Genomic DNA, 110,545 nt, shown 5'->3' with positions numbered 1-110,545 from the left:
GACCATCGAGATCGCGATGAATCTCGGCGTCGATCCGCGTCACGCCGACCAGATGGTGCGCGGCGTTGTCAGTCTGCCGAACGGCACCGGCCGCACGCTGCGCGTCGGCGTGTTCGCGCGCGGCGCCAAGGCCGAGGAAGCCAAGGCTGCGGGCGCCGACGTCGTCGGCGCGGAAGATCTGGTCGAGACGGTGCAGGGCGGCACGATCGCTTTCGATCGCTGTATCGCCACGCCGGACATGATGCCGCTGGTCGGCCGTTTGGGTAAGGTGCTCGGTCCGCGCGGCATGATGCCAAACCCGAAAATCGGCACGGTGACCATGGATGTCGCCGGCGCCGTAAAGGGTGCCAAGGGCGGGTCGGTCGAATTCCGCGTCGAGAAGGCCGGCATCGTGCAGGCCGGTATCGGCAAGGCCTCGTTTTCGGAAGAGAAACTCGTCGAGAACGTCAAGGCATTGGCGGACGCGGTGGCGAAGGCGAAGCCCGCCGGCGCCAAGGGCACCTACATCCAGCGCATTGCGGTGTCCTCGAGCATGGGACCGGGCGTCAAGGTCGAGCCGGGAACCGTGCTCGGCTGAGGCCGGAAATCGCTGCGACAAACGAAGATGGCGGGATCGGGATGTCCGATTCCGTTTTTTTTCGGAAGTTGTCTGAAGGCGAGGCTCGCGAGACGCGCATTTCGCGTTTCGGGAGTTTCCGACGCGTGCTTCTCGCTCTCCGGTATCGATCAGACTCCTGTATCGAATCAGATGTGCAACTGGCCGGAAATTTGCATAATTTAGGTCTTGGCAACCTGCCAAAGACTCGCTAAACAACGGGCTCCAGATGTGCTGGCGGTTGCTGGCACGTCTGTGTTCGCATTCCTAAACCCCGCTTTGCTAGGAGACCATTCCTTTCCTGTCATCCGCATGGATTGCTCGAAAGGGAGGTCACTGATGTTTGCTGGGTGGGTGCGGACAGGAATCCCGACGGACCATTGAAGGTTTGCCGGCGATTTCGATCCTGTCCGAGACTGCAGGCGCCCGCGGCGAACGCAAGTTTGTCCAACGGCTTAATCGCGTGGCCTGCATAGACGGGTGAAGACCGGATTTTGCTTTATCACCGCCGCGAGCGGTGGTGCGAATTGGGTTCGAACCTCGACACCCCGTGCTATCCGGCCGCCAGGCCGTCAGGCTCGGGAGGGCAGGCTACTGAATTGTCGTCGCGCCCGACGTGTCTTGAGGCAGATGTCTTGGGATCAGGTTTTGGGCGGGACGATGGGTGTAACCCGGCGGTCCTTGCCTCGCGCACAGACCGCCAACCGGAGAGAGCTTGCTGTGGAACGAGCGGCAAAAAAAGAGGCGGTCGAGGCGCTGAACGAGGTCTTCAAGACCACGGGCGTTGCGGTCGTTGCTCATTATTCCGGCCTCACCGTGGCCCAGATGCAGAAGCTGCGCATGCAGATGAAGCAGGCGGGTGCGTCGGTGAAGGTCTCGAAGAACCGTCTCGCCAAAATTGCTCTTGAAGGCACAGACGTCGTTGCCATCGGCTCCCTGCTGAAGGGGCCGACCGTGATCGCGACTTCCAGCGATCCGGTGGCGGCGCCGAAGGTTGCCGTCGAATTCGCCAAGACGAACGAAAACTTCGTCATTCTCGGCGGCTCGATGGGTAAAACCGTCCTGAACGTCGACAGCGTCAAGGCTCTCGCCTCGCTGCCGTCGCTCGATGAACTGCGCGGCAAGCTCATCGGCCTCATTGTGGCGCCGGCGACCAAGATCGCTCAGCTCTCGACTGCGCCTGCGGCCAAGCTCGCACGCGTCGTTCAGGCCTATGCCTCAAAGAGCGAGGCGGCGTGAGGCCCTTCGCACATCAAACCTGGTTCGAACCAAAGCGTTTAAGGAAACAGATCAATGGCTGACTTGCAGAAAATCGTAGATGACCTTTCGAGCCTCACGGTGCTCGAGGCCGCGGAACTCGCGAAGCTTCTCGAAGAAAAGTGGGGCGTGTCGGCTGCGGCAGCGGTTGCCGTGGCTGCTCCGGGTGCTGGCGGCGCGGCTGCGGTGGTCGAAGAGCAGACCGAGTTCACCGTCGTGCTCGCGGCTGCCGGCGACAAGAAGATCGAGGTCATCAAGGAAGTCCGTGCGATCACGGGTCTCGGCCTCAAGGAAGCCAAGGACCTCGTCGAGGGCGCTCCCAAGCCTGTCAAGGAAGGCGTTGCCAAGGACGAAGCCGAGAAGCTCAAGGCCCAGCTCGAGAAGGCTGGCGCCAAGGTTGAGCTGAAGTAACCGCAGGTGACGTGAGCGAAATCCGGGTTTTCTCGTCAGGCTTGACGAGCGCGAATCGAGGCCCGGGGATAGCTTCATCGAAGACGTCATGGCCGGAGTCCGGCCATGACACGGTGATGTGAATTGGATTTCCCGGATGGCGCGATCGGACACGCGCTTTCCGGGCACGATCGCCGGGCTGGGGTCCGGTCGGTTGTACACAGAAAAGTGTGGGGATTCAGGGGAACCGCCCCTCGTATCGCCACGATGCCATCCCATATCGGGAGGGCAGCACGAAAGCACAGCGGATGATGGGAACGGCGGCATTCCCTCACGAGCTGTTGGGAGAGCAGCGATTTCGGGCTTTTTCGGTCCGCTTGGAGATGATTTTGACGAGCAGGGTGCATTCATGCACCCGGCGCGTTGTTTTGCGTTCTGCGAGCCTGGCGTTCCAGTTCAGGATTGAAATCCTGACATTTGCGTTCCGCTCTTGAGCGTTCCGAGATTCACCCCGGAGGCGATGCCAATCGCGCTTTGGAAGGTTCGCCCCTCACGGGCGACGACATGAGAGGCCACGATGGTGCAGCAGACGTTCACCGGTCGCAAGCGGGTTCGCAAGTTTTTCGGGCATATTCGGGAAGTCGCCGAGATGCCGAACCTGATCGAGGTTCAGAAGGCGTCCTACGACCAGTTCCTGATGGTCAACGAACCGGAGGGCGGCCGGCTCGACGAGGGGCTGCAGGCGGTTTTCAAGTCGGTGTTTCCGATCAACGATTTCTCGGGTACCTCGCAGCTCGAATTCGTGCGCTACGAGTTCGAGGCGCCGAAGTACGACGTTGACGAGTGCCGCCAGCGCGGCATGACCTATGCCGCCCCGCTGAAGGTGACGCTGCGCCTCATCGTGTTCGATATCGACGAGGAAACCGCCGCGAAGTCGGTGAAGGACATCAAGGAGCAGGACGTCTACATGGGCGACATTCCGCTCATGACCATGAATGGCACCTTCGTCGTCAACGGCACCGAGCGCGTCATCGTCTCGCAGATGCATCGTTCGCCCGGCGTGTTCTTCGATCACGACAAGGGCAAGACCCATTCGTCCGGCAAGCTGCTGTTCGCCGCGCGCGTGATTCCCTATCGCGGCTCGTGGCTCGACATCGAGTTCGACGCCAAGGATATCGTGTTCGCGCGCATCGACCGCCGCCGCAAGATTCCGGTGACGTCGCTGATGTTCGCCCTCGGCCTCGACGGCGAGGAGATCCTGAGCACGTTCTACAAGAAGATCATATACAAGCGCGCCAAGTCCGGAAGCAACGCGGACGGCTGGCGCGTACCCTATGATCCGGTACGCTTCCGCGGCTACTCCACGTTGAACGATTTGATCGATGCCGACTCCGGCAAGGTCGTGCTCGAGGCCGGCAAGAAGCTCACGGTCCGCGCCGCCCGCCAGCTCCAGGAGAAGGGGCTGAAGGTGCTGCGCATGAGCGACGAGGAGTTGGTCGGCATGTATCTCGCCGAGGATCTCGTCAATCCGAAGACCGGCGAAATCTATGCCGAAGCCGGCGAGGAAATCACCGAGAAGTCGCTGAAGGCGCTGAACGAGCACGGCTACAAGGAGCTGCCGCTGCTCGACATCGACCACGTCAATGTCGGTCCCTACATTCGCAACACGCTCTCCGCCGACAAGAACCTGACGCGCGAGGATGCGCTGTTCGACATCTACCGGGTGATGCGCCCGGGCGAGCCGCCGACGTTGGAGTCGGCGCAGAACATGTTCCAGTCGCTGTTCTTCGACAGTGAGCGCTACGACCTGTCCGCGGTCGGTCGCGTCAAGATGAACATGCGCCTCGACCTCGATGCGCCGGATACCTACCGCACGCTGCGCAAGGAAGACATCCTGGCCGTCATCAAGACGCTGGTCGACCTGCGCGACGGCAAGGGCGAGATCGACGATATCGACCATCTCGGCAACCGCCGCGTGCGCTCGGTCGGCGAGCTGATGGAAAATCAGTACCGCGTCGGCCTCTTGCGCATGGAGCGCGCCATCAAGGAGCGCATGTCCTCGGTCGATATCGACACCGTGATGCCGCAGGACCTGATCAACGCGAAGCCAGCGGCCGCCGCGGTGCGCGAGTTCTTCGGCTCCTCGCAGCTCTCGCAGTTCATGGACCAGACCAACCCGCTCTCGGAGATCACCCACAAGCGCCGCCTTTCGGCGCTCGGGCCGGGCGGTCTGACCCGCGAACGCGCCGGCTTCGAGGTGCGCGACGTGCACCCGACGCACTACGGCCGCATCTGCCCGATCGAGACGCCGGAAGGCCCGAACATCGGCCTCATCAACTCGCTCGCGACGTTCGCGCGCGTCAACAAATACGGCTTCGTCGAGACGCCGTATCGCAAGGTGAAGGACGGCCGCGTCACCGACGAGGTGGTCTATCTCTCGGCGATGGAGGAGGGCCGCTATCACGTCGCGCAGGCCAACCTGCCGCTCGACAACCGCGGCCGTTTCACCGAAGACCTCGTGGTCTGCCGTCACGCCGGCGAAGTGCTGCCGGTGACGTCGGACAAGGTCGACTTCATGGACGTGTCGCCCAAGCAACTCGTTTCGGTCGCCGCGGCGCTGATCCCGTTCCTCGAGAACGACGACGCCAACCGCGCGCTGATGGGCTCGAACATGCAGCGTCAGGCGGTGCCGCTGGTGCGCGCGGAGGCGCCGTTCGTCGGCACCGGCATGGAAGGCGTGGTCGCCCGCGACTCGGGCGCCGCTATCGCCGCGCGCCGCTCGGGCGTGATCGATCAGATCGACGCCACCCGCGTCGTCATCCGCGCCACCGAGGATCTCGACCCGACCAAGTCTGGCGTCGATATCTATCGTCTCATGAAGTACCAGCGCTCGAACCAGTCGACCTGCATCAACCAGCGTCCGCTGGTGAAGGTCGGCGACGTCGTCAAGAAGGGCGACATCATCGCCGACGGTCCGTCGACCGATCTCGGCGAACTCGCGCTCGGCCGCAACGTGCTGGTCGCGTTCATGCCGTGGAACGGTTACAACTTCGAGGATTCGATCCTGCTCTCCGAGCGGATCGTCAAGGAAGACGTCTTCACCTCGATTCATATCGAGGAATTCGAGGTGATGGCCCGCGACACCAAGCTGGGCCCTGAGGAAATCACCCGCGACATTCCAAACGTGTCGGAAGAGGCGCTGAAGAACCTCGACGAAGCCGGCATCGTCTACATCGGCGCCGAGGTCCGCGCGGGCGACATCCTGGTCGGCAAGATCACGCCGAAGGGCGAAAGCCCGATGACGCCGGAAGAGAAGCTGTTGCGCGCCATCTTCGGCGAGAAGGCCTCCGACGTCCGCGACACCTCGCTACGTGTACCTCCGGGCGTGCAGGGCACGATCGTCGAGGTCCGCGTCTTCAACCGTCACGGCGTCGACAAGGACGAGCGTGCGCTGGCGATCGAGCGGGAAGAAATCGAGCGTCTCGCCAAGGACCGCGACGACGAGCAGGCGATTCTGGACCGCAACGTCTACGGCCGCCTCGCCGATCTGCTCGAAAACCGCCAGGGCATTGCCGGTCCGAAAGGCTTCAAGAAGGACACCAAGATCACCCGCTCGGTGATCGAGGAATATCCGAAGTCGCAGTGGTGGCTGTTCGCGTCGCCGAACGACAAGCTGATGGCCGAGATCGAGGCCATGCGGAAGCAGTACGACGAGTCGAAGAAGGGTCTCGAACAGCGGTTCCTCGACAAGGTCGAGAAACTGCAGCGTGGCGATGAATTGCCGCCCGGCGTGATGAAGATGGTCAAGGTCTTCGTCGCGGTGAAGCGCAAGATTCAGCCAGGCGACAAGATGGCCGGTCGTCACGGCAACAAGGGCGTGGTGTCGAAGATCGTTCCGATCGAGGACATGCCATTCCTCGAGGACGGCACCCACGCCGACATCGTGCTCAATCCGCTCGGCGTTCCCTCGCGCATGAACGTCGGCCAGATTCTCGAAACGCATCTCGGCTGGGCCTGCGCCGGCCTCGGCAGGCGGATCGGGCAGGCCGTCGATGCCTATCTCGCGAGCGCGAAGCAGGAAACCAAGCCGCTCAAGGAGACGCTCAAGAAGGTCTACGGCGACAACGAGACCATCAAGTCGCTCAACGATCATGAACTCGTCGAACTCGGCCGCAATCTCAGTCGCGGCGTGCCGATTGCGACGCCTGTGTTCGACGGCGCCAAGGAAGCCGACATCGAGCAGATGCTCGAACTGGCGGGCATGGACAAGTCGGGTCAGTCGATCGTCTACGACGGGCGGACCGGCGACACGTTCGATCGCAAGGTCACGGTGGGCTATATCTACATGCTCAAGCTGCACCACCTCGTGGACGACAAGATCCACGCGCGCTCGATCGGACCCTACTCGCTCGTCACCCAGCAGCCGCTGGGCGGCAAGGCGCAGTTCGGCGGCCAGCGTTTCGGCGAAATGGAGGTGTGGGCGCTCGAGGCTTACGGCGCCGCGTACACGCTTCAGGAAATGCTGACGGTGAAATCGGACGACGTCGCAGGCCGCACCAAGGTCTACGAGGCTATCGTGCGCGGCGATGACACCTTCGAGGCGGGCATTCCGGAATCGTTCAACGTGCTGGTCAAGGAAATGCGTTCGCTGGGCCTGAATGTCGATCTGCACAATTCCAAGATCGGCAACACGACACCGACATCCGAGGCGGCCGAATGATGCGCGGCCGCCGGCTGCACATCGGCGAATAGCGAATAGGGAATAGCAACAGGCGGATAATGACGGACGGCAAGTCAAGCGGACTATTCGCTACTCGCCATTCGCTATTCGCTTTCTCCCCAGGAGAAGACCATGAACCAAGAAGTGATGAATTTATTCAATCCGACGACCCCGGCCCAGGTCTTCGACCAGATCCGGATTTCGATCGCGTCGCCGGAGAAAATTCTGTCGTGGTCCTACGGCGAGATCAAAAAGCCGGAGACCATCAACTACCGCACGTTCAAGCCGGAGCGCGACGGCCTGTTCTGCGCCCGCATCTTCGGGCCGATCAAGGATTACGAATGCCTGTGCGGCAAGTACAAGCGCATGAAATACAAGGGCATCATCTGCGAGAAGTGCTCGGTCGAGGTGACGCTGTCGCGCGTGCGCCGCGAGCGCATGGGCCATATCGAACTGGCCGCGCCGGTTGCCCATATCTGGTTTTTGAAGTCGCTGCCGTCCCGTATCGGCCTTTTGCTCGACATGACGCTGAAGGACCTCGAGCGGATTCTCTATTTCGAATACTACGTCGTTCTCGAGCCGGGTCTCACCGCGCTCAAGGACCGACAGTTGCTGTCGGAAGAGGAATACCTTCGCGCGCAGGACGAGTACGGCCAGGACAGCTTCACCGCCATGATCGGCGCCGAAGCGATCCGCGAACTGCTGAAGGGGCTTGAACTCGAGAGGCTCGAGGCGGAACTGCGCGCCGAGATGCATGCGACCGAGTCCGATATACGGCACAAGAAGCTCGCGAAGCGTCTGAAGATCGTCGAGGCCTTTCGCTTCTCCGGCAACAAGCCGGAGTGGATGATCCTCACCGTGGTGCCGGTGATTCCGCCGGACCTGCGTCCGCTGGTGCCGCTCGACGGTGGCCGCTTCGCAACCTCCGATCTCAACGATCTGTATCGCCGCGTCATCAACCGCAACAACCGCCTGAAGCGGCTGATGGAGTTGCGTGCGCCCGACATCATCATCCGCAACGAGAAGCGTATGCTTCAGGAAGCGGTCGACGCGCTGTTCGACAACGGCCGCCGCGGCCGCGTCATCACCGGCGCCAACAAACGCCCGCTGAAATCGCTCGCCGACATGCTGAAGGGCAAGCAGGGACGCTTCCGGCAGAACCTGCTCGGCAAGCGTGTCGACTATTCCGGCCGCTCGGTTATCGTCGTCGGCCCCGAACTGAAGCTGCACCAGTGCGGCCTGCCGAAGAAGATGGCGCTGGAACTGTTCAAGCCGTTCATCTATTCGCGGCTCGATGCCAAGGGTCTGTCCACTACGGTGAAGCAGGCGAAGAAGCTCGTTGAAAAGGAGCGTCCCGAGGTCTGGGATATTCTCGACGAGGTCATTCGCGAGCATCCGGTGCTGCTGAACCGCGCGCCGACCTTGCATCGCCTCGGCATCCAGGCGTTCGAGCCGGTGCTGATCGAGGGTAAGGCGATCCAGCTTCACCCGCTCGTCTGCGCCGCCTTCAACGCCGACTTCGACGGCGACCAGATGGCCGTGCACGTTCCGCTGTCGCTCGAGGCGCAGCTCGAAGCGCGCGTGCTGATGATGTCGACCAACAACATCCTGCACCCGGCGAACGGCCAGCCGATCATCGTGCCCAGCCAGGACATCGTGCTCGGTCTCTACTACCTCTCGATCATGCGCGAGGGTCTGCCCGGCGAGGGCAAGGTATTCGGCGACATGGCTGAGCTGGAGCACGCGCTGCACTCCAAGGTCATCCATCTTCATACCAGGATCAAGTATCGTTGGGATCACATCGGCGAGGATGGCAAGGCGGTCAAGCGCCTGATCGAAACCACCGCCGGCCGCGTCATGCTCGGCCAGGTGCTTCCGAAGTCGCCGAAGATCTCGTTTGATACCATCAACAAGCTGATGACCAAGCGCGAAATCTCCGGCGTGATCGATCAGGTCTATCGCCACTGCGGTCAGAAGGAGACCGTGATCTTCTGCGACCGGATCATGGCGCTCGGCTTCTACAACGCGTTCAAGGCGGGCATCTCGTTCGGCAAGGACGACATGGTGGTGCCGCACTCGAAGTGGAAGATCGTCGATGCCACGCGCACGATGGCCAAGGATTTCGAGCAGCAGTATAACGATGGCCTGATCACTCACGGCGAGAAGTACAATAAGGTCGTCGACGCCTGGTCGAAGGCGACCGAGGAAATCGCCAAGGAGATGATGAAGGAAATCTCCGCCGTTAAGAAGAATCCGAAAGGCGGCGAGGCGCAGATCAACTCGATCTACATGATGGCCCACTCCGGTGCGCGTGGTTCGCCGGCGCAGATGCGTCAGCTAGCCGGCATGCGCGGCCTGATGGCGAAGCCGTCGGGTGAAATCATCGAGACGCCGATCATCTCCAACTTCAAGGAGGGGCTGTCGGTTCTCGAATACTTCAACTCGACACACGGCGCCCGCAAGGGTCTGGCGGACACCGCGTTGAAGACCGCAAACTCGGGCTACCTGACCCGCCGTCTGGTCGATGTCGCTCAGGACTGCATCATCACGCAGGACGATTGCGGCACCAAGCTCGGTATCAAGATGCGCGCCATCGTTGATTCCGGCACGGTCGTTGCGTCGCTTGGCTCGCGCATCCTTGGCCGCACCGCATGTGAGGACATCCGCGAGGCTGCGACCAACAAGGTGCTGATCAAGCGCAACACCTTGATGGAAGAAAGTCATGTCGATCAGATTTCACGGGCCGGCATCCAGGAGGTCAAGATCCGCTCGGCGCTGACCTGCGAGCTGGTCAACGGCATCTGCGGCAAGTGCTATGGCCGCGATCTGGCCCGCGGTACGCCGGTCAATCACGGTGAGGCGGTCGGCGTCATTGCGGCACAGTCGATCGGCGAGCCCGGCACGCAGCTCACCATGCGTACGTTCCACATCGGCGGCGCGGCGCAGCTCAACGAGCAGTCGGTGATCGAGTCGAACTTCGACGGCAAGATCACGATCAGGAACAAGGCGATCGCGAGAAACGGCGAAGGGCATCTGGTTGCGATGGTGCGCAACATGGTGGTCGCGGTTACCGACGCGGATGGCACCGAGCGTGCGACGCACCGCATCCAGTACGGTGCGCGCATGCACGTCGACGAAGGCGATTTGGTCAAGCGTGGCCAGCGCATCGCCGAGTGGGATCCGTACACCCGGCCGATTCTGACCGAGGTCGAGGGCACCATCGGATTCGAAGACCTGGTCGAAGGTCAGTCGATCTCCGAAACGCTCGATGAATCCACCGGTATCGCCAAGCGCATCGTCATCGACTGGCGCAGCACGCGCGGCGGGGCCGATCTGCGCCCGGCCATCGTGATCAAGGGCAAGGACGGCAAGGTGCTGAAGCTCGCTCGTGGCGGCGACGCCCGCTACATGTTGTCGGTCGACGCCATTCTGTCGGTCGACGTCGGCGCCAAGGTGACGCCCGGCGACATCCTGGCGCGTATCTCGACCGAGAGCGCCAAGACCCGCGACATCACCGGCGGTCTGCCGCGGGTGGCCGAACTGTTCGAGGCCCGCAGGCCGAAGGACGCGGCCATCATCGCGGAAATCGCCGGCACCATCCGGTTCGGCCGCGACTACAAGAACAAGCGTCGTATCTCGATCGAGCCGGTCGACAAGGATGAGGAGGCCCGCGAGTACCTCATTCCGAAGGGCAAGCACATCCATCTGCAGGATGGCGACATCGTCGAGAAGGGTGACTTCATCGTCGAGGGCAATCCGGCGCCGCACGACATTCTGGCAATCAAAGGCATCGAGGAACTCGCTGCCTATCTGGTCAACGAAATCCAGGAAGTCTACCGGTTGCAGGGCGTGCTCATCAACGACAAGCACATCGAGGTGATTGTCCGTCAGATGCTTCAGAAGGTCGAGGTTACCGATCAGGGCGAGACGGACATGATCTCGGGCGAGCAGATCGACAAGATCGAGTTCGACCGGCTCAACGTCAAGGCCAAGGAGGAGGGCAAGAAGATCGCGACGGGAACGCCGGTCCTGCTCGGGATCACCAAGGCGAGCTTGCAGACCCGTTCGTTCTTCTCGGCGGCCTCGTTCCAGGAGACCACGCGCGTGCTCACCGAAGCTGCGGTCAACGGCAAGGTGGACCCGCTCGAGGGACTCAAGGAAAATGTCATCGTTGGCCGGCTGATCCCGGCAGGTACCGGCGCGTCGATGGCCAAGATCCGCGAAGTCGCGGTCAAGCGCGACAAGCTGATTCTCGACGAGCGCGAGAAGCAGGTGGCGATCGTGCCGTCCGCTCCGGAAGCCGAACCGCTGGCGCTTCCGCCGGTGGAGTAGGAATAGCCTGATTTTACGCAAAAAGGGCCGGTGCAAACCGGCCCTTTTTGCGTTGCGTGGCGCCCGGCGGGGCTTTTTTCGGCGAGGCCCGGTTTGTTCATCTTCCCTTCATGTGGAAAGCGCTTTCCCTAGAGCGCTTACCGTTCTGATGGAATCAGAACGGGCGCTCTAAACTATGGAGGGGGCGCATTTCCTTACGGTGAACCGGTTTCCACTTCGCCGGGAAATGCTCTAGGGGCTGCACTCGAAAACAGCACGCGGCGACAGACCAAAAAATTAAACCATCGAGCAAGCTGATGCTCCCTCGATGGACCGAACTTCGCTGGGCAGATTTAGGGAAAGGCCGGATCTGGGCCGCGAAAGCGCCAGGGGCGGATGTCGAAAGAAAGATATGCTTGATCTAGCAATTGTTGGCGGTGGCCCCGGCGGGCTGATGAGCGCATGGCACCTCAGGAAAAAACTCGGAGAACTGTGCCGCGTTACCATCTTTGAAGCTTCCGGCCGCCTCGGCGGCAAGCTGCTGACCCACAAGTTCGAGACCGCGCCGGCGATGTACGAGGCGGGCGTTGCGGAGATCTACGACTACTCGGCGACAGGGCCGGATCCGCTACGCGAACTGATCCAGCATTTCGGATTGCAGACGATTCCGATAGACGCCGGGCAGGTGCAGCTCGACGGCGAACTGCTAGACGACATTCCTGGCATGCGCCGCAAATACGGCGCGGTGACTGCCGATGCGATCGTCGCCTTCCGCAAGCGCTGCGCCGAGATGATGTCGCCGATCGAGTATTACGAAGGCGCGCGCGACAACGAGCACCCTTGGGCGTTCATGACGGCGGAGGAGTTGCTCGACAAGGAGGTCGCGGACCCGGTCGCCAGGCGCTTCTTCAAGGTGATGGCGCGCTCCGATATCGCCACCGAGAGCCACAACACCAACGGGCTGAACGCGCTCAAGAACTTCGTGATGGATGTGGACGGTTACATCGGTCTGTATTCGATCCAGAACGGCAACGAGCAGTTGATCGACTGCCTGAGGGCTGAGGTCGATGCCGACATCCAGCTCAATCACCGCGTCCTCAAGGTCGGCAAGACACCGGCCGGCCGGTATCAACTCAACATGATGAACGGCAAGGGACCGGAGACCCGCGACTTCGATCTCGTCATCATGTGCCTGCCCCATAGCTGGCTCGCGACCGTGGGATGGGATGGCGAGCAGTTGCGCAAGTCGATGGTCAAGCATGTCGCTTACTTCGACCGGCCGGCGCATTACCTTCGCGTTTCGGTCCTGTTCGACGAGCCGTTCTGGGGCGAAAAGATTTCGGGCGCATGGTTTATGTCCGAAGCCTTCGGCGGCTGTTGCGTCTACAACGAGGGCGCGCGGCACGACGTCGGCCGTCACGGCGTGCTGAACTGGTTGATCGCCGGCTCCGACGCGCTGGCGTTCGCAAACCTCAGCGACATGGAGTTGATCGATGCGGCGCTGAAGTCGCTGCCGGCGTCGCTCGGCAATGCGCGCGAGCATTTCCTCGAAGGCAAGATCCATCGCTGGATGTCGTCGGTCAACGCGATTCCCGGCGGCCTTCCGGCGCGCGACGTCATGACCAACCATCGGCCCGAGCCGAAGGCGCATCCGGGCCTGGTTGTTGTCGGCGACTATCTGTTCGATTCGACTCTCAACGGCCTTCTGGATTCGTCGGACGCGGCGACCGACATCGTCGTCACCGAGATGATGAAGCTGCGCCGTGCGCGCGGCGGGAGTCGCGCAACCGCCTTCAACCGGATCGATCGCAATTACTTCGAGAACTATCGCGGCCTCGGGCTTTATCGCGAGGTCTGGCAGCAGTTCAGCGATCCGGACTTTCTGATGAATCTGATCCGGATCGCCTGGAACGGGACGACGAACTGCAAGCTGCTGGTGGCGGGATCCGCGAGCGGCGAACTGGTTGGCGCGTTGCGCGCCCGCGGCATCGATGCCTGGGGCATCGAGAACAACCGCGCGATTCATGCGATGACTCCGGCGGCACTGCAAACGTTTAACCGGTTCGGCTCGATCGTCGACATGCCGTTCGAGGACGGGCAGTTCGATTTCATCTATGAAACGAGCCTCTGCCATGTCCCGGAATCCCAGACGCAGCGGGCGGTTCGCGAGTTGAACCGCGTCGTCAAGACCGGGCTGATCTTCGGCTCCGTCACCAGCGACATGAAGCCGGCGTTGATCGACCGATACGACTTGCTGTGCGGCGTGAAGAAGCTCGGTACCTGGTGGGAGTGGTCTGAAATCTTTTTCAATAACGGTTTCGACCTCGCCATGAACCGCAACGATCGCACCGACGAATTGTGGGCGGCGGCCATCGCAGCCAACAAGGGACCGGATCGGTGGTACGCGGATTCCGAAAGCCTGCGTTACTCGCTGTTCGACAAGGTCGAGGACAGTGCCTGAGTCGTCGTCAGGCGAAACCGGAACATGCATCTGCCTTGATCCGCGGGTGCCTCCGGTCGATCCGGCTTGCCATGGAAGACTTCCGTATTTCACCCGGCGGCCGGTCCGGCCGTTTCGCAACGGTAAAACCCAGTCGTGCTCAAGGTGCCGCCGCTCGACCATTCACTCGTTCCCGATGACGCAGTAACGGCTCCGCCAGAGAGCCCGCCTGCCGAGACCGGGCCGGCGTCCGCGCCGCCAGCGCCGCGCAAACCTCTTCTCGAGTCCCGACCGCATGAGCGTGTCGAGGATAAAGAAGCCGACGATGGGGACGATGGCGAGGAAGGCGAACCCGTCCTCGACGATGATGACGAGGAACTCGTCGTCTATACGGCGCGCGAGGCCGCCGGTGCGGCCGCGACGATCTATGCGTTCATCCGGCCTTTGCTTCGGAATTACCGCAAGGCATTAACCTTCGTCGGTTTCGGCCTGCTGGTCGAGACGGTGTTCAACGTCATCATGCCGCTCAGTCTCAAGTTCCTGATCGACGATGCGCTCGGCGAGGAGGATTTCGGCGTTCTGGTTCGAATCCTGTCGGTGCTCGCGGTCGCCGGCATCGTCACCTCGCTGATCTCGATCTGGTACGAACGCTGGGACGCCTGGCTGTCGTCGTCGATCGTCTCGGAGGTGCGGCAGCGGTTGTTCAATCACGTGCAGGATCTGCCATCGGCATTTTTTGCACGCACCAGACGGGGAGAAATCCTGTCGCGCTTCTCCGTCGATCTCTCGGCATTCGAAGGTGCGACGAAAGCGCTCGTCAGTACGGCGCTGCTTCCGGCGATGGAACTGGTCGCAGGTATTGTTCTGATGCTGTTTTTGAGTTGGCCGTTGGCGGTGGTCGCGTTGCTGATCTTTCCGATCACGTTGATCGGGCCGCGTATCCTGACTCCGAAAGCGGTGCAGGCAAACTACGAGCAGAAGGTCAATGAGTCCGCGATCCTCGGCGTGGTTCAGGAAAACATTGCGGCGCAAGCCCTGGTCAAGGCTTTCAGCCTCCAGCGTCGCGCCCGCGCCTGGTTCACCGTCAGCAACGAGGAGACCAGAAGGAAGATCGCATCCTCCACCTTCCTGTCGAGCATGGTCGAGCGGTCGGTCACCGTCGCCGTGCTGCTGTTGCACCTTGTCGTTCTCGGCATCGGCGCCTATCTCGCGACCAGCGGGCAGATCACGATCGGAACGTTCGTGACGTTTGAAAGTGCGTTCTGGGAAGTCTCATACAATATCGCGCATCTGATGTCCTACGTGCCGGTCTCGATTCAGGCCGCAGCCGCCGTGCGCCACATGGAGGAACTGCTTGACGAGCCGACGCGTGGCGCCGACCGCCCCGGTGCGCCGGACCTGCCGCGCATCAGCCACGACATCACCTTTGATCGCGTGACGTTTCGATATGATGGCGACGAGACACCAGTTCTCAACAATCTCAGTCTGAAGCTCGATGCGGGAAAGCGCATCGCGATTGTCGGACCGAGCGGCTCCGGCAAGAGCACGCTGCTCAATCTGATCCTGCGCCTCTATGTTCCGAACCATGGGCGCGTCACTATCGACGGCGTCGATACCCGTAAGGTGACGCGCGAGTCGCTTCGATCCGGCATGGCGGTGGTGTTCCAGGAGAACATGCTTTTCAACCTGTCGATCCGGGAAAACATCCGTCTCGGCAAGGAAGACGCCAGCGACGAGGAGGTCGAGGCCGCGGCGAAAAAGGCCGAGATCCATCGCTTCATCATGAGCCTGCCCCGACGCTACGACACCGTCGTCGGCGAGCGCGGCGATACGCTGTCGGGTGGCCAGCGCCAGCGGGTGGCGATTGCGCGCGCGATCGTACGCGACCCGTCGATTCTGCTGCTCGACGAGGCGACGTCTGCGCTCGACCAGACCACAGAAGCTGCTATCAATCGTACGCTGCTGAAGGTAGCCAGGGGTCGAACCATGATCTCTTCAACTCACCGCCTGACCTCGGTAGTCGATATGGACGAGATCATCGTCATCAACAGCGGTCGGGCGATCGAACGGGGTTCCCATGCAGAACTGATGAAGGCCAATGGCCTCTACCGCAAGCTGTGGGACGACCAGAGACACGGGCACGATAGCAGCGATGGTGATGACGAGTAGCGCTGCCACATCTGCGCGCGGCGATAGCGTTTTCTTCACGCAAACCGGTGCCCGTCCTCGGGTCAAGCCAGAGGACATGCTTCGCTCGAAAACGCTATCAACAACTTGCGCGTGTTCCGATCGCAAAACCGGCATCCACCTGGAATACGCGCTAAGCAAGCCTGCCTTCGTGGGATTCCGAGCGCGGCGGCGATGCGGATGGCCGGATGCCCGATCCATTCGTCGGTCGTGTCAGGCCCTGTGCCAGCCGTCCGATGAAGCGTGCCCACCGGCGTGCGCGCCACGTCAGGCCGTCGTCGATCGAAAGCGAGCGAAGATGCCAGGCTTTCGCGGTCGACCATGCATCACATGCTGTCTTGACCGGATCGTCGTAGAACATGTCGATCTTGGTGCGGTCCATGCCTTCGGTCGCAAGCCAGTTCGGGATGTGGACGTTGCAAAGTCGCTCGACGTCGGTGAACACCTTGTCGGTGCCGGTGCCCGCGGCCGGGCACGAGGTCGCGAAAGCGTCGCCGACGAGAACGACTCCGGCTTGTCGATGATTGTCCGTGACGTACAGATCCGCCGGCCGGATCTTGATCGGCCCGCTCACCTTGAAACCGCCGGTCATGCGGTCAAGGCCCGGCATTATCGCGCGCATCGTCGCTTCGGGGTTTTCACGAAATTCGCGAAACCAGATGTCGTCCATCGACCGATAGACCATCATGTTGGCCCGCATGGCATTGCCGATCGGAAACATCGAGAGATAGGCCATGCGCGCGTCGGAGCGTTTCGGCCAATAGGTCAGGGCCGGGAAGGGGAATTCCGGTCGATCGACCGGCGCGACATCGAAACCGAGCGTCACCGAATGACATTCGCTGATGATGCGCCGCCTGAGGCCGAGCAGGTGACGCAGGCTGATGCTGAGACCGTTCGCGAGCACGATCAGGCGCGCGGAAATCGTATCGCCACCCGCCAGCACCACGCGCTGGCGTTCACCGCTCGTGGCGACCTCGACGACCTTGGTGTAAAGGGTCTCCACACTGGACGGGATTTGCGCGCGCATGGTGTTGACGAGGGTGTCGTACATCACGCCGTGCTGGTCGCTGGGTTTTTTGGCCACCACGAAACCAAACCGTGCTTCCCAGACTTCGCCGTCCACGGTCGTCGCGCGCAGTATCTCTTCGTCGAGCCCTGTCTTGCGCAATCTCGGAGTTTGAGTGCCGCCGAGCTTTTCGCAGCGCAGGTCTGGAGGATACGCCGTGTGCGGATCGATCATGATCGCAGCAATACCCGCGCGGCCCAGCATCGCGGCTGTGGTCGAGCCGGCCAGCCCGCCGCCAACGATCGCAATGTCGGTATAGCGCATGGATCGGCCCTTGTTCCGCAGGGCTATCATTGCCCCGCAAAAAGCAAATAAACCTTGAAAGATATCGAGTGATCGGGCCTGGATCGGATCGATGCGGCTTAACTGAAAAGCAATGCCGGAGCAACATTATGCCGTCCAAACGGGATCGCTCCAAGGATGATCCAGGGATGATCCAAGGCGTCTGATGATTTCGGTAAATATTTGTTCACCAACGCTGGACATGGCGGCGCCGTGGGACGATCTCGTCCGGCGGGCCTCGTCCAATGTGTTCATGAATCCGGTTGTCCTGACCGTCGCGAACGAGACTGGTTTCGCGCGCATCCAGGTTCTGCTGGCGTGGGACGACAGCACCGGACCCAGGAGGCTGGTCGGTATCTGGGCCTTTCAGGTCCGCAGGATTTCGCCGCTGTGGCCTGCGCTGCTCGAGGCATTGCCGTACAACTACGCCTTCCTCTCAAACCCGGTCGTCGATCCCGCCTATGTCAGCGAGGTCATCCCGGCCTTCCTGTCGGCGATCCGGGACAGCCCGCTGCTGCCCAAGGTGATCAGTCTGAAGTCACTCGATGCGGAGGCTCCGAGCTTCGAGATGCTTGTGAACGCGCTGACGGAGCAGGGAAGCGCGCGGTTTAGATTGACCGAGAGCAGACGGCCTATCGCGACCCCCGACGCTGGCGTGAAACGGTCCGGCTCGACCCGGAAGAAGTTGCGGCAGGATTGGAACCGGCTCTCCGCCGTTGGCGCGGTCGATATCGTCAACAACCGCACGGCAGATACGCGCGAGGCGTTCGAGACGTTCCTGAAGCTGGAAGCCGCTAGCTGGAAAGGAGCGCGCGGTACGGCCTTGCTGTGCAATGCCGCGGACGCGGCCTTCGCCAGACAGATGGTCGCCGCGCTCGCCGAACGTGGCAATGCCTCGGTGGCATTGCTTCGCGTCGATGGCCGCGCCATCGCCGCGCAGGTGCTGATGTATTGTGGCGCTACAGCCTACACCTGGAAAACGGCATTCAGCCCGGACTACGCAAAATATTCGCCGGGCGCGCTGCTGATCGACAGGATCACAGACGACCTGTTTTCCTCCGCCGGGATCGCGGCGATCGATTCCTGTTCGCACGAGGGAAGCTTTATGGCTCAGCTCTGGGCGGGCCGCCGGAAGATGGCCGATCTGCTCATTGATGTCGGCCCGCCTAAATCGCTGGTGTTTTCGCTGGAAGCCATCCGCCAGCAGGGCTATGACCAGCTCCGTCGGTTTCGCGACCGGATTCGAACCGGGTCGGTGCTGGCCGTACCCAAAAGCAAGAAGGTGAGTTTTGCCGCGCATCGCTAGCCGGGCGGGCAGATGTGGCTTGCCGGGTGCCGTCAATCCGGCGCGGCTTGCCTTCGCCTCCCAAATACCCAGATTGTGTCCGCCGGTTTGAACCGCGGCAAGAACCGGTGATCGTAAGACAATGGTGAACAGACTAAAGAACGGCCTGTTGGCGAGCATACCGGACTCGGAATGGCTCGAGATTCAGAGCCTGTGCGAGTCGGTCAAACTGTCACTTGGACGCGTGCTGTACGAACCACGCGGCCCATTCGATTACGTGTACTTTCCGGAAACGGCGATTATCGCCAACGTCGCCCCGCTGAAGGCCGACAAGACGGCCGAAACCTCGACCACCGGACGGGAGGGGGTGGTTAACGTCGGTGCTATCATGGGCGATGACCAATCGATGCACCGAGCTGTCGTCCATGTGTCCGGTGACGCCATCCGCATTTCCTTTCGCGAGTTTCAGGAGCTGCAGGCACGTCTGCCGGTATTCCGGCGCAAGCTCAACGCCTACTCACGTGCGTTTCTCGGGCAAGTGATGCAGTCCGTTGCATGCAACGCCAGCCATACGCTCCTTCAGCGCTGTGCGCGATGGCTGTTGAAGTCTCACGATCGTGTCGAAGGTGACGAGCTTCGATTAACGCAGCAGTTCCTGGCCGAGTTGTTGGTTGTCAGCCGCGTGGCGGTTAACGCAGAGCTAAAAAAATTTCAGCAACAGCAGGCTCTCACATACAACCGCGGCATCATCACGATATTGGACCGAAGGCTATTGGAGCGCACATCCTGCGAGTGCTATCGCGCGGTTCGGCGTGAATACGACAGGCTGCTGCCCGGCTCTTTCACAAAATAATTATCAGCTATGTAAACTAGTTGGCTATCCCGTCGCTGTCTCCATCGGTACATAAAGAAATCCGATAATGGAGGAGTGCACACCAATGCCGAGACATGTCTCTTTCTATGACGAATCGCTGGGAATACAGGTCGAAGGTTCATACATAACGGACGGCAAGGTGATCCATGCCGGCTCGGGAACGCTGGGCGCGAAGAGTGCCCGCTTCGGTCATTTTGGCAGATCCCGCTTCGACCAAATGGGACAGGACTTGATTGCGCAAGATCTGTTGAGCGAGTTGGCTCATCGTGAAGCGGCGAACAGCCACGGTCACGGCCATTAGGCTGAATTAAAGAAGTAGACGGTGCGAGCCGCCCTAGCGGTTCAGATATCGTCATCGCTTTCTGCCGCGGAGGCTCTTTAATTAGCCCCCGCCGCAGGTGGCTGTCGCTTCAAGCGATCTGCTTAATCTTCTCGTCTTCACATGTTACAGCCTGCGCCTTCCGAAATGCGTTGACCATGCCAAGCGATGTGAATCGGGTCGCTTGGATCCGCAGCCGGGCTTGTCCACCCTCTATAACGCTGCTTGGTCGTCACGGACGAGCCGATTCAATCCAATAGCAACTCAATCCCATAGCAGCGCTGCGCGGCGACTGGCGGGGCGTGATGTTGCGCCATCTCACCACGACGCGGAATTCGCGATTGGCGGGCGGCAGGCCTGAGGCGCGAGCAGCTATTGCGGCGCACGGCGACTCTCGATTACCCAGAATCACTCTTTGATCCGACGCCATGCGCAGGGCATAGCTGTTCGAGGATGGGTGTCGCTTTCGCCCCGCCAGTGACCCGCGCATCCATCGCCGCCTCCCGAGATGGCGGATGATCGCGATGTTTCCGTCCAGACGCGAAACCCTCCGCCGTCCGGTTCAGACCTTCCCATACCCTTCAGCATCGGCAGGAGCCTTCGCCAGGCGGTCGCGGATATCCGATTCGGCACCACGGCGGCGGAGGCGGTCGGGGCATATATTAAGAACCCGGGATTCGGCGGTGCGGACGGTCGCTTGACCTTGCGGTCGCCACCGTCGCCGGCGGGATGGACGCAGCGGGTGAGCGTGGCCGATATCGCAGAAAGACCATTGTTTCGAGGGGTATCCGGCGGCCGGCGAACCCGGTGCGCCAGCGATTCCCGGCGGACCAGAATTCTCGTGGATGCCGGGTATCGACGGCCAGAAGTGCTTCCGCTACGGCGGTTTAGCCTTGACTTGACGACTCGCGGTGGATAAAACCCGCCCACTTAACGGCAGGCGGTGAGCTAAGCCAACGTTGGAACGGAACACCCTTTCTATCTGTTTTAATTGATAGAGACGGGCACCAACCTCGACGAATGCTGCTCAGACGCTGCTGATAATAGCTAGGCAGTGCCAGGACGATAGTCGTTCTCTTGAGCGAGACTCTTGCGATCGATTTCGGGTGCATGACCTCGGTGGAAGTCGGCCGGTTCGTTATCGGTTGGCGTTGATCGCGGTCCTCTGTGGCGTCGAAGCGCTTCCCGCTCAGCAATGAGCGGTTGGCGCGATTTCGTTTTGCGTGGATCGCTTCATGCATCGCGAGCGGATGGGCGGTGGCCTCGAACGAAGTTGCGAAACCGATCGGGGTTTCGCGTAAATTTAAGGGTGAAGGCGAACGATGCCGACGATCAACCAACTGATCGCAAGTCCGCGCGTCATACAGAAGTCGCGCAAGAAGGTGCCTGCGTTGCAGCAGTCGCCGCAAAAGCGCGGTGTGTGCACGCGTGTTTACACCACGACTCCGAAGAAGCCGAATTCGGCGCTGCGTAAGGTCGCCAAGGTACGCCTCACCAATGGCTTCGAGGTCATTGGTTACATTCCGGGTGAGGGGCATAACCTTCAGGAACATTCCGTGGTCATGATCCGCGGCGGCCGCGTCAAGGACTTGCCCGGTGTGCGCTACCACATCCTCCGCGGCGTCCTCGACACCCAGGGCGTCAAGAACCGCAAGCAGCGCCGTTCGAAGTACGGCGCCAAGCGTCCGAAATAATCGGGAACAGAAACGATGTCTCGTCGCCATTCTGCTGAAAAGCGCGAAGTGCTTCCGGATCCGAAGTTCGGAAACATTGTCGTTACGAAGTTCATGAACTCGGTGATGTATGCCGGGAAGAAGTCGGTCGCCGAAGGCATCGTCTACGGTGCGCTCGAGATGATCGAGGCCAAGACCAAGCAGGGCCCGCTCGGGGTGTTCGAGCAGGCGCTTGAGAATGTGATGCCGACCATCGAAGTGCGTTCGCGCCGCGTCGGCGGGGCCACCTATCAGGTGCCGGTGGAAGTTCGCTCGACTCGCCGTCAGGCGCTCGGCATTCGCTGGCTGATCGCGGCAGCGCGGGGGCGCAATGAAAAGACGATGACGGAGCGGCTCTCGGCGGAACTGCTCGACGCGTCGAACAACCGGGGCAGCGCAGTCAAGAAGCGGGAAGACGTGCACAAGATGGCGGAAGCCAACCGTGCGTTCTCGCACTATCGCTGGTAACGGCGACACAACAGGAATTTAAGGACAGCTCCATGCCCCGCCAACATGCCATCGAGGATTACCGTAACTTCGGTATCATGGCGCATATCGACGCCGGCAAGACCACCACGACCGAGCGTATCCTTTATTACACCGGCAAGAACCATAAGATCGGCGAGACCCACGAGGGCGCTGCGACGATGGACTGGATGGCGCAGGAGCAGGAGCGCGGCATCACCATTACCTCTGCCGCGACTACCGCGTTCTGGGATGGCAAGCGTCTGAACATCATCGACACCCCCGGCCACGTCGACTTCACCATCGAGGTGGAGCGTAGCCTGCGCGTGCTCGACGGCGCCGTGTGCGTGCTCGACTCCAACCAGGGCGTTGAGCCGCAGACCGAAACGGTCTGGCGCCAGGGCGACAAGTACAAGGTGCCGCGCATCGTCTTCTGCAACAAGATGGATAAGACCGGCGCCGACTTCTACAAGTGTCTCTCCGATATCGTTGATCGTCTCGGCGCGCGCCCGGTGGCGCTGCAGCTCCCGATCGGCTCGGAGAACAACTTCAAGGGCATGGTCGACCTCGTCCGCATGAAGGCGTTGGTCTGGAGCAGCGAAGCGGCGGGCGCGATGTACGACATCGCCGAGATTCCGGCCGACCTCGCCGATAAAGCCAGGGAATACCGCGAGAAGCTCGTGGAAGCTGCCGTCGAGCTCGACGACGATGCGATGGCGGCCTATCTTGAGGGTACCGAGCCCGACGAAGCCACGCTGAAGAGGCTGATCCGCAAGGCGGTGCTGTCCGGGGCTTTCTATCCGGTGCTGTGCGGTACCGCGTTCAAAAACAAGGGTGTGCAGCCGCTGCTCGACGCCGTGGTGGCCTATCTGCCGTCGCCGCTTGACGTTCCGGCCATCAAGGGCGTGGATGACAAGGGCAACGAAATCCTCCGTCACGCCGACGACAAGGAGCCGATGTCGCTGCTGGCGTTCAAGATCATGGACGACCCGTTCGTTGGCACCATCACGTTCTGTCGTATCTATTCCGGTATTCTTCAGAGCGGCACCGGCGTCGTCAATTCGACGCGCGAGAAGAAGGAGCGCATCGGCCGGATGTTGCTGATGCATGCGAACAACCGCGAGGATATCAAGGAGGCCTATGCCGGTGACATTGTCGCGCTGGCCGGCCTGAAGGAAGCGCGCACCGGCGACACGCTGTGCGATCCGGCCCATCAGGTGATCCTCGAAAAGATGGAATTCCCCGATCCGGTCATCGAGATCGCGATCGAGCCGAAGTCCAAGGCCGACCAGGAAAAGCTCGGTATCGCGCTGGCGAAGCTCGCAGCGGAAGATCCGTCGTTTCGCGTTTCCACCGATCAGGAATCCGGCCAGACAATCCTCAAGGGCATGGGCGAGCTCCATCTCGACATCAAGGTCGATATCCTCAGGCGCACCTACAAGGTCGACGCTAACATCGGCGCGCCGCAGGTGGCGTTCCGCGAGCGTGTCACCAAGCGTGTCGAGCACAGCTACACCCACAAGAAGCAGACCGGTGGCACCGGCCAGTTCGCGGCGGTCACGCTGATCGTCGAACCGAACGAGGCTGGCAAAGGCTACGAGTTCGAGTCGAAGATCGTCGGCGGCGCGGTGCCCAAGGAATACATTCCCGGCGTTGAGAAGGGCATCGAGAGCGTGCTTGGCTCCGGCGTGGTCGCGGGCTTCCCCGTGGTCGATGTCAAGGTGCAGCTCATCGACGGCAAGTTCCATGACGTCGACTCGTCGGCGCTGGCGTTCGAAATCGCGACCCGCGCCTGCTTCCGCGAGGCTCTGCAGAAGGGCAAGTCGGTGCTGCTCGAACCGATCATGAAGGTCGAGGCGGTGACGCCGGAAGACTATACCGGATCGGTCATCGGCGATCTCAACTCGCGGCGCGGCCAGATCCAGGGTCAGGACATGCGCGGCAATGCCAACGTGATCAACGCGATGGTGCCGCTCATGAACATGTTCGGTTACGTGAACAACCTGCGCTCGATGAGTCAGGGGCGCGCGACCTTCACCATGCAATTCGATCATTACGCGGAAGCCCCGGCGAATGTGTCGGCGGAAGTCCAGAAGAAGTTTGCCTGATTGTCGCTGGCGACAGTCAACGACTAAACGGAGAGTCAAATGGCCAAAGCGAAGTTTGAACGGAACAAGCCGCATTGCAACATCGGGACGATTGGTCACGTTGACCACGGCAAGACGTCTTTGACGGCTGCGATCACGAAGGTTCTGGCGGAAGCGGGCGGAGCGACGTTCACGGCCTACGACCAGATTGACAAGGCGCCGGAAGAGAAGGCGCGCGGCATCACGATTTCGACGTCGCATGTCGAGTACGAGACGCCGAACCGGCATTATGCGCACGTCGATTGCCCGGGCCACGCCGACTACGTGAAGAACATGATCACTGGTGCGGCGCAGATGGACGGCGCGATTTTGGTGGTGTCGGCGGCGGACGGTCCGATGCCGCAGACCCGCGAGCACATTCTTCTGGCGCGCCAGGTTGGCGTTCCGGCGATCGTGGTGTTCCTGAACAAGTGCGACATGGTCGACGATCCGGAACTGCTGGAACTGGTGGAGATGGAAGTCCGCGAGCTTCTGTCTAAGTACGACTTCCCGGGCGACGACATTCCGATCATCAAGGGTTCGGCGCTGGCGGCGCTGGAGAACTCGGACCCGAAGCTCGGCCATGACGCGGTGCTGGAACTGATGAAGGCGGTCGACGCCTATATTCCGCAGCCAGAGCGTCCGGTCGACCTGCCGTTCCTGATGCCGGTCGAGGACGTGTTCTCGATCTCGGGCCGCGGAACGGTGGTGACGGGGCGCGTGGAGCGCGGCATCGTCAAGGTCGGCGAGGAAATCGAGATTGTCGGCATCCGCGACACGCAGAAGACGACGGTGACGGGCGTCGAGATGTTCCGCAAGCTGCTGGACCAGGGTCAGGCCGGCGACAACATCGGTGCGCTGCTGCGCGGCACCAAGCGCGAGGACGTTGAGCGCGGTCAGGTTCTGTGCAAGCCGGGTTCGGTGAAGCCGCACACCAAGTTCAAGGCGGAAGCCTACATCCTGACCAAGGAGGAGGGCGGTCGTCACACGCCGTTTTTCACCAACTACCGTCCGCAGTTCTACTTCCGCACCACGGACGTGACCGGCGTGGTGCATCTTCCGGCCGGCACCGAGATGGTGATGCCGGGCGACAACGTTGCGATGGAAGTGCACCTGATCGTGCCGATCGCAATGGAGGAGAAGCTGCGCTTCGCCATCCGCGAGGGTGGACGCACCGTCGGAGCAGGCGTCGTCGCGAGCATCATCGAGTAACCAGCTTTCGTCATGCCCGGACTTGATCCGGGCATCCACGACTTCTTCTTAAGACGGAGATGGCCGGGACGAGCCCGGCCATGACGGAACAGAGAGATCAAGGCAATGAACGGCCAGAATATTCGCATCCGTCTCAAGGCGTTCGACCATCGGATTCTCGATACGTCGACCCGCGAGATCGTGAACACCGCGAAACGCACCGGCGCGCAGGTTCGCGGACCGATTCCGCTGCCGACGCGGATCGAGAAGTTTACGGTCAACCGTTCGCCGCACGTCGACAAGAAGAGCCGTGAGCAGTTCGAGATGCGTACGCATAAGCGCCTTCTCGATATCGTCGATCCGACTCCGCAGACAGTCGATGCCTTGATGAAGCTCGATCTGGCCGCGGGTGTCGACGTCGAGATCAAGCTCTGACGCGAGAGCCCGCCGTTTTTCGGATCGGGGCACGCGGAAGTCGAAACGAAGTTTGGGAACAGTCCGAACGTTAGCGGACAGAAAGAACAGGAAGCACGACGATGCGCTCCGGAGTGATCGCACAAAAGGTCGGGATGACGCGGGTCTTCACAGAAACCGGCGAACATATCCCTGTGACCGTGCTGAAGCTGAGCAATTGTCAGGTGTTGGGGCACCGGACCAGTGAGAAGAACGGCTACGTCGCCTTGCAGCTCGGCTCGGGCGCGCGCAAGACGGTCTACATGCCGAAGGCGGAGCGCGGACAGTTCGCGGTCGCCAAGATCGAGCCGAAGCGCAAGGTCGCGGAATTCCGTGTCTCCGAAGATTCGCTGCTTCCGGTTGGCGCGGAAATTCAGGCGGACCATTTCGTGGTCGGCCAGTTCGTCGATGTTACCGGCACCTCGGTCGGTAAGGGGTTCGCCGGCGGCATGAAGCGCTGGAACTTCGGCGGTCTGCGCGCCACGCACGGCGTCTCGGTCTCGCATCGTTCGATCGGCTCAACCGGCGGACGTCAGGATCCGGGCAAGACTTTCAAGAACAAGAAGATGCCCGGCCACATGGGCGTCGATCGCGTCACCACGCTCAACCTGCGCGTCGTGCAGACCGACGTCGAGCGCGGCCTGATTCTGGTCGAGGGTGCCGTTCCCGGCTCCAAGGGCGGCTGGATCGCGGTGCGTGACGCGGTGAAGAAGCCGTTGCCGAAGGAAGCGCCGAAACCCGGCAAGTTCAAGGTTGCGGGCGGCGGCGCGCAGGCTGCGGGCGATGACAAGGTCACGACGGATGCCCCGGCCGAGAAGGAGGGTGCATAACATGGAACTGAACGTCACCACCCTCGAAGGCAAGGCCGCGGGTTCGGTTCAGCTCTCGGACGGGATTTTCGGTCTTGAGCCGCGCAAGGATCTGATCCAGCGCTGCGTCAACTGGCAGCTTGCCAAGCGTCAGGCCGGCACCCACAAGGCCAAGGGCCGCGCGGAAATCTGGCGCACCGGCAAGAAGATGTTCAAGCAGAAGGGTACCGGCAATGCCCGTCACGGCTCGGCCCGCGTGTCGCAGTTCCGTGGTGGCGGTCGCGCGTTCGGCCCGGTCGTTCGCAGTCATGCGCACGATCTGCCGAAGAAGGTGCGCGCGCTGGCGCTGCGTCATGCGCTGTCGGCGAAGGCCAAGGACGGCGGTCTGATCGTCATCGACAGCGCTGAACTGCAGGAGGCCAAGACCAAGGCGTTGATGGGTCATTTTTCCGGCCTCGGCCTGACCAGCGCGCTGATCGTCGACGGCGCCGCGGTTCATGCCGGGTTCGCGACCGCCGCGCGCAACATTCCGAACATCGACGTGCTGCCGATCCAGGGCATCAACGTCTACGACATCCTGCGCCGTCGGAAGCTGGTGCTGACCAAGGCGGCGGTTGATGCGCTGGAGGCGCGCTTCAAATGACAATCGATGCGAAGCATTACGACGTGATCGTCGCTCCGGTCATTACCGAAAAGGCGACGATGGCCTCCGAATACAACAAGGTTGTGTTCAAGGTCGCGCGCAAGGCGACCAAGCCGCAGATTAAGGAAGCGGTCGAGAAACTGTTCGACGTCAAGGTCAAGAGTGTGAACACGCTGGTGCGCAAGGGCAAGGCGAAGGTGTTCCGCGGCAGCTTCGGTTCGCAGTCGGACGCCAAGCGCGCGGTTGTGACCCTCGAAGAGGGCCACCGCATCGACGTCACCACCGGTCTCTGAGGCGGAAACGGCTTTAAGGCGATAGATTATGGCACTTAAGACATTCAACCCCACGACGCCGGGCCAGCGCCAGCTGGTGATGGTCGATCGCTCGGCCCTCTACAAGGGCAAGCCGGTCAAGGCGCTTACCGAGGGCAAGCGAGGCAAGGGCGGCCGCAACAACACCGGGCGCATCACCGTGCGGTTTCGCGGCGGCGGCCATAAGCAGGCCTACCGCAACGTCGATTTCAAGCGCGGCAAGGCGGACGTGCCGGCGCTCGTCGAGCGGCTCGAATACGACCCGAACCGCACCGCGTTCATCGCGCTGATCAAATATCAGGACGGCGAGCAGGCCTATATTCTCGCGCCGCAGCGTCTGGCCGTCGGCGACACCGTCGTTGCCGGCAACTATGTCGACGTCAAGCCGGGCAATGTCATGCCGCTCGGCAATATGCCCGTCGGCACCATCGTCCATAATGTCGAGATGAAGATCGGCAAGGGCGGTCAGCTCGCGCGGTCCGCCGGCACCTATGCCCAGATCGTCGGCCGCGACCAGGACTACGTCATCCTGCGCCTGAATTCGGGCGAGCAGCGCCTGGTGCACGGCCGTTGCCGCGGCTCCATCGGCGCGGTGTCGAATCCGGATCACATGAATACCTCGATCGGCAAGGCGGGCCGCACCCGCTGGATGGGCCGCCGCCCGCACAACCGCGGCGTGGTCATGAACCCGATCGACCATCCGCATGGCGGCGGCGAAGGCCGCACCTCGGGCGGCCGTCACCCGGTGACACCGTGGGGCAAGCCGACCAAGGGCAAGAAGACCCGTTCCAACAAGTCGACCAACAAGTTCATTCTCATCAGCCGCCACAAGCGGAAGAAGTAGTAAGGAAAGCCGGACATGGTTCGTTCAGTCTGGAAAGGCCCGTTCGTCGAAGGCTCGCTGCTCAAGAAAGCAGATGCCGCGCGGGCAAGCGGCCGTCATGACGTCATCAAGATATGGAGCCGCCGCTCAACCATTCTGCCGCAGTTTGTCGGCTTGGTGTTCGGCGTCTACAACGGCCATAAGCACGTGCCGGTGTCTGTCAACGAGGAGATGGTCGGTCACAAGTTCGGCGAGTTTTCGCCGACCCGGACCTTCCATGGCCATTCGGGCGACAAGAAAGCCAAGAGGGCTTGAGGTTTAAGTTATGAGCAAACCAAAGCGCGAACGGAGCCTCCCGGAAAACGAGGCCAAGGCGATCGCCCGGATGCTTCGGGTGAGCCCGCAGAAGCTCAACCTGGTCGCGCAACTGATCCGCGGCCGCAAGGCGTCGGCGGCACTCGCCGACCTGCAGTTTTCGCGCAAGCGGATCGCGGGCGACGTGAAGAAGTGCCTGGAATCGGCGATCGCCAACGCCGAGAATAACCACGACCTCGACGTCGACGAACTGGTTGTGTCCGAGGCATTTGTCGGCAACGGCATGGTGATGAAGCGTTTCGCACCGCGCGGCCGTGGCCGCTCGGGCCGTATCTATAAACCGTTCTCGCAACTGACGATCGTGGTGCGTCAGGTCGAGGCCGAGGCGAGCGCTTAAACAGGCGCAGGAGAAAACGATGGGTCAAAAGATCAATCCAATCGGGCTGCGTCTGGGCATCAACCGGACCTGGGACTCCCGTTGGTATGCCGGCAAGAACGAGTACGGCAAGCTGCTGCACGAGGACGTCAAGATCCGCGAACTCCTGCACAAGGAGCTCAAGCAGGCGGCCGTCGCGCGCATCGTGATCGAGCGTCCGCATAAGAAGTGCCGCGTGACGATCCATTCGGCGCGCCCCGGCGTCGTGATCGGCAAGAAGGGCGCCGATATCGACAAGCTTCGCAAGAGGGTTGCCGACATCACCTCGTCCGACGTCGTCATCAACATCGTCGAGATTCGCAAGCCGGAGCTTGATGCCACGCTGGTCGCCGAATCGATCGCACAGCAGCTTGAGCGCCGCGTCGCGTTCCGCCGCGCGATGAAACGCGCCGTGCAGTCGGCGATGCGTCTCGGCGCCGAGGGCATTCGCATCAACTGCTCAGGCCGTCTCGGCGGCGCCGAGATCGCCCGCATGGAGTGGTATCGCGAAGGCCGCGTACCGCTGCACACGCTGCGCGCCGACGTCGATTACGGCGTTGCCACCGCGTTCACGACGTTCGGTACCTGCGGTGTCAAGGTCTGGATCTTCAAGGGCGAAATCCTCGAGCACGATCCGATGGCCCAGGACAAGCGCCTGGCTGGTGACGACAACCGTCCGCGCCGCGACGCGGCTTGAACAAGAGCATGATCCCGAAAAGTGGATACCGGTTTTCGGATCAGATCATGCGCAATAGACAGAAGGCTTGAGGGCGTAAGCCATGATGCAACCGAAGAAGACCAAGTTCCGGAAGGCGCACAAGGGCCGCATCCACGGCACCGCGTCGTCGGGCGCGACGCTGGCGTTCGGCCAGTTCGGCTTGAAGGCGATGGCGCCCGAGCGCATCTCGGCGCGCCAGATCGAAGCCGCGCGGCGCGCGCTGACGCGCCACATGAAGCGCGCCGGCCGCGTCTGGATCCGCGTATTTCCGGATGTGCCTGTATCGAAGAAGCCGGCTGAGGTCCGCATGGGCTCGGGCAAGGGCGCGCCGGAATTGTGGGTCGTGCGGGTCAAGCCGGGTCGGGTTCTTTTCGAGATCGACGGAGTGGCTCCGCAGACCGCGAAGGAAGCGCTGACGCTTGCCGCCGCCAAGCTGCCGATCAAGACGCGCTTCGTCGCGCGCATCGCGGAGTAACCGACATGGCCGCAATGAAGACCTCCGACATCCGCGCGATGAGCCCCGACCAGATGGACGACGCCGTCGCCAATCTGAAGAAGGAGCGGTTCAATCTGCGCTTCCAGCGCGCCACCGGGCAGCTCGAGAACACTTCGCGGATGCGTGAAGCCCGCCGCGATATCGCACGGATCAAGACCATCGCCGCGCAGAAGCGCGACGCGAAGAAATAAGGGGCCCGAGATGCCGAAACGTACGCTTCAGGGCGTGGTCGTCAGTGACAAGCAAGCCAAGACGGTTGTGGTGCGCGTCGATCGCCGCTTTACCCATCCGCTCTACAAGAAGACCATTCGTCGCTCGAAAAACTATCACGCGCACGACGAGAACAACGAGTTCAAGCCGGGCGACATGGTGTGGATCGAGGAAAGCAAGCCGATCTCGAAGTTGAAGCGCTGGACCGTGGTCCGGGGCGAACAGAAGAAAACCGCTTAAGCGCGATTTTGCGCACCAGAAAGAGGACTAGGTGCATCAATGATTCAGATGCAGACCAACCTCGACGTGGCCGATAATTCAGGCGCACGCCGTGTCATGTGCATCAAGGTGCTCGGGGGCTCCAAGCGCCGCTATGCAACGGTGGGCGACATCATCGTCGTGTCGATCAAGGAAGCCATCCCGCGCGGGAAGGTGAAGAAGGGCGACGTCATGAAGGCGGTGGTGGTGCGGGTCCGCAAGGATATCCGCCGCGCGGACGGGTCGGTGATCCGTTTCGACCGCAATGCGGCCGTTCTGATCAATAATCAGTCCGAGCCGGTCGGCACCCGTATTTTCGGGCCGGTGCCGCGCGAGTTGCGCGCCAAGAACCACATGAAGATCATATCTCTGGCGCCGGAGGTGCTGTGATGGCTGCCAAGATCCGGAAGGGCGACAAGGTTATCGTTTTGTCGGGCCGCGACAAGGGTCGCACCGGCGAGGTGTTCGAGGTGCGCCCCGCGGAAAGCCGGGCGCTGGTGCGCGGCGTCAACATGGTGAAGCGCCACCAGAAGCAGACCCAGAACCAGGAGGGCGGCATTATCTCGAAGGAGTCGCCGGTCCATCTGTCCAAAATCGCGATTGTCGGCAAGGACGGCAAGCCGACCCGCGTCGGTTTCAAGATTCAGGCCGACGGCACCAAGGTGCGTGTCGCCAAGCGTTCGGGAGCGGAGATCGATGGCTGAGACTGCTTACGTACCGCGCCTGCGCGCGGAGTATGACAAGAGCATTCGCACCAAGCTGACCGAGCAGTTCGGCTACGTCAACGTCATGCAGGTGCCGCGCCTCGACAAGGTGGTTCTCAACATGGGAATCGGCGAAGCCGTGAACGACCGCAAAAAGGCCGAGACGGCGGCTGGTGACCTGTCGCTGATCGCCGGCCAGAAGGCGCTCGTGACCTATTCGCGTGTCGCGATTTCGACCTTCAAGCTGCGCGAAAACCAGCCGATCGGCTGCAAGGTGACGCTGCGCAAGACGAAAATGTACGAGTTTATCGATCGCCTGATAAACGTTGCGCTGCCGCGCGTGCGCGACTTCCGCGGCCTCAATCCAAAGAGCTTTGACGGTCGCGGCAATTACTCGCTCGGCATCAAGGAGCACATCATTTTCCCCGAAATCGACTTCGACAAGGCCGGGGAGAGCTGGGGCATGGACGTCACTGTCTGCACGACCGCGCAGACGGACGACGAAGCCCGGGCGCTGCTGGCCGCATTCAATTTTCCGTTCCGGCAGTGAGACGCTGAGAAGCGCTCAGACGCGGAAAGGCAAGGAGCCAAGCATGGCAAAGAAGAGTTCGATCGAGAAGAACAACCGGCGCAAGCGGATGACCGGCAACGCGGCTGCGAAGCGCGCGCGGCTGAAGGCCATCATCGCCGACAAGACCAGGCCGATGGAGGAGCGGTTCGCCGCCACCCTGAAGCTCGCCGAAATGCCGCGCAACTCGTCGGCGACGCGTATTCGCAACCGCTGCGAGCTGACCGGACGCCCGCGTTCGAATTACCGCAAGAACAAGCTGAGCCGCATCGCGCTGCGCGATCTCGGTTCCAGGGGCCTGGTTCCCGGCCTCGTGAAGTCGAGCTGGTAAGGAGGATCGCCAAATGTCCACGCACGATCCGATCAGCGACCTCATCACCCGCATCCGCAATGCGCAGATGCGCAACAAGTCCAAGGTTTCGACCCCGGGTTCGAGGATGCGCGCCAATGTGCTCGAAGTTCTCAAGAGCGAGGGCTATATCCGCGGCTACGCCAGCGTCGAGCATTCGTCGGGCCGCAGCGAGCTCGAAATCGAGCTGAAGTATTTCGATGGCGAGCCGGTGATTCGGGAGATCGAGCGTATCTCCAGGCCGGGGCGGCGCGTTTACGCCTCGGTGAAGAATTTGCCGCGCGTCAAGAACGGGCTGGGAATTTCGGTGCTGTCGACGCCGAAGGGAATCATGGCCGACCACGAGGCGCGCGACGCGAACGTGGGCGGCGAAGTTCTCTTCACGGTGTTCTAGTGCGCATTCCGCAAAAGTGGGAACCGGTTTTGCGACAAGACTGCGCACAGACTATTATTCAGGACGCGTTTTCTGCGGCGAACCGCTTTGCACTTCGCCGGAAAACGCTTTGGAAGGAATAAGCCATGTCACGCATTGGCAAGAGGCCAGTCACGGTGCCGTCCGGTGTGACCGCGACCGTCGAAGGGCAGACGGTCAGGATGAAGGGGCCGAAGGGTCAGCTTGAGTTCGTCGTCCATAGCGACGTCGAGGTGAAGCTCGAGAACGGCGCGGTGAAGGTCGCGCCGCGATACGAGACCAACCGGGCGCAGGCGCTGTATGGCACCGCGCGCGCGCAGGTCGCCAACCTCGTCGCAGGCGTCACCAAGGGTTTCGAGAAGAAGCTCGAGATCGTCGGCGTCGGCTATCGCGCCGCGTTGCAGGGCAAGACCTTGCAACTCGCGCTCGGCTACAGCCACGACGTCAGTTACGCGATCCCTGAGGGGATCACGGTCGCCGTGCCGAAGCCGACCGAAATCACGATCGCGGGTAATGATGCGCAGCGCGTCGGTCAGGTCGCGGCCGAGATCCGCGGCTATCGTCCGCCGGAGCCCTACAAGGGCAAGGGCGTGAAGTACGCCGATGAATTCATCTTCCGCAAGGAAGGCAAGAAGAAGTAACGGAGCCGGTCATGTCGAAACTCAAGGTCACGAATGCCCGGCGCAAGCAACGCGTGAGGCTGTCGTTGCGCCGCACCGCCAACGGCCGCCCGCGTCTGTCGGTGTTCCGTTCGTCGAAGCACATCTATGCCCAGGTCATCGACGACCTGAAAGGCGAGACACTGGCGTCGGCGTCGTCGCTCGAGAAGGCGATGCGCGATGCCGGCAACACCGGCGCCAACATCGATGCGGCCAAGGCGGTCGGCAAGCTGCTGGCGGAGCGGGCGGTGAAGAACGGCGTCAAGGAAGTCGTCTTCGATCGCGGCAGCTATCTTTATCACGGCCGCGTCAAGGCGCTGGCCGACGCGGCTCGCGAGAGCGGGTTGAGCTTCTAAAGAATTTGAAATTGAACGAGGACTGGGGCGAAAGCCTCTCAAGGCAAGTCTTTACAGGATCGGAAAAGCACCATGGCAGGTGAACGCGAACGCGGTGGCGGCCACAGGGGTGGTCGGGAAGAGCGCGATAGCGAATTCGTCGACAAGCTCGTCCACATCAATCGGGTGGCGAAGGTCGTCAAGGGCGGCAAGCGCTTCGGCTTTGCGGCGCTGGTCGTGATCGGCGATCAGAAAGGCCGGGTCGGATTTGGTCACGGCAAGGCGCGCGAAGTTCCCGAGGCGATCCGCAAGGCGACGGAATCGGCCAAGCGCAATCTGACGCGCGTGGCGCTGCGTGAGGGCCGGACGCTGCATCACGACATCGCGGGCCGTCACGGCGCCGGCCGGGTTTACCTGCGCGCCGCGCCGGCCGGTACCGGCATCATCGCCGGCGGCCCGATGCGCGCCGTGTTCGAGACGCTCGGCATCCAGGACGTGGTGGCGAAGTCGGTCGGCTCGTCCAATCCCTACAATATGATTCGCGCGACATTCGACGCGCTGAAACATCAGGATTCGCCGCGGTCGGTTTCGGCTCGCCGCAACATCAAGGTATCCACGCTGCAATCGCGCCGGGTCGGCGGCGACGCGGAAGCGGTTGCCGAATAAGTTGGGCTGAGCCTGAGCGGCGGTTGCCGCCGGCCCTGTCGACCCGGTCGGACGAGACAGGACTTTTGGAGTGACGACGATGGCCAAGGCCGCAAAGACGATCAAGGTCGAGCAGACCCGCAGCGCAATCCGCCGCCAACACTCGCAGCGTTCGACGCTGGTCGGACTCAAGCTCAACAAGATCGGTCGGGTCGCCGAGTTGCAGGATACGCCTGAAACTCGCGGCATGATCGCGAAGGTTCAACACCTCGTCCGGGTGATCGACGAGACCTAACAATTTGCCATCATGCCCGGCTTGTTGCCGGGGGTCCACGCCTTCCAGGCGCCGCCTTCGGCAAAAGACGTGGGGTAGCCGGGACGATCCCGGTACGACGAACACGATGAGGACGCGACAATGAAGCTCAGCGATATCGCCGACAACGCAGGCTCGCGCAAGAAGCGCATGCGGATCGGCCGGGGTATCGGCTCCGGCAAGGGCAAGACCGGCGGCCGTGGCGGCAAGGGCCAGACTGCGCGCTCGGGCGTGCGCATCAAGGGCTTCGAGGGTGGTCAGATGCCGCTGCACCGGCGTCTGCCGAAGCGCGGCTTCAACAACATCTTCCGGGTGGAGTTCGCCGAGATCAATCTCGACCGGCTTCAGGATGCGATCGACGCCGGGTCGATCGATGCCAAGGGCACGGTCAACGCCGAGTCACTGGTGAAGTCCGGCGTGGTGCGGCGTGCCAAGGGCGGCATTCGCTTGCTCGGCCGCGGCGAGATCAAGGCAAAACTGACGATCGAGGTTCATGGCGCCTCGAAGTCCGCGATTGCGGCGGTCGAGAAGGCCGGCGGCACGGTGAAAATCCTTGCGCCGAAGAAGGACGAAGGTGAGGCAGCGTAACATCTGCGTCATCGCCCGCTTTGGCGCACGACGGTGGACTTGCGGATGGTAGATTTATCGAAAGCCGAGCACCATAAGCGGTCCGGCGTCTGCCGAGCGCCCCGCCATGGCGGAGTATGACGGCAAGATTGGCGCGGGAGAAAGCTGAATATGGTCTCAGCAGCGGAACAACTGGCGGCGAACCTTAACTTCTCCGCGTTCGCGAAAGCCGACGAACTGAAGAAGCGCATCTGGTTCACGCTGGGCGCGCTGCTCGTCTATCGGCTCGGCACCTACATTCCGCTGCCGGGCATCGACCCCACAGTTTGGCAGAAGGTTTTCAACTCCCAGGCCGGCGGCATCCTCGGGATGTTCAACATGTTCTCCGGCGGCGGTATCAACCGCATGGCGATCTTCGCCTTGAACATCATGCCGTACATTTCGGCATCGATCATATTGCAACTGCTGACCACCGTATCGCCTAAGCTTGAGGCTCTCAAGAAAGAGGGCGAAGCCGGCCGCAAGGTGATCAATCAATACACCCGCTATCTCACCGTGGTGCTGGCGTTCTTCCAGTCCTACGGCATCGCCGTCGGTCTCCAGGGCGCCGGCAACGTCGTTACCAATCCCGGCATGTTCTTCCTGATCTCGACCGCGATCACTCTGACCGGCGGCACCATGTTCCTGATGTGGCTCGGCGAGCAGATTACCTCGCGCGGCATCGGCAACGGCATTTCGCTCATCATCATGGCGGGCATCGTCGCCGAGTTGCCATCGGCGCTCGCCAATATGCTGGAGCTCGGCCGTCAAGGCGCGCTGTCGACCGGGATCATCCTGATTGTTCTGATCATGGTCGTGGGCGTTATCGCCTTCATCGTGTTCATGGAGCGCGCCCAGCGCAGGCTGCTGATCCAGTATCCGAAGCGTCAGGTCGGCAACAAGATGTTCGAGGGCCAGTCTTCGCATCTGCCGCTGAAACTCAATACCTCGGGCGTGATTCCGCCGATCTTCGCGTCGTCGCTGTTGCTGCTGCCGACGACGGTCGCAAATTTCAACGCGGGCAAGGGACCGGAATGGTTCCAGTGGGTGACCACGCAACTCGGCCACGGCCGGCCGTTGTTTCTGATCCTCTACATCGCGCTGATCGTGTTCTTCACCTTCTTCTACACCGCGATTGTTTTCAATCCGACCGAGACCGCCGACAATCTGAAAAAACACGGCGGTTTCATTCCGGGCATCAGGCCGGGCGAGCGGACCGCCGAATATATCGACTACGTGCTCTCGCGTATCACCGTGCCGGGGGCGGCGTATCTCGCGCTTGTCTGCCTTATCCCTGAGATTCTGATTTCCTATGCGGCCGTGCCGTTCTATTTCGGCGGCACCTCGCTCCTGATCGTCGTCAGCGTGACGATGGATACGGTGCAGCAGGTGCAGGGATATCTGCTGGCTCATCAGTATGAAGGACTGATCAAAAAGTCCAAACTGAGGGGCCGCCGTCGATGACGCTGGAGTATTTTCCGGCTAAGTGGAATCCGGTTAGCCTGAAGAAAATGCTCTCAATTAATATCTTGCGCGTATTAAGATCGCAAAATCGGTATCCACTTTTGCGGAATACGCGCTAGAGTTGGCCAAGCGTATCGCTTTCACGCCCGGCGCGCTCCTCGTTTAGGGGGGCGTATACGACATTCGCCGGCGCGGCCTGTCTTGTCGCAGTGCTTCTTGTTTCCGAGGTATTGATCGCCTGTGGCAAGGTACCGTATGACTTTGCCGGAGGCTCGGTGCTGATTGTGGTTTGCGCCGTTCCCGATATCGAAGCGCAGGTGCACGACCGCTCGCTCACCCGGCGATGGGGTAATTCTTCATGAGACTGATTCTTCTCGGACCGCCGGGAGCGGGAAAAGGAACGCAGGCGCAGCGTCTGGTCCATCACTACGGGATCGTCCAGCTCTCCACCGGCGAAATGCTGCGCGCAGCCGTCGCCGCCGGCACGCCGGTCGGCCTCAAGGCCAAGGACATCATGGCGAGCGGGGGGCTGGTTCCCGACGATGTCGTCATCGGCATTATTTCCGACCGGCTGGACCAGCCGGACGCAACGAATGGATTTATCCTCGACGGTTTTCCGCGCACCGTGCCGCAGGCCGAGGCGCTGGATCGCCTGCTCCAATCCAAAAATCTCGCGCTCGATGCCGTGGTCGAGCTTCGCGTCGACGAGCGCGCGCTGCTGCAGCGCGTGGAAAGTCGTGTCGCGGAAATGACGGCGCGGGGCGAGCAGGTGCGGGCCGATGATACGCCGGAGGTGCTCTCGAAGCGGCTGACCAGCTATCGCGCGTTGACCGAGCCGCTCGTTCACTACTATTCGGAGCGCCGCAAGCTGCTGACTGTTGACGGCATGATGGCCATCGAGGAGGTCACACGGGATATCCGCCGCGTCCTGAGGCGGTCCGGGGTTCCGATGTCCAAATTCGGCGTCCGCAGGTGGTAAAGCCTGCCCGGAAAAGCGGCCCGAAAACGCGTGTATGAGCCGACAAATGATCGCCCGAGCGATATCTCCCGCGAGCCGAGGAACCGGCAAGTGGAACGAGCCGAAAAAGCGATCAAAAAAGTCACGAAAAAGTGAGCTAAGGCCGCGAATCGGTTGACGAAACGACGTTGAATCCTTTAATAAGCGGGCATCCAGTCGGATGGTTTTCAGACGATGCCGGGCCCCAGGATGACAGAGGGTCGGGCGTCGTGTTTGTGTTTGAGGATACCCGCCTGAAATATCGAAGGAATGGCCGGCCTGTCGAGGGCTGGCGGCAGGAGAGAAGTCTGTGGCCCGTATTGCCGGCGTGAATATCCCGACCAATAAGCGCGTCGTCATTGCGCTTCAGTATATCCATGGCATCGGTCAGAAGAATGCCGCGGAGATCGTCGAAAAGGTCAAGATTCCGGCGGATCGCCGGGTCTCGCAACTGTCCGATCAGGAAGTGCTTCAGATTCGCGAAGTCATTGATCGCGACTACATCGTCGAAGGCGATCTTCGCCGCGAGGTCGGCATCAACATCAAGCGCCTGATGGATCTCGGCTGCTATCGCGGCCTGCGTCATCGCCGCGGATTGCCGGTACGCGGCCAGCGTACGCACACCAACGCGCGCACCCGCAAGGGGCCGGCCAAGTCGATCGCCGGCAAGAAGAAGTAAGAGAGCGAATAGGAATGGCGAATAGCGAATAGGGCAACTCACTATTCGCTGGTTACCACTCGCCATCCGCTCATCAGGTGGAGCCGCTGGCATTACGGCGGCGTTGAGATCACAGGAAAGGCTGACAATGGGTAAGGAAGCTGCGACACGCGTCCGCCGTCGCGAACGCAAGAACATCGCGTCCGGCATCGCGCATGTGAATTCGTCGTTCAACAACACCACCATTACCATCACCGACGCGCAGGGCAATACGATCGCCTGGTCGTCGGCCGGAACCATGGGCTTCAAGGGATCGCGCAAATCAACGCCCTATGCGGCGCAGGTGGCGGCGGAAGACGTTTCCAAGAAGGCGCAGGAACACGGTATGCGCACCCTCGAGGTAGAGGTGGCGGGACCGGGTTCGGGCCGCGAATCGGCGCTGCGCGCGTTGCAGGCCGCGGGCTTCACCGTCACTTCGATCCGCGACGTGACCACGATCCCGCATAACGGTTGTCGTCCACGCAAACGCCGGCGCGTTTGATATTTCGACCGCGGGCGGTTTGTTGTCTGCGCAGGTTCGAGACCTTTTATCGCGCGGGTTGATCCGCGCACTCCAACGCCAGAGATATTGATGGCATGGGTGACACAGTGACGATCCAGAAAAATTGGCAAGAACTTATTCGACCGAACAAGCTGCATGTCGTGCCCGGCAGTGATCCCTCGCGCTTCGCGACCCTGATCGCCGAGCCGCTTGAGCGCGGTTTCGGCCAGACGCTCGGTAATGCGCTGCGCCGCATCCTGCTGTCGTCGCTGCAAGGCGCTGCGGTGCAGTCGGTGCACATCGACGGCGTGCTCCACGAGTTCTCCTCGATCGCGGGCGTTCGCGAGGACGTCACCGACATCGTGCTGAACATCAAGGAGGTTTCGATCAAGATGCAGGGCGAAGGCCCGAAGCGCATGGTCGTGAAGAAGCAGGGCCCCGGCACCGTCACCGCAGGCGACATCCAGACCGTCGGCGATATCGTGGTGCTCAATCCCGACCTTCCGATCTGCACCCTCGACGACGGCGCCGAAATCCGCATGGAATTCACGGTTGCCAACGGCAAGGGCTACGTCGCCGCCGAGCGCAATCGGCCCGAGGACGCACCAATCGGACTGATCCCGGTCGACAGCCTGTATTCGCCCGTGCGCAAGGTCTCCTACAAGGTGGAGAATACCCGCGAGGGTCAGATCCTCGACTACGACAAGCTGACGATGACGATCGAGACCAACGGCGGCGTGACGCCGGAGGACGCCGTGGCCTTCGCCGCGCGCATCTTGCAGGATCAGCTTAACGTCTTCGTCAACTTCGAGGAGCCGCGCAAGGAAGTCGCCGCCGAGATTATTCCGGATCTGGCGTTCAACCCGGGCTTCCTCAAGAAAGTGGACGAACTGGAACTGTCGGTGCGCTCCGCAAACTGCCTGAAGAACGACAACATCGTCTACATCGGCGACCTAGTGCAGAAGTCGGAAGCGGAGATGCTGCGCACGCCGAACTTCGGCCGCAAGTCGCTAAACGAAATCAAGGAAGTGCTGGCCCAGATGGGTCTGCATCTCGGCATGGAAGTGCCCGGCTGGCCGCCGGAGAATATCGACGAACTGGCCAAGCGCTTCGAGGATCATTACTGAGCTTTTTATTTGTCCCCTCCGAGGAGAGGGGACAGGAGCAGGGCGAACGCAGGATGCCCACCTGCATTAAATGTCCGACCCGCGGTCGCGACGAGCATTGAGGAAGAGAAAATGCGTCACGGCAAGGTTCACCGGAAACTCAACCGCACCGCGGAGCATCGCAAGGCGATGTTCGCCAACATGGCGGCGTCGCTCATCAAACACGAGCAGATCGTCACCACGTTGCCGAAGGCGAAGGAACTGCGGCCGATCGTCGAAAAACTCGTGACGCTCGGCAAGAAGGGCGGTCTCGACAAGCGCCGTCAGGCGATCAGCGAGATGCGCGACGTCGATCAGGTGAAGAAGCTGTTTGCCGTGCTGGCGCCCCGCTACAAGGACCGTCAGGGCGGCTACACCCGCATCATCAAGGCCGGCTTCCGCTATGGCGACAACGCGCCGATGGCGGTGATCGAGTTCGTCGATCGCGACGTCGATGCCAAGGGTCAGGACTCCGGTCCGGTGCAGGAGAAGGCCGCCGAGGACGCGTGAGGTCTTAGCGGTACCTGGGGAACATTAGAGCGTTTTCGAGCGAAGCATGTCCTCGGGCTGGACCCGAGGATGGATACCAGTTCGCGTGAAGAAAACGCGTCAAATCAAAATCATACAGCCTCGTTTCTGATTCCATCGAAACCGAGGCTGTAGAAGTGGCGCTCAAGCGCCGTTTTTTGTTGCACGTCTGCAGTGCGCTGCGGACAATTGCGAAGCTGCCCGGTGGTGACGATATCTCCGTGATCAGACAACGGAGACCATCATGAACATCGATCTTTCCGGTAAAACGGCACTCGTCACCGGGTCGACATCCGGTATCGGTCACGCCATCGCCAAGGGATTTGCGGAGGCGGGGGCGGATGTTCTGGTCAACGGCCGAACCCAATCGAGGGTGGACGAGGCCATCGTGAAACTGTCGTCAGCGGGCAAGGTGCGCGGCATTGCGGCGGACGTTTCGACGGCCGAGGGTTGCAAGGTGCTGTTGGCGGCTGTGCCGGACGTCGACATCCTCGTCAACAACACCGGCATTTTCGAACCAAAGGATTTTTTTGATATTCCCGACGAAGACTGGACCCGGCTTTTCAACGTCAATGTCATGTCCGGAATCCGTCTGTCGCGCGGCTACATGCCTGGCATGCTCAAGCGTGACTGGGGTCGTATCGTCTTCATTGCCTCGGAATCGGCGTTGATGATTCCGAAGGAGATGATCCATTACGGCATGACCAAGACGGCGCAACTTGCGATCTCGCGAGGGCTCGCCGAATTGACGCGCGGGACCGCCGTTACGGTCAACGCCGTCATGCCGGGGCCGACCATGTCGGAGGGCGTCAAGACCTTTGTGCAGGACCTCGCCAAACAGAACGGCCAGTCGGTCGACACCGACGCGGCGAATTTCATCAGGGAGCATCGGCCGACATCACTGATCCAGCGATTCGCCAGCGTCGACGAGATCGCCAACATGGTCGTCTATGTCGCCTCAAAGCAGGCGTCGGCAACGAACGGCGCTGCGCTGCGCGCGGAGGGCGGTTTGGTTCCGACCATTGCGTAGCGGTTTCGCCATCCTGCAACGTCGTCTGCGGTTCGTCACACCGGTGCCGACCCGCGAGCTACCAGCCCTCAGCACCGTCTTGCCGCGCGAATCGCCAAAGCGCCGAAATCGGAGCAAATCACCTTCTATTGCGCCGCCGAACCGCTTATATTTCGTCAGTTTTCCGAGAGGCCTCGATGTTCCGAATCAGTGCTTTCCTTGCGGCGGCTCTGTGCGCCGTCGTCGTATCCGGCAGCGTCAACTCTTCAGCGGCGCAGGACCGCCGCGTGCCGGCCTCTCAAGCCGAGCTTCGGTTGTCCTATGCGCCGATCGTGCAGCGGGTGGCGCCGGCCGTGGTCAACGTCTATGCCGCCAAGGTGATCCAGCGCCGCAATCCGCTTCTCGACGACCCGATCTTTCGCCGCTTCTTCGGTGTTCCCGGCCAGCAGCCGGAACAGATGCAGCGTTCGCTCGGCTCGGGGGTGATGGTCGATCCGTCCGGCCTTGTCGTGACTAACAATCACGTGATCGAGGGCGCCGATCAGGTCAAGGTCGCCTTGTCTGACAAGCGCGAGTTCGAGGCCGAGATCGTGCTCAAGGATACGCGGACCGATCTCGCGATCCTGCGCCTGAAGGATGTGCATGAGAAATTTCCGACGCTCGATTTTGCCAATTCGGATGAATTGCAGGTCGGAGACGTTGTACTCGCGATCGGAAACCCGTTCGGCGTCGGGCAGACGGTGACGCACGGCATTATTTCGGCGCTGGCGCGAACCCAGGTTGGCATTTCCGACTACCAGTTCTTCATCCAGACCGATGCGGCGATCAATCCGGGCAACTCCGGCGGCGCGCTGGTCGATATGACGGGCCGTCTTGCAGGCATCAACACGGCAATCTTCTCGCGCTCGGGAGGATCGCAGGGTATCGGCTTCGCGATTCCGGCCAACATGGTGCGGGTCGTCGTGGCGTCCGCCAAGCACGGGAGCAAGGCCGTGAAGCGGCCCTGGCTCGGCGCGCGACTGCAGGCGGTGACTCCGGAAATTGCCGAAACCATGGGCCTCAAGGCGCCTGCCGGCGCGCTGGTCGCCAGCGTTGCGCCGGGAAGTCCGGCGGCGCGGGCCGGCCTCAAGCTGTCCGATTTGATCGTGTCGATCGACGGACAGCCCGTCGAGGATCCCAATGCGTTCGACTATCGCTTCGCGACGCGCCCGATCGGCGGCACGTCGCGAGTGGAAGTTCAACGCAATGGCAAGCTGATGAAACTCTCTGTTCCGCTGGAGACGGCGCCGGACACAGGCCGCGACGAGATCGTGATCACCGCGCAGTCGCCGTTCCAGGGCGCGAAGGTTGCGAACATTTCGCCAGCGCTCGCCGACGAACTTCATCTCGATGCCGGCGCCGAAGGCGTCGTGGTGACCGCGCTGACCGATGATGGGATGGCCGCGAATGTCGGCTTCAAGAAAGGCGACATCATCCTGTCGGTCAACAACAAGAAGATCGTCAAGACGGCCGATCTCGAACGGGCCGTTAGCGAAGCCAGGCGGCTCTGGCGGATCACGCTGATGCGCGGCGGCCGGCAGATTCAAGTCATGCTCGGCGGATGAACCCGAAGCGCCAGCGCGATTCTAAAAGCCTGTTTGCCGCGGCGGGTCTGGAGCGCGATGCGCCGCATCCGCTGCCGGACAGGTTGCGACCGCGGGCGCTGTCCGACGTGGTCGGGCAGGATCACATTCTCGGACCGGACGGCGCGCTGACCCGGATGCTGGAAACCCGCACGCTCGGCTCGCTCGTCTTCTGGGGGCCGCCGGGGACCGGCAAGACCACGGTGGCGCGGCTGCTGGCGGATGCGACTGCGCTGCACTTCGAGCAACTGTCGGCGGTGTTCTCCGGCGTCGCCGACCTGAAGAAGGCGTTCGACGCCGCCCGCGAGCGCCGCGAGTTGGGGACCGGAACGCTTCTGTTCGTCGACGAGGTGCATCGCTTTAACAAGGCGCAGCAGGATTCGTTTCTGCCTGTCATGGAGGACGGCACCGTCGTCCTGGTCGGGGCGACCACCGAGAACCCGTCGTTTGAACTGAACGCGGCGCTGTTGTCGCGGGCGCGCGTGCTGGTGTTCCGCTCGCTCGACGCTGCGACGATCGAGAAGCTATTCTCGCGCGCCGAACAGGTCGAAGGCAAGCCGCTGCCGCTCGATACCGAGGCGCGCTCTGCGCTGGTGCGTATGGCCGACGGCGACGGCCGCGCGGCGTTGACGCTGGTCGAGGAAGTCTGGCGGTCGGCTCGCGAAGGCGAGATCTTCGACGCTAAACAGTTGCAGGGCGTGCTGCAGCGCCGCGCGCCGATCTACGACAAGTCCGCCGATGGGCACTACAACCTGATCTCCGCGCTGCACAAGTCGGTGCGCGGCTCCGATCCGGATGCGGCGCTGTATTATCTGGCGCGGATGTTCCAGGCTGGCGAGGATCCGCTGTTTCTGGCGCGCCGCGTGGTGCGAATGGCGGTGGAGGATATCGGTCTTGCCGATCCGCAGGCGCTGGCGATCTGCAACGCCGCCAAGGATGCCTACGATTTTCTCGGCTCGCCCGAGGGCGAGCTGGCGATCGCGCAGGCCGTGATCTATCTCGCCACCGCGCCGAAATCCAACGCTGCTTACAAGGCGTTCGGCGCGGCGATGCGCACGGCAAAGGAGGCGGGGTCGCTCTTGCCGCCCAAGCATATTCTCAACGCGCCGACCAGGCTGATGAAGTCGGAAGGCTACGGTGGCGGTTATCAGTACGATCACGATACGCCGGATGGCTTTTCCGGCCAGGACTACTTTCCAGAAGCGCTGGGACGGCGGACGTTCTACGATCCGCTCGATCGCGGCTTCGAGCGCGAGATCAGGAAGCGGCTGGACTACTGGGCCAGGCTGCGACGAGAGAAGGAGAGCGGCAGGGTATGATTATGAAGTTTATCCGTGCCTGGATCATCGGCATCGTCGCTCTCGCGTGCGTGACGCCGTCGCATGCGGAGATGGTCGAGACCGCTCCCGGCGTCAAGGTGACGAAGAAGACATTCCCGGCACCGAGTGACGAGCAGCCGTTCTTCGGATTTGCCGAGAAAACTCCCGAACGGCGCAAGGCCGATGCCGACTTTCTTGCGGCGGCGGATAAGCTCGGCTCGCGCGAGGCGGTTTTCGATATAGCCATCGCGCGCGGCTGGGCGCATATCGCTCGCGGCGACCTGTCGGAGGCGGCCAAACGCTTCAATCAGGCGTGGCTGCTCGCCCCGGAGCGCAGCGCGGTCTATCACGGTTTTGCGGTGATCGCTGCGGCGCGCTTCGGCGATCTCGAATATGCCGAAGAACTGTTCAAGATTGCGCTTCGCCAGCCGAAACCGCGGCAAACGCTGAAGGCTGATTACGGACGCCTGCTGCTGAAGACCAAGCGTCCGGCCGAGGCGAAAACCATGCTGGAGGCGGGCGTGCGCGACGCGCCGGAATTCGCGGATGGGTGGGCCAGTCTCGGACTTGCGCGGTTGCAGACCGGCGACGCCGCAGGCGCGTGTGCGGCCGCGAGCAAGGCTGACAAGCTCAAGCGCTCGCGCGACGTGATGATCGATCTCTTCATGCTAAAGAGGCAGGCGGCTTGCCAGTAGCGCTCGGGTGGCGGGCGAGCGACGTGATTTCATCGTGACGCTGCCCGGCTTCTGCGCTACCCACACGGTTTGTTGGCAAGTTAGAGGAACGGATGAGCCGCCGCGTCAAGCGACCTCTCGCGAAGAAGTCCGTGCGCGATGACAAGCGCGCCAGAGTGCGTAGCGAGCGCAAGTCTGCTCCCCTCCCTCCGCAAAGCGAAACGAAGCGCCGGGGAGGGGTCGGGGGTGGGGGGCATTCGACCTCGAAGCCTCACCCCACCCCGGCGTCTGCGACGCCGACCCTCCCCACCGCCAGGCAGGGGGAGGGAAAGGAAATGCCGCTGCCGACGAAGGTGCAGACCGTGGCCGTGACGGCCGACGAAGCCAACATGCGCGTCGATCGCTTTCTTGAGGCGCGCTTTCCCGGCCTGTCATTTTCCCACATTCAGCGCGTCGTCCGCAAAGGCGAGTTGCGCGTGAACGGCAAGCGCGCCGACAGCAAGGATCGCCTGGGCGAAGGCGACAAGGTCCGCATCCCGCCGCTCAAGCTCGACACGCCGAAGGCCGCGTCGGGCCTGTCCGAGGCCGAGACAAAGATACGCGACGAATTGCAGAAGATGGTGCTGTTCGAGGATGCCGACGTCATGGTGCTGAACAAGCCGGCTGGTCTTGCGGTGCAGGGCGGCTCGGGTCTGTCGCGGCACATCGACGGTATGCTTGACGTGATGTGCGACGCGAAAGGTCAGCGCCCGCGCCTCGTGCATCGGCTCGATCGCGAGACAGCCGGCTGCCTGCTGGTGGCCAAGACGCGTTTTGCGGCGACCGCCCTGACAGGGTCGTTCCGCCATCGTTCGGCGCGCAAGGTTTACTGGGCGCTGGTTGCGGGCGTGCCGAAGCCGAAGCAGGGCCGCATATCGACCTATCTCGCCAAGGACGAGAGCGAGGAGGATTCAATCATGCGGATCGCCGCGCATGGCGACGAGGGCGCGAGCCACGCGGTGACCTACTACGCGGTGGTGGAAACCTCGGCGCAGAAGCTTGCCTGGGTATCGCTGAAGCCCGTCACGGGACGGACCCATCAACTCCGCGCGCACATGGCGCATATCGGTCATGCCATCGTCGGCGATCCCAAGTATTTCAACAAGGAAAACTGGCAATTGCCGGGAGGTCTTCAGAAGCGGCTGCATCTCCTGGCGCGCCGCATCGTGATCCCGCATCCGCGCGGCGGCGTCATCGACGTCACTGCGCCGCTGCCGCCGCACATGCTGCAATCCTGGAATCTGCTCGGCCTTGAAGCGGATCGGTTCGACCCGATCGAGAACGCGCCGGAGGAGTAGGTCCGTGCCGTTGCGCCGGGGCCTTCGGGTTCAATCGGCATCGGGCGAGATGAGAGTATGCCATGCGTGAATTATTCGAAGAAGGTCTTGGCCCGTCGCCGCTGGATCCGGAGGAAGCTGCGCGCAACTCTGCGCGAACCGGGCAGCGCAAGCGTTTTTATGCACGCGCGGGTGTGAGGGAGGCGCCGGAAGGGTTCGCCATCCTGCTCGATGACAAGCCTGTTCGCACGCCGTCGCGCAACCTGTTGGCGGCGCCGGTCCGGGAGATCGCCGCAATCATTGCCGCCGAATGGCAAGCGCAGCAGGACCTCATCAACCCCATGACCATGCCGATGACGCGGCTCGCCAACAGCGTCATCGATGCCGTGGCCGGCCACGTCGATGCCGTGGTCGAGGATATTGCCAAATACTTCGGATCGGACCTTCTGTTCTACCGCGCCGGCCATCCCGAGGCGCTGGTTGCGCGCGAAGCCGCGCATTGGGATCCCGTGTTGTTCTGGGCGGCCGAAACGCTGGGAGCGCATTTCATCCTGAGCGAGGGCATCGTCCACGTCCGCCAGCCGGATCAGGCGATCGCCGTCGCTCGCGCGGCGCTGCCGTCCGATCCCTGGGCGGCTGGAGCCCTGCATGTGGCCACGACATTGACCGGCTCGGCGTTGCTCGCGCTCGCCTTGATGCGAGGACGGCTGGATGCGGACGCGGTCTGGGCCGCCGCCCATGTCGATGAGGACTGGAACAGCGAGCAATGGGGCGTCGACGAGGAGGTGGCCGTCCGGCGGGCGGCCCGTATGGCCGATTTCAGGGCCGCTGCGGCGGTTCTGGCGGTGCAGACTAAACCATTCGGTTAACGAGAGGTTTAGACACCGAAGTTAGCCTCGCGGGTCAAACGAGGCTTTCATGGCGATTTCGATCAATCCGATCTTTCCGGTCATCGCGGCGCAAGGCGCTGCGTCTGATGCTGCGCTTCAGCCGGGCAGCGTGATCGACGCGCGGGTCCAGAAGATCCTCGCCAACGATCTCGTTCGCATCGCGATCGCCAACCTGACGATCGAGGTGCTGTCCGAAATTCCGCTTCAAGTCGGCCAATCCCTGCAGCTTGCGGTGTCGCAGACCGCGCAAGGCCTGAAGTTGTCAGTGGTGGGGCAAAGCGGGTCGCCAAATCTGGCGGCCGCTGCGGCGGCGGCTACCGCGGAGCCGACGGATACCGTGACGCTGACGGCGGATGGCGCGGCCACCGTCGCTGCGGCTAAAGCCGATGCGCTGGCCCCACCCTCAAAATCCGCTCTGACAGCGCTGGAAGCCCTTTTCGTATCGGCCGCGGCGCAGTCCGCCGCGACGCGGCAAGGCAGCCTGTCGCCGCTCTATGCCAATCTGCTGGTGGCCGCCGGATCGGGCAAGCTGCCGCCGCAGGCGCAACAGGTCGTGGATCGGCTGCTGTCGCTGCGTCCCGATCTCGGTCCGAACCTGGCCGGGAGCGACATCAAGACCGCGTTCCGGAATTCCGGGCTTTTTCTCGAGGTATCGCTGGCGGCAGGATTGAAGGGTGCGCCATCGGCTGCGCCGGCATCGGCGCCCGCGCAACTTCCCGATCTCAAGGCCGCGCTGCTTGTGCTTCGCGAGGCGCTTTCGATCACTGCCGGCGCGCCGGTAACGCAGAGCGCGTCGGGCGCACAGCAAGCGCCGCAACCCGCGGCCGGGCCAGCGCCATCGATGACAGGCGCGCCGCCGTTGTCACCGGACTTCGAGCCGCAGGAAGCCTATCTGCCGCAGGCGCGGCTGCCCGTCACCGACGATCCCGACAATCCGGCGGCTATGAACCAGACATTGTTTTCGCGCGTATCAGATGCCGGCGTTCGCGCCGCCGCCACCGGTGCTGCCTTGAATCGTTTGCAAGAAGTGCTTCAGAACGGAGGGAGCAGAACCGGCTTCGGTGTTGAACTCGGACTCGACGGCGACCCCGCGGCCGGACCGTCGCCGCTCAGGGCCGCTGCCGCGAACGGCCCCACTGAGAACAACGTCTTCATCGTACGCACCAGCACACCGTCGCCGCCCTTTCGCGACGCGCTGCCGAGCGCGCAACCCGTCGCGTTGCCGCTGCTAGCGTCGGGCGCACCGGCGAGCGAGATCGCACGGCATCTGCTTGACGATACCGATGCAGCGATCGCGCGCCAAACGTTGTTGCAGGTTGCCTCGCTCCCGGATCGTGTCGACACCGCAGGCGTGAGGTCCGATCAGCTTGCGCCGCGCTGGAATTTCGAGATTCCGTTCGCGACGCCGATGGGCACCGCCATTGCACAGTTCGAGATTGCGCGCGATGCCGCTGCTCACGATGTCGAGACGGCGAAGCGGGTCTGGCGCGCGCGCTTTTCGCTCGACGTCGAACCCACAGGGCCGGTTCATGCGCTGGTGTCGCTGACCGGCGACAACACGTCGGTGCGGCTCTGGGCCGAGCGTCCTGCAACAGTAAGCCGGTTGCGCGCCGGCGCCTCGCAGTTGAGTCAGGCATTGAGCCGCGCCGAATTGCAGCCGGGCGATATCGTCATCAGCGAGGGCGTGCCGCCGCAACAGAGGCCCGCGCCGGCGGGCCATTTTCTGGATCGCGCGTTATGAGCCCGGAGACCAAGGATCAAGTCGCGGTCGCCCTTCACTATGACAAGGGCAGCGGTGCGCCGCGCGTGGTCGCCAAGGGCAGGGGATCGCTCGGCGCGAAGATCATCGAGGTGGCGAGAGAGCACGACATTCCGATCGAGGAAAACGAGGTGCTGGCCGGCGCGCTGTCGCATGTCGAACTCGGCGACGAGATTCCGGCCGAACTGTACAAGGCCGTCGCTGAAGTGCTGGTGTTCGTGCTGCGGCTGTCGGGACGGGCGCCCTGACGTCGTTCGCACCGCGCGCGTTGGTGACAGCCTCAAAAACGGCGTGCTAGAATCGACTGAAACGATGCGGCAAACCCGAGGCAGCCCAAACCGCCTTTTTTGCCGCAAACGGGAATCGACGAAACCCCGGCCGGAGCCCATGAAAGACATCCTCGAAACCCTCGACGCCCGCCGCGCCGCTGCAAAACTCGGCGGTGGCGAGAAGCGCATCGAGACGCAGCACGCGCGCGGCAAGCTGACGGCGCGCGAGCGTATCGAGCTTCTGCTCGACAAGGGCTCGTTCGAGGAGTTCGACATGTTCGTCGAGCACCGCTCGACCGAATTCGGCATGGAGAAATCGAAGGTGCCGGGCGATGGCGTCGTCACCGGCTGGGGCACCGTCAACGGCCGCAAGACGTTTGTGTTCGCGAAAGACTTCACGGTGTTCGGCGGCTCGCTGTCGGAAACGCACGCGCTGAAGATCACCAAAATACAGGACATGGCGCTGAAGGCGCGGGCGCCGATCATCGGCCTCTACGATGCCGGCGGTGCGCGCATTCAGGAAGGCGTCGCCGCGCTCGCGGGCTATTCCTATGTATTCCGCCGCAACGTGCAGGCCTCCGGCGTCATTCCGCAGATATCGGTCATCATGGGGCCGTGCGCGGGCGGCGACGTCTATTCGCCGGCGCTGACCGACTTCATCTTCATGGTGAAGAATACCAGCTACATGTTCGTCACCGGTCCCGACGTGGTGAAGACCGTCACCAACGAAGTGGTGACCGCGGAAGAACTCGGCGGCGCCAGCGTGCACGCGACGAAGTCGTCGATCGCCGACGGCGCGTTCGAAAACGATGTCGAAACACTCTTGCAGATGCGCCGGCTAATCGACTTCCTGCCGGGCAACAACACCGACGGCGTGCCGGAATGGCCGAGTTTCGACGACATCGAGCGTACCGACGACTCGCTGGACACGCTGATTCCCGACAATCCCAACAAGCCCTATGACATCAAGGAACTGATCCTGAAGGTCGTGGACGAGGGCGACTTCTTCGAACTCGCGGAGACGTTTGCGAAAAACATCGTCACCGGCTTCGGCCGCATTGCCGGGCGCACCGTCGGCTTTGTTGCCAACCAGCCGATGGTGCTGGCGGGCGTGCTGGATTCTGACGCATCACGCAAGGCCGCGCGCTTTGTGCGTTTTTGCGATGCCTTCAACATTCCGATCGTGACGTTCGTCGATGTGCCGGGCTTTTTGCCGGGCACGGCGCAGGAGTATGGCGGGCTGATCAAGCACGGCGCAAAACTGTTGTTCGCTTATTCGCAATGCACGGTGCCGCTGGTCACCGTCATCACGCGCAAAGCCTATGGCGGCGCGTTCGACGTGATGGCGTCCAAGGAAATCGGCGCCGACATGAACTACGCCTGGCCGACCGCGCAGATCGCGGTGATGGGTGCCAAGGGCGCGGTGGAGATCATCTTCCGCAGCGACATCGGCGATGCGGAGAAGATCGCCGCGCGCACAAAAGAATACGAGGATCGCTTCCTGTCGCCGTTCATAGCCGCCGAGCGCGGTTACATCGACGACGTCATCATGCCGCACTCGACCCGCAAGCGCATCGCCCGTGCGCTGGCGATGCTGAGGGACAAGCACGTTGACGCACCGATGAAGAAGCACGACAATATTCCGCTGTGAGCGGATACGACGGAAGATTAGAGCGTTTTCGAGCGAAGTGGATACCGGTTCGCGTCAAGAAAACGCGTCAAATCAAAATCATAGAGCCCCGCTTCTGATTCCATCAGAAGCGAAAAGGCTCTAGCCTGGAATAATAATGAGACGCTTGCAAACGATCTCACGACTTCGATGTTAGCAAACTCGTAAACCCGGATAATCGAGGAGGCGACGATGATGTTCGACTGGAACGACTACAAGAAGCAGCTTTCGGGCAGGATTGGCGAAATTGGAAAGATCAGTCCTTCGATTACGCGGGGATACTCAGAGATCAGCGGTGCAAGCGCCAAGACAGGAAAGCTTGGCGACAAGACCCGCGAACTGATCGCCCTGGCTGTCGCTGTGACCCGGCAGTGCGACGGCTGTATCGCCGTGCATACGGACGCGGCCATCAAGTATGGCGCAACACGCGAGGAAGTCGCGGAAGCGCTTGGGGTCGCCATCGCGATAAATGCCGGGGCTGCGCTGGTTTTTTCCGCAAGAGTGATGGACGCTTACGACGCCATCAGTAAGGCGTAGCGAAGGACAGCGCCGCCGAGCGTGGCACCATCGACGACGTGATCATGGCGCGCTCGGCGTGCCGCCGCGTCGTGCAAGCGTGATCGCGATGCTGAGGGACAAACACGTCGATGCGCTGACGAAGAAGCTCGATAATACTCCGTTGTGAGGATGAACGTATGAAGATCGAGGAATTCAAGCAAAGTCTGCGATCTTCCTTGCAGGAAACATGTGCGCACAACAATTGGAGCTTCGACAACGCTAAGCAGAGGGGGATGGTATTCGAAGATTGGTGCTTTCGTCTGTTGAGCGATCGGTACCCTGCCGCGGATAACAACGCTGAGCAATGCATAGTCAGAAGCGATGACGCCGGAATTGATATATTTTTTGAGAGCAAGGAGACTGAAGAAATTTACATTCTTCAGTGCAAGCATCCCAAAATTGCCGCGTCAGACCCTATTCCTGAGCACGAAATAAAATCGTTTTTCTCGAACTACGAATTATTGCGGGATCATAAATATTTTGAGCAACGGAGAACAAAAAATCCGAAAATATTGGAGCTTGTTGCTGAGTTTGAGTATTGGATTAAGCAGGGATACCTGATTCATTTTATTTTTGTAAGTACTGGCATCGCTGATGATAAGGTCGCGGCTCTAATTGAAAATTTTAACGGCGCAAAACACAAAGCCAATGTTAAATTTGACGTCTGGGATATTTCTGGACTTCGTGATGAATACGTCTCTGTTCAAAGTATTGAGGAAAAGTATCCCGACAATGTAACGCTTACTCTGGCTGGCGGGCATTTTATGCAACCGGACGGGAATCTAAATAATCTGACATTCGCTATTCGGGGAACTGCCCTAAAGGATTTGGCGCTAGAGCATAAGGATAGTTTATTCAACTGGAATATACGTCGATTTTTGGGGCGTAAGGGCGAGGTGAATGCTGGTCTGACAGAGACGCTATCCAAGCACCCGGAGCACTTTTACTATTTTAATAACGGCATTTCTGCACTCTGCGAGGAATTCCATTTCGAACCAAAATCGAAAAAACTGCAAATTACAAAGTTGCAGGTCGTAAACGGCGCTCAAACGCTTGGTGCAATTAGGCATACCAATTCAGAGCAATTAAAAGACGTTCTTGTCTTGGTGAAGCTAACTGCCGTTAGACATGCCCACCGCGAAACAGGGATAGCCGCGTCCCTAATCAAGACGAACAACACACAGAATACGCTTCGAGCGCCAGACTTTCGATCTAATGATAAGATCCAGCTTTGGCTTGAGGAGAAGTTTAAGTCTACAAAGCCTCGGGGCGAATTTCCTCAGATTGCTTATGGTAGAAAGCGGCCTTATCCGCGATCGAGTGCTGCACAATCGGTTCTTAAGCTTCAAGACTTAGGAAAAATCCGATACGCGTGGCATAATGATCCTCGCATTCCTATTTCCGATCCGGCGAAACTATTTTTATTGCCGGAGGAGGGAGGGTTGTATGGATTCTCTTTTGGAGCGGATGGGGAATTAGTTGATATTTGGAGTGATGATCAATTCCGTACGACGTTGCTTGCGATACATGCTTTTTGGAAAATTGAATCCGCGCTGAAGTCTTTGCAGACCAGTATCGTCGACCTAAGGCAGATTTCGCGTCTGAAGTACTATGGCCTGAAGCTATTCAAGCGATATTGTGATCAAGTGGTTGTAGTAGATCGGATTGTTTCGTTTGATGAACTTTTTGCTTTCGGGGGGAAGTTTAACTCGTTTTTTGATCGTTCAATGAAAGTTATAAGCCGCACATTATCCCAATCTTATCGAGATATGCTCAGTAGCGAGGAAGGAACGGCATTTTCACTGCCTCGTGACCCAAAGGTTTGGGCTGCTATCGAAAGGAAGTTTGAGGATAATCTTTCTTTGATTCGAGATATCGAAGGTTAAGCTGGCGTCTTAATCTAATGCCCCTCCTTCACATCCTCCGCCGTTTCCAAACGTGCCGCCTTCGATGCGTGATACCCGCGCGAGCACCTGTCGGATGCGGTGAGGTCGTTCGGTGCGATGCGGGCGTGACGCTAAAGGGGGATGAGATTTGATTGGCCCGTCATGCCCGGCTTTATGCCGGGCATCCACGTCTTGAAACAATCCGATCAAAGACCTGGATGGTCGGGACATAGGCGAGCGAAGCGACGCCGTTCTTCGAACGGCTATGCCCGGCCGTGACGCGTTGAAACGTTCGTCAACATCCCGCTTTAATTGAAGCTCAGCAGTTTAAACAGCGGCGCGAGATAGCTTATCTCCTGGCCGGATGTCGGCGTGGTGCGGCTGATGAAGTCGAAGATCTTGCCGTCCTTCAGCCCGTAGTTGGCGAGCCGGATCACCTGGCGGTTCTTGTCGAAATAGATGGCGATCACGCGCTGATCGGTGACACGCTGATGCATGAACGCGACCGGACGGTTCGAGCGCTGCGAAATGTAATAAAAGACCTCGCCGTTCAGCGTCGCGACCGTGGACGGAGTCCCCATCACGATCAGCACCTGATCCTGGCTGGCCCCGATCTGGATTTGCTCGAGCGCGCCGGGAGGCAGGATGTAGCCCTTCTGGAACTGCTCGCCGGTGCAGCCCGCCATGGCCGCACATACCAGCGCGGCTGCGAGCGTCGCGCGCAGGCGACGCCATCGCGGCGCGGCGTTTCCGCGTGCTGTCTTTGGGATCGAAATTGTCGGGGTCGAAATCGTCATTTTCGAGGCTGACCTCATCCTCTTGCATCGCGCGAGCCGTTGACGTACCCGGCAACGGTCCCCGATTGCAACAATCGGGAGTCCTGCGGGCTGTCTTTCGGAAACCCACATGCTCTGGCCGTTCAATCGCTTCAGAAAACAACCCAGCGCTCCGTCGCGCCGCACCATTGAAGCCATCTATGGCATGATCGTGGCGCAAGCGCGAGAGCCCTTGTTTTATCGTGCCTTAGGAGTGCCGGACACGGTCGATGGCCGCTTCGATATGGTTCTGCTGCACTTGTGGATGGTCCTTCGGCAACTGAAGCCGAGACCGGACGACGCACTTCGGCAGGCGCTGTTCGATCATTTCTGCAGCGACATGGACGCTAACTTGCGCGAAATGGGTGTCGGCGATCTGAGCGTTCCCAAGCGGATGCGGGCGTTTGGGGAAGCGTTCTACGGCCGCTCGGCGGCCTACGATCTTTCCTTTGCCGGAGGCCCGGAGCCGCTGGCACAGGCGCTCGACAAGAATATCTATAATGGCCGGGACATCGAAAGCGCGCGGCGGCTTGCCGCCTATACGGCGGACGCGATAGCCACGCTCGCCGATGGCGACGAGGCAACCTCGAGCGCAGGGTTGCGCTTTCCGGACCTCGCGCAACGGACATGAAAGAGCAGGGCATGACCGCCAGGGACAGGCCGGACACGATCGCAAATCCCTGGAGCGCGCGAGTCGTTGCGGCGCAGATTCCGGAAACGGGCCTTCATCGCGACATCGAGGCCGACGACGCCACGCGCGTGGCGCTGGCGAGGATCGCCGGTTTGCGCGATATCGAATCGGCCCGCGCATCGTTCGATCTGACGCCCGGCCGCGATGACAGGGTGCATGTGCGGGGCAGGGTGTCGGCGCGGGTCGGGCAGACCTGCGTGGTGTCCCTCGAGCCGATCGAGAACGACATCGTCGAGGACATCGACCTCGTCTTCGTGCCGGAAGGTCGGGTCCGCGAGTTCGCGGAGTCCGCCAATAACGATGAGGATGCGGGCCGCGACATTGCGGATGCGCTTGAGCCCATCGTCAATGGAGTCATCGATCTCGGGCGCCTGGCGACCGACGCATTGTTTCTGGGGATCGACCCTTATCCGCGGAAACCCGATGCCGTTTTCGCTCCCCCCTCCAGCGCGGCGGATCCCGAGGATCATCCCTTCGCCGGCCTTAAAGCGCTGAAAATCGATCCGAATTCATCGCGCAAGAAGAAGCCAACGCAGGATTGAGGTGCGAAACACCGGATGTGATTTTTCAGAAATTTGATGGTAAACAATTGAAGATAAAGGGATTTCGTTCTATTTTCGACGCTTGTTTTTGAGTTGCAAGGCTGCGGGATTCCACGGGGTCGGGAGGTTGTATCAAGGCCGGGACACGCTATTGTCGCGGCCGGGCCGATGAAGCGCCGCGCTCTGCCGTTCGCGACTGCCACTGGGGTGGCGATCCTTCCGTTTGCGGCCGGGCGCTTCAGGGCTGCAAGAGATCAGGGTTTCCGGGACTTCCATGCCGCAAAAGGTTCGAATCGCGCTTGACGCCATGGGTGGCGACATCGGCGCATCGGTGGTCATTCCGGGCGCCGCGATTTCCCTGAACCGTCATCCCGACACCGAGTTTCTGCTTTACGGCGACCGCGTCCTGATCGAAGCGCAACTCGCCGCTCACCCGGCGATGAAGGCGGTCTCTCGCGTCGTCCACACCGACGTCGCCGTCGCCATGCACGACAAGCCCAGCCAGGCGCTGCGCCGCGGCCGCAAGACCTCCTCGATGTGGCTTGCGATCGATGCGGTGAAGAAAGGCGAGGCCGACGTTGCGGTGTCCGCCGGCAATACCGGCGCGCTGATGGCGATGGCGCGATTCAACCTGCGGACGCTGCCCGGCATCGACCGCCCGGCGATCGCGGCGGTATGGCCGACCATGCGCGGCGATTCCGTGGTGCTCGATCTCGGCGCCACGATCGGCGGCGATGCCCACCACCTGATGGCGCTCGCGATCATGGGCAGCGCCATGGCGCGTGTTCTGTTCGATCTGGAGCGGCCGACCGTCGGTCTCCTCAATATCGGCGTCGAGGAGATCAAGGGCGGGGAGGAAATCCGCGAAGCCGCGGAATTGCTGCGGGCGATGGATCTGCCGCAGCTCGAATTCATCGGTTTCGTCGAAGGCGACGGTATCGGCAAGGGGGCCGCCGACGTCATTGTCAGCGAGGGCTTCAGCGGCAATATCGCGCTGAAGGCGGCCGAGGGAACCGCGCGGCAACTCGCCGAATATCTGCGCAGCGCGATGTCGCGCACCCTGTTATCGCGGATCGGCTATCTGTTCGCGCGGGGAGCCTTCAAGGCGCTGCGCGACAAGATGGACCCCCGGAAGTCCAATGGCGGCGTGTTCCTCGGCCTTAACGGGATCGTGGTCAAGAGCCACGGTGGAACCGACGCCGAAGGCTTTGCTTACGCGGTCGATGTTGGCTATGAGATGGTCCGCTACGATCTCCTGACCAAGATCAACGAAACGCTCAACCGCCACGGCCACACCCTTGCTTCGGCGTCGGCAGTGCAGGAGGCCCTCTCTTGACTGCGATACGTTCGGTCGTGCTCGGCTGCGGCTCCTACCTGCCACAAAGAATACTGACCAATGCCGAACTGGCCACCAGGGTCGATACCTCGGACGAGTGGATCGTCCAGCGCACCGGCATTCGTCAGCGCCACATCGCTGCGGAGGGGGAGTTCACGTCGCACCTCGCCATCCATGCGGCGCAGGCTGCGCTCGCTCATGCCGGCATCGACGCACAGTCGATCGACCTGATCGTGCTGGCGACGTCGACGCCGGACAACACGTTTCCGGCCACGGCGGTCGTGGTCCAGAGCGAACTCGGCATCAAGCAAGGCGCGGCCTTCGATCTCCAGGCGGTCTGTTCCGGGTTCGTGTTTGCGCTGGCCACCGCCGATAATTTCCTGCGTACCGGCGCGTTCAAGCGCGCGCTGGTGATCGGCGCGGAAACTTTCTCGCGCATTCTGGACTGGACCGATCGCGGGACCTGCGTACTGTTCGGCGACGGGGCCGGCGCGGTCGTGCTGGAAGCCCAGGAGCAGCCCGGCAAGCCTTCGGATCGCGGCATTCTGACGACACATCTGCGCTCGGACGGCCGTCATAAATCAAAACTTTATGTCGACGGCGGACCTTCCTCGACCCGGACCGTGGGCTATCTCCGGATGGAAGGCCGCGAGGTGTTCAAGCACGCCGTTGGCATGATTACCGACGTCATCGTCGATGCATTCGATGCGTCGGGCACGAGCGCGGACGACATCGACTGGTTCGTTCCGCACCAGGCCAACAAGCGAATCATCGATGCGTCGGCCCACAAACTGCATATTGCGCCGGAAAAAGTCGTGCTGACGGTCGATCGCCACGGCAATACCTCCGCGGCATCGATTCCGTTGGCATTATCGGTCGCCGTCGCGGACGGACGCATCAAAAGGGGCGATTTGGTGTTGCTGGAAGCGATGGGCGGAGGCTTCACCTGGGGCTCTGCGCTCCTGCGCTGGTAAGAGTTGAGTCAAAATATCCACCGGAAATTGCCGTCATCTAGTATGCGAAAGCATGATGTGATAGGTTGACCGTCGGGCGTTAAACTCTTAATTTCAGTTACGAATTGTTCGCCGGGAGCGTGGGGCAGGCGATGACCGAAACCGGAAAAACAGTCACTCGTGTCGATCTCTGCGAAGCAGTCTACAAAAAGGTGGGACTGTCGCGGACAGAGTCGTCTGCATTCGTTGAGCTGGTTCTGAAGGAGATCACCGATTGCCTGGAAAAGGGCGAGACGGTGAAGTTGTCGTCGTTCGGGTCGTTTATGGTGCGCAAAAAAGGCCAGCGTATCGGCCGCAATCCCAAGACCGGCACCGAGGTGCCGATCTCTCCGCGTCGCGTGATGGTATTCAAGCCGTCGGCTATTCTGAAGCAGCGGATCAACGGTAACAGCAACGGCAACGGCGCCGACACCAAGTCTGACTAGGCTAGTGTCCCTTTGATTCCTAAGTTCGCATCAAAGGTTGCTGCGAGGGCATGCGAACCTCGGAATCGGGACACTGGTCCGGCGTTCGGCACACGATTGGCAGAGGAGCGAGCATTTGGACAAAGCACCGGATGCCTTCCGGACCATCAGCGAGGTCGCTGCTGATCTCGATGTTCCCCAGCATGTCCTGCGGTTCTGGGAAACCCGGTTTGCGCAGATCAAGCCGATGAAACGAAGCGGCGGCCGGCGCTACTATCGCCCGGACGACGTCGATTTGCTGCGCGGCATCCGCCATCTGCTTTACAGCGAGGGCTATACGATCCGCGGCGTGCAACGGATTCTGAAAGAACACGGCATCAAATCGGTGCAGGGCCTGACCGAGGGGTCGTCCGCCGCGGCCTTTGGCGCCATCGAGGACGACATCCGCAGCACCCTCGGCGCGATCGATGACGACGACGCGCCCGGCTATGAGACCGAGGACCATGAGGACGATGAGGATGTCGGCGACAGCTTGCCCCGCGCGCGGGAGCCGGGCGAGCATAAGCCGCTGCGGCACGATCTCGATGACGTGCTGTGGTCCGGTCCCGACAGCGCGGCAATCCGGGGCGTAAGCGCTGGGCTCGACCTTGCGAAGCTCAAGGATGTGTTGGCCGAACTTGTCGCCTGCAGGCAACTGCTGGACAGCGCGCTCACGGACGGCTGACGGGTCCCGAGGAGCCCGTTTCAAGGACGCTCGCGGCGGATGCCGCGGGCTTCTTGCGCCGCCGCGTGAACGCGGCTAGAGCTTACCTCCGGCTTTTTGTTTTGACGCGTTTTCTTTGGGCGAACCGGTATCACCTCGCTCGAAAACGCTATAATGGAACGGGGCCGGAACGGCACGGAGCGTAGCGCAGCCCGGTTAGCGCACTAGTCTGGGAGACTAGGGGTCGGAGGTTCAAATCCTCTCGCTCCGACCACCGGCCGTATCGATTCCTCCTTTTTCCTCTGCGATTCTCACAGCGGTTCTCCACCTCCGCCGAGGTACTGGCCGAACTAGGCCACTTGCTGGGTCAAAAAAGTAGGCCAGTACTGAGACGGCCTTATCTTCATTTCGGCCTGTTTTTCCTGCAGTTCGCGGCGGAACAGTATCTGACATCCTTTGCCCGTTCGGTGCCGATTTTTGAGCAGGTGTTCACGGGACACCTAACAGATTTTCCGCTAGCGCCCCTTGCTCCTCCCCCTTGGGCATTTGCGCCACCATTGAACAAAAACGGCAATATCCCGATGGCTGCAATAGCCACGATCTTTCGCATTTGATCCCTCGCATGGTTGTTACGGCCGCTTCAACCAAAGGGAGCGTAGCGGGAGGTTTCAAACTAGGCCACCGCATATTCCAAATTGGGCCGCTAAGGGTCGAAACAGGCCAGTACCGTTCTGACAGATTTATCCCTTGACGACAAGTAATCCGTTCGATAGGCTATCCCTCAATCGCAGGTAGCTGGCCCGCGAAGGGGATAAGACGATGGCAAAATACACGTTCAAGCAGTTCCAAGAGGAATATCCCAACGATGCCGCCTGCCTCGCCAAGCTGATGGAAATCAACTTCGGTGGGACCGAGATTGTTTGCCCCAGCTGCAAACAGCGGGCGACGTTCCACCCTATGAGCAAGCGTCGAGCTTATGCCTGTCAGGAATGTGGCCACCATGTTTACCCGGCCGCCGGAACGATCTTCCACAAGTCTCGCACCAACCTGACCAAGTGGTTCTTTGCCATGTACCTGATGACCAGCACCCGCCACGGCGTTGCGGCTAAGGAGGTCGAGCGACAGTTGGGTGTCACGTACAAATGTGCATGGCGTATGTGCCATGAACTTCGCAAGCTGATGGCTGCGGCAGATGACAAGTGGGGCGGCCCTATGGATGGCCACATTGAAATTGACGAAACGCACGTTGGAGGCCGTCGCAAGCAAGGTGAGCCTGACAACAAGACGGTCGTTTTCGGGATGCTACAGCGCGACGGGCGCTTGCTGGCCGCGCCGATCCCGGATGTGACTACCTATACGGTTGAAGGCATCATCAACGAAAACATCCCGGCTGGCACGATCATCAGCACCGACGAACATAAAGCCTACCATGGCCTTCGCCATGCTTACGACCACGGCACCGTCAATCATTCCGCGAAAGAGTACGTTCGAGGCATTCATCATGTGAACGGGCTGGAAAGCCATTGGTCGCTGTTCAAACGCGCCATCAAGGGCACTCACGTCCATATCTCAGCGAAGCATTCTTGGAAGTACGTCAGCGAATTTAGCTATCGCCGCAACATGCGTAAGTCGCACTGGGCGATGTTTAACCTTCTTGTGGAGGCTTTCGCGCTGCCGCGCCTACAAGACGCATGAAATCCTCTCGGTGAGTGGGGTTTGCGCCGATGGCGGGAGGGACGGATTTCTCGGGAAATGCGGAATCGAGTGTTGCGGCGTTAGCAAACTTGCGCTTGTGATCTTCTCGTTGATTCACGACTGGCTCCGTTTCCAATAGCTCAATAAGCTTCTTTGTTGGGACTACTACACCCATCCCGACCGGAACGCGAAATGACCCATGCTCCTGAACGCCAAGAATAGATCCCGGCGGAGCGTCCCATGAACCTTGCCAAATACCCAATAGACTCACGCCGAGTTCAGCAGTTCTGATTGTCATCTTCTCTTCCGATCCACTAACCGGAAAACCTTCGATGTCGAAGGATGCGCGCCCAAATACTGGCGCGCCACTTAACCCCTGCAAGCTTTGAGTCTCGACTAGATGACACTGTACTTGTCTAACTTTCCCGGAGCCGGGCGGCGCTAACCAATCCCAAACGGGAATACGCTCTTCATTAGCTATCATCGCGAGACTACCACGATGGACAACAGGCAGATTTTGCTTCTTGCCCGCTACCAACTGGAATAGCCCAAGCGTGTAACAGAAGTCCCCAATGCCCGGCGGCGAGATTTGCGGGTTCATCTCTCGAATGAAGTCGGGACCATTCAGAAACAAGCACTCGTAACCAGCCTCTCTTAAGGCGTAGTTGAAGGGCATTACTGCCAGATCAACATCAGGGTCGGCTTCATTCACAAACCAACGAACGTTATCCGTCAGCGGATCAACAGTGATGTTGTCTGCCGTTCCGTCAGTCTTGTTGAGACGGATTAGATAAGGATCATCACCAAGACCAACAGCCACATGCTGCGCGGTGACTAAATAACGTGAGCCGCCGTATCCGATAAAAAAACCAGTCGCACAGCAAGTTATGCCGCCGTTTTCCTTTGGCCCCGGCGTGCCGATAAAGGCGATGCACTTTCGAAGGTCTTCCCGAAGCAGCATTTTGAAACCAGGGACGCTCCGCATTGGCCCATGGCGGGGCGAATCAAAACCATACTGCAGTCGCGTTCTAGTCTGGTACATCGCAATCGTCACTTGTCGTCAAGGGATAAATCTGCGTTCTGATAAAAAGAACATATTGCGAACTGAGAACAAATAAGGTACATTAGTTCTACCTGATGCCCCACAACGCCATTCGTTGTCCCCCCCGCGAATCCCGTTCATAAGGAGCCCGGCCTATGTCTCAAGCTGCCCTGCGTATCGTCGAAGGATCCTCCATGGATAAGTCGAAGGCCCTGTCCGCCGCGCTGTCCCAGATCGAGCGTCAGTTCGGCAAGGGCTCGGTGATGAAGCTCGGCAAGAACGACAAGTCGATGGACATCGAGGTCATTTCCTCGGGTTCGCTAGGGCTCGACATCGCGCTTGGCGTCGGCGGTCTGCCGAAGGGGCGGGTGGTCGAGATTTACGGCCCGGAATCCTCCGGCAAGACCACGCTGGCGCTCCATACCGTGGCGGAAGCGCAGAAGAAGGGCGGCATTTGCGCCTTCATCGACGCCGAGCACGCGCTCGATCCGGTCTATGCCCGCAAGCTCGGCGTCAATGTCGACGAGCTGCTGATCTCGCAGCCCGATCACGGCGAGCAGGCGCTGGAAATCGCCGATACGCTGGTGCGCTCCGGCGCTGTGGATGTGCTGATCATCGACTCGGTCGCAGCGCTGGTGCCGCGTGCCGAACTCGAGGGCGAGATGGGCGACGCACTGCCCGGACTGCAGGCACGGCTGATGAGCCAGGCGCTGCGCAAGCTCACCGCCTCGATCAACAAGTCCCACACCATGGTGATCTTCATCAACCAGATCCGCATGAAGATCGGGGTAATGTACGGCTCGCCGGAAACCACGACCGGCGGCAACGCGCTGAAATTCTATGCCTCCGTGCGCCTCGACATCCGCCGCATCGGCGCGATCAAGGAGCGCGACGAGGTCGTCGGCAACCAGACCCGCGTCAAGGTGGTGAAGAACAAGCTGGCGCCGCCGTTCAAGCAGGTCGAGTTCGACATCATGTACGGCGAGGGCATCTCCAAGATGGGGGAAATCCTCGATCTCGGCGTCAAGGCTGGCATTGTCGAAAAATCCGGCGCCTGGTTCTCCCATGACAGCCAGCGCATGGGGCAGGGTCGCGAGAACGCGAAAGCGTTTTTGCGAGCCAATCCCGACATCACCGCCAAGATCGAGATGGCGATCCGGCAGAATTCGGGACTGATCGCCGAGCAGATTCTGGTCGGCAGCCCTGAGCGCGATGCCGACGGCGAGGAGCCGGCGGAGGACTGAAAGTCGGCCGATAGAGAATTATTCCGGGCACGGGCTCGTGGGCTCGGTGCGATCCGCGAAGACGGGAATCCTTTGCGGAAGCGTATGTCGCACCTCTCGGAAGCAGGCGGGCGCTGTGGATGTTGAGTTGCCGACATCCCCAGCGTCCGTTGTTGTTTTTGATCGCCCTCGGAGGACATCCTCCCCGGCTTTGCTGTCGCGCACCTCCGTGGTCGACCGGGAAGCAGCTTTGCGGGCGAAGGTGCAACACGAAAGCCGTCATACTCCGCGAAAGCGGAGTATCCAGTAATCATATTAGAGCGTTTTCAAGCGAAGCATGTCCTCGGGCTTGACCCGAGGATGGATACCGGTTCGCGTGAAGAAAACGCGTCAAATCAAAATCATAGAGCTCCGCTTCCGATTCCATCAGAAGCAAAAAGGCTCTAGCCTCGACTTCGGTCGCGTGCGCTTCGGTTACTGGATCGTCCGCTTTCGCGGCCGATGACGCCTCATTTCAGCCGGATCCTCTGGATGGCGGTGATCTTCTACTCCGCCGCCTGCGCGTAGTCTTCCATGGGCGGGCACGAACAGACGAGGTTGCGGTCGCCGTAGGCATTGTCGACTCGTCCGACCGGGCACCAGTATTTGTCCAGCCGCGAGGTGCCGGCCGGGAAGCAGCCCTGGGCCCGGCTGTAGGGCCGCGACCAGGTATCGTCGGCGATGTCGTGCACCGTATGCGGCGCGTGGCGCAGCGGCGATGCCTCGACGCTCCAGCGTCCGGCCTCGACCTCCGCGATCTCGTGCCGGATCGCGATCATGGCGTCGCAGAATCGATCCAGCTCCGCCTTCGATTCGGATTCGGTCGGCTCGATCATCAACGTGCCCGGTACCGGAAAGCTCATGGTCGGGGCATGGAAGCCGTAGTCGATCAGCCGCTTGGCGATATCCTCCACGGTGACGCCGGTTTCGGCCTTCAGCGCGCGGGGATCGATGATGCATTCATGCGCGACCCGGCCCTTCACGTTGCGATACAGCACGGGAAAGTGCGGATCGAGCCGCTGCGCGACATAGTTGGCGTTGAGAATCGCGACTTCGGTGGCGCGCGTCAGGCCTTCGCCGCCCATCATCAGGACATAGATGTAGGAGATCGTCAGGATCGAGGCCGAGCCGAACGGCGCCGCCGAGACCGGTCCGACCGCGGGCGGCGTCGCGCCGTCGGTCGCGGGGTGGCCGGGAAGGAAGGGCGCGAGGTGCGCCTTCACACCGATCGGGCCCATGCCCGGCCCGCCGCCGCCGTGCGGAATGCAGAAGGTCTTGTGCAGGTTGAGATGGCTGACGTCGGCGCCGTAATCGCCGGGCCGCGACAGGCCGACCTGCGCATTCATGTTGGCGCCGTCGAGATAGACCTGTCCGCCGTGGCCATGCACGATATCGCAGATCTCGCGGATGCGCTCTTCGAACACGCCGTGCGTCGAGGGATAGGTGATCATGATCGCGGCGAGCCGATCGGCGTGCTGCGCCGCCTTGGCCCTGAGATCGTTGACGTCGACGTCGCCGCGCGCATCGCAAGCCACCACCACGACCTCCATGCCGGCCATGTTGGCGGAGGCCGGATTGGTGCCGTGCGCGGAGGAGGGGATCAGGCACACCGTGCGGTGACCCTCGCCGCGTGCGGCGTGATAGCCGCGGATCGCCAGAAGCCCGGCATATTCGCCCTGCGCGCCGGAGTTCGGCTGCAGCGAGATCGCATCGTAGCCGGTGATGTCGATCAGCCATTGTTCGAATTCTTCGAACAGCGCGTGATAACCTTCCGCCTGCTCGTGCGGTGCGAACGGATGCAGGCTCGCGAACGCCGGCCACGTCAGCGGAATCATTTCCGTGGTGGCATTGAGCTTCATCGTGCAGGACCCCAGCGGGATCATCGCACGGTCGAGCGCAAGGTCGCGGTCCGAGAGCTTTCGCATGTAGCGCAGCAGATCGGTTTCCGAGCGATGCGCGTGAAACACCGGATGGGTCAGATAGGGTGTCCTGCGCCCGAGTTCGGCAGGCAGCAGGTCGGGGGCGTGGGTTTCGACGTCGGCATAAGACAACGCGCTGCCGAACGCGCGCCACACGGCCTCGACCGTTTCCGGCGTGGTGAGCTCGTCGAGCGCGATGCCGAGTGTACGGTCGGCGTTGATCCGCAGGTTGATGCCCTGGCTAAGTGCGCGGGCAACAATCTCGTCCTGCTGGTCGCCGACGCTCACGGTCAGCGTATCGAAGGCTGCACCGTTGAGCGGCGCGAAACCGAGCCTCGTCAGGCCCGCCGCCAACGTGGCGGTGCGGCGATGCACGGTGCGCGCGATCTGCGCCAGCCCCTCGGGGCCATGATAGACCGCGTACATCGAGGAGATCACCGCCAGCAGCACCTGCGCGGTGCAGATGTTGGAGGTGGCTTTCTCGCGGCGGATGTGTTGCTCGCGGGTCTGCAAAGCGAGACGATAGGCCGGTGCCCCGCGGGAGTCCACGGAGAGGCCGACGATGCGGCCGGGCAGCAGCCGCTTCAGCGTGTCGCGCACCGCCATGTAGGCCGCGTGCGGGCCGCCATAGCCCATCGGCACGCCGAAGCGTTGCGCCGATCCAACGGCGATGTCGGCGCCGAGCACGCCGGGCGAGGCCAGCAGCGTCAGCGCCAAAAGATCGGCGGCGACCACTGCAAGACCGCCCTTGGCCTTCAGTGCTGCGATCGCAGGGCGCAGATCGCGCACCGCGCCGGATGTGCCGGGATATTGCAGCACCGCGCCGAACACGTCCGCCTTGTCGAGATCGCGCAGCGGATCGCCGGTGACGAGAGTCCAGCCCAGCGGTTCGGCGCGGGTGCGCAACACCGCCAGCGTCTGCGGATGCACCTCGTGATCGACGAAGAACGCTTTTGTTTTCACCGGAGATGCACGCTCGGCGAGCGCCATCGCTTCCGCTACTGCCGTCGCTTCGTCGAGCAGCGAGGCGTTGGCGATATCGAGGCCGGTGAGGTCGCAGATCATGGTCTGGAAATTGAACAGCGCTTCCAGCCGCCCCTGGCTGATTTCCGGCTGATAGGGCGTGTAGGCCGTGTACCACGCCGGATTTTCCAGGATGTTGCGCTGGATCACCGCCGGCAGGATCGTGCCGGAATAGCCTTGCCCGATCAGCGAGATGAAAGCCTGGTTTCCGGTAGCGAGTTCCTGCATGTGCGCCAGCGCTTCGGTTTCGCTTAAGCCTTGGCCGAGATCGAGCGGCGCTGCCTGCCGGATCGACGGCGGCAGCGCCTCGTTCATCAACGCCGCGAGGCTCTTCGCGCCGACGGCTTCCAGCATCGCGGCGATATCGCGTGACGACGGGCCGATATGGCGGCGCGCGAAGGTGGTGGCGGGCTCTTCACGGGCGGTCATCGGATTGCTCCTCGATGCATAGGTTAAGTTTAATGCGTCATGTCCCGTTTTGTGCCGGGCACGACAGAAATGCTCACGCTGTGTGCGCCTTGTAGGCGGCCTCATTCATCAGACCGTCAAGCTCGTTCTTGTCGGCGATTCTGAGCTTGAAAATCCAGGCCTTGCCGTCGGCATCGGAATTGACCAGCGCCGGCTCCGCGCCGAGCGCATCGTTCACTTCAATGACTTCACCCGTAATCGGCGCGTAGACGTCGGAGGCCGCCTTGACCGACTCGACCACCGCAGCAGTTTCGGCTTTCTTCAACTGGCGTCCGACTTTTGGCAGTTCGACGAACACGATGTCGCCGAGTTGCGACTGCGCGTGGTCGGTGATGCCGATGGTCGCGGTATCGCCCTCGATGTGGAGCCATTCGTGATCGGTGGTGTATAAAACGGTCATGACAAATCCTCAGCGCTTGTAATTATGGGGAACGAAAGGCATCGCGGATACGCGCAGCGGCAGCCGCTGTCCGCGTACGTCAGCAAAGACCGTGCCGCCGATGGCGGCGTGTGATGTCGGCAGATAGCCCATCGCGACCGGGGCATTGAAGCTCGGTCCGAAGCCGCCCGATGTCACGATGCCGATCGGATCGGCAGAGCCTGCTTCGGCGAACAGCGGCGCGCCTTCGCGCACCGGCGCACGGCCTTCCGGCCTCAGCCCGACACGGCGGCGGGACGCGCCTTGCTCGAATTGGGGGAGAATCACGTTCGTGCCGGGGAAACCGCCGGCGCGCGCGCCGCCGCTTCGCCGGATTTTCTGCACCGACCATTCCAGCGCGGCCTCGACCGGCGTTGTCGTGGCGTCGATGTCATGACCGTAAAGGCAGAGGCCGGCCTCGAGCCGCAGGCTGTCGCGGGCGCCGAGGCCGACCAGCATCACGTCGGGATCGTCGAGCAGCCCGGACACCAGCGCTTCGGCCTGTATCGCGGGAATCGAGATCTCGAAGCCGTCTTCGCCGGTGTAGCCGGACCGCGAGACGAAGCAGTCGATGTCGTCCGCCCGCTGCGGCCCGGCATCCATGAAGCGCATCGCGGACGCTTCAGGGCAGACCTTCGCCAGCACGGACGCCGCCTTCGGGCCTTGCAGCGCGACCAGCGCGCGATCCGCGAGGACCTCGATCGTGCAGACATCGGAAAGGTGCTCGCGCAGATGCGCCTCGTCGGCGGCCTTGCAGGCTCCATTGACCACCAGAAACAGGTGGTCGCCGAAATTGGCCACCATCAGGTCGTCGAGCAGGCCGCCGGCCGCATTGGTGAACAGGGCATAGCGCTGCCGTCCCGGCGCGACCGCCACGATGTCCTGCGGCACCAGCCGCTCCAGCGCCAGCGCGGCGTCGGCGACCTTGCCGGATTTGGGCCGCAGCGCGATCTGGCCCATGTGCGAGACATCGAACAGGCCGGCGCCGGCGCGGGTATGGAGATGTTCCTTCAGCACGCCGGATGCGTACTGAACCGGCATGTCATGGCCCGCGAACGGCACCATCCGGCCGCCGCGCGCCAGGTGCAGGGCGTGCAGGGGTGTTCGTTGCAGAACCGGAGCTTCGGAAACGTCCGTTACCATCAGGGGCCTCGCGGTTACAAAGGGACGATTCCCTGAAAACCCGTTAGAGACCCCATCTGTCGCTGTGCCTGAGAGTATTATCCCGTCGGCGGACCCTCCCGGACCGTCGGCCCGCAGGGTCTCTTTCCAGATGTAACGAGTCGCGCGGTCCGTTTGCCTGAGAGTTTCCGGGGCGGTTGCTCCTTCGGCGCCGGCCGGCTTCCCTTCAGAAGCGGCCGATCTCTCCCGACGCGACTTACAATCAGATATGAGGAAAATACGGTTTCAACAAGACTGTCAACGCACCGCAGCATCTTTCAACGGATGTTATTTGAACCGGCCAAGCCCCTGATCCTCCTGCACACTTTCTGGACAGTCCGGCCACCCCCGTCTAAAAGCGGTCGCTGGACAAAATGCGACTGCAAACTTGCGCGTATTCTGATCGCAAAACCGGTACCCACTTTTGCGGAATACGCGCTCAGGGCCGCGAGCCCTTAACTGACGCGATGGAACACAATGAGCGGCGTTAACGACATCAGGTCGGCGTTTCTGAACTACTTCGCGGCCAACGGCCACCAGATCGTGCCCTCGTCGCCGCTGGTTCCGCGCAACGATCCGACGCTGATGTTCACCAACGCCGGCATGGTGCAGTTCAAGAACGTCTTTACGGGTGTCGAGAAACGGCCCTATCAGCGCGCCACCACCTCGCAGAAATGCGTGCGCGCCGGCGGCAAGCACAACGACCTCGACAATGTCGGCTACACCGCGCGGCACCACACCTTCTTCGAGATGCTCGGCAACTTCTCGTTCGGCGACTATTTCAAGGATCGTGCCATCGAGTTGGCATGGAAGCTGGTGACCGAGGAGTTCGGCCTGCCGAAGGACAGGCTTATCGCCACCGTCTACATCGACGACGACGAGGCGTTCGATCTCTGGAAGAAGATCGCAGGCCTGCCGGAATCGCGCATCATCCGCATCAGTGGCGCGGACAATTTCTGGCAGATGGGAGATACCGGTCCGTGCGGTCCGTGCTCGGAGATCTTCTACGATCACGGCGACAAGATTCCCGGGGGGCCTCCGGGATCGCTGGACGAGGATGGCGACCGCTTCGTCGAGATATGGAATCTCGTCTTTATGCAATACGAGAAGCTGCCGGACGGCAGCCGCCTCAACCTGCCGAAGCCGTCGATCGACACCGGCGCCGGTCTTGAGCGCGTTGCCGCCGTGCTTCAGGGCAAGCACGACAACTACGACATCGACCTGTTCGTCGCGCTGATCCGCGCCGCGGCCGATCTGACCGGCGCGGACCCGCAGGGCCCGATGAAGGCGTCGCTGCGCGTGATCGCCGATCACTTGCGCGCGTCCTCGTTCCTGATTGCCGACGGCGTGCTGCCATCGAACGAAGGCCGCGGCTACGTGCTGCGCCGGATCATGCGGCGCGCGATGCGCCACGCTCAGTTGCTCGGCGCGAGGGAGCCGCTGATGTGGCGGCTGGTGGGTGTGCTGGTGCGCGAGATGGGCGAGGCCTTTCCCGAGTTGCAGCGCGCGCGGCCGCTGATCGAGGAAACGCTGCGGCTCGAGGAGACGCGCTTCCGCAAAACGCTGGAGCGCGGGCTCTCTATTCTCGACGAGAAGAGCGTGTCGCTGAAGAAGGGCGACATGTTCGACGGCGAGACCGCGTTCACGCTGTACGATACCTATGGCTTCCCGCTCGATCTGACGCAGGATGCGTTGCGCGCGCGCGGCATCGGCGTGGACCTGGCATCGTTCACCGATGCGATGGAACAGCAGAAGGCCAAGGCGAGGGCGTCGTGGTCGGGCTCGGGCGAGGCCGCCACTGAGACGATCTGGTTTCCGTTGCGCGAGAAATTCGGGGCCACGGAATTTCTCGGCTATGAGACCGAGATCGCGGAGGGCGTCGTCGCTGCGCTCGTGAAGGACGGCAAGGAAGCCGACGGCCTCAAGGCCGGCGAGAGCGGCGCCATCGTTTTGAACCAGACGCCGTTCTATGGCGAGTCCGGCGGTCAGGTCGGCGACACCGGCGTTCTGACCGGCGACGGCGTGCGCGTCCGCGTTACCGATACGCAGAAGAAGGCAGGCGACCTGTTCGTGCATCTCGGCACCGTCGAGCAGGGCACGCTCACGCCCGGCATGGCGCTGGCGCTGGAGGTCGATCACGGCAGGCGTAGCGCGATCCGCGCCAACCATTCCGCGACCCATTTGCTCCACGAGGCGCTGCGGCAGGTTCTCGGCGATCACATCGCGCAGCGCGGCTCGCTGGTCGCGCCCGAGCGGCTGCGGTTCGATTTCGTCCACAACAAGCCGATCAGCACGGACGAACTGCGCCGCATCGAGGACATCGCCAACGATGTCGTGCTGGAGAACGGCGAGGTCACGACCCGCTTGATGGCGGTGGACGACGCGCGCGAGGCCGGGGCGCGGGCGCTGTTCGGCGAGAAGTACGGCGACGAGGTGCGCGTGGTGTCCATGGGCAGCACGGGACGGCAGGGCGCGGCGAGCAACGCGCTTGGCTGGTCGGTCGAACTCTGCGGCGGCACCCATGTGAAACGCACCGGCGATATCGGCCTGATCTCGGTGACCGGCGAAAGCGCAGTCGCGTCGGGCGTGCGCCGGATCGAGGCGCTGACCGGGCATCATGCGCGCCATCACGCCAACGACGCCATCCAGCTTGCGAAAACCGCCGCCGGCGAGTTGCGCACCACGCTCGACGACATGCCGGCGCGGATCGCCGCGCTGATGGAGGAGCGCAAGAAGCTCGAGCGCGAATTGTCCGAGGCGCGCAAGAAGCTCGCCATGGGCGGCGGCGGGGCCGGGAGCGCATCGTCGGGCGCGACGGCTGTGCGCGATGTCGGCGGCATCAAGCTGATGGCGCGTTCGGTCGAAGGCATCGAGATCAAGGATCTCAAGAACCTCGCCGATCAGGGCAAGAAACAGCTCGGCTCGGGCGTGGTTGCGCTGGTCGCGACCAGCGGCGACGGCAAGGCGAGCATCGTGGTCGGCGTGACGCCCGATCTCGTGACGCGCTTCTCGGCGGTCGATCTTGTGCGCAAGGCGTCCGAAGTGCTCGGCGGCAAGGGCGGCGGCGGCAAGCCGGACATGGCGCAGGCCGGCGGTCCCGACGGCGCCAAGGCGGGCGCCGCGCTCGACGCCATTGCCGCGGCAATGGGCGGCTAAGCCATCCGATGCTCGCGGTTCGAGCGGCTGCTCATTGCACCACGCAAAACACACACAGCTTGTTGCCGGTCGGATCCCGCAGATACGCTGCGTAAAATCCGGATTTTGCATCCGGTGGACGAAAGCCCGGCGCTCCTTCGTCAGTGCCGCCATTCTTCATTCCACCGTCATGCGCGGCTTTCACAGCCTCCGGCGAGGGCGCGGCATAAGCGACCATGATGCCATTGCCCGCCCGCGCGGCCTTGCCGTCGAACGGCGGGCAGATCGCGGTATCGCAATCCATCATGGTTTTGCCAGGTCCCTTTTTGCCGTAACCGATCCAGCCACCGCCTGCGAGTTTGCGTTCGCTGCCAATGGGATCAAAGAAGGCATCGTAAAAGTCGCCCGATTTATCGCCGTCAATTGCACCAATGGTGACATAAGCGATCATAGCGTCCTCCGTTTGGGAGGAAGCTACGCTGTCGACAGGAACATATCAAGAACAAAAATGGATCGAGCGTTACGACGTCGCCATCGCTGTCGTCAGGTTGTCCGCCACCTTGTCGAGGAAGCCGGTGGTGGACAGCCAGCGCTGGTCGGCGCCGACGAGAAGCGCGAGGTCCTTGGTCATGAACCCGGCTTCGACGGTCTCGACGCAGACCTTCTCCAGCGTGGCCGCGAAATTCGCCAGCGCCTCGTTGTCGTCGAGCTTGGCGCGATGCGACAGGCCGCGGGTCCAGGCGAAGATCGAGGCGATCGAATTGGTTGAGGTCGCCTTGCCTTTCTGGTGCTCGCGGTAGTGCCGGGTCACGGTGCCGTGGGCGGCTTCCGCCTCGACCGTCTGGCCGTCCGGGGTCAGCAGCACCGAGGTCATCAGGCCGAGCGAGCCGTAGCCCTGCGCCACCGTGTCCGACTGCACGTCGCCGTCGTAGTTCTTGCAGGCCCAGACATAGCCGCCGGACCATTTCAGCGCCGAAGCCACCATGTCGTCGATGAGACGATGCTCGTAAGTCAGCTTGCGGGCCTCGAACTGCGTTTTGAACTCCCGGTCGTAGATGTCCTGGAAGATGTCCTTGAAGCGGCCGTCATAGACCTTGAGGATGGTGTTCTTTGTCGACAGATAGACCGGATAGCCGCGCAGCAGGCCGTAATTGAGCGAGGCGCGCGCAAAATCGATGATGGAATCGTCGAGGTTATACATTTCCATCGCGACTCCGGGGCCGGGCGCCTTGAACACCTCGCGCTCGATCACCGTGCCGTCCTCGCCGACGAACTTCATGCTCAGGGTGCCCTTGCCTGGAAACCTGATGTCGGTGGCGCGATACTGGTCGCCGTAGGCGTGGCGGCCGATGATGATCGGCTTGGTCCAGCCGGGAACGAGGCGGGGCACGTTCCTGCAGATGATCGGCTCGCGGAAGATCACGCCGCCGAGGATGTTGCGGATGGTGCCGTTCGGCGACTTCCACATGTGCTTGAGGCCGAACTCCTGCACCCGCGCCTCGTCCGGCGTGATGGTGGCGCACTTCACGCCGACGCCCACCTTCTTGATGGCGTTCGCCGCCTCGACCGTGATCTTGTCGTCGGTCTTGTCGCGGGATTCCATCCCCAGGTCGAAATACATCAGGTCGATATCCAGGAACGGATAGATCAACTTGTCCTTGATGTATTTCCAGATGATCCGGGTCATCTCGTCGCCGTCGAGTTCGACGACGGGATTGGTCACCTTGATTTTTGCCATGGGGGATCGGGCCGTTTCGGAGGAGGGGGATAGCCTGCAAGTGTCGGGCTATAGCACCGCGACGGCGCGGGCGGAAGCGAACGGACTGCATTACGGCGCTGATTTTCCAGACGTTCTGACGTTTTTCGCAGCGAACCAGCCTGAAGCTTGGCGGCAAGTGCTCATCTTCCGCTGCAAATTCAATCCGATTCCATAAGTGCATTATTTGGCTTGAGAAAAATCGGGAAAGGCGCAATCGAAGACGCGGCGAGCGGCCGTTGAACCAGAATCTCAGCTTGAACTGAAAGACGAGGCGAAATGTCCGGCACCGACAGGACAAAAACCGGCATCGACGCGGTCGGCCCCACCGTGATTCTGGTCGAGCCGCAGCTCGGCGAGAACATCGGCATGGCGGCGCGCGCCATGGGCAACTTTGGCCTGACGCGACTGCGCATCGTCAACCCGCGCGACGGCTGGCCCAACGTCGCGGCGCAGCGCTCAGCCGCGGGCGCCGACCACATCCTCAAGCACGTCGAGCTGTTCGAGACGGTGGCCGAGGCGGTCGCCGACTGCACGCTGCTATTCGCGACCACCGCGCGCGCCCACGATCAGGCCAAGCCTGTGGTGGCGCCGGAAGCGGCGGCCGTTGAGGCGACCGCGCAGATCGTGGCCGGCGGCCATGTCGGCATCCTGTTCGGCCGCGAGCGCGCCGGCCTGCTGAATGAAGAGGTGGCGATGGCCGACCGCATCATCACCTATCCGGTCAATCCCGGTTTCGCCTCGCTCAACCTGGCGCAGGCCGTGCTGCTGATGGGCTACGAATGGTTCAAGCTGGTGACGCGAGCCGCGTTGCCGTTCGCGATGCCGGAGCGTTCGGAGCGCGCCTCCCAGCACCAGATGCAGGCGTTCTTCGACAATCTCGTCAGCGAACTCGACAAGGTGGAATTCCTCCGCCCGGCCGAGAAGCGCGACACCATGCTGGTCAACCTGCGCAACATCTTCACCCGCATGGAGCCGACCAAGCAGGACATGCATACGCTGCACGGCGTGGTGATGGCCATTGCCGAGGGGCGCAAAGGACCGGCCAAGGGCGGCGTGCTCGACGGCGCGCAGGCGACGCGGCTGCGGGCGTTGCTGGCCGAGCAGGGACCGAGCGGAGCGTCCGCGGACAGCAGCAGCACGGTGCGCGGGCTGGCGCGGCTTCTGCGGCGCAATCCCACCGATGCCGAGCGCATTCTGTGGCAATCGCTGACGCGCGACCGCCGCTTCGCCGGCCAGTTCAAACGCCAGACCCCGGTCGGTCGGCACATCCCGGATTTCGTGTCGTTCGTGCAGCGCGTCGCGATCGAACTGGTCAATCCGAACGAGAGCGACGCCATCGCGCGCGATCGCGCCGCGCGCACCGCGTGGCTGGCCGAGCGCGGCTATCGCGTGGTCGCGATCGAAGCGGCGAAGGTGGAGGCGGATCTGGCAGGCGTGCTGGATGGGCTGGCGGTGAGGATGGAGACGGGTGAGGGCAGGAAGGCGTAGGGCGCTCTTTAGTCGGTGGAAGAAAAATCAGTTAGCCTCTTGTTGATACGAAAGTTTCCGAATTCCCTCCATTGGGTAATAAACTCGCGGGCAGCTTCTTTGGCCTGCCGCCTGCCAATCCCATCTGCGCGCGCCCGCTTCACTGCGGCTTTAAAGAAAATCTTTTCCCACATCGTGCCAAAGCCAGTTTCAGGGATATTCGCGATGACTTTTGGTGCATTTGGATTCTTGATTAGACGATCGCCGGGTCGGCCAGCTTGTATGTAGAGACCTTTTGCGTGAATGATTTGATCAACTAGTCCGCCTTGCTTGTCGAGATCGAAGGCGAGAATAACGGTCAAATCCATCGGACCGCTGAAAGTTAGAACCAGCCCAATCCGATCCGAACCATCTTTCAGCGTTGCCCATTGTGAAATCACGTCGCCCGGACCTGAGTACTGGTGCACTCTGATAAACTCTTCCAAGTCCTGCCGATTCGACGTGTCTAGAATGACCAACGGGATAAGACGACCATAGCCCAACGTTTCCGTTGCGATCGCAGCATCAGCCACTATGGGGACGACAAGGCCCCCCTGTAGTATTTGGAACGTCTTCTTCAGTCGGGCGCGCTTTAAAAACATTGCCATATTCCCGAACATTTAGTGGCTCGACAACCGTCTCATTCTCATGTGTATCAATGAAGGCAAAGCGGGTTGCTTTGATGGAAGCACCTTCTAGGATGGCATTCTCCACTGCAAAGAAAGCCCAACCCGATACGGTCTGGTGTGCATCAATGCGAAATGGCACCTGAAGATGCTTGACTGACTTATCAGCAAAAAAGCTCGGTGCCTGGTCCTCTGGACTGACCTTTACCGTAAACTCTAAGCCACCTTTCTTCGCGTAAGTTAGGGTCAGGACTCATTGATCAGAGCCAAAAGATGACGGCGGCTGCGATGCAGATGGCTGACAAGAAGGTATGGGCGCATCGGTCGTAGCGTGTATGGATGCGCCGCCAGTCCTTCAGCCTGCCGAACATGTTCTCGATCTTGTGGCGCTGGCGATAGAGCACACGATCATGCTCGATCGGCGTCTTGCGATTGGACTTCGACGGAATGCATGCCGTGATGCCGCGCGCGGCAAGCGCCTGGCGGAACCAGTCGGCGTCGTAGCCCTTGTCGCCGAGCAACTGCCTAGCGGGCGGTAACGCATCGAGCATCAATGCAGCGCCCTTGTAATCGCTCATCTGGCCTTCGCTGAGCAGCAGGATGACGGGACGTCCCTGACCATCGCATACGGCGTGCAGCTTCGAGTTCAGGCCGCCCTTGGTGCGCCCGATACGCCTGGGAACAGGCCCTTTTTAAAAAGGCTCGCAGCGGTGCGATGCGCCTTTAAATGCGTGGCATCGATCATCAACCGGGATGGTTTGCCGGCCTTGCGGGCCAGTTCGGCGAAGATTTTATTGAACACGCCGAGCCGGCTCCAGCGCACGAACCGATTGTAGATGGTCTTGTGCGGGCCATACTCGCGCGGCGCATCGCGCCAGCGCAGCCCGTTTCTGATGACGAAGATGATGCCGCTGATCACCCGCCGGTCATCGACCCTCGCGATCCCGTGCGATAACGGAAAATACGGTTCGATCCGGCGCATCTGCGCCTCTGACAGCAAAAACAAATCAGTCATGGCGGCGTCTCCCTCACGACACCAGTGAATCAGCCAATCAGGCAAACCGCAAGAAAATTAATGGGTCCTGATCCTAGCATTACAGTTGCCGTTTTGATTTGAAGTGAGCGCGCTGAGCGGCAGCCTGGTGAGCCCTGCGCCAGCAAGACCATGCGATGATGTGTGCGGGTTGGATCCGCTTTCGCGCGAGTCGGATGGCAACGCGGCGAATTTCCTGGATCGACCAACGGATCAGTGGCGGCGTGGTGATGCTTTGGCTTTTGCCGGCGGGCGGCGTTTGGTTTTTTTGGGTGGCGGATTAGCGCGATGTCGGATCGCCGCCATCATGGCGAAGGCGAGCATCACCAGGGACACATGACGGTGCCACCCATGCCAGGATCTGCTCTCGTTGTGATCGAGGCCGAACTCGTTTTTCGCGGTTTCAAAGCTGTCCTCGATTGCCCATCGATGGCCTTCAACCGCGACCAGCGTTTCAATTGATGTGCCTGCTGGACACCAGGTGGTGAAGAAGGCGAGGTCATCGTCGGCGATGCGACGGCGGATCAGGAGACCGCGCGTCCACACACCATCATTTGTGCGGTTGAACTGACCGGCCTCGAGATCGGCCAATTCGAGATAACACCAGTCGTGCAGCCGCGGCCCTTTGGTTCCGGCTCCCGCCGACAGGCGCTTCCAGTCAGATGAGCGCCGCGTCCGGGCGATGTCTGCAGCCGTCCCGGCGACCGGCGATCGCTTGCCCCAGGATCGAAACACATGAGCGCTGCTGACCCCAAGCACGTAGCCTTTGCCTGCCCGACGCAGTTGCTGTTCGATGTCGCCAACACCGTAGACGGTATCACCGGCAACCCACTTGAATGGGACAGACGCGGCTATCGCGCGTGCGATCATTCTTGTCGCAAGCTTCGGTTTGGTCGCAAAGCCGACGTCGGCAGGCACATATGCGGCTTTTAGACGGTCGGGATCGTCGGTCCATTCCTTCGCAAGATACAACGCCCGATCGATGAACGCATGACCATGACGCGAAACGTAGGTCGCGAAGACCCCGATCTGGCAGTTCGTAATCTTCCCTGCCGAACCCGTGTATTGCCGCGCCACGCCGCAGGACGCTTTGCCCTGCTTGAGAAAGCCGGTCTCGTCGATCACCAGCACCGCATCGTCATCCGCCAGATGCTCGATGACATAGTCGCGCACGATATCGCGCAGGGCATCCGCGTCCCAATCTCCACGACCCAGAATGGCCTGCTGCCGCCAGGGGCCAGGATCGCCTGCCGCCTCGGCGCGCATCCAACCGGTCTTGCGCGGCTCGTCTCCGAGCAGGCCTTCCAGGAACAGGCCGGCATTCGCTGCAATACGCTGTTGCGTGAACAACGGACGTATCCGCTGCTTGATTTCTCGAAGCGACGCCGCCCACAACGCAAGCGTCTCCTCAATCGACGCTGCTTGCGTCCATGATCTCCGAATCATGGTTGCCTATGGATTCAGACGTCTCTCAAAAAGGCAACTGTAGTGCTAGGTGGAGAGCTGTAGATGCTATTCCATTGTCATTATCTGATTTATTGCTTAGTGAAACCAATACTGCATATACGCGCGCGCTCGGCTTCGCGCCGACTGTAATGTAAGCATCTTGAAGATATGAGGCTATCGACGGCTTACAACGTGATTCTTGCGCCTCGGAAATGCGCAATGCCAACCGCGACGTTCGCAAATTAAATAGTGAAAGAGCAAACGCCACCCAGCCGGCAATTGCACTGGCAACCGCTGCCCAAGCTTGTGCGCTCCAATTTATGTCGAATCCGAGAAAGGTCATCTCAATTTAACTGCGGTGCAAATAGTCGTGCGCAGTAATTCTATATCATCACTAACGCGGTTCGCATCGGTAACTAGTTAACTTTACGACTAGTGCGCCACATGGGATTGATTGTTTTCGCTGATCACAGCCGTCGCTTCCCTCTCTCCCGCAGCGCCGGATGATCCTGCTCCGGTGGCAAGTTCGCGTCGATCACGAGGTCCAGCGCCTCCTTTGGCGCGCGGTCGATGTCGACGCCGCCGCGGCGCATGTCCTTGAGCGCGGCGCGGATCGCCTGATCCTGCGCGAGGGTCTGCTGTCCCGTGCGTGACGGGCCAAGGAAAGCCCAGCGGCGCCTGTTACCCTGCGCCGCCAGCTTTGCCATCTTCACGACCTGGAACGCCCGCATCAGTGTGTCGAGATCGGTGTCCGGGTTGTCCTCAAGCTCGCGGACCATACGCTCGGCAATCGCAAGCAGCCTCACCGTTAGTGTGCTCAGCTTCTGCCTCGGCCCGGCGCGCCAGAGCGGCACATCGCAACTCGAGCGTGGCGCTAATGGCGGACGCGTCCAGCCATAGCTGCGCTTCCAATGCGAAATGGTGGGTTCACAGACGCCGGTCCTCTCCCGGATTTCGGCGTAACTCAGAGTCGTCTGCTCGAACAGGTGGCGGACCGTCTTGACTGTCAAATCGTCCCACGCGCGCCGGGTGGCCTGTGACTCCGCGGGATCGGCTTCGATCCATTGGCCGGCCCCTCAGTCGGTTCGTCCGGTTTGACGCGGAGGCGGGCGAGGGCGGGAGGAATGTGCGGTGGGGCCATGCCGTGGAATATAATCCTATCACCCGGCGGCGGCAAGGGCGGGTTGAGCTTACGTCCCCGCCTCGTGGGCACCTGCGCGCGTTAGGGGAGTGCCCGCTAATCCGGCATTCGTTGCTCACATTCTGGTCAATCGTTCGCCGGCCGCGCCGATTTTCTCAGGTCAATCGCTGTCTTGTCCATGGCACGGGCATTGCTTGGCCATTGTCCCAGACGTTTTCAGAACGGGAGGCAATGATGAAGCGGTCCGACCTCACCGAGAAGATTCTCGACATCAAGCGCGAGAAGGAATGGAGCTGGAAATACATCGCCGGCGAGATCGGCGGGTTTTCGGAAATTCTGATCGTCAGCGCGTTGCTCGGCCACATGAAGCTGACCAGGCCGCAGGCGGCGGCGGCCGGAAAGCTGTTCGGCCTCTCCAAGGCGGACATCGCGATGCTCAACGAGGTGCCGATGCGAGGGCAGGGCACGCCGATGCCGCCGACCGATCCGCTGCTCTATCGCCTCTACGAACTGGTGATGATCAACGGACCGGCGCTGAAGGCGCTGATCGAGGAAGAGTTCGGCGATGGGATCATGTCGGCGATCGACTTCGACCTGGAGATCGCGCGCGTCGCCAATCCCAAGGGCGACCGCGTCAAGATCGGCATGAGCGGAAAATTCCTGCCGTTCAAGTATTACGGCGCCACTGGGAATAATCTGGAGTATGGCTTCAAGGAGGAGTGAGCACCCTCCGCACCACCGATCGTCATCGCCCGGCCAAGTGCGCAATTGCGCACAAGGACCGGGCAATCCAGAGCGCGGAATACTGGATCATCCGCTTTCGCGGATGATGACAGCTTTCCCGATAATTTCGAACGGCGCGGTTACGTCCCCGCCTTCACCTGCGTAATCGCCTGCGCCATCAGCGTGTCCATCTGGGCGCGGAGTTCCTGTTCGGTGAGCGCGACGCCTTTGGCGGTAAGGTCGCGCATCACCTTGTGAACCACGTCGTTGTCACCGGGCTGTTCGAAGTCGGCGGCGATGACCTCCTTGGCATAGGCGCTGGCGGCATCGCCGGCGATTCCGAGCTTGTCCGCGACCCACAGCCCCAGCAACTTGTTGCGGCGGGCCTCGGCCTTGAATTTCTGCTCCTCGTCGAGCGCGTACTTCTTCTCAAAGCCTTCTCCGCGCTTATCGAATGATGTGCTCATGGCCCTTACGTCCGGTTCCATTATTGCCGGGCTGCCGAACCGGCCTTGTTGCGGCGGTTCGACATCCTAGATCACATTCTAGATAGGGAATGGCCGATCCGGGAACAACGGGCGCAAGGTCGCAGGGAGTACGGTAAAACTTCGCGCATGATCGACTGCATTGATTGTGCTGGATGGCTCAATCGGCTAGGTTGCGGGCGGGCTCGGTTCTTGTTCTGTTTCCTGTTCTTGTTCAAGATCCCGGCCTTCGCGGCAGCTCCGCCACGGGTCACATCGAACGCTCGGAGCACACCAACTTCATGGATTTCAACAACACACGGTACATCCCAATGAGCCGTCGGCGTCGCATTTACGAAGGCAAGGGCAAGGTGCTTTACGAAGGACCGGAGCCCGGCACCCTGATTCAACACTTCAAGGACGACGCGACCGCGTTCAATGCCAAGAAACATCAGGTGATCGAGGGCAAGGGCGTCCTCAACAACCGGATTTCGGAGTACCTGTTCCAGCACCTCAACGACATCGGGGTGCCGACCCATTTCATCCGCCGCCTCAACATGCGCGAACAACTGATTCGCGAGGTCGAGATCGTGCCGCTCGAGGTTGTGGTCCGCAATGTCGCGGCGGGGTCGCTGTCGCAGCGGCTCGGCATCGAGGAAGGCACCCAGCTACCGCGCTCGATCATTGAGTTCTACTACAAGAACGACCAGCTCAACGATCCCATGGTGTCCGAGGAGCACGTCACGGCGTTCGGCTGGGCGACGCCGCAGGAGATCGACGACATCATGGCGCTGGCGATCCGCGTCAACGATTTCCTGACCGGGCTGTTTCTCGGCATCGGCATCCGGCTGGTCGACTTCAAGATGGAATGCGGCCGGCTGTTCGAGAACGAGATGATGCGAATCGTCGTCGCCGATGAAATATCCCCCGACTCGTGCCGGCTGTGGGACATCAAGTCGAACGAGAAGCTCGACAAGGACCGCTTCCGTCGCGACCTTGGCGGGCTGCTTGAAGCCTACACCGAAGTCGCGAAGCGGCTCGGCATTCTGATGGAAAACGAGCGGCCGCTCGGTGCCGGCCCGGTGCTGGTGAAGGGATGATTTCCCCCTCTCCCCTTGCGGGAGAGGGTGGCGAGGGAAGCGAGCCGGGTGAGGGGTTCGGCACTTCGCTGTTGCCATACCCCTCACCCGGTCCTCATGTCGGAAGCGACATTCGGGCCACCCTCTCCCGCAAGGGGAGAGGGAAAAAACGGGCTACGTTTTAAGATGAAGGCACGCGTCACCGTTACCTTGAAAACCGGCATCCTCGATCCGCAGGGCAAGGCGATCGAGGGGGCGCTGAAGTCGCTCGGCGTCGATGGCATCGCCAGCGTGCGCCAGGGCAAGGTGTTCGACATCGAACTCGCCGGCGCCGACAAGACGAAGGCGGAAGCCGCGCTCAAGGCCGCCGCCGACAAGCTGCTCGCCAATACCGTGATCGAGAACTATCGCGTCGAGGTTTTGGGCTAGGCGACGCACGACATGAAATCCGCTGTCCTCGTCTTTCCCGGCATCAATCGCGAGCGCGACATGGCGCGCGCGCTGAAACTCATTTCGGGGCGCGAGCCCGCCATGGTGTGGTACGCCGAAACGTCTCTGCCAAAGGGGACCGATCTTGTGGTGATGCCGGGCGGCTTCTCCTACGGCGACTATCTGCGCTGTGGCGCCATCGCCGCGCGCTCGCCGGTCATGGACGCGGTGCGCAAATTCGCAGGCGATGGCGGGCTGGTGCTCGGCGTCTGCAACGGTTTTCAGATTCTCTGCGAGTCCGGGTTGTTGCCGGGCATCCTGATGCGCAATGCGGGGCTGAAGTTCATCTGCCACGACGTGCATCTGCGAGTCGAACGCTCGGATACGCCGTTCACGCGCGGCTACAATGCCGGGCAGGTGATCCGCGTGCCGGTCGCGCATGGCGAGGGCAACTACGCTGCCGACGAGGAGACCATCCGCCGCCTCGAGGGCGATAGCCGCATTCTCTACCGTTATTGCTCGCCATCAGGTGAGATCGGCGACACGCACAATATCAACGGCGCGGCGCAATCCATCGCTGGCATTGTCAACGCGCGCGGCAACGTGCTCGGCATGATGCCGCATCCGGAAAATCACGTCGAAGACGTCATGGGCTGCACCGACGGGCGCGGGCTGTTTGCAGGCCTCGTCGCGCATCTGGAACGGGCGGCGTAAACGCCACGATGACAAGCGAGGTTGCCCAAAGCCTCTTTAACAAAATGCGCAACTGGCGATACGTCGTCGAAAAGCTCGACAAGAATTTTATGAAATGAACCGCAACGATCCTCCGATCACCCCCGAACTCGTCGCTTCGCACGGCCTCAAGCCGGACGAGTACGAGCGCATTTTGAAGCTGATCGGCCGGACGCCGACATTCACCGAACTCGGCATCTTCTCGGCGATGTGGAACGAGCACTGCTCGTACAAGTCGTCGCGCATCCATCTGCGCGGGCTGCCGACGAAAGCGCCGTGGGTGATCCAGGGTCCCGGCGAGAACGCCGGCGTCATCGACATCGGCGACAGGCAGGCGGTGGTGTTCAAGATGGAGAGCCACAACCACCCGAGTTATATCGAGCCCTATCAGGGCGCGACCACGGGCGTCGGCGGCATCCTGCGCGATGTTTTCACCATGGGCGCACGCCCCATTGCCTGCCTCAACGCGCTGAGCTTCGGCGATCCGTCGCATCCGAAAACACGGCACCTTGTCGGCGGCGTGGTCGCGGGCGTCGGCGGTTATGGCAACTCGTTTGGGGTGCCGACGGTCGGCGGGCAGGTGCGCTTCCACACCCGTTACGACGGCAATATTCTCGTCAATGCCATGGCCGTCGGTCTCGCCGACGCCGACAAGATCTTCTATGCGGCGGCGTCAGGCGTGAACATGCCGATTGTCTATCTCGGCTCCAAGACCGGCCGCGACGGCATTCACGGCGCCACCATGGCGTCGGCCGAATTCGACGACGCGAGCTCCGAGAAGCGCCCAACCGTTCAGGTCGGCGATCCCTTCGCCGAGAAGCTATTGCTGGAAGCCTGCCTTGAAATCATGGAAGCGGATTGCGTGATCGCGATCCAGGACATGGGCGCGGCGGGCCTGACGTGTTCGGCGGTGGAAATGGGCGCCAAGGGCGATCTCGGCGTCGATCTCGATCTCGACAGCGTGCCGACGCGCGAGACCGGCATGAGCGCCTACGAGATGATGCTCTCGGAATCGCAAGAGCGGATGCTCATGGTGCTGAAGCCAGAAAAAGAAAAGCAGGCGGAGGCGATCTTCAGGAAGTGGGGGCTCGATTTCGCTATCGTCGGCACCACCACGCCGTCGCAGCGCTTCGTGGTCAGGCACGGCGGCGATGTGATGGCCGACCTGCCGATCAAGGAGCTTGAATCCGAGGCACCGCTGTATGACCGGCCGCATGTGCCGTCGCCGCAACTGCCTTTCGTTCACGCCCGCGACGTTGCGCCGCCTTTGCCGGTGGCCGATGCGCTGGAAAAGCTGATCGCGACGCCCGAGTTGTGCTCGAAGCGCTGGGTGTGGGAGCAGTACGATCATGTGATCGGCGGCAACACCGTGCAGCGTCCCGGTGGCGATGCGGCGGTGGTCCGTGTCGAGGACGGGCCAAAGGGCCTTGCGCTCACTGTCGACGTGACGCCGCGCTATTGCGAGGCCGATCCGTTCGAGGGTGGCAAGCAGGCGGTGGCGGAAGCCTGGCGCAACATCACCGCAGTTGGCGGCCGCCCGCTTGCGATTACCGACAACCTGAACTTCGGCAATCCGGAACGGCCCGAGATCATGGGCCAACTCATTGGTTGCCTGAAGGGCATCGCGGCGGCCTGCACCGCGCTGGATTTCCCGGTCGTGTCCGGCAACGTCTCGCTCTACAACGAAACAAACGGCCGCGGCATTTTGCCGACGCCCTCGATCGGCGGCGTCGGGCTGCTCGACGATTTCACGAAGTCAGCATCGCTTGCCTTCAAGGCCGAAGGCGAGTGCATCCTGCTGATCGGCGAGACTCAGGGTTGGCTCGGTCAGTCGGTTTACTTGCGCGACGTCTGTGGGCGCGAGGAGGGGGCGCCGCCGCCGGTCGATCTCGCCGCGGAAAAACGCAACGGCGATGTCGTGCGCGGCATGATCCATGCGGGGACGGCGACGGCGGTTCATGACATCTCCGACGGCGGACTTCTGATTGCGCTCGCGGAAATGGCGATGGCGAGCGGCATCGGCGCCGCGCTCGATGCCGCACCGGAAGCGATCGTGCCGCACGCCTGGTGGTTCGGCGAGGATCAGGCCCGCTACATCGTCACCGTGCATGAAAACGATCTGCTGAGCGTTTTCACCAAGCTCAAGGCGGTCGAGGTGCCTTGCGTCCAGATCGGCTTGACCGGCGGTCACGAAATCGCCATCGCCGGCGAGCGCGCCGTCCACGTCAAGGCCTTGCAGCATGGCTTTGAAGGCTGGTTGCCGGACTACATGGCCGGGAAGAGCTGAGACAGCTACAGGATCCAGATCGTTGATGGACGTGGGAAGTCGTCATGCCCGGACTTGATCCGGGCATCCATCGCGAAAAAGAGGATGGATTGCCGGGTCAAGCCCGGCAATGACGAGCTATATCTTCGTGATAATGCAAGCTTGCTCTACAGCACCCGCTTGGCGCCGGGAATCCGGCGCAGCGCCGCCGTGCTGGCCCAACTCGCCAGTAGCGCGCCAATGAACGCCACGCTCGCCTTGACGATGGCCGGCCAGTTCATGTCGAACATCCAGTATTGCAGCCACAGAATATAGGCGTAGTGCACCAGGAAGATGCCGTAGGCATCTGGCTGCAGGGAATCGAGGATGCTGAAGCCGGATCGCCTGAAGCGGAGGAAGAAGGCGAGGATGGCGAACATGATTGCGGCGCTGAAGGTTACAAACATCATGCCGTAGAGCAGTTGGTACCACGCCGGAAGCACTTCGGAATTTCCGAGGGTCTTGCGCTCGATATAGATCAGAACCCAGAGCAGGCAGTAGGGGACAAGCGTCGTGACGATCCAGCCGGCTCCGCTTTTGGCGAGACGGCTGCCAACGCCGAGCAGGCCCCGGCTGAAATTCGCAGCGCCGACGCCGGCGCCGGCGCCGAAGAAGAAATAGGCGGCGTAAAGCAGAACGCGGCTTTTCTGCACTGAAAAGGGTCCGAATTCGAACCAGGTGGAGGAGCCGAAATAAATCAGCGATGGCAGATAAAGCGCGGCTGTCGTCACGACCAAGCAGATGAAGAACTTTTCGGGTCGCTCGGAACTTGCGAGCGACAGCCGGCTGACGCGATCGAGCATCCGCGGCGCGACGCGGTACAGCATGCAGGCCGACAGATCGAACAGGAGCAGCACCCAGATGAACCAGATCGGTCCGCTCGGCCAGGGGCCGACAGTGACGGTCTTCCACCAGAACTCCGCAAAGCGGATATCGGGAGTCTGCCGCAGCGCGATCGCATAATAGGCGATCGGAATGACCGTCAGGGCGGTCACGGCGGACGGCAGGCCGAGCCGCAGCAGGCGGTCGCGGATATACTTTCCGGGTTTCTTGTGGCCGAGGCTTGGCCAGACGAACAACCCCGACAGGAAGAAGAACATGGCCATGAAGAAGCTGTCGGTGGCGAGCAGGATCGCGTCGAAACCGATCCAGGATTTGGCGTCGGTGTGGCCGAAATAGGTGTAGGGCATCACCGCATGATGAACGAGCACGGTCAGGGTCAGGACGGTACGGATGCGGTCCAGCGCCAGATTTCGCGAGACCGCGACGGGAATCGCGGGCGCCTCGGTCGGCACAGCCTCCTCTGCAATCGACATCATAGGTTCCCAACACGTGATGACCGGGCTTGGATCGTGACCCTGTTGGGGATAAGATCCCGGTATCAGCGATTGCGGCTATGGCCAGAACGGCGTTGCGCAGTTCCAGACCGCATTTTCGATCGCGCCGCTGTCGCTAATGACGCTGGTTTGGATCTTCCTTGTAGGGACAATGCGTCGCGGGGGCGGTCCGCGACAATGCTCCAGACTTGCGTCCTCGCGTGGCATATATTGGACCACCGTAGCCCGTTGAGGGCCATGTCGTGGTTGCACCGGCGTCATTCGCGACCGGATGGTCGGCGTCCGGCACCTTCGCCAGCGGCCCTCTTGCGGTTAAAAGGTTGATGCAAATATAGGGCCGACCGGCGTGACGGGACGGGATGACCAAGCTAAGTTGAGCAATTGTCGCGCAGATTCCGGTGCATGATTCGGGACGTGGCGGATTTGGGAGAGCTTTGATGGCGATGGAAGCGCGGGATATCGAATCGATGATCAAGGAAGCGATCCCGGATGCCCAGGTGATGATCCAGGACCTCGCCGGCGACGGTAACCACTACTCGGCGACCGTGATCTCCGAGTCGTTCCGCGGCAAATCGCGCGTGCAGCAGCATCAGATTGTCTATCAGTCCCTCAAGGGACAGATGGGCGGCGTTCTCCACGCGCTGGCTTTGCAGACTGGGGTTCCGGAGTAACCCGCCCGCGCCGTCGCAGAGGAGTCGATGCCGCGAGCCAACGACGATGGAAGGCTTCTGCGGGAACGCAGTTCGAGCCACCACAACCGTGTGACCTACGTCGAATTGTTTTTCGACCTGGTATTCGTCTTCGCGATCACGCAAATCTCCCACACGCTGCTTGTGATCCTGATGATCGTCGCGGCGTGGGAGGCGATCTCGCTGGGATCGGAATCGCGCCGGTCGGAAAATAATGGTTAGTGCGTTTCATACTTGAGATGGAAACAGTCGTGCCCGGACTTGATCCGGGCATCCATCTTCTTTCGAAAATTGATGGATTGCCGGGTCAAGCCCGGCAATGACGAAGGAATGACATCAACAGTGAGTTCGATTCCGTGTGAACGAGCAGCGGCTCAGGACCTCAGCGCGTGAACCGAAAACATCCCGTCGGGGTCGGTCCATGACGCCGTCGGCGTCCAGCCCGAGCCCTTCGCCAGGGCGGTGAAGCGGTCGAGGCTGTATTTGTAGCTGCTTTCGGTGTGGATGCTCTCGCCGGTGCGGAACGCGAAGCTGCGGCCCTGCAAGCGGACGGTCTGCGGTCTCTTGCTGACGAGGTGCATCTCGATCCGGTGGCGCTCGCGGTTGTAGATCGCGCGATGGGTGAACGCGGACAGGTCGAAATTGCCGCCGAGTTCGCGGTTGATGCGAACCAGCACATTCATGTTGAATCGCGCGGTAACGCCGGCGGAATCGTTATAGGCATTGTACAGCATCCGTTCGTTTTTCTCGAGGTCGACGCCGATCAGCATGTACGCGCCTTCGCCAAGGATGTCGCGGGCTCCATGCAGAAAGCGGCTGGCTTCATGGGGCTCGAAATTGCCCAGCGTCGAGCCCGGGAAGAAGCCCACCTTCGGCATCGTCCGGACCGGATCGGGTAGAATGAACGGCGCGGTGAAATCGGCTGTCACCGGATAGATCTGGAGGTGCGGGAAGTCCTTTCGCAGTCCTCGCGCCTGCGCGTTGAGAAAATCCCCCGATATGTCCACTGGCACATAGGCGGCGAATTCACACGCATCCAGCAGCAGCCGCGCCTTGGTTGCAGCGCCGGCGCCGAACTCCACCAGCGCCGCATGTTCCGGAAGGATCGCAGCGATATCCGTCGCCCGGTCGCGCAGGATGCCGAGTTCGGTGCGGGTCGGATAGTATTCCGGCAACCGGGTGATCTGCTCGAACAGTTCGGAACCGGTGACGTCGTAGAAATACTTCGGCGAGAGTTGTTTCGGCTGTTGCGTCAGTCCCGCGATGGCATCGCTGGCGAATGCCGGCGTGGTTTCGTCGGATCGGGGTGCCCCGGCCAAAGCGGCAGCGTGCAGATTCATGACAGTCTCCCGGGCGCGTCGCAACGCATTTGAGTTGACGATGATCAAACGCCGTAGTCGGCGAGGCGCAGACCGGTGAATTGCCAGCGGTGATGCGGATAAAAGAAATTCCGGTAGGTGATGCGGCTGTGCCGCTCCGGTGTCGCCAGCGACGAGCCGCGCAGTACGAACTGGTTGGCCATGAACTTGCCGTTGTATTCGCCGAGCGCGCCCTCGGTCGCGCGATATCCGGGATAGGGCGAGTATGAGCTTCGCGTCCATTGCCAGACGACGCCGAACGCGTCGTCGAGTTGTCCCGCTCGCGCCGCGACCTCCCATTCCATCTCGGTCGGCAAATGCTTGCCGCTCCAGCGCGCGAATGCATCGGCCTCGTAATAGCTGAGGTGGCAGACCGGCACATCGGGATCGACCGGCCGCAAACCGCCCAGTGTCATGACCTGCCAGCCATCGCCGGTCTTGTACCAGTAGCCCGGCGCTTCCCACTCCTCGTTGTTGGCGGCGGCGAAACCGTCCATCAGCCACAACGTCGCGGTGCGATAGCCGCCGTCTTCCATGAAGGCGAGCCAGTCCGCGTTGGTGACGAGATTGCGTGCGAGCTTCACCGGCCCTACGAGGACGCGGTGCGCGGGTTTCTCATTGTCGAAATGAAAGCCGTCGCCCTGATGTCCGATGGTGTGGATGCCCTGGTTCAGCGTGATCCAGCCGCCGACGCCCGTACCCGGCGTCGGGAACCTCCACGACGCATCATAGGCAGGCGAAATCGGATTTTGCGCGAACGCATGCAGAATATCCGTCAGCATCAATTCCTGATGCTGCTGTTCGTGATTGAGGCCGGCTTCGACCAGCGGCGCCAGCCCGGCCAGCATTTTGTCGTCCGCGTCGTGGAAGAATTTGACGACCGCGGCATCGACATGCCGGCGATAGGCGGTGACCTCTTCGGCACCGGGGCGGGTGATATGGCCACGCTGGGCGCGGGCATACCTCGGACCGGCGCTGACGTAATAGGAATTGAACAGGAAGGCGTAATCGGGATGGAACGGGACGTAGCCGGGACTGTGCTGGCCGAGCAGGAATTGTTCCCAGAACCAGGTGGTATGGGCGCGGTGCCATTTCGCCGGACTGGCGTCCGGCATTGACTGCACCATTTGATCTTCCGGCGACAGCGGCCCCGCGCGCCGCTCCGTTTCGCCCCGGACGGCGAGAAATGCATCTGTCAGGCGGCCGGCCAACGTCCCTGAACTGGAAAATAGCGACGGATTCGGAGCGGCCATTGTGGTCGCGGCAGACGCTGGATTCGTCACGGAAATCTCCGGTTTGGGAGAGAACGTTGCTCAGGACGATGGGTTCCGCAGAACGACTTACCCCGCATGGCCCTCCTAGATGGGTGCCTCGCGCCGGATTTAAAGACGACGGGCCCCGATCTGTTCGCGGGCCGTCGGTGTCTTGACTGTCTGAGTGTCTTGACCGTCTGAAAGGCATGGGGATCGGATATGAGCTCCCCGGCAATTTACTTTATTGCACAACGGTTTTCGGGTTATACATATCGCAATTGGGAGGGGCCACTCGCGGCCCTGTGAACTTGCGGCCATAAGGATGTGATGATGAGCATTAAGGAAACCATTGAGAACGAACTGAAGTCGAACGACGTTGTGCTGTTCATGAAGGGCACGCCGCAATTTCCGCAGTGCGGTTTTTCGGGGCAGGTGATTCAGATCCTCGATCACGTCGGCGTCGGCTACAAGGGCCTGAACGTGCTCGAATCCCCCGACCTGCGCGACGGCATCAAGTCGTACTCGAACTGGCCGACGATCCCGCAGTTGTACGTCAAGGGTGAATTCGTCGGTGGCTGCGATATCGTCCGTGAGATGTTCCAGGCCGGCGAGCTGCAGAAACTATTCGCCGACAAGGGCATTGCGTTCAACGCACCTGCGTCTGCCTGACGACGGCCGGACGCGTTATCGGTCCGCAGCGACTGGACGTTATCGTTGCGGACCTCACGACGCTGGACGTTGATGCGATCGTCAACGCAGCGAATGAATCCCTGCTCGGCGGCGGCGGTGTTGACGGCGCGGTCCATCGCGCCGCAGGGCCGCGCGGAGTGCCGGACGCTCAAGGGATGCGCGACCGGGGACGCCAGGATAACCGGCGGTTACAGGCTCCCGGCGCGGCATGTCATTCACACGGTCTGGCGGGGCGGCCGGTCCGGCGACATCACCAAGAGCGAACCCGACGACGACTGATCGCATCTCGATGCCGCAATAAAAAAAGCCCCGGATATCCGGGGCTTTTTTTTGAACTGAGACGGTAGGGATCAGCGCGAATAGAATTCGACGATCAGATGCGGTTCCATCTGCACCGCGAACGGCACATCCGCAAGGTGCGGGATGCGGACGAACTTCGCGGTCTGCTTGTTGTGATCGGCATCGATGAAATCAGGCACGTCGCGTTCGGCGAGCTGGTTGGCTTCCAGCACCAGCGCAAGCTGCTTCGATGCGTCCTTGATCTCGATGGCGTCGCCGACCTTGACCTTGTAGCTCGGGATGTTGACGCGGCGGCCGTTGACCTTGACGTGGCCGTGGTTGATGAACTGGCGCGCGGCGAACATGGTCGACACGAATTTCGCGCGATAGACCACGGTGTCCAGGCGGCGCTCGAGCAGGCCGATCAGGTTCTCACCGGAATCGCCCTTCATACGGGTCGCCTCGACGTAGATCGCGTAGAACTGGCGTTCGGAAATGTTGGCGTAGTAGCCCTTGAGCTTCTGCTTGGCGCGGAGCTGGGTGCCGAAGTCGGAGAGCTTGCCCTTGCGGCGCTGGCCGTGCTGGCCGGGGCCGTATTCGCGCTTGTTGACGGGGCTCTTCGGGCGGCCCCAGATGTTCTGGCCCATACGGCGATCGATCTTGTACTTCGCCTCATTGCGCTTAGTCATCGCGTCCTCTTGTCAAAATTTACGGGGTGAGGAAACGCGCCCTCCTGTGCGCCGGGACAACTCCCGGAGCCGACAGGCCCCGACCATAAGCTTGATGGGCAGGGCCACGGGTCGCGAAACGCAACGCGGGCCAAAACCGGCCCGCGTGCAGGCGTTTTCTAGGGATAAACCGCTCCCCTGTCAAACCAAAGCAGAGGCAATCTCGACCCGAAAACGCCTGTTTCGGGTCGGGCAATCGAACGCGAACCAACCCGCGGGGGTTGGGTTCCGGATGTGTAACTCCGGCCGGCAATGCCCGGTTCAGGCCGGCACCCGGCCGCCGAAGAACGGCGCCAGCGCGTCCGTCAGCGTGTGGGAGCGGCCTGAGGTAAAGATCATTTCCGGCGGGAATTCGCAGCCGCCGTTGTGGCTCGGCCCGAGCAGATCGACAACGCGCCGGGCAATCGCAGGCGCCGGGTCGATCCAGGCCACCGGCCATGGCGCAAGCCTGACCAGCCGGTCGAGCAGCAACGGGTAGTGCGTGCAGGCGAGCACGACGGCGTCGGTGCGCAGTTCTCCGCCGTCGGCGGCCGGGACGAAACAGGGCGCGATCTCGCTCACGATATCGGCGTCGCTGACGGGCTTGCCGCGCAGGGCGTCCTCCGCAAGCCGGGCGAGGTGCGCCGCGCCGACCAGTGTCACGGTGCAGGCCCGGGCGTGATCCCGGATCAACGCCTGGGTGTATTCGCGCTGCACGGTGGCCCGGGTACCGAGCACCGAGACGCGCTTGGTTTTTGAGGCCGCGCAGGCCGGCTTGATCGCGGGAACCGTGCCGACGAACGGCACCGAATAGGCGGCGCGCAACGGCCCCAGCACCGAGACGGACATCGTGTTGCAGGCGATCACCGCGAGGTCGGGGGTGTGGGTGGCAATCAGCTCGCCGACAAGCGGCACCACGCGGGCGATGATTTCATCTTCGCAGTGGTGGCCATAGGGAAAGAAGGCGTCGTCGGCGACATAGACATATCGTGCGCCGGGCAGGCGTTTGACGATCTCCCGCAGCACGGTGAGACCGCCGAGGCCGGAATCGAGGACGAGAATGGTGGGAGTGTCTGCCACGCGAGAATTTTAGGACGGTCGGGTTACCACGGAGTTTTTACCGATTGTGTCGATTTGTCCATCCCGCGATGGTGGCCACTTTAAGGCGGCGCTCGCGGCTGGGACGGTTTGGTGCGGTTGAGCGTGACGCCGCCGAGAGTCCAGGCCGTTCCACATCCGCCGCGCTAAACCCGACCCGTCAACTCACCCTGCGGTTGCAGGGCGTGGACCCGGATCGGCGGCGGCCGGTCAGCGCAACCCTTCGTAGACCATGAAGCCGCGCGCGATCGCGAGCTTCTTCAGGACGCGCGGCACGAAGCGCTGCGGCGGATGGTTCATGTAGCGCCACGAGGTGAGGGTGAAGTCGCCGAGCGGTTGACCGCTGTGCTGCATCGGCGCCAGCAGCCCGGTCAGGCTGATCGGCGTATGCGCCCGATTGCTGAAGGGCAGCAGCAGCAGTTCGAGGTGCGCAAGCGATCCGTCCCGTGCGGTCGCGGTCACGCCGGCGACGGCGGCGAGCAGTTCTTCGGACACCACGCCGAGAATATCGGTGATCTCGGCGCGGCTTGCGGCCGCAAACAGCGCGGCAAAGTTTTGTCCCTTGAGATCGCGGTCGAGCAGGGCGCAGACCCGGGTGCCCGCGACCCGGAACGGATAACCGTTCTCAGGATCGTAGGAGAGTACGAAGATGTCCCCGAGCAGTTCGCGGACCGCGCCCGGTTCGAGCACGCGGCGGTCGGGAGCGCGCTCGCCGTCGCGCTTCTCATCCCAATAGGCATAGAACGCGCGGTTCGATGGATGCTTCATGACTTAAACCGTCCCGACGGCGGCGCGACGCGGACATATCTGTCCTGCTTCAGGGCACCGCAGTGCCGTTTCCTGTTGTGCAGGAGGGATGTTGCAGCGTCCATGCCGCCGGCGGCTTTGGCGTTATCGGTGCACGCCTTTGTGCCGTTAACGTTAAATTCACTATGTCCCTTAAGACATTGGTAACTTGCGTGTCTCACGCCCGCCGTTTTCGGGCCGCTTCCGGCAAAATGTCTCCCGCGTGCGGGGGCCAGCCGCTCGGGCCGGGATTCGACGACAATTTGTGTGTGTATGCCGGTTTCGTCGCTGTCATCGCCAAGATCGACAGCAACGGCAGGATTGAGGTATTAGGTGGCACGATCCGGCATGATGCCGGCTGAGATAGTGGTGGCATGAGACCGGATAGAGCGCAGTTCGGCGATTATCCCGTACTCGATGATGGCAGAGGCAACGCTGGATGAGACAGGCGGGAGACGTCTTGCGCTTTTGGATTTCCGTTCTCGGTCTTGTGATCGGCCTTCAATCGGTTTGTGTCGCGGCCCATTCCGATGACCTCAAGAGTCCGGATCGGGCCGTTCAGGTGAGCGAAACTCCGGCGAGCGAAACTCAGGTGAACGAGACGCCGGTGAGCGAGGCGCCGGTGAGCGAGGTCACCCCGAAAAGAGACAGAGATCACAGCGCCCGGAGTCTTCAGGAAATGTTGATTTTGTTCCTGAAGGGCGCGGTGGCGCTGACCGCTATAGTGCTCGTTTACAAAGGACTAAAACGATGGTTCGGTCGCAAGCGCGAGAGCGAATAATGGATGCATTTTAAGCGCGCCCTGCTCAACGTTCCTGATCGCCACGCTTCCAAAGCAGCGTCGCGTCGTCGCGGGCATCGCGCGACACGGGGATCGGGGCAGGGCCGTTCGGGTAGCACCATTGGCGGTGTTTTTCATGAGAGCCTTTCCGCTTCTGATGGATCAGAAGCGGGGTCCATGATTTTGATTTAACGCGTTTTTTTTCACGCGAACCGGTATCCGCTTCGGTCGAAAACGCTTTAACCGGATCGAATCCTGCTTGCACACCCCGCCCGAGCCGCCTATTGCGGCCCATCGCCCGCTTGAGCCGCCAGGTCGCAGCCCTTGGACTCTCCGCCAGACCTTCCGTCAGATCCTCCGCCGGAACCTCCGCGTGAGCCGATCCTGATTCTGCCGGGGCCGTTGACCGCCTATATCGGCCTGCTTGCGATCGTTTATGCCGTATGGTCGGCGCTTCCGCTCGATCTGGAATACTGGATCGTCGAGGCGTTCGGCTTCATCCCGAAGCGGTACGATCCGAGCCTGCTGGCGACGGCGTTCCCGGGAGGAGGCGGTGCCAAGGTCTGGACTTTCGTGACCTACTCGCTGCTGCACGCCAACCTCAGCCACATCGGCTTCAACGTGCTGTGGCTGCTGCCGTTCGGCAGCGCGGTGGCGCGACGCTTCGGCGCATTCAGGTTCTTTCTTTTCATGGCGGTGACCGCCGTCGCCGGCGCGGCCGCGCATCTTGTGACCCACGAGCACGACATTGCGCCGATGATCGGCGCGTCGGCGTCGGTGTCGGGCACGATGGCGGCGGCGATCCGCTTCGCCTTCGTGCGCGGCAGCTTCCTGTCCTTCCGCGGCGCCGACGCCGACGCCGCGGCGCAGGTGCCTGCGCTGTCGCTGACGCGCGCGCTGCAAAATCCGCGCGTGCTCGCGTTTCTCGCGATCTGGTTCGGCGTCAATATCATCTTCGGGACGGGATCGGTCGCAATCGGCGCCGAGTCCGGCAGCGTCGCCTGGCAGGCCCATATCGGGGGCTTCCTGGCAGGCCTTGTGTTGTTTTCGCTGTTCGATCCGGTGCCTCGTCCGCCGCGCGATGCTGCGAAGGCGTCGCCCGGCGGCGCGGACCGGGTCCCGTAGCGATTAACGAGCGCTTGCGACGCGGGCCGATTTCATTCATCATCGTTGCCCGGTCAGGCTAGGTAGAATCCGGTTCTCGTGCTGGGAATGACGACCTGTTTGGTGCGTTTCGCCCGTGAACAAATTGAACGTTCGACCGTCGCCTGAATACAAAGAACAAGGGTCGGGCAGAACGATCCTGCGCGATTCCGCTGTCGGAGGCGACAATGACAGTCTGTGCGATTCTCAGCGCCAAGGGTCACCAGGTCGTGAGCGTCGAGCCCGACGTGAAACTGGCGGCTGCGGTGAAGCTTCTATCGGAACGGCGGATCGGTTCCGTCCTCGTCATGAGCGGCACCCGCATCGACGGCATTCTGTCCGAGCGTGACGTCGTCCGTGCGCTCGACGAACGCGGCGCGGGTGCGCTCGACGAGCCGGTGAGCGCCGCCATGACCCGCAAGGTCGTCAGTTGCCGTCTGTCGGATACGGTCTCCCACCTCATGGAAATTATGACGTCGGAACGATTCAGGCATCTGCCGGTGGTGGAGGACGACAGGCTGGTCGGCCTGGTTTCGATCGGCGACGTCGTCAAGCTGCGCGTTCAGGAATACGAGGCCGAGCAGGAAGCGCTGCGCGACTACATCAAGACCGCCTGAACACGGACGATATCAGGGATTGCCCCCGGTTTCGGTATCCGCGCCGGCGGTGTCCGCTGACGGCTTCTTCGGCGAGAGAATCTCGATCGCCTCGACGATCGCTTCGATGGTACGATCCGCGGCGCGGGCGCCGTGCGCGATCAGATCGTTGGCGCGATGGAAATCGAACCAGCCGATCTGGCCGACCCGCGGCGAGATCAAAAGGTCCGGCGGATCGCCGGCGAGCCGCGCACGGGTGATGCGGTCCTGCATGATGTTGAATGCGTCGGTCATGACCGTCATAACTCCGGGGCGACCGCCGCCGCCGAAGAGTTGGCGCTTGACCGTTCGCTCGGCGGAAAAGAACTTGCCGAAGCCACGTTTCGGTGGAGCCTCGATGACCTCCTCTTGCGTATCGTTCTGCGTGCCATGAGAGAAGATCGTGATGCTGTGACCGAAGACGTCATTGGAAAGGTTGGCGGCGATCACGATCTCGGCGCCTAGCGCGCGGGCTGTGGAGACGGGCACCGGGTTGACCAGCGCGCCATCGACCAGCCAGCGATCGCCCACCAGCATCGGCGCAAAGATTCCAGGCAGCGCATAGGACGCGCGCATCGCATCGACCAGCCGGCCGTGCGTGAGCCAGATTTCGTGACCGGTGCGGACTTCGGTGGCGACGCTCGCAAACTTGACCGGCAGGTCTTCTATCTGAACCTGGCCGAGTGACGCCTCAAGCCGGGCCGTGAGCTTGGCGCCGCCGATCAGTCCGGAGCCGGTCAGCCGGATATCGAGATAACTGAAAAGATTCCGAGGCTGCAGGCTGCGCGCCCATTCCTCCAGGGTGTCGAGGCGACCCGCGGCATAGGCGCCGCCGACCACGGCTCCGATCGAGGTGCCGACCACGACATTGGGCTCGATGCCGTGCGCGATCAGGGAGCGGAGAATGCCAATATGCGCGAAGCCGCGTGCGGCGCCGCCGCCCAGAGCCAACCCGATCACCGGCCGCCTGACGCTGTCCAATCCTACCTTCCGGCCATTCGACCCGTTCCGGTCGTGGCCTCTCAAACTCTCGAGCACGATGGAATTCTCCGACTGGTGACATCGGTTTCCGTGCTTCCGGCGGACACGGGTGAACGCATGAAAGGCGTGACTTGTGCCGGACGTTGCTCCGCTTCAAACAGAAGTTATCACCGGACGGTGACGTTTCAACCGGAAGGTCAAGCTTTAAAGCCTTCCAAAGCGGGAAGCAGTCATGAGTGAATGCGGAGGAGGCTTGAATTCGCCGCGATTTCCGGGAAAAACCGGAACCATGATCTTCGGGGGCAATTATCGATTCAATTCGGGCTGGCGCTCGTGGCCTTTGCTCGCATTGGTCGTGCTTCTCGTTGCGTTTCCATGCATGGCCTCGGCGCAATTGTTCGGCGAACGCCCGCCTCCGGTGCCGCCCGCGTCCGTTCCGGAAGCACCGTCGGGGCCTGCGATCAGCCTCGCGCCGTCCTCGGGCCCGGCTTCCATGCCGAATCTGCCGGCGCCATTGACCCGGGCACCGGTCGCCGCCGTGCCCCTGTCGTCGCCGCCGCCCGGCATCGCTGTTCCCGCGCAGGCGGTTCTGTCGTTGACCGCGCGTTACGGCAAGGATTTACCGGTCATAAACAGCGGGCTGATCTGGCGAGTTTATTCCGATCGCCCCGATGAGACCGGCGCCTTCAAGCTGATGCGCGAGGATCATGGCGGAACGCCCAACATCGTGCTGCCTCCGGGCAGCTACGTGGTGTACGTCTCGCTGGGGCTGGTCAGTGCCGTGCGTCCCGTGACGCTGAAACCGGATGCCGACCACGAGACGTTCGTGTTGCCGGCGGGCGGCCTGCGGATTGAAGGCCGCGTCGGCGGGTCGATGATTCCGCCGAACCAGATTTCCTTCAATATCTACAAGGGCAGCCAGTTCGAGGGCACCGAGCGCGCGCCGATTGTGCCTAACGTCACAGCGGGCGATGTGATCCTCTTGCCGGAGGGCACCTACTACATCGTCTCCAACTATGGCGATGCGAATTCGGTCGTGCGATCTGACATTCGCGTGCAAGCGGCGAAGCTGACCGACGTGACGATCTCGCATCGCGCCGCGGTCATCACTTTGAAGCTCGTCAGCGAGAAGGGCGGCGAGGCGTTGGCCAACACGGCGTGGTCGGTGCTGACGCCCGGCGGTGACGTCATCAAGGAATCGATCGGCGCATTTCCCCGCGTGATTCTGGCCGAGGGCGAGTACCGCGTGATTGCCAAGAACGAAGGCAAGGTTTTCGAGCGTGGCTTCGAGGTCGTCAACGGCGTCGACGGCGAGGTCGAAGTCGTCGCGCATTAGAGCGTTTTCGAGCGAAGTGGATACCGGTTCGCGTCAAGAAAACGCGTCAAATCAAAATCATAGAGCCCCGCTTCTGATTCCGTCAGAAGCGAAAAGGCTCTAAATCGGAAATCCCGTCGAACGTCTCAGGGGGCGTTCACGCCGCGCCAGCGGCCGTAGCGCCATGGCCGATACCAGGCGGCGCCGGGTGGTTTCACTGTTGGAACATTATCGATGCCGGACGTCCCCCAGGGCTGGCAGCGTAGCAGCCGCGCCAGCGTCATCCAGCCGCCGCCCCATAGTCCGAAGCGCTCGATGGCTTCATCGCCGTAGACCGAGCAGGTCGGCAGGTGCCGACAGTTGAAACCAACGAGTGGCGATAGGGTGTGGCGATAAATCCAGATCAGCGCCCGTCCGCTATTGCGGGGCAGCCGCAGGGCGGCTCTCGCACAATCGGCACAGTGGATGGAATTTTGCCGCGTCGGCTTCATGGATCTCCGGAGTATCTCTCTCAGGTGTGTTTGCCTGGCCGTTCGTTTCGCAGGGTTCCCGCAAGGAACCCACCGAGCCTGGCAATTTCGTCACAGGTGCCAAGATATCGTATACTCGTGAGGGCAAACGCAGCAAAGGTTGTATGGACGCTGACGAATCCTGCGGCTAATTTTTCAAATGTCCCGATGACGGAATCACTGCGTTGAGTTTCGGCCGTAACGTCCAGGTGACGTTGGATAGGGAAGCCTTTGGTGCAAGAGAAGACTTTGGTTCGCGAAAAAGACTTGGGGGTTCGCGAAAAAGACTTTGGACGAAAAGACTTGGGGTGAGGGGAAGGAACCGACTTGAGGCTCGCGAAATCATCTGGGTCCTGCGGATGGGCGCTCCTGTGCGCCGCAGTTTTTTGTTTTGCCTTGCCCGCCTTCGCCGCGCCGCTGGATAACCCGGTTTCAGCCAACGCGACCCTCGAATCACGAAAGCAGCCGATGCGGTTTACCTGGACCGCCTGCGAGCCGCATTGCCGGAGTTGGATCAGCGCGGTCGGCATCGTTACCGCCGAGACCCCGAAAGCCTTCGACGATTTCACCGCGGGGCGTGACCTGGCCGGCATGACGGTTGTGCTGGACTCCGGCGGCGGCTCGGTCAACGACGCCATCGCGCTCGGGCGGCGTTGGCGCGCGCTCGGCCTGGCCACCACGGTGGGGACCAGCGTCGTCATCAAGACCGTGGCCGGCGATCGCGCCGCCGTGCTGCCCGAAGCCTACTGCGAGTCCATGTGCGTGTTCATGTTGTTGTCGGGAAAAACCCGTTATGTGCCTGAGCGCGCGCATGTTCGGGTGCATCAGATCTGGATGGGCGATCGCGCCGACGATGCCAGGGCGGCGAGCTACACCGCCCAGGATTTGATGATCGTGGAACGCGACATCGGCCGGCTCGCCAAATACACCTTCGATATGGGCGGTACCGGCGATCTGCTGCATTTGGCGCTCAGCATTCCACCGTGGGAGGATCTCCACGAACTGTCGCCGGCGGAATTGCGCACGACCAATCTGGTGACGACAGATCGCGTCGCGGATGTGTTGCCGGGTGCGGGAACCACGGATGCTCCCATTGCCGGACTGGTCACGAAACCGGTGCAGGATCGCTTTCCGGGAAGCGTCACGAATGCGACCGCTGCGGTGGCGACGACCAGCCAGCCGACCAAGACCGCCGAGGCGATTCCGGTGGGTGGCACGGCAATCGCCGCGCCAGCTCAGCATCAGAAGTAGTGTTCGGGCAGAACGGATTGAGTTGTTTCAGCTTTGCGTAGGCGTCAGCGCGTCCGATCTGGCCTCGATCTGACCGATGGCATCGACCACCGCATCGAACGTCAGCATGGTGGATGCGTGCCGCGCCTTGTAGTCGCGCACCGGTTCGAGCAGCGCGATGTCGGCCCACTTGCCCTGCGGCGGCGCGCCGTTTTCCTTCAGCATTCTGCGGACGATCTCGCGCAGTTCGCGCAACTCGGTGGCGGTCGAGCCGACCACGTGGCGCGCCATGATCGAGGAAGAGGCCTGGCCGAGCGCGCAGGCCTTCACGTCGTGGGCGAAGTCGGTGACAACGGGACCTTCCATCGTGAGGTCGACCTTGACGGTGGATCCGCATAGTTTCGAGTGAGCAGTGGCGCTCGCGTCCGGCGCCGGAAGGCGTCCCAGGCGGGGAATATTGCCGGCCAGTTCGATGATGCTCTTGTTGTAAACGTCGTTCAGCATAGGATTTCAAGACGTTGAATTCGCTGAAGAGGCCGGCGACGCTCTTGGCGGCGGGAACCTCAAAGCTTATATATGCATCCAATGCCGGAAGATACAATCCGGCGATTCCGTCGCACCCTGATTGAAGTTCAATTCGGCGGTTGCAAATGTAATATCAAGGGACTCAGGCGTCCGGTAGCTCGCAATGCTGCCCCGTCTGCCCGGTGACACTCCGGTCTCAGATGAGGCCGGTCGAACGGAGTGAAGATGGACGCATTGATCAAGCCGCTGCGCGGCAGCAAACCTTCTGAAGTCAAATCCAATAACGCCAAAGCTGCTGGATTCTCTCCCACTGAGCTGGATCCGTCGGAATTTCTGGCTGCAGCCGTTCAGCCGGACCGGTCGCGTCCGTCGCGGCACGAGGCCGAACACGCGGTCAGGACGCTGTTGTCCTATATCGGCGAAAATCCGAACCGCGAGGGGCTGCTCGATACCCCGCGCCGGGTGATCGAGGCCTATGACGAGATCTATCAGGGCTACCATCAGTGCCCGGCCGAGGTGCTGAACCGGACCTTTGGCGAAACCGCAGGCTATGACGATTTCGTGCTGGTCCGCGACATCGCGTTCACCTCGCAGTGCGAACACCACATGATGCCGTTCTACGGCAAGGCGCATATCGCCTATACGCCGGTCGAGCGGGTGGTCGGGCTGTCCAAACTGGCGCGCCTGACCGACATCTTCGCCCGGCGCCTCCAGACCCAGGAGCACATGACCGCGCAGATCGCCGCCGCCGTCGACGAGGTGCTCAAACCCCGCGGCGTTGCGGTGATGATCGAGGCGGAGCACACCTGCATGTCGGTGCGCGGCGTCGCCAAGCATGGCGCGATGACCCTCACCAGCCGGTTCACCGGCGTGTTCCGCGACAATCCGGCGGAGCAGGCGCGCTTCCTGTCGATGGTGCGAGGGGCCTAGCGTTAATCCCTCGCGCGACATTTCTGTGGGGCTCCCTGTGTCTCGACCGACATCTTCATCCGAAGCCGGAATCGAGGAGGAACTGCTGTTCCGGCCTCGCTTCGACGCGTCGGGACTCGTCACATGCGTCGCGACCGATGCCAAAACCGGCGACGTGCTGATGGTCGCGCACATGAACGAGGAAGCATTGCGGCGGACCGTTGAGACCGGCGACGCCTGGTATTACAGCCGTTCGCGCAAGGCGCTATGGCGGAAAGGCGAGAGTTCCGGTCAGGTCCAGCGGGTGGTCGAGATGCGGACCGACTGCGACCAGGATGCGGTCTGGATCAAGGTCGAGCAGCGCGGCGCCGCCTGCCATACCGGACGGCGCTCATGTTTTTATCGGGCTGTGACCAGAGGCGAGGGCGGCGAAGCGCGCGTGGCGTTTGTCGACGCCGACAGGCTGTTCGATCCGGCCGACGTCTATCACAAGAAGTCCTGACGGCGGCGGGGTCGTTGCGCCGGGTCCGTTAAGGTCCTGTTAACCATAATCTTCCACCTTGCGCTGGAGTGAACAACCGTCCGGACCGGTGGGAGTCGGTATGGACGGCGGATTTGCCGATATAGCGCTGGAAGGCGAGGCGGTCGTTTCGCGGGGAGCGGGAGATCAACATGACCGTCGATGCCGCCAATGCCGCTTCCGGACTGACCGGCATTTTCAGCGGAATAGCGACTGCCATTCGGAAGGCGGCAGACGCAACGGGCGCGAGCTTCGAATACCTGCTCGCGACCGCCAAGATGGAATCCAATTTCAATCCTCAAGCCGCCGCGGGCACGTCGTCCGCCAAGGGCCTCTTCCAGTTCATCGAGCAGACCTGGCTCGGCATGGTAAAAGAGGCTGGTCCTGTGCTGGGCTATAACGGCTACGCCGACGCCATCACCAAATCCCCGTCGGGTAGCTATTCCGTCAGCGACCCCGCGACCCGCGCCGCCATTCTCAAGCTGCGCGACGATCCGACCGTCGCGTCCGCCATGGCCGGCGTGCTGACGCAATCCAACAGCTTCAAGCTGACCGGTCTGATCGGCCGCCGTCCGACCGACAGCGAACTCTACATGGCGCATTTCATGGGCGTCGGCGGCGCGGCAAAGCTGATCGCGAACGCGCAGGATAATCCGCAAGCATCCGGCGCGCGGCTGTTTCCGAACGCCGCCGCCGCCAACCGTCCGATCTTCTATGATCGCGACGGCCGCGCGCGCAGCGTGTCGGAAGTCTACGCCGACCTGGACCGGCGCTATGCGGTCGCTGCCAGCTCGCCGGCGACGCGCAGCGCGATGGCATCGCTCGGCGTGAGCGCTCCGGTTGCGATGGCGTCTGCGGCGTTCCCAACGCCGCCTGATAACGCGGCTTACCTGTCGCGTCTGCCCGATGTGCGTGGCGTCACGCCGCTCGCATCCGCGACGATGGATTCCGCCGCGCCGAGCCAGCCGGTGTTCCGTTCGCTGTTTCAGGTCGGCGAGCGCACGCAGCCGGTGTCTCCGGCAGTTCAGGAACTGTGGGGCACGCGATCCGTCGCGGCGGGCTCGGACGCGCAAACCTCATCCAATTCCGGTCCGCGTCAGCCATTCGATCTGTTCAGCGACCGCAACGGCACCTACAGCGGGTAGGCTTTCAGAAGCGCACTCGTTCATGCGTCATTGCGAGCGAAGCGAAGCAATCCAGTCCTTATCTTCGGTTGCTTCGGCGCGATGCGCCCCGCAATGACGGCAGCTCGCACACGCGCCTTTTGCGCCGCTCATCCCCGGCATTAACGAAACGTCAACGAATGCAAACGGTTATGGTGAACCATTTGTTAAGCGTCGTGGTTTATTTTCTATGACAGTGGCACCGCGTCACGGTGTCGTCTCAGGTTGCGTAGGCCGGAAGCACCATGATCGTTCGGCAGTTCATCAGTTGGGTACGGACCGCTCCCGCGGGCGAGCGGGCGGGAGCGACACGAGCGCTGGCCCGCGCCTGGCTCATCTCCGATCTGTCCGATGACGATCGCGCGGCCGCCGAAGGCGCTCTCCTGATGCAGCTCGATGACCCGTCGCCGCTGGTTCGCCAGGCGATGGCGGAAGTCTTTGCGCGCAGCGCGACCGCGCCAGCGGCGATCGTCCAGGCGCTGTCGGTCGATCAGCCTTCGGTTGCTGTATTGGTTCTCGAACATTCGCCGCTGCTGATCGATGCGGACCTCGTCGACATCGTCGCGACCGGTAGCTGCGAGGTGCAGTGCGCCGTCGCGCGCCGCGCCCGTGTTCCGGTATCGGTCTGCGCGGCCATCGCCGAGGTCGGCTCGGCGGCGGCGGCCCTCGAACTCATCGAAAATCCGGGCGCCGATCTCGCGCCGCTGTCCTGGGACCGGATCGTCGAGCGGCACGGCCATCTCGCGGCGATTCGGGAATCGATGCTGGCGCTCGATGATTTGCCCGCGGCCATACGGCTTGCACTCATCGGAAAACTGTCCGACACGCTGGCGCAGTTCGTCGTCGCGCGGAACTGGCTCGGTGCCGATCGCGCCAGCCGCGCGGCCAGCGACGCCCGCGATCGCTCCATCGTCAATATCGCGGCGCGTGCGCGAGACGACGATATGCGCGGTCTGGTCGCGCACCTGCGTGCCACCGGGCAGCTCACCGCCGGATTGATCCTGCGCGCGCTGCTGTCGGGCAATCACGACCTGTTCGACCATGCGCTGGTGGAACTGTCGGGCCTGCCCTTGAGCCGCGTCGTCGCGCTGGTTCATGATCGCGGCGGCGCGAGCCTATCCGCGCTGCTGACGCGGGCGGGGCTGCCGGAATCCACGTTCCCTGCGTTTCGCGCCGCGCTGCAAGCGCGCGACGAAATCGGCTTTGTCGGAACGGTCGGCGGCGCGACGCGGCTGCGTCGCCGCATGGTCGAACGGGTCCTGACGATGTGCGAAACGGCGCCCAATGAGGTTTCGGAGCCTCTGCTGATCCTGCTGCGGCGCTTTGCGACGGAATCGGCGCGCGAGGAAGCGCGCGTGTTCTGCGACGAACTGGTAGCCGAAGCGGCCGCCGAGCCGGCGTATGACGAAGTTGACGAAGTGCCGGTTTGCGAGCCCGAGTTTTGTGAGCAGCCACAGTTCTGCGAGCCTCACTCATTCGAGCCTCAGTTCGATGAACCCGAGCCTCCCGCAGTCGAACCTTACGAGGCCGAGCCTTACGCAATCGAGCCTTACGAAATCGAGTCTTGTGAATCTGAGCGCCGCGAACCAAGGTTTGACGAGCCCGTATTTCACGAACCCCTGCGCCGCGCACCGAGGTTCTACGAACCTGCGCCTTATGAACCACGGCGCCGCGAGCCGCTGCTCAGCGATCTGCTTGCGGCAGCGTAGCCGCGCGCGATCGTCATGCCCGGACTTGATCCGGGCATCCATCTCTATCGCAAAAATGATGGATTGCCGGGTCACCGGCGAGTGAAGCGACGCCGTTCTTCGAACGGCTATGCCCGGCAATGACATCTCTCTTGTTGTGATGATCGAAGAGGAGGCCGGTTTCTATTCCACCGGCGCGATGCTTGGCGCGAGGATGGCTTCGAGGTGCTCGGGGCGGTCACGGTTGACGGCAGCGAGATATTCGTCGGCAACGAGACGCAGTTTGCGATTGATTTCCTTCGCCATGGCCTTGGTGCCCGGACTCGTATGCTCGCGCACGATCGCCTGGATTGCGTTGATGTGATAGGCGATCAGTGCCGCAGGCACGCGGTCGAGAGCCGGCGCGTGTTCGATGATGCGGCAGAGGCTTTCGGCGCCGGCGCCGGCGCCGGGATAACCGAAGGTTGCGGCGCCGCCCTTGATGTCATGCGCGGCACGAAACAGTTCGTCGTGCGCGGCCGGGGCGAATCCGTCCTTGAGAATGGTAGCGTGGGCGGCGGCAAGCCGGTCGCACTCGATCGCCATCCATTTGGCGAATTCGTCGGAGAGTCCGGCGAGCGCTTTCTCGGCGCGCGCGACCGGATCCTCGAAATTCTTCTCGTCGACAAGCCGCATTACCTTGCGGAGCCGATTGGGCGGGGTGATGACGTGATGGTCGGCGAATGCCTCGACCTTCGGCGCGGGAGATTCGTTCTTCTGCATGGTGCTGCGTCTCGTTAGCCTGGGGCCCGGGCCTTATCCAGCAGCGACGGCTGCGGAATGACATCGGGCTCCTTGCCGCCGCGGCGCTCCGGGCCGACATAGGCGGTGCTGGTGTTGCGCCGGCGGTCCGGACCGAAATAGTTCTTGGTCTTGATGAAGGGACGCGGCGAGACCACGACGTTCAGGATGCGCTGATAGAGTCCCTTGGCCGAAATCGGTTTCGCCAGGAATTCGGTGACGCCGGCATCGCGCGCAACGGTAACGCGGCGCTTCTCCGAGTGTCCGGTCAGCATGATGATCGGGGCGAACGGATTTCCTTTCGAGTCCGGCTGCCGGATCATCTGCGCAAGCTCGATGCCGTCGAAGATCGGCATCGCCCAGTCGGTGATGACGATATCGGGAACGTAATGAGTATACATTTCGAGGGCGGTGGCACCGTCCTCGGCCTCGTAGACTTCGCGCGCGCCGAACGAATGCAGCAGGGTGCGCAGAATGCGGCGCATGTGCGCATTGTCGTCGCAGACGAGAAACCGCAGCTTGTTGAAGTCGATGCCGTACATGGTGCGGAAGCGGACCCGGTATACCCGCCGTTAACTATATGCCGGTGCCGTTAACGAATGGTTGCCGCTCTTTCTCCTCTCTCACGAGGGGAGGGAAAAAGGATTCAGTGCCCGAACTGCTCGCTCAGGATCCGCTCCTCCAGGCTGTGGCCGGGGTCGAACAGCATCCGCATCGAAATCGTCTTGTCGGACAGCACCTCGACGCGGCGGACGTTGCGGGCTTCGTCGTGGTCGGCGACGGCGGCCACGGGGCGCTTTTCGTCTTCAAGCACCTCGATCGTCACGACGGCGGTGTTCGGCAACAGCGCGCCGTGCCAGCGCCGTGGACGGAAGGGGCTGATCGGCGTCAGCGCCAGCAGCGCCGCGTTGATCGGCAGGATCGGTCCCTGCGCCGACAGATTGTAGGCGGTCGAGCCGGCCGGCGTCGCGACCATCACACCGTCGGCAATGAGTTCGGCCATCCGTTCGCGCTCGTCGATCAGGATGCGCAGCCGCGCGGCCTGGTGGCTCTGGCGAAACAGCGACACCTCGTTGATGGCGTGATGGATGTGAGCCGCACCGTGGATATCGGTCGCGCGCATCAGGAGCGGATGGATCACGGTGTCGGTCGCGGCAGCGAGGCGGGCATGCAGATCGTGCCGGCTGTATTCGTTCATCAGGAATCCGACGGTGCCGCGGTGCATCCCGTAGATCGGCTTTCCCGAGCGCATGTTCCGGTGCAGCGTTTGCAGCATCAAGCCGTCGCCGCCGAGCGCGACCAGCACATCGGCGTCCGCGGGATCGTGATTGCCGAAGGTCTTCACCAATTCCCTCAGAGCCTGCTGCGCTTCGGGGCTTGTGCCCGCGACAAAGGCTATGCGGTCATACGGTTGGGGTGAGGTCATGATGATTCGGAGACTTCTGCGGCTGCTGCCGGCGCGTATCGTTTCCGGTCGCACCGGCGGTTGTCGAGCGGCACTTAACCGCGCTTTGCGGTGGCGTGTCGAGGCCCGCGTCGGTCCATGGTTAGCGGACACGACAAGATTGGGACGACAAGCCCGGCGCCGTTCACAGCGCCGCCGCCGCCGAAAAGCACGAAAATCTGGTTGGCGAGGCCGGCGCTCCCCGGCGACCTCTCACGCGCGGCCGCGAGAATTTGTATTCCGCGCTATCGCCGTCGCCAATATGACCAGCCATTCATCCAGATGAACGGCTGTTGCAGTCGCGTTCAGCGCGCATTCACACGCCCGGCCTCACTGTAGGCCGTGATCGAGAGCCCAGCCATCCGGCCGATCAACTCGGCGATCAACTCCAAGGAGACGACCATGCTGAAAATGATTTCCGCCGCGCTGCTCGTGGCTTCCGTGTTTGTTGCGCCGGCGATGGCCGGCACGACCCGGACGGGTCATGCTCCGGCGGTCAAGTCGGTGGCCCTCAAGTCGAACGCGCTGAACGCCAACGCCAAGATGGGACGCCATCATCATCATCCTCGCCGGCACGTCCGTCATCATCGCGTCCACAAGCATCACTGATTGCGTCAGGATGCCGGTCATGGCTTGCGGCGATCGCCCCCGGTCGCCGCAAGCCGCTTCGGCCCGACCGCATTTTGCGTCGGATAACCGAATTGCGAATTTCATTTCGGCCGCAGGCGGTCTAGACCTTCATGGGGAATCCACGAACCTGAAGACGGGCCGGCGTTGGGGGCATCTGCGAAATTTCTGGCGATCGTGCTGCTGGCAGGGTCGCTCGCGGCCTGCATGACCGACGGCGGCGATCAGGGCGGCGTGGTCTATACCGATGATCGCGGGGTGGCCGATCAACCGTTCCCGGCGGACTATCGCGGGCAAATCCTCGCGTTTCTCAGAACCTACCTCAACAATCCCGTTGGCATTCGCGATGCCGCAATGGCCGAGCCGGCCCAGCGCACCGTCGGCGGCCGGCTGCGTTACGTGAGCTGCCTGCGCTACAACGCCCGCGAGATCGACGGCAGCTATCGGGGTGTGGTGCAGCGCGCGGTGGTTTATGTCGATGCACGGCTCGATCGCATGATCGAGAAGGCCGACGAAGTCTGTGCTGGTGCCGTCTACGCGCCGTTCCCCGAACTGGAGAAGCTGACGCGCTAATCGTCGGCCGACGTCGCGGGTTCGAGCGGTTTACCCAATTGATCACATTTCGAAGAGCCTGGAACCTTGGCACTCGCGGCGGACGACCTATTTGCACGGCGCGACTTGCGCGAGTGCTGTTTTGCCGGGTGAGAGATCCCACATAGGAACCGCGAATGTTGCGCACGTATCACGGTTGCAAACGATCGCCGCAATCTTGTTGCCTTCAGGCAACCAAATTCGCGCCATGTTGTTTGACGATGGTCGTAGCCACCGAGAAGGGGAACCCATCATGAAGAAATTCCTGGTCACCGTCGCAGCGGTTGCAGCCTTCGCCGCACCGGCGCTTGCGGCTGATCTTCCGCCGCGACCCTATACCAAGGCACCCCCGCCCTATACGCCGCCGCAGGCCGTCTACAACTGGACCGGCTTCTATATCGGCGGTCATCTCGGCGGTGCGTTCGGCGGCGACAGCAGCCTGGGTGGAAGCGACGGCCGTTTCCTCGGCGGCGTGCAGGGCGGCGCCGACTATCAGTTCGCAAACAACTGGGTGCTCGGCGCCGAAGCCCAGTATAGCTGGCTCACCAACAACAACGGCGGTGTGGACTTCCCGGGCGGCAGCGTCGTGACCGGCAACGACCGCGGCCTCGGCTCGGTGACCGGCCGGCTCGGTTACGCTTGGGGGCCGGTACTTCTTTACGCTAAGGGCGGCTATGCGTTCCGGGACAGCAGGCTCGGCGTGACCGACGCCGCCGGCGTGCCGCTGGCTTTCGCAACCACCGGAAACCATGACAACGGTTACACCGTCGGTGCGGGTCTCGAATACATGTTCGCGCCGAACTGGTCCGCCAAGGTGGAATATCAATATTACAATTTCGGCAAAACGACATTCGCCGCGGGGTCGCCGGCCGATATCGTCGGAACGAGCTTCCACAACGACGATCATACCGTCAAGGCCGGCGTGAACTATCGCTTCGGCTGGGGCGGCCCGGCGGCCCCTCATTATTGAGACCGCCGCCAGATCGAGATGGCCGAACGCCGGTTCGGACGACAACAGAACGCACGACAACAAGATTACATGACAAAGGCCGGCTTCGCGCGGGCGTTTTCCTTGCGGCGTGCGCAGGTCACGCAACCGGTGGTCCCGCTTCGGATCAGATGCGGTCGACCCTCAGAAACAGCGTCCAGATCAGCAGCAGCAGGGTCGCAATCCCCAGCCAGTCCGGGTGGACACAAAATGTCGTGCCGTAATAGCAAAGTTGATCGGCGCCGATGCCATAGTTGCCGGCGCCGTAGAACGCCGCCGTTGCCAACGCCATGATGCAAGTCACGACTATCATCGGAGACTCCCGATGTTGCGGCGAGCGGCCGAAGAATCCTCGATGCGGAATTTGTCGCGGCCGGCTCTGTTGGGAGCAAGTCTAGATTGCTCCCGTGAAGCAAGCGTAAATCGATGCCTCCGTTTTTCTACAAACGGCGTGGTGTGCTGATGCCGGCGCCGTCCTGAACGCCGACCGCAGGTTGAATGACCGTCGAGCGCGAGACGCTAGAACCGCGTGACGATATCCGACAAGGCGGGGCGAGGGCGGTCCTTGTTCGGCTTTGTCGGTGTGCCGATATGGATAAAGCCTGCGAATCTTTCGTCCGGCTTCAACCCGAGGCCGTCGAGTATGTCGCGGTCGTAGGCGAACCAGCCGGTTAGCCAGTTCGCGCCGTAGCCGAGCGCGGTGGCTGCATTGACGATGCTCATGGCGCTGGCGCCCGCCGACAGCACCTGCTCCCATGACGGCGCCTTGGGGTGCGGTTTGATGGAACTCACCACACCGATCACCACCGGCGCTTCCATCAGTTGGTGCTTTTCCATTTCGATCTCGTCCTGCGGCGCCGACGGGTTTTTGCGCGCGTAGACACGGGCGATGACGTCACCGGCGCGGGCGCGTCCGTCGCCTTCGAACACGATGAACCGCCATGGCACGACCTTACCGTGATCGGGCACGCGCGCTCCGATGGTGAGGATGGTCTCGATCTCGGCGGGCGAGGGACCGGGGGCGCTCATATCGCGCGGCTTGACCGAGCGGCGGGTGCGCAGGAAGTCGATGATATCGGACATGGTTGCTCTCTGTAAAAACTGCTGGCGCCGCTTATGGGGTGCAAAGGACGGTCGCGACTGACGCCCACCTTCGGAAATACACCGCTACAGCGGACTATTTTCCCTCTTGATATCCGGCGGCGTGGCTTCTGCGACCAGCGCTGCGATCGCCTCGTCGGTCGGCAATACCGTCTGGCCGTCGCTGCCGAGGCGGCGGATCGACACCGAACGGCTTTCGGCTTCCTTCTTGCCGACCACAAGCAAAGCAGGGACCTTCGCCAGCGAGTGTTCGCGCACTTTGTAGTTGATCTTCTCGTTGCGCAGGTCGACCTCGACGCGAATGCCCGCGCGGCGCGCGGCGGCGACGACCTCCCTGGCATAATCGTCGGCGTCCGAGGTGATGGTAGCAATGACGGCCTGCACGGGCGCGAGCCAGAGCGGAAAATGTCCGGCAAAGTGCTCGATCAGAATGCCGACGAAACGCTCCAGCGAGCCGCAGATCGCGCGGTGGACCATGACCGGCGCGACCTTGTTGGAATGCTCGTCGATGTAGAACGCGCCGAACCGCTCCGGCAGGTTGAAGTCGACCTGCGTGGTGCCGCACTGCCATTCGCGGCCGATGGCGTCCCGCAACACGTATTCGAACTTCGGACCGTAGAACGCGCCTTCGCCGGGATTGATCGAGGTCTTGACGCGGTTGCCGGACCTGGCCTTGATCTGCTCCAGCACGGCCGTCATCACGCTTTCGGCATGATCCCACGCCGCATCCGAGCCGACGCGCTTGTCGGGGCGGGTCGAGAGCTTGACCGTAAGCTCGCCTTCAAAGCCGAAATCCTCATAGGTCGAGAGGATCAAATCGTTGATCTTGAGGCATTCGTCGGCGAGTTGCTGCTCGGTGCAGAAAATGTGCGCATCGTCCTGCGTGAAACCGCGCACGCGCATCAGACCGTGCATCGCGCCCGAGGGCTCGTAGCGATGCACGACGCCGAACTCGGCGAGGCGGATCGGCAATTCGCGATAG

Annotated in this window: 113 protein-coding genes, 1 tRNA gene, 2 pseudogenes and 2 riboswitches (2 of these 118 only partly in view); of the genes and pseudogenes, 85 read left to right on the top strand and 31 right to left on the bottom strand. The window is 61.9% G+C overall.

Going from position 1 to position 110,545, the window contains the following annotated elements:
* The 7 genes from rplA to V4R08_RS06185 all read left to right on the top strand — a co-directional run.
* A protein-coding gene (gene rplA / locus V4R08_RS06215; protein WP_335578544.1) for a 50S ribosomal protein L1 crosses the window boundary here: on the top strand, positions 1 to 577 show its 3' portion. It extends 116 nt beyond the left edge of the window; 577 of the gene's 693 nt are visible here — the last part of the coding sequence; its start codon lies off the left edge, out of view; the stop codon is at positions 575 to 577.
* 738 nt (positions 578 to 1,315) lie between these two features.
* The gene (rplJ, locus tag V4R08_RS06210; RefSeq protein WP_335578543.1) at positions 1,316 to 1,834 is read left to right on the top strand and encodes a 50S ribosomal protein L10; all 519 of its coding nucleotides are present in this window, start codon (positions 1,316 to 1,318) and stop codon (positions 1,832 to 1,834) included.
* 54 nt (positions 1,835 to 1,888) lie between these two features.
* Positions 1,889 to 2,263 (top strand): 50S ribosomal protein L7/L12, encoded by a 375-nt coding sequence (gene rplL, locus V4R08_RS06205; protein ID WP_335578542.1) that lies wholly within the window; start codon positions 1,889 to 1,891, stop codon positions 2,261 to 2,263.
* 556 nt (positions 2,264 to 2,819) lie between these two features.
* Positions 2,820 to 6,962, top strand: a complete 4,143-nt coding sequence (gene rpoB, locus V4R08_RS06200) for a DNA-directed RNA polymerase subunit beta (protein ID WP_335578541.1) — start codon at positions 2,820 to 2,822, stop codon at positions 6,960 to 6,962.
* 132 nt (positions 6,963 to 7,094) lie between these two features.
* The gene (gene rpoC, locus V4R08_RS06195; RefSeq protein WP_335578540.1) at positions 7,095 to 11,294 is read left to right on the top strand and encodes a DNA-directed RNA polymerase subunit beta'; all 4,200 of its coding nucleotides are present in this window, start codon (positions 7,095 to 7,097) and stop codon (positions 11,292 to 11,294) included.
* A 391-nt stretch (positions 11,295 to 11,685) separates the two neighbouring features.
* Positions 11,686 to 13,734 (top strand): FAD-dependent oxidoreductase, encoded by a 2,049-nt coding sequence (locus V4R08_RS06190; protein WP_335578539.1) that lies wholly within the window; start codon positions 11,686 to 11,688, stop codon positions 13,732 to 13,734.
* A 135-nt stretch (positions 13,735 to 13,869) separates the two neighbouring features.
* Positions 13,870 to 15,882 (top strand): ABC transporter ATP-binding protein, encoded by a 2,013-nt coding sequence (locus V4R08_RS06185; RefSeq protein WP_335578538.1) that lies wholly within the window; start codon positions 13,870 to 13,872, stop codon positions 15,880 to 15,882.
* Positions 15,883 to 16,033: 151 nt separating this feature from the next.
* On the opposite strand, the gene V4R08_RS06180 is transcribed toward V4R08_RS06185, so the two are convergent.
* Positions 16,034 to 17,230, bottom strand: a complete 1,197-nt coding sequence (locus tag V4R08_RS06180; RefSeq protein WP_335578537.1) for an FAD-dependent monooxygenase — start codon at positions 17,228 to 17,230, stop codon at positions 16,034 to 16,036.
* A gap of 184 nt (positions 17,231 to 17,414) precedes the next feature.
* Between V4R08_RS06180 and V4R08_RS06175 the strand changes: the two genes are divergently transcribed.
* From V4R08_RS06175 to V4R08_RS05955, 45 genes are all read left to right on the top strand, one after another.
* Positions 17,415 to 18,554 carry a GNAT family N-acetyltransferase gene (locus V4R08_RS06175; protein WP_335578536.1) on the top strand — a complete coding sequence of 380 codons (1,140 nt, stop codon included), beginning with the start codon at positions 17,415 to 17,417 and terminating at the stop codon, positions 18,552 to 18,554.
* A 121-nt stretch (positions 18,555 to 18,675) separates the two neighbouring features.
* Positions 18,676 to 19,386, top strand: a complete 711-nt coding sequence (locus V4R08_RS06170) for a Crp/Fnr family transcriptional regulator (protein WP_335578535.1) — start codon at positions 18,676 to 18,678, stop codon at positions 19,384 to 19,386.
* An 85-nt stretch (positions 19,387 to 19,471) separates the two neighbouring features.
* Positions 19,472 to 19,708 (top strand): hypothetical protein, encoded by a 237-nt coding sequence (locus V4R08_RS06165; protein WP_335578534.1) that lies wholly within the window; start codon positions 19,472 to 19,474, stop codon positions 19,706 to 19,708.
* A 1,340-nt stretch (positions 19,709 to 21,048) separates the two neighbouring features.
* Positions 21,049 to 21,420: a 30S ribosomal protein S12 gene (gene rpsL / locus V4R08_RS06160; RefSeq protein ID WP_009797142.1), complete on the top strand. Its 372-nt coding sequence runs from the start codon at positions 21,049 to 21,051 to the stop codon at positions 21,418 to 21,420.
* A 15-nt stretch (positions 21,421 to 21,435) separates the two neighbouring features.
* Positions 21,436 to 21,906, top strand: coding sequence for a 30S ribosomal protein S7 (rpsG, locus tag V4R08_RS06155; RefSeq protein ID WP_335578533.1), 471 nt, complete (start codon positions 21,436 to 21,438; stop codon positions 21,904 to 21,906).
* A gap of 32 nt (positions 21,907 to 21,938) precedes the next feature.
* Positions 21,939 to 24,011: an elongation factor G gene (gene fusA, locus V4R08_RS06150; RefSeq protein WP_335578532.1), complete on the top strand. Its 2,073-nt coding sequence runs from the start codon at positions 21,939 to 21,941 to the stop codon at positions 24,009 to 24,011.
* Between the two features lie 39 nt (positions 24,012 to 24,050).
* A complete protein-coding gene (gene tuf / locus V4R08_RS06145) occupies positions 24,051 to 25,241 on the top strand; it encodes an elongation factor Tu (protein WP_335578531.1) in 1,191 nt (396 codons plus the stop codon).
* 105 nt (positions 25,242 to 25,346) lie between these two features.
* Positions 25,347 to 25,655: a 30S ribosomal protein S10 gene (gene rpsJ / locus V4R08_RS06140; RefSeq protein ID WP_002712302.1), complete on the top strand. Its 309-nt coding sequence runs from the start codon at positions 25,347 to 25,349 to the stop codon at positions 25,653 to 25,655.
* 101 nt (positions 25,656 to 25,756) lie between these two features.
* The gene (gene rplC / locus V4R08_RS06135; protein WP_335578530.1) at positions 25,757 to 26,503 is read left to right on the top strand and encodes a 50S ribosomal protein L3; all 747 of its coding nucleotides are present in this window, start codon (positions 25,757 to 25,759) and stop codon (positions 26,501 to 26,503) included.
* 1 nt (position 26,504) lies between these two features.
* A complete protein-coding gene (rplD, locus tag V4R08_RS06130; protein WP_335578529.1) occupies positions 26,505 to 27,125 on the top strand; it encodes a 50S ribosomal protein L4 in 621 nt (206 codons plus the stop codon).
* Entirely contained in the window at positions 27,122 to 27,418 is a 297-nt protein-coding gene (locus tag V4R08_RS06125) for a 50S ribosomal protein L23 (protein WP_335578528.1), read from the top strand. The genes rplD and V4R08_RS06125 overlap by 4 nt, the downstream gene beginning before the upstream one ends.
* Positions 27,419 to 27,446: 28 nt before the next feature.
* Entirely contained in the window at positions 27,447 to 28,280 is an 834-nt protein-coding gene (rplB, locus tag V4R08_RS06120; RefSeq protein WP_335578527.1) for a 50S ribosomal protein L2, read from the top strand.
* A gap of 15 nt (positions 28,281 to 28,295) precedes the next feature.
* Positions 28,296 to 28,574, top strand: a complete 279-nt coding sequence (rpsS, locus tag V4R08_RS06115) for a 30S ribosomal protein S19 (protein ID WP_011510058.1) — start codon at positions 28,296 to 28,298, stop codon at positions 28,572 to 28,574.
* 10 nt (positions 28,575 to 28,584) lie between these two features.
* Positions 28,585 to 28,971: a 50S ribosomal protein L22 gene (rplV, locus tag V4R08_RS06110; protein WP_141383220.1), complete on the top strand. Its 387-nt coding sequence runs from the start codon at positions 28,585 to 28,587 to the stop codon at positions 28,969 to 28,971.
* Positions 28,972 to 28,990: 19 nt separating this feature from the next.
* A complete protein-coding gene (rpsC, locus tag V4R08_RS06105; protein WP_335578526.1) occupies positions 28,991 to 29,686 on the top strand; it encodes a 30S ribosomal protein S3 in 696 nt (231 codons plus the stop codon).
* Positions 29,687 to 29,768: 82 nt separating this feature from the next.
* Positions 29,769 to 30,182, top strand: a complete 414-nt coding sequence (gene rplP, locus V4R08_RS06100; RefSeq protein ID WP_335578525.1) for a 50S ribosomal protein L16 — start codon at positions 29,769 to 29,771, stop codon at positions 30,180 to 30,182.
* Between the two features lie 5 nt (positions 30,183 to 30,187).
* Complete coding sequence (gene rpmC, locus V4R08_RS06095) at positions 30,188 to 30,394, top strand: 50S ribosomal protein L29 (RefSeq protein WP_011510062.1); 207 nt, start codon at positions 30,188 to 30,190, stop codon at positions 30,392 to 30,394.
* A gap of 10 nt (positions 30,395 to 30,404) precedes the next feature.
* A complete protein-coding gene (rpsQ, locus tag V4R08_RS06090) occupies positions 30,405 to 30,653 on the top strand; it encodes a 30S ribosomal protein S17 (protein WP_011510063.1) in 249 nt (82 codons plus the stop codon).
* Between the two features lie 39 nt (positions 30,654 to 30,692).
* Positions 30,693 to 31,061, top strand: coding sequence for a 50S ribosomal protein L14 (gene rplN / locus V4R08_RS06085; RefSeq protein WP_006611848.1), 369 nt, complete (start codon positions 30,693 to 30,695; stop codon positions 31,059 to 31,061).
* Positions 31,061 to 31,375, top strand: coding sequence for a 50S ribosomal protein L24 (gene rplX / locus V4R08_RS06080; RefSeq protein ID WP_335578524.1), 315 nt, complete (start codon positions 31,061 to 31,063; stop codon positions 31,373 to 31,375). Before rplN ends, rplX begins: the two co-directional genes overlap by 1 nt.
* Positions 31,368 to 31,925: a 50S ribosomal protein L5 gene (gene rplE, locus V4R08_RS06075; RefSeq protein ID WP_335578523.1), complete on the top strand. Its 558-nt coding sequence runs from the start codon at positions 31,368 to 31,370 to the stop codon at positions 31,923 to 31,925. Before rplX ends, rplE begins: the two co-directional genes overlap by 8 nt.
* 43 nt (positions 31,926 to 31,968) lie before the next feature.
* A complete protein-coding gene (gene rpsN, locus V4R08_RS06070) occupies positions 31,969 to 32,274 on the top strand; it encodes a 30S ribosomal protein S14 (protein ID WP_335578522.1) in 306 nt (101 codons plus the stop codon).
* Between the two features lie 13 nt (positions 32,275 to 32,287).
* Entirely contained in the window at positions 32,288 to 32,686 is a 399-nt protein-coding gene (gene rpsH, locus V4R08_RS06065) for a 30S ribosomal protein S8 (RefSeq protein ID WP_011510067.1), read from the top strand.
* A gap of 125 nt (positions 32,687 to 32,811) precedes the next feature.
* On the top strand, positions 32,812 to 33,345 hold the full coding sequence (gene rplF, locus V4R08_RS06060) for a 50S ribosomal protein L6 (RefSeq protein ID WP_335578521.1): 534 nt from the start codon (positions 32,812 to 32,814) through the stop codon (positions 33,343 to 33,345).
* A gap of 11 nt (positions 33,346 to 33,356) precedes the next feature.
* A complete protein-coding gene (gene rplR, locus V4R08_RS06055) occupies positions 33,357 to 33,719 on the top strand; it encodes a 50S ribosomal protein L18 (RefSeq protein ID WP_335578520.1) in 363 nt (120 codons plus the stop codon).
* A 72-nt stretch (positions 33,720 to 33,791) separates the two neighbouring features.
* Complete coding sequence (gene rpsE / locus V4R08_RS06050) at positions 33,792 to 34,364, top strand: 30S ribosomal protein S5 (RefSeq protein WP_011510070.1); 573 nt, start codon at positions 33,792 to 33,794, stop codon at positions 34,362 to 34,364.
* Positions 34,365 to 34,443: 79 nt separating this feature from the next.
* Positions 34,444 to 34,638, top strand: a complete 195-nt coding sequence (gene rpmD, locus V4R08_RS06045; RefSeq protein WP_011510071.1) for a 50S ribosomal protein L30 — start codon at positions 34,444 to 34,446, stop codon at positions 34,636 to 34,638.
* Positions 34,639 to 34,758: 120 nt separating this feature from the next.
* The gene (gene rplO / locus V4R08_RS06040) at positions 34,759 to 35,244 is read left to right on the top strand and encodes a 50S ribosomal protein L15 (RefSeq protein ID WP_335578519.1); all 486 of its coding nucleotides are present in this window, start codon (positions 34,759 to 34,761) and stop codon (positions 35,242 to 35,244) included.
* A gap of 150 nt (positions 35,245 to 35,394) precedes the next feature.
* Positions 35,395 to 36,726, top strand: a complete 1,332-nt coding sequence (gene secY / locus V4R08_RS06035) for a preprotein translocase subunit SecY (protein WP_335578518.1) — start codon at positions 35,395 to 35,397, stop codon at positions 36,724 to 36,726.
* A gap of 358 nt (positions 36,727 to 37,084) precedes the next feature.
* Positions 37,085 to 37,705 carry an adenylate kinase gene (locus V4R08_RS06030; RefSeq protein WP_335578517.1) on the top strand — a complete coding sequence of 207 codons (621 nt, stop codon included), beginning with the start codon at positions 37,085 to 37,087 and terminating at the stop codon, positions 37,703 to 37,705.
* Between the two features lie 328 nt (positions 37,706 to 38,033).
* On the top strand, positions 38,034 to 38,402 hold the full coding sequence (gene rpsM, locus V4R08_RS06025) for a 30S ribosomal protein S13 (protein WP_335578516.1): 369 nt from the start codon (positions 38,034 to 38,036) through the stop codon (positions 38,400 to 38,402).
* Positions 38,403 to 38,529: 127 nt separating this feature from the next.
* Complete coding sequence (rpsK, locus tag V4R08_RS06020; protein WP_335578515.1) at positions 38,530 to 38,922, top strand: 30S ribosomal protein S11; 393 nt, start codon at positions 38,530 to 38,532, stop codon at positions 38,920 to 38,922.
* Positions 38,923 to 39,017: 95 nt separating this feature from the next.
* Complete coding sequence (locus V4R08_RS06015) at positions 39,018 to 40,049, top strand: DNA-directed RNA polymerase subunit alpha (RefSeq protein WP_335578514.1); 1,032 nt, start codon at positions 39,018 to 39,020, stop codon at positions 40,047 to 40,049.
* A 111-nt stretch (positions 40,050 to 40,160) separates the two neighbouring features.
* Complete coding sequence (gene rplQ / locus V4R08_RS06010; protein WP_335578513.1) at positions 40,161 to 40,577, top strand: 50S ribosomal protein L17; 417 nt, start codon at positions 40,161 to 40,163, stop codon at positions 40,575 to 40,577.
* Positions 40,578 to 40,839: 262 nt separating this feature from the next.
* Positions 40,840 to 41,625: an SDR family NAD(P)-dependent oxidoreductase gene (locus V4R08_RS06005; RefSeq protein WP_335578512.1), complete on the top strand. Its 786-nt coding sequence runs from the start codon at positions 40,840 to 40,842 to the stop codon at positions 41,623 to 41,625.
* Positions 41,626 to 41,801: 176 nt separating this feature from the next.
* Positions 41,802 to 43,208 (top strand): DegQ family serine endoprotease, encoded by a 1,407-nt coding sequence (locus V4R08_RS06000; protein WP_335578511.1) that lies wholly within the window; start codon positions 41,802 to 41,804, stop codon positions 43,206 to 43,208.
* Positions 43,205 to 44,545: a replication-associated recombination protein A gene (locus tag V4R08_RS05995; RefSeq protein ID WP_335578510.1), complete on the top strand. Its 1,341-nt coding sequence runs from the start codon at positions 43,205 to 43,207 to the stop codon at positions 44,543 to 44,545. The genes V4R08_RS06000 and V4R08_RS05995 overlap by 4 nt, the downstream gene beginning before the upstream one ends.
* A 2-nt stretch (positions 44,546 to 44,547) precedes the next feature.
* Positions 44,548 to 45,240, top strand: a complete 693-nt coding sequence (locus V4R08_RS05990) for a tetratricopeptide repeat protein (protein ID WP_335578509.1) — start codon at positions 44,548 to 44,550, stop codon at positions 45,238 to 45,240.
* Between the two features lie 314 nt (positions 45,241 to 45,554).
* Positions 45,555 to 46,556, top strand: a complete 1,002-nt coding sequence (locus tag V4R08_RS05985) for an RluA family pseudouridine synthase (protein ID WP_442935633.1) — start codon at positions 45,555 to 45,557, stop codon at positions 46,554 to 46,556.
* 62 nt (positions 46,557 to 46,618) lie between these two features.
* Positions 46,619 to 47,404 carry an ATP12 family chaperone protein gene (locus tag V4R08_RS05980; protein ID WP_335578507.1) on the top strand — a complete coding sequence of 262 codons (786 nt, stop codon included), beginning with the start codon at positions 46,619 to 46,621 and terminating at the stop codon, positions 47,402 to 47,404.
* A 49-nt stretch (positions 47,405 to 47,453) separates the two neighbouring features.
* Positions 47,454 to 49,166, top strand: coding sequence for a flagellar hook-length control protein FliK (fliK, locus tag V4R08_RS05975; protein ID WP_335578506.1), 1,713 nt, complete (start codon positions 47,454 to 47,456; stop codon positions 49,164 to 49,166).
* Complete coding sequence (locus V4R08_RS05970) at positions 49,163 to 49,432, top strand: EscU/YscU/HrcU family type III secretion system export apparatus switch protein (protein WP_335578505.1); 270 nt, start codon at positions 49,163 to 49,165, stop codon at positions 49,430 to 49,432. The genes fliK and V4R08_RS05970 overlap by 4 nt, the downstream gene beginning before the upstream one ends.
* 139 nt (positions 49,433 to 49,571) lie before the next feature.
* Positions 49,572 to 51,104, top strand: coding sequence for an acyl-CoA carboxylase subunit beta (locus tag V4R08_RS05965; RefSeq protein WP_335578504.1), 1,533 nt, complete (start codon positions 49,572 to 49,574; stop codon positions 51,102 to 51,104).
* 213 nt (positions 51,105 to 51,317) lie between these two features.
* Positions 51,318 to 51,659 (top strand): carboxymuconolactone decarboxylase family protein, encoded by a 342-nt coding sequence (locus V4R08_RS05960; RefSeq protein ID WP_335580193.1) that lies wholly within the window; start codon positions 51,318 to 51,320, stop codon positions 51,657 to 51,659.
* A 158-nt stretch (positions 51,660 to 51,817) separates the two neighbouring features.
* The gene (locus V4R08_RS05955) at positions 51,818 to 53,566 is read left to right on the top strand and encodes an AIPR family protein (RefSeq protein WP_335578503.1); all 1,749 of its coding nucleotides are present in this window, start codon (positions 51,818 to 51,820) and stop codon (positions 53,564 to 53,566) included.
* 308 nt (positions 53,567 to 53,874) lie between these two features.
* On the opposite strand, the gene V4R08_RS05950 is transcribed toward V4R08_RS05955, so the two are convergent.
* A complete protein-coding gene (locus V4R08_RS05950; protein WP_335578502.1) occupies positions 53,875 to 54,363 on the bottom strand; it encodes an outer membrane protein assembly factor BamE in 489 nt (162 codons plus the stop codon).
* Between the two features lie 109 nt (positions 54,364 to 54,472).
* On the opposite strand from V4R08_RS05950, the gene V4R08_RS05945 reads away from it, so the two are divergent.
* The 8 genes from V4R08_RS05945 to V4R08_RS05910 all read left to right on the top strand — a co-directional run bounded on the left by V4R08_RS05945 (position 54,473) and on the right by V4R08_RS05910 (position 60,765).
* Positions 54,473 to 55,012, top strand: coding sequence for a ubiquinol-cytochrome C chaperone family protein (locus tag V4R08_RS05945; protein WP_335578501.1), 540 nt, complete (start codon positions 54,473 to 54,475; stop codon positions 55,010 to 55,012).
* Between the two features lie 11 nt (positions 55,013 to 55,023).
* On the top strand, positions 55,024 to 55,614 hold the full coding sequence (locus V4R08_RS05940; RefSeq protein WP_335578500.1) for a YceD family protein: 591 nt from the start codon (positions 55,024 to 55,026) through the stop codon (positions 55,612 to 55,614).
* Positions 55,615 to 55,888: 274 nt separating this feature from the next.
* The gene (gene plsX / locus V4R08_RS05935; RefSeq protein WP_335578499.1) at positions 55,889 to 56,950 is read left to right on the top strand and encodes a phosphate acyltransferase PlsX; all 1,062 of its coding nucleotides are present in this window, start codon (positions 55,889 to 55,891) and stop codon (positions 56,948 to 56,950) included.
* A complete protein-coding gene (locus tag V4R08_RS05930; protein WP_335578498.1) occupies positions 56,947 to 57,924 on the top strand; it encodes a beta-ketoacyl-ACP synthase III in 978 nt (325 codons plus the stop codon). Before plsX ends, V4R08_RS05930 begins: the two co-directional genes overlap by 4 nt.
* Positions 57,925 to 58,055: 131 nt before the next feature.
* On the top strand, positions 58,056 to 58,388 hold the full coding sequence (locus tag V4R08_RS05925) for an integration host factor subunit alpha (RefSeq protein ID WP_335580192.1): 333 nt from the start codon (positions 58,056 to 58,058) through the stop codon (positions 58,386 to 58,388).
* Between the two features lie 115 nt (positions 58,389 to 58,503).
* Positions 58,504 to 59,091: a MerR family transcriptional regulator gene (locus tag V4R08_RS05920; protein WP_335578497.1), complete on the top strand. Its 588-nt coding sequence runs from the start codon at positions 58,504 to 58,506 to the stop codon at positions 59,089 to 59,091.
* Between the two features lie 175 nt (positions 59,092 to 59,266).
* Positions 59,267 to 59,344: transfer RNA gene (locus V4R08_RS05915), tRNA-Pro, on the top strand.
* Positions 59,345 to 59,889: 545 nt separating this feature from the next.
* Positions 59,890 to 60,765 (top strand): IS1595 family transposase, encoded by an 876-nt coding sequence (locus V4R08_RS05910; protein WP_335578496.1) that lies wholly within the window; start codon positions 59,890 to 59,892, stop codon positions 60,763 to 60,765.
* Here the strand turns inward: V4R08_RS05910 and V4R08_RS05905 are convergent.
* Entirely contained in the window at positions 60,716 to 61,726 is a 1,011-nt protein-coding gene (locus V4R08_RS05905) for a hypothetical protein (RefSeq protein ID WP_335578495.1), read from the bottom strand. The two genes, V4R08_RS05910 and V4R08_RS05905, sit on opposite strands and share 50 nt — an antisense overlap.
* 236 nt (positions 61,727 to 61,962) lie before the next feature.
* Here V4R08_RS05905 and recA point away from each other — a divergent pair, with 236 nt between their 5' ends.
* Positions 61,963 to 63,051 (top strand): recombinase RecA, encoded by a 1,089-nt coding sequence (gene recA, locus V4R08_RS05900; RefSeq protein ID WP_335578494.1) that lies wholly within the window; start codon positions 61,963 to 61,965, stop codon positions 63,049 to 63,051.
* Positions 63,052 to 63,575: 524 nt separating this feature from the next.
* On the opposite strand, the gene gcvP is transcribed toward recA, so the two are convergent.
* From gcvP to gcvT, 3 genes are all read right to left on the bottom strand, one after another.
* Positions 63,576 to 66,440 (bottom strand): aminomethyl-transferring glycine dehydrogenase, encoded by a 2,865-nt coding sequence (gene gcvP / locus V4R08_RS05895; RefSeq protein WP_335578493.1) that lies wholly within the window; start codon positions 66,438 to 66,440, stop codon positions 63,576 to 63,578.
* A 73-nt stretch (positions 66,441 to 66,513) separates the two neighbouring features.
* The gene (gcvH, locus tag V4R08_RS05890; RefSeq protein WP_335578492.1) at positions 66,514 to 66,879 is read right to left on the bottom strand and encodes a glycine cleavage system protein GcvH; all 366 of its coding nucleotides are present in this window, start codon (positions 66,877 to 66,879) and stop codon (positions 66,514 to 66,516) included.
* Positions 66,880 to 66,888: 9 nt separating this feature from the next.
* A complete protein-coding gene (gcvT, locus tag V4R08_RS05885; RefSeq protein ID WP_335578491.1) occupies positions 66,889 to 68,040 on the bottom strand; it encodes a glycine cleavage system aminomethyltransferase GcvT in 1,152 nt (383 codons plus the stop codon).
* 50 nt (positions 68,041 to 68,090) lie between these two features.
* Positions 68,091 to 68,175, bottom strand: a riboswitch (glycine riboswitch).
* Positions 68,176 to 68,279, bottom strand: a riboswitch (glycine riboswitch).
* 256 nt (positions 68,280 to 68,535) lie between these two features.
* On the opposite strand from gcvT, the gene alaS reads away from it, so the two are divergent.
* Positions 68,536 to 71,214, top strand: a complete 2,679-nt coding sequence (gene alaS / locus V4R08_RS05880; RefSeq protein WP_335578490.1) for an alanine--tRNA ligase — start codon at positions 68,536 to 68,538, stop codon at positions 71,212 to 71,214.
* A 31-nt stretch (positions 71,215 to 71,245) separates the two neighbouring features.
* Here alaS and V4R08_RS05875 read toward each other — a convergent pair whose 3' ends face one another.
* Positions 71,246 to 71,644, bottom strand: coding sequence for a VOC family protein (locus tag V4R08_RS05875; RefSeq protein WP_335578489.1), 399 nt, complete (start codon positions 71,642 to 71,644; stop codon positions 71,246 to 71,248).
* Positions 71,645 to 71,713: 69 nt separating this feature from the next.
* Complete coding sequence (locus V4R08_RS05870) at positions 71,714 to 72,931, bottom strand: NADP-dependent isocitrate dehydrogenase (protein WP_335578488.1); 1,218 nt, start codon at positions 72,929 to 72,931, stop codon at positions 71,714 to 71,716.
* Positions 72,932 to 73,228: 297 nt separating this feature from the next.
* Here V4R08_RS05870 and V4R08_RS05865 point away from each other — a divergent pair, with 297 nt between their 5' ends.
* Positions 73,229 to 74,440 (top strand): TrmJ/YjtD family RNA methyltransferase, encoded by a 1,212-nt coding sequence (locus V4R08_RS05865; protein ID WP_335578487.1) that lies wholly within the window; start codon positions 73,229 to 73,231, stop codon positions 74,438 to 74,440.
* An 8-nt stretch (positions 74,441 to 74,448) separates the two neighbouring features.
* Here V4R08_RS05865 and V4R08_RS05860 read toward each other — a convergent pair whose 3' ends face one another.
* From V4R08_RS05860 to V4R08_RS05840, 5 genes are all read right to left on the bottom strand, one after another.
* Complete coding sequence (locus V4R08_RS05860; protein WP_335578486.1) at positions 74,449 to 75,078, bottom strand: hypothetical protein; 630 nt, start codon at positions 75,076 to 75,078, stop codon at positions 74,449 to 74,451.
* Between the two features lie 266 nt (positions 75,079 to 75,344).
* Positions 75,345 to 76,099 (bottom strand): IS5 family transposase gene (locus V4R08_RS05855; RefSeq protein WP_335577532.1). Its coding sequence is split into 2 segments (ribosomal slippage): positions 75,345 to 75,766 and positions 75,766 to 76,099, totalling 756 coding nucleotides; the frame shifts between segments, so codons are not numbered across the junction.
* Between the two features lie 231 nt (positions 76,100 to 76,330).
* Positions 76,331 to 77,563 (bottom strand): IS701 family transposase, encoded by a 1,233-nt coding sequence (locus V4R08_RS05850; protein ID WP_335577531.1) that lies wholly within the window; start codon positions 77,561 to 77,563, stop codon positions 76,331 to 76,333.
* A 25-nt stretch (positions 77,564 to 77,588) separates the two neighbouring features.
* A complete protein-coding gene (locus V4R08_RS05845) occupies positions 77,589 to 77,906 on the bottom strand; it encodes a hypothetical protein (protein WP_335578485.1) in 318 nt (105 codons plus the stop codon).
* A 124-nt stretch (positions 77,907 to 78,030) separates the two neighbouring features.
* Positions 78,031 to 78,573: a hypothetical protein gene (locus V4R08_RS05840; protein WP_335578484.1), complete on the bottom strand. Its 543-nt coding sequence runs from the start codon at positions 78,571 to 78,573 to the stop codon at positions 78,031 to 78,033.
* 365 nt (positions 78,574 to 78,938) lie between these two features.
* On the opposite strand from V4R08_RS05840, the gene cynS reads away from it, so the two are divergent.
* On the top strand, positions 78,939 to 79,427 hold the full coding sequence (cynS, locus tag V4R08_RS05835) for a cyanase (protein ID WP_335578482.1): 489 nt from the start codon (positions 78,939 to 78,941) through the stop codon (positions 79,425 to 79,427).
* A 140-nt stretch (positions 79,428 to 79,567) separates the two neighbouring features.
* Here the strand turns inward: cynS and V4R08_RS05830 are convergent, their stop codons facing one another.
* Positions 79,568 to 79,894: a DUF1476 domain-containing protein gene (locus tag V4R08_RS05830; protein ID WP_335578481.1), complete on the bottom strand. Its 327-nt coding sequence runs from the start codon at positions 79,892 to 79,894 to the stop codon at positions 79,568 to 79,570.
* A 329-nt stretch (positions 79,895 to 80,223) separates the two neighbouring features.
* Between V4R08_RS05830 and purC the strand changes: the two genes are divergently transcribed.
* The 4 genes from purC to purL all read left to right on the top strand — a co-directional run bounded on the left by purC (position 80,224) and on the right by purL (position 84,418).
* The gene (purC, locus tag V4R08_RS05825; protein WP_335578480.1) at positions 80,224 to 80,991 is read left to right on the top strand and encodes a phosphoribosylaminoimidazolesuccinocarboxamide synthase; all 768 of its coding nucleotides are present in this window, start codon (positions 80,224 to 80,226) and stop codon (positions 80,989 to 80,991) included.
* A 165-nt stretch (positions 80,992 to 81,156) separates the two neighbouring features.
* Positions 81,157 to 81,399, top strand: a complete 243-nt coding sequence (purS, locus tag V4R08_RS05820) for a phosphoribosylformylglycinamidine synthase subunit PurS (RefSeq protein ID WP_335578479.1) — start codon at positions 81,157 to 81,159, stop codon at positions 81,397 to 81,399.
* Between the two features lie 12 nt (positions 81,400 to 81,411).
* Positions 81,412 to 82,113 (top strand): phosphoribosylformylglycinamidine synthase subunit PurQ, encoded by a 702-nt coding sequence (gene purQ, locus V4R08_RS05815; RefSeq protein ID WP_335578478.1) that lies wholly within the window; start codon positions 81,412 to 81,414, stop codon positions 82,111 to 82,113.
* A 94-nt stretch (positions 82,114 to 82,207) separates the two neighbouring features.
* Positions 82,208 to 84,418: a phosphoribosylformylglycinamidine synthase subunit PurL gene (gene purL / locus V4R08_RS05810; protein WP_335578477.1), complete on the top strand. Its 2,211-nt coding sequence runs from the start codon at positions 82,208 to 82,210 to the stop codon at positions 84,416 to 84,418.
* Positions 84,419 to 84,564: 146 nt separating this feature from the next.
* Here the strand turns inward: purL and V4R08_RS05805 are convergent, their stop codons facing one another.
* Positions 84,565 to 85,755 carry an acyltransferase family protein gene (locus V4R08_RS05805; protein ID WP_335578476.1) on the bottom strand — a complete coding sequence of 397 codons (1,191 nt, stop codon included), beginning with the start codon at positions 85,753 to 85,755 and terminating at the stop codon, positions 84,565 to 84,567.
* A 455-nt stretch (positions 85,756 to 86,210) separates the two neighbouring features.
* Here V4R08_RS05805 and V4R08_RS05800 point away from each other — a divergent pair, with 455 nt between their 5' ends.
* Entirely contained in the window at positions 86,211 to 86,444 is a 234-nt protein-coding gene (locus V4R08_RS05800; protein WP_335578475.1) for a BolA/IbaG family iron-sulfur metabolism protein, read from the top strand.
* A gap of 27 nt (positions 86,445 to 86,471) precedes the next feature.
* A pseudogene (locus V4R08_RS05795) lies at positions 86,472 to 86,606 on the top strand (low temperature requirement protein A); the annotation flags it as partial.
* Positions 86,607 to 86,836: 230 nt separating this feature from the next.
* Here the strand turns inward: V4R08_RS05795 and egtD are convergent.
* Together egtD and egtB are read right to left on the bottom strand one after the other, a co-directional pair.
* Positions 86,837 to 87,802, bottom strand: a complete 966-nt coding sequence (gene egtD, locus V4R08_RS05790) for an L-histidine N(alpha)-methyltransferase (RefSeq protein ID WP_335578474.1) — start codon at positions 87,800 to 87,802, stop codon at positions 86,837 to 86,839.
* A 44-nt stretch (positions 87,803 to 87,846) separates the two neighbouring features.
* A complete protein-coding gene (gene egtB / locus V4R08_RS05785) occupies positions 87,847 to 89,103 on the bottom strand; it encodes an ergothioneine biosynthesis protein EgtB (protein ID WP_442935632.1) in 1,257 nt (418 codons plus the stop codon).
* A 300-nt stretch (positions 89,104 to 89,403) separates the two neighbouring features.
* Here egtB and grxD point away from each other — a divergent pair, with 300 nt between their 5' ends.
* Together grxD and V4R08_RS05775 are read left to right on the top strand one after the other, a co-directional pair.
* Complete coding sequence (gene grxD, locus V4R08_RS05780; RefSeq protein ID WP_335578473.1) at positions 89,404 to 89,742, top strand: Grx4 family monothiol glutaredoxin; 339 nt, start codon at positions 89,404 to 89,406, stop codon at positions 89,740 to 89,742.
* Positions 89,697 to 90,042 (top strand): annotated as a pseudogene (locus tag V4R08_RS05775) (macro domain-containing protein). The gene grxD and the pseudogene V4R08_RS05775 overlap by 46 nt, the downstream one beginning before the upstream one ends.
* Positions 90,043 to 90,113: 71 nt before the next feature.
* Here V4R08_RS05775 and rpsD read toward each other — a convergent pair.
* From rpsD to V4R08_RS05760, 3 genes are all read right to left on the bottom strand, one after another.
* Positions 90,114 to 90,731 carry a 30S ribosomal protein S4 gene (rpsD, locus tag V4R08_RS05770; RefSeq protein WP_335578472.1) on the bottom strand — a complete coding sequence of 206 codons (618 nt, stop codon included), beginning with the start codon at positions 90,729 to 90,731 and terminating at the stop codon, positions 90,114 to 90,116.
* 300 nt (positions 90,732 to 91,031) lie between these two features.
* Positions 91,032 to 91,829, bottom strand: a complete 798-nt coding sequence (gene murI, locus V4R08_RS05765; protein WP_335578471.1) for a glutamate racemase — start codon at positions 91,827 to 91,829, stop codon at positions 91,032 to 91,034.
* A 228-nt stretch (positions 91,830 to 92,057) separates the two neighbouring features.
* A complete protein-coding gene (locus V4R08_RS05760; RefSeq protein WP_335578470.1) occupies positions 92,058 to 92,615 on the bottom strand; it encodes a PAS domain-containing protein in 558 nt (185 codons plus the stop codon).
* 62 nt (positions 92,616 to 92,677) lie between these two features.
* Between V4R08_RS05760 and V4R08_RS05755 the strand changes: the two genes are divergently transcribed.
* Positions 92,678 to 92,995, top strand: coding sequence for a hypothetical protein (locus tag V4R08_RS05755; RefSeq protein ID WP_335578469.1), 318 nt, complete (start codon positions 92,678 to 92,680; stop codon positions 92,993 to 92,995).
* Positions 92,996 to 93,093: 98 nt separating this feature from the next.
* A complete protein-coding gene (locus V4R08_RS05750; RefSeq protein WP_335578468.1) occupies positions 93,094 to 93,414 on the top strand; it encodes a hypothetical protein in 321 nt (106 codons plus the stop codon).
* A gap of 25 nt (positions 93,415 to 93,439) precedes the next feature.
* Here V4R08_RS05750 and V4R08_RS05745 read toward each other — a convergent pair whose 3' ends face one another.
* Complete coding sequence (locus tag V4R08_RS05745) at positions 93,440 to 93,679, bottom strand: hypothetical protein (RefSeq protein ID WP_335578467.1); 240 nt, start codon at positions 93,677 to 93,679, stop codon at positions 93,440 to 93,442.
* Positions 93,680 to 93,738: 59 nt separating this feature from the next.
* On the opposite strand from V4R08_RS05745, the gene V4R08_RS05740 reads away from it, so the two are divergent.
* Positions 93,739 to 94,539, top strand: a complete 801-nt coding sequence (locus V4R08_RS05740; protein WP_335578466.1) for a rhomboid family intramembrane serine protease — start codon at positions 93,739 to 93,741, stop codon at positions 94,537 to 94,539.
* A 206-nt stretch (positions 94,540 to 94,745) separates the two neighbouring features.
* Positions 94,746 to 95,174 (top strand): CBS domain-containing protein, encoded by a 429-nt coding sequence (locus V4R08_RS05735; protein ID WP_335578465.1) that lies wholly within the window; start codon positions 94,746 to 94,748, stop codon positions 95,172 to 95,174.
* Positions 95,175 to 95,186: 12 nt separating this feature from the next.
* Here the strand turns inward: V4R08_RS05735 and V4R08_RS05730 are convergent, their stop codons facing one another.
* Positions 95,187 to 96,230 (bottom strand): patatin-like phospholipase family protein, encoded by a 1,044-nt coding sequence (locus tag V4R08_RS05730; RefSeq protein ID WP_335578464.1) that lies wholly within the window; start codon positions 96,228 to 96,230, stop codon positions 95,187 to 95,189.
* 232 nt (positions 96,231 to 96,462) lie between these two features.
* Here V4R08_RS05730 and V4R08_RS05725 point away from each other — a divergent pair, with 232 nt between their 5' ends.
* Positions 96,463 to 97,509, top strand: coding sequence for an RgsD C-terminal domain-containing protein (locus V4R08_RS05725; RefSeq protein WP_335580190.1), 1,047 nt, complete (start codon positions 96,463 to 96,465; stop codon positions 97,507 to 97,509).
* 125 nt (positions 97,510 to 97,634) lie between these two features.
* Here the strand turns inward: V4R08_RS05725 and yidD are convergent, their stop codons facing one another.
* Positions 97,635 to 97,979, bottom strand: coding sequence for a membrane protein insertion efficiency factor YidD (gene yidD, locus V4R08_RS05720; RefSeq protein WP_335578463.1), 345 nt, complete (start codon positions 97,977 to 97,979; stop codon positions 97,635 to 97,637).
* Between the two features lie 20 nt (positions 97,980 to 97,999).
* Entirely contained in the window at positions 98,000 to 98,437 is a 438-nt protein-coding gene (locus tag V4R08_RS05715; protein ID WP_335578462.1) for a hypothetical protein, read from the bottom strand.
* On the opposite strand from V4R08_RS05715, the gene V4R08_RS05710 reads away from it, so the two are divergent.
* On the top strand, positions 98,325 to 99,248 hold the full coding sequence (locus V4R08_RS05710; protein ID WP_442935631.1) for a COG3904 family protein: 924 nt from the start codon (positions 98,325 to 98,327) through the stop codon (positions 99,246 to 99,248). The genes V4R08_RS05715 and V4R08_RS05710 overlap by 113 nt on opposite strands.
* 27 nt (positions 99,249 to 99,275) lie before the next feature.
* Here V4R08_RS05710 and V4R08_RS05705 read toward each other — a convergent pair whose 3' ends face one another.
* Entirely contained in the window at positions 99,276 to 99,731 is a 456-nt protein-coding gene (locus tag V4R08_RS05705; protein ID WP_335578460.1) for an iron-sulfur cluster assembly scaffold protein, read from the bottom strand.
* A gap of 246 nt (positions 99,732 to 99,977) precedes the next feature.
* On the opposite strand from V4R08_RS05705, the gene folE reads away from it, so the two are divergent.
* The 4 genes from folE to V4R08_RS05685 all read left to right on the top strand — a co-directional run bounded on the left by folE (position 99,978) and on the right by V4R08_RS05685 (position 104,053).
* Positions 99,978 to 100,682 (top strand): GTP cyclohydrolase I FolE, encoded by a 705-nt coding sequence (folE, locus tag V4R08_RS05700; protein ID WP_335578459.1) that lies wholly within the window; start codon positions 99,978 to 99,980, stop codon positions 100,680 to 100,682.
* A 37-nt stretch (positions 100,683 to 100,719) separates the two neighbouring features.
* Entirely contained in the window at positions 100,720 to 101,163 is a 444-nt protein-coding gene (gene hisI / locus V4R08_RS05695) for a phosphoribosyl-AMP cyclohydrolase (RefSeq protein WP_335578458.1), read from the top strand.
* A gap of 170 nt (positions 101,164 to 101,333) precedes the next feature.
* Positions 101,334 to 102,326: a transglycosylase SLT domain-containing protein gene (locus tag V4R08_RS05690; protein ID WP_335578457.1), complete on the top strand. Its 993-nt coding sequence runs from the start codon at positions 101,334 to 101,336 to the stop codon at positions 102,324 to 102,326.
* Between the two features lie 263 nt (positions 102,327 to 102,589).
* On the top strand, positions 102,590 to 104,053 hold the full coding sequence (locus V4R08_RS05685) for a DUF2336 domain-containing protein (RefSeq protein ID WP_335578456.1): 1,464 nt from the start codon (positions 102,590 to 102,592) through the stop codon (positions 104,051 to 104,053).
* 162 nt (positions 104,054 to 104,215) lie between these two features.
* On the opposite strand, the gene V4R08_RS05680 is transcribed toward V4R08_RS05685, so the two are convergent.
* The 3 genes from V4R08_RS05680 to V4R08_RS05670 all read right to left on the bottom strand — a co-directional run bounded on the left by V4R08_RS05680 (position 104,216) and on the right by V4R08_RS05670 (position 106,238).
* Positions 104,216 to 104,794 (bottom strand): Hpt domain-containing protein, encoded by a 579-nt coding sequence (locus V4R08_RS05680; protein WP_335578455.1) that lies wholly within the window; start codon positions 104,792 to 104,794, stop codon positions 104,216 to 104,218.
* Positions 104,795 to 104,808: 14 nt separating this feature from the next.
* Positions 104,809 to 105,354, bottom strand: a complete 546-nt coding sequence (locus V4R08_RS05675; RefSeq protein WP_011510161.1) for a response regulator — start codon at positions 105,352 to 105,354, stop codon at positions 104,809 to 104,811.
* A 104-nt stretch (positions 105,355 to 105,458) separates the two neighbouring features.
* Positions 105,459 to 106,238, bottom strand: coding sequence for an NAD kinase (locus V4R08_RS05670; protein ID WP_335578454.1), 780 nt, complete (start codon positions 106,236 to 106,238; stop codon positions 105,459 to 105,461).
* 420 nt (positions 106,239 to 106,658) lie between these two features.
* On the opposite strand from V4R08_RS05670, the gene V4R08_RS05665 reads away from it, so the two are divergent.
* From V4R08_RS05665 to V4R08_RS05655, 3 genes are all read left to right on the top strand, one after another.
* Positions 106,659 to 106,865 carry a His-rich protein BRANT gene (locus tag V4R08_RS05665; RefSeq protein ID WP_335578453.1) on the top strand — a complete coding sequence of 69 codons (207 nt, stop codon included), beginning with the start codon at positions 106,659 to 106,661 and terminating at the stop codon, positions 106,863 to 106,865.
* A 165-nt stretch (positions 106,866 to 107,030) separates the two neighbouring features.
* Positions 107,031 to 107,456, top strand: a complete 426-nt coding sequence (locus V4R08_RS05660) for a hypothetical protein (RefSeq protein WP_335578452.1) — start codon at positions 107,031 to 107,033, stop codon at positions 107,454 to 107,456.
* 271 nt (positions 107,457 to 107,727) lie between these two features.
* On the top strand, positions 107,728 to 108,444 hold the full coding sequence (locus tag V4R08_RS05655) for an outer membrane protein (protein ID WP_335578451.1): 717 nt from the start codon (positions 107,728 to 107,730) through the stop codon (positions 108,442 to 108,444).
* A 145-nt stretch (positions 108,445 to 108,589) separates the two neighbouring features.
* On the opposite strand, the gene V4R08_RS05650 is transcribed toward V4R08_RS05655, so the two are convergent.
* From V4R08_RS05650 to thrS, 3 genes are all read right to left on the bottom strand, one after another.
* Positions 108,590 to 108,775: a hypothetical protein gene (locus tag V4R08_RS05650; protein ID WP_335578450.1), complete on the bottom strand. Its 186-nt coding sequence runs from the start codon at positions 108,773 to 108,775 to the stop codon at positions 108,590 to 108,592.
* 206 nt (positions 108,776 to 108,981) lie between these two features.
* Positions 108,982 to 109,545, bottom strand: coding sequence for a nitroreductase family protein (locus V4R08_RS05645; RefSeq protein WP_335578449.1), 564 nt, complete (start codon positions 109,543 to 109,545; stop codon positions 108,982 to 108,984).
* Positions 109,546 to 109,629: 84 nt separating this feature from the next.
* Positions 109,630 to 110,545 carry the final stretch of a threonine--tRNA ligase gene (thrS, locus tag V4R08_RS05640; protein WP_335578448.1) on the bottom strand. The gene runs 1,130 nt beyond the window's last position, so only the last 916 of its 2,046 coding nucleotides appear in the window; the start codon falls outside the window, past its right edge; it ends in the stop codon at positions 109,630 to 109,632.

The sequence above is a fragment of the Nitrobacter sp. NHB1 genome (assembly GCF_036964665.1).
Taxonomy (GTDB): domain Bacteria; phylum Pseudomonadota; class Alphaproteobacteria; order Rhizobiales; family Xanthobacteraceae; genus Nitrobacter.
Note: the sequence above shows the minus strand (reverse complement) of the source record. Positions and strands in the feature narration are given on the sequence as shown.

What these genes read in the sequence shown, in the direction of transcription:
- rplL (WP_335578542.1), top strand. Translation starts at nt 1,889, where the DNA reads ATGGCTGACTTGCAGAAAATCGTAGATGACCTTTCGAGCCTCACGGTG.
- rpoB (WP_335578541.1), top strand. Translation starts at nt 2,820, where the DNA reads ATGGTGCAGCAGACGTTCACCGGTCGCAAGCGGGTTCGCAAGTTTTTC.
- rpoC (WP_335578540.1), top strand. Translation starts at nt 7,095, where the DNA reads ATGAACCAAGAAGTGATGAATTTATTCAATCCGACGACCCCGGCCCAG.
- V4R08_RS06190 (WP_335578539.1), top strand. Translation starts at nt 11,686, where the DNA reads ATGCTTGATCTAGCAATTGTTGGCGGTGGCCCCGGCGGGCTGATGAGC.
- V4R08_RS06180 (WP_335578537.1), bottom strand. Translation starts at nt 17,230, where the DNA reads ATGCGCTATACCGACATTGCGATCGTTGGCGGCGGGCTGGCCGGCTCG.
- V4R08_RS06175 (WP_335578536.1), top strand. Translation starts at nt 17,415, where the DNA reads ATGATTTCGGTAAATATTTGTTCACCAACGCTGGACATGGCGGCGCCG.
- V4R08_RS06170 (WP_335578535.1), top strand. Translation starts at nt 18,676, where the DNA reads ATGGTGAACAGACTAAAGAACGGCCTGTTGGCGAGCATACCGGACTCG.
- V4R08_RS06165 (WP_335578534.1), top strand. Translation starts at nt 19,472, where the DNA reads ATGCCGAGACATGTCTCTTTCTATGACGAATCGCTGGGAATACAGGTC.
- rpsL (WP_009797142.1), top strand. Translation starts at nt 21,049, where the DNA reads ATGCCGACGATCAACCAACTGATCGCAAGTCCGCGCGTCATACAGAAG.
- rpsG (WP_335578533.1), top strand. Translation starts at nt 21,436, where the DNA reads ATGTCTCGTCGCCATTCTGCTGAAAAGCGCGAAGTGCTTCCGGATCCG.
- fusA (WP_335578532.1), top strand. Translation starts at nt 21,939, where the DNA reads ATGCCCCGCCAACATGCCATCGAGGATTACCGTAACTTCGGTATCATG.
- tuf (WP_335578531.1), top strand. Translation starts at nt 24,051, where the DNA reads ATGGCCAAAGCGAAGTTTGAACGGAACAAGCCGCATTGCAACATCGGG.
- rpsJ (WP_002712302.1), top strand. Translation starts at nt 25,347, where the DNA reads ATGAACGGCCAGAATATTCGCATCCGTCTCAAGGCGTTCGACCATCGG.
- rplC (WP_335578530.1), top strand. Translation starts at nt 25,757, where the DNA reads ATGCGCTCCGGAGTGATCGCACAAAAGGTCGGGATGACGCGGGTCTTC.
- rplD (WP_335578529.1), top strand. Translation starts at nt 26,505, where the DNA reads ATGGAACTGAACGTCACCACCCTCGAAGGCAAGGCCGCGGGTTCGGTT.
- V4R08_RS06125 (WP_335578528.1), top strand. Translation starts at nt 27,122, where the DNA reads ATGACAATCGATGCGAAGCATTACGACGTGATCGTCGCTCCGGTCATT.
- rplB (WP_335578527.1), top strand. Translation starts at nt 27,447, where the DNA reads ATGGCACTTAAGACATTCAACCCCACGACGCCGGGCCAGCGCCAGCTG.
- rpsS (WP_011510058.1), top strand. Translation starts at nt 28,296, where the DNA reads ATGGTTCGTTCAGTCTGGAAAGGCCCGTTCGTCGAAGGCTCGCTGCTC.
- rplV (WP_141383220.1), top strand. Translation starts at nt 28,585, where the DNA reads ATGAGCAAACCAAAGCGCGAACGGAGCCTCCCGGAAAACGAGGCCAAG.
- rpsC (WP_335578526.1), top strand. Translation starts at nt 28,991, where the DNA reads ATGGGTCAAAAGATCAATCCAATCGGGCTGCGTCTGGGCATCAACCGG.
- rplP (WP_335578525.1), top strand. Translation starts at nt 29,769, where the DNA reads ATGATGCAACCGAAGAAGACCAAGTTCCGGAAGGCGCACAAGGGCCGC.
- rpmC (WP_011510062.1), top strand. Translation starts at nt 30,188, where the DNA reads ATGGCCGCAATGAAGACCTCCGACATCCGCGCGATGAGCCCCGACCAG.
- rpsQ (WP_011510063.1), top strand. Translation starts at nt 30,405, where the DNA reads ATGCCGAAACGTACGCTTCAGGGCGTGGTCGTCAGTGACAAGCAAGCC.
- rplN (WP_006611848.1), top strand. Translation starts at nt 30,693, where the DNA reads ATGATTCAGATGCAGACCAACCTCGACGTGGCCGATAATTCAGGCGCA.
- rplX (WP_335578524.1), top strand. Translation starts at nt 31,061, where the DNA reads ATGGCTGCCAAGATCCGGAAGGGCGACAAGGTTATCGTTTTGTCGGGC.
- rplE (WP_335578523.1), top strand. Translation starts at nt 31,368, where the DNA reads ATGGCTGAGACTGCTTACGTACCGCGCCTGCGCGCGGAGTATGACAAG.
- rpsN (WP_335578522.1), top strand. Translation starts at nt 31,969, where the DNA reads ATGGCAAAGAAGAGTTCGATCGAGAAGAACAACCGGCGCAAGCGGATG.
- rpsH (WP_011510067.1), top strand. Translation starts at nt 32,288, where the DNA reads ATGTCCACGCACGATCCGATCAGCGACCTCATCACCCGCATCCGCAAT.
- rplF (WP_335578521.1), top strand. Translation starts at nt 32,812, where the DNA reads ATGTCACGCATTGGCAAGAGGCCAGTCACGGTGCCGTCCGGTGTGACC.
- rplR (WP_335578520.1), top strand. Translation starts at nt 33,357, where the DNA reads ATGTCGAAACTCAAGGTCACGAATGCCCGGCGCAAGCAACGCGTGAGG.
- rpsE (WP_011510070.1), top strand. Translation starts at nt 33,792, where the DNA reads ATGGCAGGTGAACGCGAACGCGGTGGCGGCCACAGGGGTGGTCGGGAA.
- rpmD (WP_011510071.1), top strand. Translation starts at nt 34,444, where the DNA reads ATGGCCAAGGCCGCAAAGACGATCAAGGTCGAGCAGACCCGCAGCGCA.
- rplO (WP_335578519.1), top strand. Translation starts at nt 34,759, where the DNA reads ATGAAGCTCAGCGATATCGCCGACAACGCAGGCTCGCGCAAGAAGCGC.
- secY (WP_335578518.1), top strand. Translation starts at nt 35,395, where the DNA reads ATGGTCTCAGCAGCGGAACAACTGGCGGCGAACCTTAACTTCTCCGCG.
- V4R08_RS06030 (WP_335578517.1), top strand. Translation starts at nt 37,085, where the DNA reads ATGAGACTGATTCTTCTCGGACCGCCGGGAGCGGGAAAAGGAACGCAG.
- rpsK (WP_335578515.1), top strand. Translation starts at nt 38,530, where the DNA reads ATGGGTAAGGAAGCTGCGACACGCGTCCGCCGTCGCGAACGCAAGAAC.
- V4R08_RS06015 (WP_335578514.1), top strand. Translation starts at nt 39,018, where the DNA reads ATGGGTGACACAGTGACGATCCAGAAAAATTGGCAAGAACTTATTCGA.
- rplQ (WP_335578513.1), top strand. Translation starts at nt 40,161, where the DNA reads ATGCGTCACGGCAAGGTTCACCGGAAACTCAACCGCACCGCGGAGCAT.
- V4R08_RS06005 (WP_335578512.1), top strand. Translation starts at nt 40,840, where the DNA reads ATGAACATCGATCTTTCCGGTAAAACGGCACTCGTCACCGGGTCGACA.
- V4R08_RS06000 (WP_335578511.1), top strand. Translation starts at nt 41,802, where the DNA reads ATGTTCCGAATCAGTGCTTTCCTTGCGGCGGCTCTGTGCGCCGTCGTC.
- V4R08_RS05995 (WP_335578510.1), top strand. Translation starts at nt 43,205, where the DNA reads ATGAACCCGAAGCGCCAGCGCGATTCTAAAAGCCTGTTTGCCGCGGCG.
- V4R08_RS05990 (WP_335578509.1), top strand. Translation starts at nt 44,548, where the DNA reads ATGAAGTTTATCCGTGCCTGGATCATCGGCATCGTCGCTCTCGCGTGC.
- V4R08_RS05985 (WP_442935633.1), top strand. Translation starts at nt 45,555, where the DNA reads ATGCCGCTGCCGACGAAGGTGCAGACCGTGGCCGTGACGGCCGACGAA.
- V4R08_RS05980 (WP_335578507.1), top strand. Translation starts at nt 46,619, where the DNA reads ATGCGTGAATTATTCGAAGAAGGTCTTGGCCCGTCGCCGCTGGATCCG.
- fliK (WP_335578506.1), top strand. Translation starts at nt 47,454, where the DNA reads ATGGCGATTTCGATCAATCCGATCTTTCCGGTCATCGCGGCGCAAGGC.
- V4R08_RS05970 (WP_335578505.1), top strand. Translation starts at nt 49,163, where the DNA reads ATGAGCCCGGAGACCAAGGATCAAGTCGCGGTCGCCCTTCACTATGAC.
- V4R08_RS05965 (WP_335578504.1), top strand. Translation starts at nt 49,572, where the DNA reads ATGAAAGACATCCTCGAAACCCTCGACGCCCGCCGCGCCGCTGCAAAA.
- V4R08_RS05960 (WP_335580193.1), top strand. Translation starts at nt 51,318, where the DNA reads ATGTTCGACTGGAACGACTACAAGAAGCAGCTTTCGGGCAGGATTGGC.
- V4R08_RS05955 (WP_335578503.1), top strand. Translation starts at nt 51,818, where the DNA reads ATGAAGATCGAGGAATTCAAGCAAAGTCTGCGATCTTCCTTGCAGGAA.
- V4R08_RS05950 (WP_335578502.1), bottom strand. Translation starts at nt 54,363, where the DNA reads ATGACGATTTCGACCCCGACAATTTCGATCCCAAAGACAGCACGCGGA.
- V4R08_RS05945 (WP_335578501.1), top strand. Translation starts at nt 54,473, where the DNA reads ATGCTCTGGCCGTTCAATCGCTTCAGAAAACAACCCAGCGCTCCGTCG.
- V4R08_RS05940 (WP_335578500.1), top strand. Translation starts at nt 55,024, where the DNA reads ATGACCGCCAGGGACAGGCCGGACACGATCGCAAATCCCTGGAGCGCG.
- plsX (WP_335578499.1), top strand. Translation starts at nt 55,889, where the DNA reads ATGCCGCAAAAGGTTCGAATCGCGCTTGACGCCATGGGTGGCGACATC.
- V4R08_RS05925 (WP_335580192.1), top strand. Translation starts at nt 58,056, where the DNA reads ATGACCGAAACCGGAAAAACAGTCACTCGTGTCGATCTCTGCGAAGCA.
- V4R08_RS05910 (WP_335578496.1), top strand. Translation starts at nt 59,890, where the DNA reads ATGGCAAAATACACGTTCAAGCAGTTCCAAGAGGAATATCCCAACGAT.
- V4R08_RS05905 (WP_335578495.1), bottom strand. Translation starts at nt 61,726, where the DNA reads ATGCTGCTTCGGGAAGACCTTCGAAAGTGCATCGCCTTTATCGGCACG.
- recA (WP_335578494.1), top strand. Translation starts at nt 61,963, where the DNA reads ATGTCTCAAGCTGCCCTGCGTATCGTCGAAGGATCCTCCATGGATAAG.
- gcvP (WP_335578493.1), bottom strand. Translation starts at nt 66,440, where the DNA reads ATGACCGCCCGTGAAGAGCCCGCCACCACCTTCGCGCGCCGCCATATC.
- gcvH (WP_335578492.1), bottom strand. Translation starts at nt 66,879, where the DNA reads ATGACCGTTTTATACACCACCGATCACGAATGGCTCCACATCGAGGGC.
- gcvT (WP_335578491.1), bottom strand. Translation starts at nt 68,040, where the DNA reads ATGGTAACGGACGTTTCCGAAGCTCCGGTTCTGCAACGAACACCCCTG.
- alaS (WP_335578490.1), top strand. Translation starts at nt 68,536, where the DNA reads ATGAGCGGCGTTAACGACATCAGGTCGGCGTTTCTGAACTACTTCGCG.
- V4R08_RS05875 (WP_335578489.1), bottom strand. Translation starts at nt 71,644, where the DNA reads ATGATCGCTTATGTCACCATTGGTGCAATTGACGGCGATAAATCGGGC.
- V4R08_RS05870 (WP_335578488.1), bottom strand. Translation starts at nt 72,931, where the DNA reads ATGGCAAAAATCAAGGTGACCAATCCCGTCGTCGAACTCGACGGCGAC.
- V4R08_RS05865 (WP_335578487.1), top strand. Translation starts at nt 73,229, where the DNA reads ATGTCCGGCACCGACAGGACAAAAACCGGCATCGACGCGGTCGGCCCC.
- V4R08_RS05860 (WP_335578486.1), bottom strand. Translation starts at nt 75,078, where the DNA reads ATGTTCGGGAATATGGCAATGTTTTTAAAGCGCGCCCGACTGAAGAAG.
- V4R08_RS05850 (WP_335577531.1), bottom strand. Translation starts at nt 77,563, where the DNA reads ATGATTCGGAGATCATGGACGCAAGCAGCGTCGATTGAGGAGACGCTT.
- V4R08_RS05845 (WP_335578485.1), bottom strand. Translation starts at nt 77,906, where the DNA reads ATGACCTTTCTCGGATTCGACATAAATTGGAGCGCACAAGCTTGGGCA.
- cynS (WP_335578482.1), top strand. Translation starts at nt 78,939, where the DNA reads ATGAAGCGGTCCGACCTCACCGAGAAGATTCTCGACATCAAGCGCGAG.
- V4R08_RS05830 (WP_335578481.1), bottom strand. Translation starts at nt 79,894, where the DNA reads ATGAGCACATCATTCGATAAGCGCGGAGAAGGCTTTGAGAAGAAGTAC.
- purC (WP_335578480.1), top strand. Translation starts at nt 80,224, where the DNA reads ATGAGCCGTCGGCGTCGCATTTACGAAGGCAAGGGCAAGGTGCTTTAC.
- purS (WP_335578479.1), top strand. Translation starts at nt 81,157, where the DNA reads ATGAAGGCACGCGTCACCGTTACCTTGAAAACCGGCATCCTCGATCCG.
- purQ (WP_335578478.1), top strand. Translation starts at nt 81,412, where the DNA reads ATGAAATCCGCTGTCCTCGTCTTTCCCGGCATCAATCGCGAGCGCGAC.
- purL (WP_335578477.1), top strand. Translation starts at nt 82,208, where the DNA reads ATGAACCGCAACGATCCTCCGATCACCCCCGAACTCGTCGCTTCGCAC.
- V4R08_RS05805 (WP_335578476.1), bottom strand. Translation starts at nt 85,755, where the DNA reads ATGATGTCGATTGCAGAGGAGGCTGTGCCGACCGAGGCGCCCGCGATT.
- V4R08_RS05800 (WP_335578475.1), top strand. Translation starts at nt 86,211, where the DNA reads ATGGCGATGGAAGCGCGGGATATCGAATCGATGATCAAGGAAGCGATC.
- egtD (WP_335578474.1), bottom strand. Translation starts at nt 87,802, where the DNA reads ATGAATCTGCACGCTGCCGCTTTGGCCGGGGCACCCCGATCCGACGAA.
- grxD (WP_335578473.1), top strand. Translation starts at nt 89,404, where the DNA reads ATGAGCATTAAGGAAACCATTGAGAACGAACTGAAGTCGAACGACGTT.
- rpsD (WP_335578472.1), bottom strand. Translation starts at nt 90,731, where the DNA reads ATGACTAAGCGCAATGAGGCGAAGTACAAGATCGATCGCCGTATGGGC.
- V4R08_RS05760 (WP_335578470.1), bottom strand. Translation starts at nt 92,615, where the DNA reads ATGAAGCATCCATCGAACCGCGCGTTCTATGCCTATTGGGATGAGAAG.
- V4R08_RS05735 (WP_335578465.1), top strand. Translation starts at nt 94,746, where the DNA reads ATGACAGTCTGTGCGATTCTCAGCGCCAAGGGTCACCAGGTCGTGAGC.
- V4R08_RS05725 (WP_335580190.1), top strand. Translation starts at nt 96,463, where the DNA reads ATGATCTTCGGGGGCAATTATCGATTCAATTCGGGCTGGCGCTCGTGG.
- yidD (WP_335578463.1), bottom strand. Translation starts at nt 97,979, where the DNA reads ATGAAGCCGACGCGGCAAAATTCCATCCACTGTGCCGATTGTGCGAGA.
- V4R08_RS05705 (WP_335578460.1), bottom strand. Translation starts at nt 99,731, where the DNA reads ATGCTGAACGACGTTTACAACAAGAGCATCATCGAACTGGCCGGCAAT.
- folE (WP_335578459.1), top strand. Translation starts at nt 99,978, where the DNA reads ATGGACGCATTGATCAAGCCGCTGCGCGGCAGCAAACCTTCTGAAGTC.
- V4R08_RS05690 (WP_335578457.1), top strand. Translation starts at nt 101,334, where the DNA reads ATGACCGTCGATGCCGCCAATGCCGCTTCCGGACTGACCGGCATTTTC.
- V4R08_RS05685 (WP_335578456.1), top strand. Translation starts at nt 102,590, where the DNA reads ATGATCGTTCGGCAGTTCATCAGTTGGGTACGGACCGCTCCCGCGGGC.
- V4R08_RS05680 (WP_335578455.1), bottom strand. Translation starts at nt 104,794, where the DNA reads ATGCAGAAGAACGAATCTCCCGCGCCGAAGGTCGAGGCATTCGCCGAC.
- V4R08_RS05675 (WP_011510161.1), bottom strand. Translation starts at nt 105,354, where the DNA reads ATGTACGGCATCGACTTCAACAAGCTGCGGTTTCTCGTCTGCGACGAC.
- V4R08_RS05670 (WP_335578454.1), bottom strand. Translation starts at nt 106,238, where the DNA reads ATGACCTCACCCCAACCGTATGACCGCATAGCCTTTGTCGCGGGCACA.
- V4R08_RS05665 (WP_335578453.1), top strand. Translation starts at nt 106,659, where the DNA reads ATGCTGAAAATGATTTCCGCCGCGCTGCTCGTGGCTTCCGTGTTTGTT.
- V4R08_RS05655 (WP_335578451.1), top strand. Translation starts at nt 107,728, where the DNA reads ATGAAGAAATTCCTGGTCACCGTCGCAGCGGTTGCAGCCTTCGCCGCA.
- V4R08_RS05650 (WP_335578450.1), bottom strand. Translation starts at nt 108,775, where the DNA reads ATGATAGTCGTGACTTGCATCATGGCGTTGGCAACGGCGGCGTTCTAC.
- V4R08_RS05645 (WP_335578449.1), bottom strand. Translation starts at nt 109,545, where the DNA reads ATGTCCGATATCATCGACTTCCTGCGCACCCGCCGCTCGGTCAAGCCG.